The sequence below is a fragment of the Flavihumibacter fluminis genome (assembly GCF_021491375.1).
Classification (GTDB): Bacteria; Bacteroidota; Bacteroidia; order Chitinophagales; family Chitinophagaceae; genus Flavihumibacter; species Flavihumibacter fluminis.
On sequence record NZ_JAKEVY010000001.1, the window covers coordinates 979,041 to 1,094,383 of the forward strand.

Here is a 115,343-nt window from a genome sequence, read left to right on the forward strand (position 1 = left end):
TGGGGAGCATCCACCAGACTCTCCTGGGCTACGATTTGTTCGAAGGTTTCATTGTCCATGAAGTTATAACCGCTGTCGTCTTTGTAGAGGAACTGAAAATTCTTGCGCTCTACACGAATGGGATAAATGGTATCGCCACTGTTCCAGGTTTGTTCTATCGTACGGTTATTGTCCACACCTTTCAGCTTTGCCCAAACCTTGGCGGCTGCACGTGCAGTCTTGTTTTCTCCAAACTCAACGATCTTGTACAGGCTTCCATCGAGTTTGATAATCAGGCCACGGCTGATATCGGAGGTATTTGCCATAATTAATTACAGTTTTCTGCTATATACAATTAGTAAGGGAGCAAAATTACTGCAATTCGGCAATAGGCAGCAAATTTTTAGCAGATCACTGTTTTTTTCTCATCACTACAATTACCCCGTTTTTTCCTTTAGCTCCGAATCGTTCAGTTGCCTTTTTATCTTTATAAACAGTAATGGACTCAATAGACTCTGGTTTCATTTTCTTAAATTCTTCCGGACTCATCTCCTGACCATCAACAATATAAAGCGGACTCGCTTCAGACTTCGCATAACCGGTAACTGTTATGGGTTCAAGTTTACCGACAGGATCAGCAGCAGCATTGTCCGATTTTGTATCGATCAGGATAACGCCCTCTTTCGCCCGCTCCCCGTACTTAACAACCGCCTGTTCATTTTTTATTACATGGATTGCTTTGATTCGGTTGGGATCAATTAGAGATACATCTTCTTTTGTCCACTCCTTACCATTTACAAAATAAAGAGGCCCTCCATCTTTTGGCATTTGCAGTTCAACCCGCTTGCCAGTGATTGTTGCATTTTGTTCCTCATCAACTTCCACCTTTGAATCTCCTTCACTGATCACCATCAGTTTTTGCTTATCAGGAGCCGGTGGGGCAGCGGGTGGCGCTGGTGGCGCCGGCGTTGCAGGCGAAACTGGAGCCGCAGGAGCAACGGGTATCGTTTTTCCAGGAGCAGGAGGAGCAGGAGGTGGTGGTGGTGGAGGTAGAGGTGGAGGTGGTAGCTCACCATACTGCTGCTCATATAGTGCCTTATTGGCATTCCATTCATCCAACGACATGGATTTTACCTTCTTTTTTTTCTGATCCAAAATGGTAACTTCTCCAATCCCGTTCTTTTCGGTTATCCTAATGTGATACCCTTTATCGGTTGGTCCAGCCAGGTAGGATCTCTTAGAGGCTGGTACCGTGTCGTTTTGCTGTCCTGCTAAACCTGGTAACAGTTCAGGAATATGTTCCAGATTTGTATGCTGTACCTGTCCCTCATCCTGTACCAGCCGAAGTAATGCTGGAGAATGGACTGCTTCAGGAACTTCCTGCAACTCCTGTTTTTTTCTAAAGGCCAGTAATAATATGGCGGCCAGCGGCACCGCAAAAGCAAATTTTACCAGGTGTATGCGCGCTGATCTGATTTTGTTCATCATAACAATTCTTGTTTTTAAGGCTGAAAAATTGAGGTGACTAGCCATGCTGAAATTGCGCTGGCCCACCACTTTTACCAGGAGGTATTGATATTGCCTCCGATCAACGCCATGTGTTAGTACCTGCCGGTCTGCAATGAATTCCAGATTTTGCCGGATGGCATGCCGAAGTATCCAGGCAAACGGATTAAACCAATTCAATACCAGCAGTAGTTCAGCCAACATCATGTCCGCGGTATGATGCTGCCGAACGTGTACCATTTCATGACGAATGATATCTTTTAAATCCTCTTCACTGTGCAAAGCAGGATTGACATAAACAGAACGTCCAAAGGAAAACGGAATAATGTTTCCCGTTACTGCATACAATTTAATATCCTCACCCCCCAACAATGCCGCCCTTTTGGATAAACGACGATAAGAAAGGTACTGCATGAGAATTCGTAAGGCCATCATTATTGAACCGGCAACTATAATCCCATTCAGCAAATACCAGTAATTGAAATTGCCTGTACCTGCAGCTACGGATGAAGGCTTCCAGTTACCTAATGCAGGCAGTTGCTGCAATGCGCTCAAATCGACCCTGTCAGCTTCCAGCCACCAACCAATATCCAGCAATGGAAGCAGGAAACAACTTAAGGGATAAACCAGCAGATACCACCTGTTCCAATTATAGAAGGTCAGCTTTCGCAGGAACAACTGGTAAAAAATCGTTACCAGCGATAAACTGATGGTAAATTTTACCAGATATACAAGCATATCATTCATGGTATCATTTTGTTTTTTTTCCTTCTATCATGTCCAGGATTTCTTTCAATTCTTCCTTGCTTAATTGATCCTGTTCCACAAAAAAATTGACCATCGCCTTATAGGAATTATCAAAATAACCTTTGATAAAATCAGTCATAAACCGCATTTTATACTCCTCTTCGCTTATGGCTGCCCGATAGACATAGGTATTGCCGATCAGCCGGCTTTTTAAGAAGCCTTTTTTCTCCAGGTTCTTCACCGTGGATGCCAGGGTGGTATAAGGCGGCGCTTCTTTCATTTTCTCCAAAAAGGCTTTTACATTACCCTCCCCTGTCTGCCAGATCACCTGCATGGCCTGTTCTTCCGGTAAACTCAACTTTTCCATTTCTACGAAGTTTTCGTAAACCTACGATATTTTCGTAGATAATTCCAAATTAAATTCTAAAAAAAATAGTTAATGAATTTAATAGGTAATGGCAGCCTATTTTTATGAAAAATCAACACGCACGCATGTACCGATACTGCATAAGCAACAAGAGCTTTCAACCAGTGGGCAAATTTATTCTGGCGATCCTTTTTCTGATAGCAACGCAGGAATTCAGCTTTTCCCAGGAAAAGGCGGCCGCCACTCCCGCCCCCTATGAGCGTTTTAAAAACCTCCCCCCTTTTGAATTGAAGGGACTGGATGGGAAAACAATCAAACGCGATAACCTGCTTAAAAACCGGGGCACGATCCTGATGTTCTTCAGTCCGGATTGCCACCACTGCCTCCAGCAAATGGATTGGATGAAACAGGTTAAGGAAGAATTGAAACCTTACAATTTTGTATTGGCTACCTACCAGCCGCTGGAAGATCTTAAAGGATTTTACCAGAGCTATAAACTGGATGAATGGAAAAATATTTATATCGGGAGGGATGAGAAATATTTTCTGCCACCCTATTTCAGGATCAAAAACCTGCCATTTATAGCCCTCTATGATAAGAAGGGGCAGCTCCTATCAGTATTTGAAGGTAATACCAAAACAGACCTGATTCTTGCTTCTTTTAAATGAACAGAAGTAGTTGCAAGTCCTATCTTTGCACCGCAAATTATTATTTCACCGCATAATTTTATTTCCATGAAAGTTACCGTAGTTGGTGCCGGAGCCGTTGGAGCTACCTGTGCAGACAACATTGCCAGAAAGGAACTCTGTGAAGAGCTGGTTTTATTAGATATCAAAGAAGGTTTAGCCGAAGGAAAGGCGCAGGATATGATGCAATCTGCTACCCTGCTCGGATTTGATACCCGCATTATTGGAAGCACGAATGATTACAGTAAAACTGCCGGCAGTGATGTGGTAGTGGTAACTTCCGGTATTCCCCGTAAACCCGGAATGACCCGTGAAGAATTGATCGGCACTAACGCAGGTATAGTACGTACTGTTTGCGAAAATATTCTGAAATATTCCCCTAACGCTATTTTTATCATCATTTCCAACCCGATGGATACCATGACTTACCTGGCATTGCAGGCAACCGGTATCGCTAAAAACAGAATCATTGGTATGGGTGGAACATTGGATAGTGCCCGTTTCAAATACCAGCTCAGCCAACGCCTGAACTGCTCACCTTCTGATCTGAATGCAGTTGTAGTAGGTGGTCATGGTGATACTACCATGATTCCATTGATCCGGTATGCCACCTGGAATTCTGTTCCAGTTACGAATTTCCTTTCACAAAACGACCAGGAAGCAATCGTAAAAGACACTATGGTTGGTGGTGCTACGCTTACCAAACTAATCGGAACCTCAGCCTGGTATGCTCCCGGAGCAGCTGGTGCGGCCCTGGTGGAAAGCATTGTGCGCGATGAGAAAAAACTCTTCACCTGCTGCGTAGCCCTGGAAGGTGAATATGGTCTTTCTGACATCTGCCTGGGTGTTCCGGTGGTAATCGGAAAGAACGGCTGGGAAAAAATTGTTGAATTCGGACTGAATGAAGAAGAGCAGGCTTTGTTCAACAAAAGTGCAGAAGCTGTTCGTACTATGAACGATGTTCTTAAAACTCTCTAAGTCAACTGATTAGAATAAACAAAAAGCCGCCCTGTGCGGCTTTTTTCATTTCATTCATCGAATTTTTTTTTAATTTCTCAAAAAAAACAAGCCCAACTATTTTGATGGCAATAGTATTCTATTAGATTTGTACTGCTATCTCTCCAACACCTATTTAAAGCTCTTAGGGTTATACCCGGTTTACCAAAGCCTAGAAGGCCGATTTCTGTAACCTATACAAACAAAAAGAGCATGATCAAGCCCTTACTCGTATTAGCATTTAGTGTGTTGGGAATTAGTGTCCTCGCCCAGGAACCCCTTGAATTGCCCAAACAACGTGACCCGCAGGTTAATAAGACAATTAGCCCTGCTGATAATCCCCGTATTAATCCAGAGAAGAATTTCCGCATCAATCCCAAACACAACTGGAACATCAACCCGGCTATGAACGAGGGTATTAATCCGGATAAAAACAAACTCATCAATCCTAAATTCAACAAGGATTTTAGTCCGCTTCATAACCAGAGTATTAATCCTATGTATTCTTTCAGTCTGCACCCGCTTACCAACCAGAACTGGAAGGGCTATTACATGTTTGACAAGGAAAACAAATTAACGGGTTACCTCGTAATCGCTAACCAGTTCGTTGTGTTGGATTTTGACGACAAGGGAATCTGGAAAGGATACCTGGTTAAAACAAGTACGAACACCTACAATTATTTCAATCTGCAGGATGAATGGACCCGCACTTTTTTCTGTGAAGATTCCATGGTTGGTTTCAACATATTTAATGCTGCCGGAGAATGGACCGGTGCATTTGCCAAATAAAGCTCTGGCAGACCTTTTTAGAATTTGAATGGTTAGCGCGCGGCAAGCAATTGCCGCGTTTTTTTATGCAAGTCCTGTAAATCAATTTGCTCCATGCACTTGAAATGCCCTTTCGGACAGGCATCGTGTCCAATTTTGGAGCAGGGCCTGCAACGAAGCCCAATAACCTCCACCTGGTCGGTTCCTCCATTTGAATTACCTGTCACAGGCAATGATATACCATTAATCAAAACTGCTGGAGCCCCCGGTTGATTGATATAAGGTGTCATGCCAAATGCCGGTACCGTATTGCCCCACACTGAAATAACCGGTTTTCTGAATGCTGCAGCGATATGCATGAGTCCGGTATCGTGCGTGATAATCAGTTTGGCCTTTCTTACCAGATCAGCAGATTCATTCAAACTGAATTTACCACATGCATTATACACACGGATGGGGTCCAGTTCTGCAAGGACTTCACCTGTTGAACGATCCTCAGGTCCGCCTAATATTACCAGGGGATGATCAATCAGTTGAACCAGCTCTTTCAGTTTATGAAGCGGCAATCGTTTTGTTGCATGCGCTGCCCCTACAACCAGCCCGATATATCCGAGTTGATGAGAAGCCGGCAAATCTGATGGTTTGATTTCTTCATTGGCAGGAATAAAATAATCGAGGCCTGCACCATCGTTTCTAACTCCCAGGTGCGAAACGGTTTCCAGGTAGCGATCGACTATATGTTTTTGCGGCAGAAAATTCAACTTGAAATTCGTAAGCAACCATTTCTGAATGTTGAGTTTATTAAAACTCTTCGAAGGACATTTCAGCACTTTCTTGATTCGTAATGTCCGGAGATTGTGGTGCAAATCAATCACCCAGTCGAAACCTTCTTCCGCAAGTGCGGCAATTGTGTTATCCAGTGATTCATCCAGTAAATGAAGTTTATCAATATACGGATTCGATCTAACCACAGATGCAAAATTCTTTTTGGTCAAAAAATGAACTTCCGCATCCGGCACCTGCATTTTAACGCAGCGTATAACCGGAGTTGTTAGTACAATATCACCAATAGAAGAAAACCGTATAATCAGAATTTTCATATGTCTCACGTCTCACTTCTCACGTCTCACGTCTCACTTTGTTTCCTCCGCCCTGTGATCAGCTTAATCAACACAGGTGCAGTTGTAACCAGCACAATCACAATGATGATCGCTTCCAGGTGGTCCTTCAGGTCGAAGCCAAACTGCGCCTGTACCCATTTTTGTAAAAAATGTCCGGCAAATATCATACTCACCACCCAGGCGATACAACCCACAATATTGTAGAAGGCGAATTTCTTTTTATCCATTCCAACAATACCTGCAATGATCGGTGCAAACGTACGTACGATGGGCAGGAAACGCGCAAAAACAATCGCACCACCGCCATGTTTATCATAGAATTCATGCGCCTGCTCGAGATAGTGTTTTTTGAAAAAGAAATTGTCTTTCCAGCGAAACATGGTAGGACCAATCTTTTTTCCGAACCAGTACCCTACTGTATTACCTATAATTCCGGCAAAAGAGATCAGGGTAACCAGTAGCAGCAGGTCGAACCATTCTCCTCGCTGCCAATCCAGCCCAAATGATTTGAACAACTCATTAATCAGGTTGGTGCTATAGATACCGGCTACAAAAAGCAGACTGTCACCCGGCAGGAAAAACCCGGCGAACAATCCGGTTTCCGCAAATACAATCAGCAGGATAATCCAGAGCCCGCCCATTACGATATAAAACATCGGGTTCAGCAGGTCTTTCCAGCCAAAGGATTTTGTCAGTACCACTGTTTTGGAATTATCTAATCCTGCATAACTGAAACTAGCAGTATCATGCAAGGGAGCAGTAATTTTTACTTCGGTAAGGGAATCGAGCGGCAAGAGTACATATCCCTCCTTATCAGCCACAAACTCTTTTGAATCGGCGCCCTGCATCAGGGTAAATTGTCCCACGGAGGATTCATACTGATTAATCACCCGCAAACGGATCTCCTCCTGTGCAATAAGGCCACTACAAACAAAAACTAATACCGTCAGCAGAAACAGCTTCTTCATCTTCATCTTCTTTATTTCTATCGTTAACTCTCTAATTCTCCTTCCCACTTGCTTACCGCAGAAGTGGCCAGTGCATTTCCAAGTACATTGGTCATGCTTCGGAACATATCACAAAAATGGTCTATTGGTAAAATGAGTGCAATACCTTCAGCAGGAATACCAAACATGGCGCAGGTTGCCGTTACCACAACCAGTGAAGCACGTGGTACACCGGCAATCCCTTTACTGGTTAACATCAGTACCAGAAGCATGGTAAGTTGAGTTCCAAGATCAAGGTGAATGCCATATGCCTGCGCTATAGCAAGGCTGGCAAAGGTCATGTACATCATACTTCCATCGAGGTTAAAACTATAACCAAGGGGCAAAATAAATGCTACAATTTTATCCTTACATCCAAAACGTTCCAGTTCCTCTGTCAGCTTTGGGAATACTGCTTCACTGGAAGTGGTACTGAACGCGATCAGCAATGGCTGTGCAATTCTCTTTAACAACACAGGCACGCGGTTACCCAGAATAAAATAGCCAACCGCAAGTAAGACCATCCACAATACTGTGATTCCAATCAGGAAATACAGCATATACAGGCCATAAAAGCTAAAGATACTTAACCCATTGGTTGCAATTACTGCAGCCAGTGCACCAAATACACCCAGCGGCGCAAATGCCATCACATAACCTACCATTTTAAGGATAATGTGCGCTACACCATCCAATGCTTTTATCACTGGTTTAGCATAGTCGCCCATGGCCGTGGCTGCAACTCCAAAAAAGATGCTGAATACTACCAACTGCAGTATTTCATTGGTTGCCATTGCTTCGACAACACTTTTTGGAAATACATGTTCAACAAAATTCTGAAGTGAAAACACTTTTGTTTTTCCAATCAGGTCCTCTGCATTGCTGGTATCTGCATTTCCTAAATTAATAACGGATCCAGGCTGGAAGAAATTCACCAGTACCATTCCGATGAGCAGGCTAATCAAAGAAGCCGTAACAAACCAGAGCAATGCTTTTCCTCCAACTCTTCCAACTGTTTTCAAATCACCTAGTTTGGCAATACCAACCACCAGTGTAGAGAAAACAAGTGGGGCAATAATCATCTGAACCAGTCGTAAAAAAATGGTGGTCAGTAATTTTATTTTCTCAGAAAAAGAGGCAATAAATTCAGGAGTAGCATTCTTGTGAACGATATACCCAACGATAATACCCAATACCATTGCAATCAGAATGTAAAGGGTCAACCTGTTCTTTTTCGTCATTTTAGGTGCTTAAGCTTTTGAACGGAAGGCCGAAAATTCGAAAAATTCCTGATGCTACCAAAATAATCGGCCGAAATCCGCTTCCATTCAAAGTTTAGCGGCTGCGAATTAAATAATTATTTATTTTACGCCCTTCTAAACAGCTTATCAAAACACAATTAAAACTGATATGAGTTTATTCAGGAAAAAATCCCTGTCCGCTCTGCTGGCGTCGGCTGCTGATTCAGAAAAAGGTTTAAAACGAACATTGGGGGCTACCAACCTGGTAGCACTTGGAATAGGCGCCATTATTGGCGCCGGTTTGTTTGTAAGAACTGCTGCAGCTGCCGGACAGGCAGCCGGACCAGCAGTAACAATTTCATTTATCATTGCCGCTATCGGTTGCGCATTTGCCGGACTTTGTTATGCAGAATTTGCTGCGATGATTCCCATCGCGGGAAGTGCTTATGCCTATTCCTATGTTACCATGGGTGAGCTGATCGCCTGGATCATTGGCTGGGCGCTTATCATGGAATACGCACTGGGGGCTGCTACTGTTTCTATTGCCTGGAGTGAATATTTGAATACGTTGCTGGGGGGACGAATACCCTATGAATGGTCGCATTCTCCATTTGAAAGCTTTACGGATTCAAATGGAGTGCTGCACCAGGGAATCATTAATGCACCTGCATTGGTGATCCTGCTACTTCTTACACTTTTGTTGATTAAAGGAACACAGGAGTCTGCCATGGTGAATGCTATTATCGTATTCATTAAAGTTGCTATTGTACTGATTTTTATTGCAGTAGGCTGGCAGTTTATAGATCCCGCAAATCATACTCCCTATTTGATTCCTGCAGGAACTCCAGAATTTAAAGACCAGGCAGGTAAAACGATCGCTGATTATTCCGGAGTGTTTAAACATGGCTGGGGCGGAGTTTTGGGTGGTGCTGCTATCGTGTTCTTTGCTTTTATCGGATTTGATGCGGTTAGTACGGCAGCTCAGGAAGCTAAAAATCCTGCCCGCGATATGCCAATTGGTATCCTGGGCTCACTGGCAGTTTGTACCGTATTGTATATTTTATTTGGCCATGTTTTAACCGGAGTTGCTCCCTGGACCGATTTTGTGGATCCGGTTAAGGGCCGTGAAGCTTCCGTTGCTTATGCGATTTCGGAATACATGCACGGTTATCAATGGTTATCCACCGCTGTTACGATCGCCATCCTGGCAGGATTCTCCTCTGTTATCCTGGTGATGCTAATGGGACAAAGCCGAATCTTTTTTACTATGAGTAACGACGGACTGATACCAAAGGTATTTGGAGATCTCCATCCGAAATTCAAAACACCTTATAAGGCCAACTGGATCCTGTTTGTTTTTGTTGGATTATTTGCCGCATTTGTACCCGGACACGTAGCTGGTGACCTCACCAGTTTCGGTACCCTTTTCGCTTTCGTTCTGGTAAGTGCAGGTGTTTGGTTGATGCGTAAAAGCGAACCTAACACAAAACGCCCCTTCCGCACTCCCTGGGTACCGTTTGTTCCCATCATGGGTGTGCTCGTATGCAGCGCTATGATTTTTGCCCTGGATGCACAAACACTGGAAGTTGCAATTATTTGGATGGTGGTAGGTATTGTAGTTTATTTCCTGTATGGCAGGAAAAACTCCAAGCTCAATGATCCCGGTCATACTCCTGGAGAGATCCTTCCCAAAAAATCGGATTTCGAAGGATAATTACAGCATTAAATAATATCCCGAAAGAGACTGTCAGCCTGAATTGCGACAGTCTCTTTTTTTATTCGGAGTACTGAAAATTTTTTCTTTATTGTACCTTTGCTGACCATAAGAACAATCTAACAAACCAGTAATACATTTATATGGGTCGCATTTTTGAAGTTCGTAAAGCTACCATGTTTGCCCGCTGGGACCGCATGGCCAAACAATTTACCCGAATTGGAAAAGAGATCGCCATCGCCGTAAAAGCAGGGGGCCCCGACCCGCATACCAACCCTGCTCTTCGTCGTTGCATGCAGAATGCGAAATCCGTAAACATGCCGAAAGACCGGGTAGAAGCAGCCATTAAGCGAGCACAGGGCAAGGACATGGAAACCTATGAGGAAATTCTATATGAAGGTTACGGCCCGCATGGAGTAGCCATCCTTGTAGAAACCGCCACCGACAACCATGTACGAACTGTTGCAAACGTGAAAGCAATTTTCAATAAAGGAAATGGTACCCTCGGAAATAGTGGAAGCGTAAGCTTTCAGTTTAAGAAGATGGGTGTTTTCAAATTAAAGCCGGAAGGTTTGAACACGGAAGATCTGGAACTTGAACTCATTGATTTTGGCCTGGAAGAACTGGGAGAAGGAACGGGCGAAAATGGGGAGGAAGTGATGGTTTTACGGTGTGGGTTCACCGATTTTGGAAATATGCAAAAAGCACTGGAAGAAAAAAACCTCACTACCATCAGTGCCGAAGTGGAATGGATTCCCCAAAATACGGTTGAACTCGGTGAAGAACAGGCACAGGAAGTTCTGAAACTCGTTGACAAACTGGAACAGGACGAAGATGTTCAGAAAGTTTTTCATAACCTGGCTTAGTGCCAGGTTTTTTTATGGATATGCGCAGTAATTGATGTAACTTACTAGTAAAGATTCCGCACCTGCTCCGCCCCTATTATTCCGCACCATATTCAAAGTGATTCATCACCCTCAATCTTTGTATATGGAAGCAATTTATCAACGATGCTCCGCCTGTTATACAACAAGCCGACGAAGCCGCCTCTCTGCCATAATCGCAAACTTAATGCTGGTTGTAGCGCTTGCCTTTCCCAACCAGGTTCGATCGCAGGCTCCTAAAATTCCGGTCTACCTGGAAGTAACCATGTACAAAGTTACCCAGGGAAAAACAGAAGCCTACCTTAACCTTGTAAGGAATTATGGCCTTCGTATTTATGAGGCCATGGTTCGCGACAATACCATACAGGGCTGGTATTTTTATGAGGTAGTCATGAGCCCGGAAAACAAGCAACCATATGATTTTATTGGCGTTAAGGTTACTACCCGATTCAGCGATATGATTGACAATTCCAATTCGTTGAAAGAATACTACAATAAAATTAAAGGTCCCAAAGAACCTGCTTTTGAGCAGATTTTTGGCCAGCTCCAGGAATACCGTTTTCCGGTGAGAAAAGAAATCTTTATTCACCGGGCCGGTCTTGACCCTAAAACACCGGTATCAAAATTTGTGCAGATCGATTTCATGAAGCCAATGGCCGGGAAAAGAGAAGAATACGTCAGGATGGAATCACAGGTATTTTATCCAATCCACCAGGAACGCATCAAGATCGGAGCATTGACCGATTGGGCACTGTATGAAAAGTTTCTGCCGTTTACCAATAATGCAGAATTCGACTTTGTAACTGCTAACTTTTTTGATAATCCCGCTGCAATCATCGATCCTAAATATGAAGAGGCGTTTAATAATATTCCAAACAATATAGACTTTATTCGCCTGAGTGGTCAGATTGATCAAACCCGCACACTGGTCAGAAGTGATATCTGGAAGCTGGTAATGCATGCGGATCAGCTGAGTGTACGGAAGTAAGGGAAGAGGGAGGAAGGGAAGAGGGAGGAAGGGAGGCGTCTTCCTTTCCTCCCTCTTCCCTTCCTCCCTTATCTGCTACTGATAGGTAGCCGGCAACTTCCACCGATACCTGAGTGCCAGCATTCGGATTGAAAAAATTACCAGGATGCAGAATATGTTATTCAGCTCAATTGAAAGCGTTGTGTTTTTGAGCAGGAAGTAAAGGATCCCTCCCAGAATAGCCGCAGAGGCATAAATCTCTTTCCGAAAAAGATAGGGAACATTATTTAATACCACGTCTCTAATAACCCCTCCAAAACAACCGGTCATCACACCCAGAGAAATGCAAATACCGGGAGGGTACCCCCAAAGCAATCCTTTTTCTATTCCAACCAGGGTGAACAATCCCAATCCCAGCGCATCAAATACCGAGAGCACCGGTTCCATTTTTTTCAGGCGGGATGCAAACAATAAAACAGAAACGGCAGCTAATAGTATGACTGCAATCGTGATATTGTTACTAAGCCATGCAACCGGCAAATCTCCAATCAGGATATCACGAATGGAACCACCACCAATAGAGGGAATAAAAGCAAGAATAATGACACCGAAGGGATCCAGTTTTTTTTCAATAGCCGCAAATGCCCCGGATACCGCAAACGCAAACGTACCCAACAAGTCAATTGTGGTCAGGAAACTAAACTCCATTTTATTCAGCCATCATTTCTTTCACAAGTTCCACAATATCTTCCAGATTTGGTTTGCTAAAATAATCACCATCGCTCGCATAAGCCGGACGATGAGCCTGTGCCGTTAAGGTTCTGGGAGCCACATCCAGCCAGCGGTAGCCCCCCTGCTCTTCCATGACCTTATTGAACATATAGGCTGCAGCTCCACCGGGAACATCTTCGTCAATGAAAAGAATCCGGCTGGTTTTTTTCAGTGATTCCAGTATGGAATGATGAATGTCAAATGGCAGCAGGGTTTGCACATCTACCACTTCAGCATCAATTCCATAAATTGCCAGCTGAGCAGCTGCTTCCTGCACAATTCGCAGTGTGGACCCGTAAGAAACCAGCGTGATATCAGTCCCTTTTCTTACAATCTCAGGTATTCCTAACGGCACTGTATATCCTAAAAGATCCTGAGGCAATTTCTCTTTCAAGCGGTAGCCATTCAAACATTCCACCACTATGGCAGGATCATTAGACTGCAAAAGGGTATTATACATTCCAACTGCCTGCACCATATTCCGGGGAACACAAACATGCATACCTCTCAGGGAGTTAAGAATCATGCCCATAGGAGATCCACTGTGCCAGATTCCTTCCAGGCGGTGTCCGCGGGTTCTGACAATAAGCGGACAGCTTTGCTTCCCAAAAGTGCGGTAATGGGTGGTGGCCACATCATCACTCAAAGGTTGCAAACCATACAGCAGATAATCCAGATATTGAATCTCTGCAATCGGCCGCAGGCCTCTGAACGCTGCACCTATACCCTGCCCCATAATAGTTAACTCACGGATACCAGTATCCGAAATACGGTCAGCACCATACTTGGCTTGTAATCCCGCAAACCCCTGGTTAACATCTCCGATGTAACCAACATCTTCACCAAAGGCAATAACTTTCGGATTACTGGCAAAGAGCTGATCAAAATATTTATTCAGTATCTCATAACCGTTTACAATCGGAGCATCTGCCGCGAATGTCAGGGTTGAACCCTTTATATTCAGTGCAGACTTTGGCCCCTCATTGTATAGGTGAGAATTATATAATGCTTTATTTTCTTTTTTCAGATCCTGGTAATAATCCTTTAACCAGAAAGCATGATCCGTTTTACCGGCAAGCTGAATCAGCTTGTGAAGACTGCTCATAACATCCCGGCGCATCGGTTCCTTTTCGGCTTTTAATTTTCTTATTTCAGCTTCAAGTACTCCAGCTTTTTCGGGTAACTGCAGCATAAGGGCCGATGCCAGTTCAAGTACCCGGCTAACCTGGTCCTTGATTGGTTGCTGGTAAGTAGCCCAGGCCCTGTTCTTACAATCGCGCACAAACTCTTTTGCCTTCAGTTCAATATCTGATAATTCCTCTTCGCTGCTTAACGCATTTTCAAGAATCCATTCCTTGAATTTTTTAATACAATCAAAACTACGCTCCCATTCCAGGCGCTCCGGGCTCTTATAACGTTCATGACTACCCGAAGTAGAATGTCCTTGTGGTTGGGTAATTTCTTCAATGTGAAAAATAGCCGGAATATGCGTATCCCTTATCTTTTGAATAGCAGGTTCCAGTAACTCTACCATACTTGCATAGTCCCAGCCCTTCAGTTTGTAAATATCAAGCCCATTGGTGCCTTCCCGTTGCTGGAATCCTTTCAGCACTTCAGAAATGGAACCTTTGGTGGTTTGTAATTTTTTTGGAACAGAAATTCCATATCCATCATCCCAAACAAAAATCGCCAGGGGAATCTGCAATACTCCCGCGGCATTTACTGCTTCCCAGAAATGGCCTTCTGACGTTGATGCATCGCCAATTGTACAAAAACAAACCTCATTGCCATTATTCGATAACTCAGGAAATGCTTTCAGTTCATCCACTTTCCTGAAGAGTTTGGAGGCAAAAGCAAGACCAACTGCCCTCGGCATCTGTGATGCCGTAGGGGCCATATCACTTGATATATTCTTCTGACGGGCAAGTGGTAACCAATTACCATCCGCATCCGTATTGGGTGTAGCAAAATGAGAATTCATTTGCCGGCCGGCACTGAAAGGATCCTGGTTTACATCCGGGTTAGCATACAATTGGGCAAAAAACTGTTCAATAGAAGCCTGTTTGCTGGCAAATACAAAGGTCTGGTCGCGGTAATAACCAGCCCGGTAATCACCTGGCCGGAAAAATTTCGCTGCTGCGATCTGTGCTACTTCCTTACCGTCTCCGAAAATTCCAAATTTGGCTTTACCGGTTAATACCTCTTTTCGGCCCATCAGACTGGCCTCGCGACTCTCGCAGGCCAAACGGTAATCACTGAGTACTTCTTCGCGGAAGCGGTCAAAACTTAATTTCTCCGCCGCTACCAGATCGTTTTCAAGCAGATTTTCCATCCGGCAAATCTAAAGGAATTCAACAATGCGAACAACCGTTAGTTTTCCACGCTTTACTCCACCAGATGGGAGGCACCCGACCCGTTCCACCCGACCGGTGGCTCCTGTCGGGCGGAGTAAATGGATTTCGATCACAATAGCTATATTTGTTTGACGTTTTAACTCCGATGATGATTAAGCAGTTGATTATAGCAGCAGGACTACTGGCAGGATGCCTTTCAGCAGATGCACAGGTGTTGGCCAATGCGGCAAAAGAACCCATGCAAATCACTGAATACCATGATTTTGGCACCATTCGAAGGGGCCGTCCGGTTACGCATACATTTCAATTTGTAAACAATGGAAAAGAGCCCATCAGGCTGGAAAATGTTGCTGCTTCCTGCGGATGTACCACTCCGGAATGGTCACCCGAGCCTGTAGCCCCCGGGAAAACCGGATCCGTGAAAGTGGGCTACAATGCCGCTGTGGAAGGTGAATTTGAAAAATCAATCACCCTTGTGTACAACGGTGGCAAAACAAAAACCATCTACGTAAAAGGAAAGGTAGAACCACCGGTTCCCGCAGTTCCAATAAACAGTTCTGTTCAGTTATTAAAACAATCGAATTAAATTCAATAAATCAATAAGTATGAAAAAGTTAGCGCTTACCCTGTTTGCTGTTGTGATTGGTACTTTTTTGTTTGCGCAATCCAAAAAAGCAGAGGAACTGGTAAAATTCTCCGTTGTTAAGCACAATTTTGGTAAAATCAAACAAGGTACTCCTGTCACCTACGATTTCGAATTCACGAATGTAAGTGGCAAACCCATTGTAATTGAAAGTGCTACGGCAAGCTGTGGTTGCACTACACCTACATGGCCTCAACAACCTGTAGCCCAGGGAAAAGGCAATAAGATCAAAGCAGGTTTCAACGCGGCAGCGCCCGGACCGTTTGATAAGACCGTATTTGTAAAAGTTGCCGGAGTGGATCAGCCTGTTGAACTGCGTATTACTGGAGAAGTTTTGTCTGCAGATGAGTATGCCAAATACGAGTCTTCAAAAGACAAAAAAAGTAGCAAGTAAATTACCCTTTCAAATAATGCGAAGAGGCTGTCTTAAAAAAGACAGCCTCTTTTTTTATTGCAATATTTCGTTTCCCAATCAAAAATTCAGGAAGAAATTCATCTTATAAAAATCTCCGTCAAAGTTGGCTCTTGCAGATTCTCCGGCAAGATTTCCACCTGCTGAAAATCGCAAGCCGGCAATCCCTTTAGTGAACTGAATATAGGGGCCTAGCCAGGTATAGTATTGAGAAGTGGTTGTAGCCTGATTTTTTCCACCCTGACGGAACAGGTTCTCAAAATGCGCACCTACAGAAAAATGGGAACTTAGTTTTCCACCAAAATTCAGCCAATAATGGACGTAATTGGCAGTTAATGGCCCCTCCTTCCTCAATGCTGCATAATAACCTGCATAGAACTGACCTTCCAGCTTACTATTGTTTAGATTGACAGTTAAATTGGGTACAATTCCATCCCCAAAGGCATATTTCCCGGCAGTAAAAGAAGAAAGCAGGTTTCCCATAGTCACCCCTATCTGAGGATTGATGGTAACCGACTCCCCGGCCTGGAAACTATATCCCAATCCAAATTCTGTCCAGTTTCCCCATGCGATGGCGGTACCTGCTCCCCATTGTATGCCATAAAAAGTCAGGGCAGATTTGTCTCCGGTTTTAATGGCTCCCGAAAGCATAGGGTTAAAACCAAAAAATGCATCATGGTTCAAGGAGAGTCCAATCGATACTTTATTCTCTTTTGTATCTTCAGTTTGGGCATTAACAGTGCTAATAGATAAACAGGCAAATAAGGAAAGAATGGAAAATACTTTTCGCATAACAGTTTGTTGTTTGGTTTTTGTTTGGTTTCTGCTGCTGTGCTGCAGCAGCTTGCTTTTTGTGATGTTTTACAGTATAGCAGAAGGCATGGGCAGATTTACCTGATAAAACCCTTCGTCATCAATTCCATTATCCAATCGCCCGGTTCGGTTGCCAGCCACCTATGCGATATGATTTGGATAAAACCTCTGATGATATGATCAAATCAAGGATGAATAGATAGTGATCAACATATTAATTATTTACACATTTTTATTTTTAAATCATATTTTTTGACTTTTCATATCTATTAGGTCACTAAAATATTTATTTGGTTATTTTTTTATATTATAAATGAATTAGAGTTTTCAAATTCTAATTAATATTAAAGACTGATAATGAATTAAATTCTGGATTACGACACTAGATTTATTAGGAAACTGAATAAATAAAATACATATTCTATTTATTCATATTTATTTTTTCGATTTCCAGAAATCTTCTAGATCCTCTTTTTCCCATACAGAATCATACTCTCAGTCCGTATCGGTTTTCAACGATCACTGCACTTAACAGGGGCTTAAATGAGCGGGAAGCCATCTTTTTACTATATTCCAGCAACAACTGGGAATATGAACCACTTAGCATTTCAGTCCTACCTCGACTCGCTTCGAGTACAACCGCAGCAAAAAGTTTCTCTCAAAAAAGACTTTCTAACGGACTATGATCGTAAATCCATGAGCAAGGAAGAAGGAGAGCAATTGTTAGCAGAAGGGATTCAAAACCTCTCCCTGATGCAGGATAAATTGTACGCGCATAACCGTCACAGTATACTGATCGTTCTTCAGGCAATGGATGCAGCAGGAAAAGACGGGGCTATCAAACATGTAATGAGCGGATTAAATCCTCAGGGTGTGAAAGTAACCAGCTTTAAGACCCCAAGCAAAGAGGAACTGGATCACGATTACATATGGCGTCACTACAAAGCCCTACCCGGCAGAGGAGAAATTGGAATTTTCAACCGGTCGCATTATGAAAATGTACTCGTAACCCGGGTACATCCGGAATATATTCTGAGCGAAAACCTGCCTGGTATTGATAAACCAGAAGATATCACTCCATCCTTTTGGGAGAAACGTTTTAAACAAATCAACCGGTTTGAAAGAAACCTCGCACAAAACGGCACCCTGATTTTGAAATTCTTCCTGCATGTTTCCAAAAAAGAACAGAAAAAAAGATTCCTTGAACGCATTGATGACCCCAGTAAAAACTGGAAATTCTCCAGCGCTGATGTGGAAGAAAGACAATTTTGGAACCAATATATGGAAGCATATGAAGACATGCTTTCAGCAACCTCAAAAGAATTTGCCCCCTGGTTCGTACTACCAGCCGATGACAAGTGGTTCACCCGGCTTTGCCTGGCAGCCATTATCAGCAGGGAATTTGACAAACTGGATCCAACCTATCCAATTGTCAGTGATGCCGAAAAGGCTCAACTGCAAATGATGCGTGAAAAACTGATGCAGGAAAGCAATGGCGACTAAAAATCAAGTCCGGGCTGCTATCTTTGCGCCATGCTACAGATCAGTAAAAGAGGCCTGGCTATGCCCCCGTCTCCCATCCGGAAACTGGTGCCCTATGCCGAAGCAGCCAAGAAAAAAGGAATCAAAGTTTTCCATCTGAATATCGGCCAGCCCGATATAGAAACTCCTTCCATCATGTTTGACGCGGTTAAAAACGCGCACATGAAAGTGCTGGAATACAGTCATAGCGCCGGTAATGAATCCTATCGTCGCAAGTTGGCAGAATACTACGCCAAAGTTGGCGTAAAGGTAAACCACAACCAGATCATCGTAACCACGGGAGGATCTGAAGCCATTCAGTTTGGTTTTATGGCTTGCCTGGATGCTGGCGATGAAGTCATCATTCCCGAACCTTTTTATGCCAACTACAATGGTTTCGCTGTTGCAGCTGGAGTTACAGTAAAGCCTATCACATCCAGTATTGACAACGGATTTGCACTTCCTCCAATCGAAGCATTCGAAAAAGCGATCACCTCCCGTACACGTGCTATTGTGATCTGCAATCCAAATAATCCAACTGGATATCTTTACAGCAAAGAAGAACTGGAAGTATTAAAAACCATCATTCAAAAACACAACCTGTTTCTCTTTTCGGATGAGGCATACCGTGAGTTCTGTTATACGGGGACCCATTTCAGTGCCATGCAACTGGAAGGCGTAGATGAACATGTAATCCTGATGGATACGGTTTCTAAACGTTACAGTGCCTGCGGAGCCAGAATTGGCGCCCTTGTAACCCGCAATCAGGCTGTATTGGATACCGCTATGAAATTCGCCCAGGCCCGCTTAAGTCCACCCGGTTTCGGTCAGATTGCATCCGAGGCTGCCATCGACCTGCCCGATACTTATTTTGATGGCCCTAAGGCTGAATACCTGAAACGCCGGGATGCCCTAGTCAGCCGGCTGAATGCCATGGAGGGCGTTTTTTGCCCCAATCCCGGAGGGGCCTTTTATGCAATCGCGCGACTGCCCATTGATGATGCAGATCGTTTTTGCCAATGGTTACTTGAAAGCTTTTCCTATAATAACCAAACAGTAATGCTGGCACCGGCTACCGGTTTCTATAGCACACCCGGACTTGGAAAAAACGAAGTTCGTTTAGCCTACGTATTAAATACTGATGACATCCACGCCGCTATGGACTGCCTCGAAGAAGCACTTCGGCAGTATCCAGGCCGCACTAAATAAAATTGGACCCTGAAAAAATATAAAAGCCCCGGAAAACGGGGCTTTTTTTAATGCTTTAAAGATTGAATAAAAGATCTTCCAACTCCGGACTTTAGCCATTTTTCTCGTGCAATGGCTTCCGATTGCTGAGAAAACGTTTCCAGGTAAATCAACTTCCATGGACGATATCTTGAAGTCCATCCTTTTCCCAATTCGTTATGCGATAAAAGTCGACCATCCAAATCGGAAGTGTATCCGGTATAATGCTTTTTATGCAGCACTGAAAACAAAACATAAACACAGTATTCCATACACTCACTTTTATTCCTGCTATGAACCGCCGTCCGCCTTCGGCGGATAAGAATCTGATGCCCCCAAACAAAAAAAGCCCACGAAGGGCTTAAAAGTGTAGCGAGGAGCGGACTTGAACCGCCGTCCGCCTTCGGCGGATAAGAATCCGATGCCCCCAAACAAAAAAAGCCCACGAAGAGCTTAAAAGTGTAGCGAGGAGCGGACTTGAACCGCCGACCTTCGGGTTATGAATCCGATGCTCTAACCAGCTGAGCTACCTCGCCATGTTGTCGAAACCTCTTCACTTTGACCATTGCCCTCTATTCGACCAATATTTTTAAGAACTACTTTCTTGAACCGCCGTCCGCCTCTGGCGGATATGAATCCGATGCTCTAACCAGCTGAGCTACCTCGCCTTGTTGTCGAAACCTCTTCACTTTGACCATTGCCCTCTATTCGACCAATATTTTTAAGAACCACCTCTCCATGATGGAGATGCTCTCAAACGGAGCGCAAAAATAGAGGATTATCACAAAAGATCAAAAAATAGCTGTGCCTTAGTAGGCTTTTTTTACTTCACCCTTACCAACTTTTCAATATTAAGGTGTTCAATCCCAAGGGCTTCTATTTTTTCAACGCCAGTGGTTATCAACGTATCCCCGGAAATTTTATAGAAAAGCTCAAACTCTCCCCCCTCCCATTCCCGAACAGAAAAATAATCCAGCAGTTCGGCATAGGTACTGTCGCCAATTTTTACCCTCCCGCCCCCTGCAGCATAACTGGCAGTACTATCTTTCCCCTTATTCAGATCATGCCGTAGAAAAGCAAAATGTGTCGGACTGATAATCTTGATCATTTCCTGTCCGATGGTATAATCGGTTACCACCGTATCTGTTCCCTTGATTGTAGTACCGGTAAGTAATTTCCAGGTACCCACAATTGGAGGAGCTGTTTGTGATTTCGCATCTTGTTTTGGAGTAACAGGTCCACAGGAAACAACCATCAATAACATCCCGAATACATATCCGTACTTCATATCAGAAAAATTTAATTCTTATAAACCTCCTTCAGCACCTTCAATTTCGCAGTATCACCCGCTATTGATTCTGCAGAAAATGGCATTACACCTGTGGAAGGAGGCAATAAACCAAATTCCAGAACCTGCTTAAACTCCTTCGGGGTTACCTGTCCAGTTCCATTGTACCCCTGCACAATCGGCCATATTTTAGGTGCCCCAGCCCCTTTCAACCACGACTGCCCCGATAACCAATTCATATATTCACCCACCCAGGAAACCGGCCGGCCTTTTAATTGATGGAATAACATAGGAGATAACACATCCGCCTTGCCGGAAAGTGCAGCCAGATCAATTCCCAAATTTTTATACAATGCAGAATCATGATCTGCAGGCATCCATCCGCAATGATAAATACCGGTCAGCAGCGAGCCATCAACTGATTTAACCTGTTTACCCAGCAAATCTGCCCACTCCACCAACACCCCTGTTCTCCATTTTCTCCAGGCAACTTCCTGATTCCTTAATATCCAGTCAGCCTGATCTGCAATCGGCCCCTCAGGCAATTTTAGTCCGGCATAGTTTTCAAATAACCCCATACATCGTTCACAAAAACAGGTTTCAGGCAGAATTGGATTCGGCGTTTCAAATTGTGCATGCCAATGAAAATAATCCAGCCAGATGCCATCAATTGAATAGGAAGACAGAATAGTTGCCAGTGCCTGCTGCCGATCCGCCCTGAATCCAGGATCAGTAGGACAAATTCCCATAAACCAATCAGCCGGCTCTGCCCGATTCCCCTTTTCAGTTATCGGCCATGCTTCCGGATGCTTTGATAAGTATTCCTTGCCATTCAATACCGGGAACTCTACATAGATCTTTACACCCTCTTTTTTCGCACGTTCTATAAATTCCTGATTCAAAGATCCACTTCGAATAAATACGGCATTAATACCCAATGAAGAAAAATCATACCCTGCTTTCCATAACGCTGCAGGATTCCCATATACGCCCTTAACAGGAGAGTTTAGTCCTCCAACTTTCTTAGAGCTAATACAACCCAGAAGCTGGATTAATAACAAACCGTATAAAATAATTTTTATTCGCATCTATATCCGGAAGGCGCTTCAAGTTACAACCGATTTTTCAGGATATGACTTAAATCATGTTTGAAATTCCAAGGCCTTATTAGTTTTACAACAGTAAATGTTTTTCCGCTTTATCATATCATCACTTCTACTGGCCTCACTACTATTACAGTGTTTTCAGGTACCCATGATGGTTGTAAACTATTACACCAACAAGCAGGAATTCCTGGCCAACTGTGAAAACAAATACAGGCCCGAACTAGCCTGCGAAGGGAAATGTATCCTGATGAAAAAAATCAAAGCGGCTGAACAAAAAGAGGAACAGGAGAAAAAAGAAAGCAAAAGTTCAGGCTCTGCAGATATCGTTTCTTCACGTTGCTTTTTTACCAATGAACTGAGTTTGACTATGAAAATCTCAGTACAAGATTATTCTTTACATATGGTATCCAACACCATCGATCGATCCTATCCGCTGTTTCATCCCCCTTGCTGGGCATTTCCTGAAAATGCTTTTCACGTATACGGCTAAAATCTTCAAATCAACACCCAATTTCCACAGCTCGTAACCATCCGGCTTGACTTCCCTTTTGTCTGTATGTTACTTGCAACCCGATAAATTTATTTTAACATGTCAGTTTTATCCAGGCTGTTATCAGTGGTAATCCTACTGGTTACCCAGCCTTGCTTTGCCCAAAAAAAAGTCAGTGCCACCCTCATTGACTCCATCAATAATGAACCCATTAATGGCGCAACTATTCAATGCACGAACAGTACGTGTAACTGTAGTTGTGTCAGCACGAATTCCGGTCGTTTTGAAATGAACTGCCGTGATTGCCGCTTCCTAAAAATCACACATACCGGTTACCAGTCTTTTATCGTCCCCATTGAACAACTCCTTAAAGCTCCCGGAACTTTACGCTTGCAACCCTTTGCCGGCAGCCTGAATGAAATCATCGTTACCGCGAGCAGAGGTGAAAAAATCAAGCGAACCGAAGCTCCAATTGCTATTGGTTTGATCTCAACAGCTTCCATCCACGAAACCAAAGCGCAAAGCGCCGATCAGTTATTAAATAAAGTCAGTGGTGTAAACATGGTAAATCTTGGTAATGAACAACACCAGATGAGTATTCGTCAACCCATGACCACCAAAAGTTTATTCCTTTACCTGGAAGATGGTATCCCTGTACGCACAACCGGTTTATTCAATCACAATGCGTTACTGGAAATGAATCTTGCGGCCACCAAAAAAATTGAAGTGATAAAAGGACCCTCCTCTTCCCTGTATGGCAGTGAGGCCATCGGGGGTGTTGTCAACTTCATCAGCCTTGCACCTACACCAGTACCTGCACTGAAAATTTCCCTACAGGGAAATAACATAGGTTACAAAAGAGCGGATCTCCAGTCCAGTTTTCAATTTGGGAAATGGGGCTTCGCCTTAAGCGGTTATTATGCTGGTAAACGAAACAGCTTTATGGAATATACCGACTTTCATAAAGGAACAGTTACGGCCCGTGTTGATTATACTTTTTCTGAAAAAACACAACTGCAGAATAGTTATACTATTACTGATTATTATAGCGATATGCGCAGCGGAGTTGACAGCATCTCATTTGCAACCCATCGGTTCTTCAATCCACAGACGTTCACTTATCGTAAAGTGAAGGCACAGCGTTTTAGAAGCACACTACATCATAGCTGGAATGACAACTCAAATTCAAGCTTATCCGTTATTCTTAGAAAAAATTCAATCGGACAAAATCCTGCTTATAGAATCAAAGAGGATTACCGAAAAGTAAATGGTGTATGGAAAGGTGATAAAACGCTGGCACACGGAGAAATCAACGAAAGCAGTTTTAAAAGCCTGGCCATCATCAGCCAGCACAAACACCAGTTCCAATGGAAAAATGCGGAGCTGATCGGCGGACTTTCAGCAGATCTGAGTCCATCCGGCTATTCTGCTTCCTATATTAAAATCCATAAAGACACTGTTGCAGGGAAATTTGACAGCTATCAATCAACCGACAGCACGCTTACCAACTACAAAACAACTATAAACAACTATGCAGCGTTTCTTCAGTTCGCATTCGAACCTGTAAAAGGACTGCGACTGGTAGGCTCACTTCGATATGATCTTTTTCAATACAAATTCATCAACAATCTAACTCCCTCTGCTTTTAGTGGAGCTGCAGACACCAGCACCAATTTTAAAAAGCTAAGTCCCAAAATCGGATTCACCTACAACCCAACCAAAAGAATCGGATTTTTTGCGAACTACAGCGAAGGATTTGTGCCTCCGCAGGTTACTGAATTGTTTACAGGAGTGAAAGTTCCTTATCTCCAGCCCTCCTTATTCAAAAACTATGAAATCGGCGGATGGATGGAATGGTTGCCCGGCAAACTCTCAGCAGATTTCAGTGTCTATCAGCTGAACGGCTCAAATGAAATTGTGAATGTCAGACTCGATGATGGCAGCTTTGCCAATCAGAACAGTGGCCGAACCAGTCATAAAGGAATAGAAGTGGGTGTCAATGCCACTCCTTTGAAAAATCTTCAGCTTAGAACAAGTGCATCCTACAGTAAACACCTATTCGAAGAATATGTAGAAAAAGGAGTAAGCTACAATGGTCGCGAAATGAACAATGCTCCCCGTTGGCTTTTAAACGCGGAAGCCTGGTATCGCCCTGCTTTCCTGAAAGGATTTCGTATCGGCACCGAACTACAACTGGTCGGCCCCTATTTTGTTGATCCGCAAAACACTGCCCGTTACCAGGGATATACCGTTTGGCACCTGAGAGCAGCCTATCGGTATAAAGCAGTTGAAACCTGGGTTCATCTCCTGAATGCAGGTAACAGATATTATTCGAATATCACTTCAAAAAGCAGTTTCGGATATAGTTACCAGTTAGCAGATCCGCGGTCCGTAAATATTGGAATGAGTATTGATTTAGGTTCGCTTTTAAAAAATAACTGATGAAACAACTAACACTCTATATCTGTGCATGGCTCTGCAGTTGGTCTTTAAAAACTGCTGCACACACGCAAACTGATAGCCTGCAATCCGTTACTCAAATAATAGCTGATCATGCATCACTGATACCCGGACTAACAAAAGATCATCTGAAAAGACCCGTACTCAGTTGGGTGGAACAGTTAACAGAGAATCGGTTCCGAATGCGATATGCCATCTCAACCAATAATGGAAAAAGTTTTGAAGCACCTGTAATTGTCACACCCTCCATTACATTATCTCCTCATGCTGAAAATGCACCTAAACTGGTATTTAAACCCTCTGGAGAAATTATTGCTATATGGGGCGTTACCTCAACCAGCCTGCAGCAGGGCATTGAAAAAAAAGAGGGGAGCGACGAACACATCCATCATAACGGCACAAATACAATTAAATCAACACCAAAAAGTAAATACGCAGGCCAGATCTATTACAGTCAGTCATTTGATGAAGGTAAAAACTGGACAACAGCCAGACCACTGGTAAATGATCCGGAAGGAAATGATCAGCGTTATTTTGACGTAGCGCTCAATCAGGATGGAGAGGCTATTATAATCTGGCTGGATAACCGGAAAACAACTAACCAGGAGGGTTCAGCATTATTTATGGCAACCACTTACCAGCAGGAAGGTTTTCAGCAACAACACAAAATCAACGAAACAACCTGCCAATGCTGCCGCACCAAATTGCTGATTGATCAACAAAACCGGATTCATGTAGTCTACCGCGCTATACTTCAGGACTCAATTCGGGATATGGTGCACCAGGTATCCTCAGACGGAGGTAAAACATTCAGCACACCAAAACGTATCCATGATGATAACTGGATCGTAAAAACCTGCCCGCATACAGGCCCAACCATGACCGTCAATCAGTCCGGTCTTCATTTTGCCTGGTATTCCGCATCACCGAAGAAAGCAACTTATTTTACGAGTAGCACAGATAACGGAACCAGTTTTACAGGCTTCACCACCCTAAGTGAAACTGCAAGGCATCCACAAATGCATACACTGGCCAATCAGTTGATCGGAGTTGTATGGGATGAGGTTCTCCGAATGGGTGAAACACCAACAACGGGCATAGGCATGGAATGGAAAAACAGAGAGGGCAAAACGATTGGCAAATTAACCCTGACCATTCCTGAAGAGATGGCAGCCTACCCCGTGATCCTGCCGCTGGAAGATGCATTTCTGCTTGCTTACCAGGTCAAAACCCCTGCAGGTCAACGGATTGGATGGAAAATTGCATCGCCCCCCACCTCAACAACTCCTTAAAATAGATTTCGTACCTTTATTCCATGTGGTTTAAGGACGATCCGGCTTTCCATACCTTATATCCGGTTGAACTCAGCCAGATGGCTAGAAGGCACTGGACCCCCTTGCTGGTAGCCAGAAAAGCAGCACGCTTCCTGGTGACCCAACCCGGGGACCGAATACTTGACATTGGAAGCGGAGCAGGTAAATTCTGCCTCGCAGCTGCCAGAGAATGTCCACAGGGGAAATTCACGGGAATCGAGCAACGTCGCAACCTGGTAGATTATGCCAACCAGGCTCTTGAAATAACCGGACTAACGAATGTTGAGTTTTTGCATGGAAACATTACCGACTTGAATTTCAAGGACTTCGATCACTTTTATTTTTACAACTCCTTTTACGAGTATATTGTTGATAGTGAAAAAATTGATGATCAAATTTCTTTTTCAAGCGACTTATTCAATTACTACAGTCATTATCTTTATAAACAATTGTGCAAAGCCCCTGAAGGTACCCGTCTGGTTACTTACCACAGCCTGGAAACGGAAATCCCTCCCTCTTTCCAACTGGTAGCCACAGAAATAAATGATCAATTAAAATTTTGGGTTAAACTGTAAAACCATTTGGTACTGTTATGGCTAAAAACTTGGATGACTACAGGTGTAAACTGGTTAGTAAAATTTTGCAGGCTCCAACAACAGATCATGTCACCCGCTATTTCAATGCGGCGATCAGGAGTTTGAAAGAACATAAAGTAAACGGATACGTTACGAAACGGTTCCTGGATAAAATTGAGCTGGAACTCGATGCTATACAACCGGATCAATTAAACACACAACAACTTTATAACCGGGAAAAAGCTTATCAGCTTACCGCTATCTGTAAATACCAGCTCTTCCCGGCTGCAACAATTCCGGCTATTGCATAATACGTTCTGCAGCAAAATCAGTTCTGCGGGAAATTTTGCCAAAATGTTTTTTGGGGAATAGTAAGGCATGCAGAAAGTGAACCAGGAATAAGGGAACAGACTTTAATCTGATCTCCTGCTCATACTTATATGCCAACCCGATTTTATGTTTTAAACTAAGATCCTTTTTCCCCCTTTCAAATTGCTTATTGGCCATGGCGAAACTTTCCCTCAAAAAAACGGCAGTATTCAGTGCGGGGTATACCATCCAATCTAATTCTGTACAACCATCCAGCGCATTCCACATCGCATGTTCCTGAAAGGGTTCAATATGAAATGAATGACCTGCTTTAATCCGGTCCAGTTTACCCTGGTGATACAACATCAATTCTCCACTGATAACAGAAAACTTTTCCTCCTGGGCAATATGATAATGCAAAGGTGGAGCCATTCCTTTACCTCTGTACGACATGCGCATTACCAATTGTTCCTCCCCTATGCCTTCCATAAGAAACACGATTCGTTGTCCCGTTAATTTGTTTTCTATACAAGTACTCATCCCTGAAATTTTCAGGCAAGATCAATCAACAGAAAAGCTGTACAAATTACCAGTTGTATTAATTGAGAAAATCGTGTTATCAGTTGCTTTGCAGCGGCTCCACTTTTCCATCTACCAGTCTTTCATACCCCCCCATTACAGTAAGAGCGCCGTTGGCTACCCGTTCCCTGATCACCGGCGAGGATTGAATAATTTCCCGCACACCATGCTGAATATTGGCTTTTACAAAATGATCAAACACCTGATCACCCTTAATCTTCAAGGCCTTTATTTCGCTCTCTGCAGCAATGCTGTCTATAATTGTTTTCAGGTAGCCGGATGCATGCTCCCCTTTCACATAAGCACCGATCGCTCCACATCCTTCATGACCAACTACCATAACCAGTGGCACATTCAAATGTTCTACTGCATATTCTATACTGCCCAGTTCAATTTCTCCCATGATATTACCTGCTGTACGAATTACGAAAATATCACCAAGCCCCTGATCAAAAACCAGTTCAGGTGAAACCCGGCTATCAGAACAGGTTACAACCACCGCATACGGGTGCTGTCCTTTCGTCAACTCCTTTCTTCTCAACCTGGATTCATCCGGATGAATAGGCTCATACTGCGTGTATCGCTTGTTGCCCTCAAGTAACCGATCAACTGCAGCAGCAGCAGTTGGAGCGGAGGTAATTTCCTTACCAGCATCCGTTTGCAACGTACAAAAAATCAGCCAGCCGGTTAAAGCCAATAAGAACATCTTTTTCATGACACAAAACTATTCAGTTTGCTACAGCCATTTTGTAACCTCCGTCACAAAAGCAGTTTTGAAATACTAATTTTTTTAGTATTTTTACGGCCCGGCTTTCACGAAAGAAACTTACCATGTACCTCAACTGCAAAACCTATTTCAGCCTTCGATACGGCACATTTTCAACCCAGGAATTGGTAGATCTTGCCGAAAAAAACGGGATTGAATCACTTGCGCTCACCAATATCAACAATGTTTCAGATGCCTGGGATTTTTACAGTTTGTGCCTGAAAAAAAACATCAAACCCATACTGGGCGTAGAGATCCGGAACAAGGAACGATTTTGTTATGTTCTGCTGGCACTTAATACAAATGGCTTTGAGCAGATCAACCAATTTCTTTCCTTTCATCTTCAGGAAGAACGGGCATTTCCGGAGCAACCAGGTGTGGAAACGTTTTTTTCCAAGCCTGAAAATGTTGCCATCATCTATTCCATAGCTTTCTTTTTTCCTGAAAAATTAGCGAATAACGAATGGATTGGTATTCGTATGGATCAAATTACTAAAATTTTTAGCTTTCCTATAGACCGTTATCGCCATAAACTAATTGTCCTACAGCCGGTTAGTTTTTTAAACAAACGTTTTTTCAATGCCCACCGTTTGTTAAGAGCGATTGATAACAATGTACTTTTATCCAGACTTACTCATGAACAGCAGGCTGGAGAAATAGAGATCTTCCAGTCGCCGGAAAAAATACTGAAAGCATTTGCTCAATATCCGTTCATTATTACCAATACCTATCGGTTGATGGAAGCCTGTTCGATAGAGATGGAGCTACACACAGATAAAAACAAAAAAACTTTTAGCTCCACTCCTGAAGACGATCGGATGCTGTTGGAAAAATTAGCGATGGATGGCTGTGTACTGCGTTATGGCAGACGAAATAAAACCGCAATTGATCGGGTTAAAAAAGAATTAGCCATCATCAATCAGTTAGGATTTAACTCTTATTTCCTCATCACCTGGGACATCATCCGCTATGCACAAAACCGAGGTTATTTTTATGTAGGAAGAGGAAGCGGCGCCAACTCGATTGTTGCTTTCTGCTTACAGATCACCGATGTGAACCCTATTGAACTCGATCTTTATTTCGAACGATTCCTAAACCCACATCGTACCAGTCCGCCTGATTTTGACATTGACTTTTCCTGGCTTGATCGCGATGATGTGATAGACTATGTCTTCAAACGATACGGCAAAAAACAGGTAGCCCTGCTTGGCATGGTAACCACTTTTCAATACAATGCACTGATTCGTGAATTAGGAAAAGTGTTCGGATTACCAAAAGGGGAAATTGATCAGTTGGCAACCAAAGGCTATTATTCACGCTCTTCCGATTTTGATCCGACTAAAGCAGAAGATAAGATTCAGCAGCTCATCCTGCAATATGGCCAGTTGCTTAAAAATTTTCCCAACCACCTTAGCATACATCCTGGCGGCATGTTGATCAGTGAAGCATCGATTTATCAATACACAGGAGTTTTCATGCCTCCCAAGGGATTTCCAACAGCACAAATTGACATGTTTGTAGCGGAAAACATCGGACTGTACAAACTGGATATTCTTAGTCAACGGGGGTTGGGGCATATCAAGGAAGCCATCCGCATCGTGCGTGAAAACAAAAACATCAGCATTAATATTCACGAGATTGAAAAATTCAAAAAAGATCCGGGAGTTCGAAACCAGATCCGTTCGGTTCAAACGATTGGTTGTTTTTATATTGAGAGTCCGGCTATGCGCCAGTTACTCAAAAAGCTGGAATGTGATGATTACCTCACACTGGTAGCTGCAAGTTCCATTATACGCCCTGGAGTAGCCAGCAGCGGTATGATGAAAGCTTATATCGAACGTTACCACAAACCCGACTCCTTTGAATACATTCATCCTATCATGAAGGAATTACTCGAGGAAACCTATGGGGTCATGGTGTACCAGGAAGATGTGATAAAGGTAGCGCATCATTTTGCCGGTATTGATATGGGAGAAGCAGATATCCTGCGAAGGGCCATGAGCGGAAAATACAGAGGTAATGATGAGATGATTCGCATCAAAGAAAACTTCTTTTCCAATTGTAAAGAACGAGGTTATGATCCGGCGGTCGTTGCCGAGGTATGGCGACAAATAGAAAGTTTTGGAGGATACAGTTTTTCCAAAGCTCATTCCGCGTCTTTTGCCGTGGAGAGTTACCAGAGTCTTTATCTGAAAACCTATTACCCGCAGGAGTTCATGGTTGCGGTGATCAATAATTTTGGAGGTTTTTACAGTCGCGAGTTATATTTCTACGAACTCTCCAAAACCGGAGCTACCATTCATGCACCCTGTATCAACAATAGCGACTGGTACACCTGCATAAAAGGACAGGATGTCTATACCGGATTTGTTCATATAAAATCACTTGAACAGAAAGCAGCAGAATACTTGATTGAAGAAAGAAAAAGGGGTGGATCCTATAAAAGCCTGGCAGACCTGGTGGAACGTAGCGGCATCGGGAAAGAATCATTAAACTGCCTGATCCGTTTGAATGCCTTTCGTTTCACAGGAAAAAGTAAAAAAGAATTGCTTTGGGAAGCCAATCTCTGGCAGGAGCCGGGTAAATCAAAGGAAAAACAATTGCATCCGGCGCTGTTTGAAGAAGCACCTCTTAGTTTCCAGCTACCGGAACTACCTGCTTATCCGCTGGAAGATTTGTACGATGAAATGGAACTGCTCGACTTCCCTCTTTCCAACCCATTTCCATTGGCAGACACCGACCTGGATCAATACATTCCAGCGGCTTTACTGGAGCAGTATAAAGGTGAAAAAATTACTATGCTGGGTTATCTAATCACTTACAAGCCGGTGCGAACAATCAAAGGGGATCTCATGTGTTTCGGAACCTTCATAGATGCAGCACTCAACTGGCTTGATACCATTCATTTTCCGGATTGCCTTCAACGTTATCCCTTACAGGGAAATGGATTCTATGCACTCACAGGAACCGTAGTGGAAGATTTCGGCGTACTCAACCTCGAAGTCTCTTACCTAAAAAAAATCGGGCTCAAACCCCGCAACTCCAGGCAGGCAGCATATCCCCATCTCCTTCCCCCCACAGGCTAATATTTTTTCACGTCTCACATCTCACGTCTCACGTTTCACTTCTCACTTCTAACTTCTTACTTCCACATGTTCCTTGCCCGCCATATCGCCCACCTTGATCTCGATGCTTTTTTCGTATCGGTGGAATGCCTGCGGAATTCTGACTTTCGGGGAAAGCCTCTGATTGTGGGAGGATCCGGTGACCGTGGGGTGGTTGCTGCCTGCAGTTACGAAGCGCGCAGTTTTGGCATTCACAGCGCGATGCCAATGAAACTGGCCCGGCGCTTATGTCCGCAGGCTATTATTATAAGTGGCGATATGGAACAATACAGTTATTATTCAAAACTCGTCACCAGCATCATTGCCGAAAAAGTACCCGTTTTTGAAAAATCATCCATTGATGAGTTTTATATTGATCTGAGCGGAATGGATAAATACTTTGGCTGCAGCCTGTTCACAGCGGAATTAAAAAAAACAATTTTTAACGAAAGTGGCTTGCCCATCTCCTATGCACTGGCCAGCAACAAACTGATTAGTAAAGTAGGCACCAATGAAGTAAAACCCAATGGACAATTGGAAATACCCTTTGGTAATGAGAAATCCTTTCTCGCACCGCTCGCCGTACAAAAGATGCCGGGAGTTGGAAAAGAAACGGCTCAGCTTTTGAATCGAATGGGAGTTGAAACAATCAAAACCCTGAGTGAAATACCTGTGCGCCTGATGCATAACCTGATGGGAAAAAGCGGACTGGATCTTTGGAAAAAGGCACAGGGAATGGATAATTCTCCGGTTGTACCATACCGTGAACAGAAATCAATTTCAAGTGAAGAAACTTTTTCAAACGATACGATTGACATGCAGTTTCTCCAGCAGGAACTGGTACGGTTAACCGAAAAAATCGCCTATGAACTGCGGCAACAAAATAAATTGACGGGTTGCGTCACTGTCAAAATCCGGTACGCCAATTTTGATACCCATACCAAACAATTATCTATACCTTACAGCAGTGCGGATCATATTCTCATTTCAACTGCCAAACATTTATTTACCGCATTATATGACCGTCGCTTATTGGTGCGACTCATTGGCGTACGTTTCACGCACCTCATACCAGGAAATCATCAGATCAATTTGTTTGAAGACAGCCAGGAATCCATCCGCCTTTACCAGGCGATTGACAGCATCAAAAATCGTTTTGGAGTACAAATCATCGGGCATGCTGCAGGCCAGCGGAGATAGGAAAACCTGCAATTGCCAATTTGCGGCTTTCCCAATTCATCCCTGCAATACCCAGGAACAAACAGATTGCTGAAAACAGTAACATTTCATTGGTATGTGGAATCGCCCAGTAAAACATGGCAGTAATTCCCTGGGCCATTAACGTAAGTTCTGTCAGTAAAATTCCTGCAATGAATAACCGGCACCAGTTACTCAATTGTCCTCCACGCATCGGCAGCAGGTTTTTCTCCATCATCCAGCCCAGCAGGAATAAACTCACAAAACCCAGTAAAACCAGGTGCAGATAACCGATCACTACGGGCCTGTAAGCAAATGCATAGCTACTTAACCCAGGTATTATCGATAAACTTTGAAGGAGGATCTTGATGCAAAAGGCCACAAGTGATAAAAACCAAATCTGCTGTAAACCTCTGTATTTTAGGGTATCCCGTACTCCGGGATAGAGCTTACGTAATACAAGGATTATCAAAACCGGTTGAAGCAGGGCAGCAATCCAGGCAGCAGTCAACATCCACAAGGGCAATCTCATCCAAAGTGCGGATAAGAAATAGGCAGGGATCGATACCCATGCCAGGCCGATCAACAGCTTAACCAGGCGATTCTGTACATCCGGTGAAAGCCGGGAAACCACGAGCGCCAATACCCCGAAGAGAAACCAACCATTGTACTGAAAATGCAGGTAAAAATAAACAGCACCAAAATAGAGTTCCGCTTTATTAATGTGATTGCCCATCAACCAGGCCAGGTAAAAAGTTCCCAGGGAAGACAATACAAGGAAAAGTACCGACCAACGGATCAACCGAAATACCAATTGCCCTGATTTGGCAAACAATTCCTCCTTCCAGACTTTGTAAGCAAACCACCAGCCTGCAAGAACGGATGCGGTGGAAAAAAAGATGGATATCGGTCCATATCCCTGAAAAGGAAAACTCAATAACATTCCGTAGGCGGTAGCGGTATAAATTCCAAGCAGGGTATTATAGGTTTTTGCTTTCTGCTCCGGTAAGAGGCCAATGATCGCACCCATCAAAAAGAGACTGATCCATCCTGCAAAAGCAAAATGAGAATGTGCGTGTAATAAATGTTTGTGGTGAATCCAGGGTATGGGTAACAATATTTTCAATCGTAGTAGAAGCCCCGCTACTGCTACCAGCAGCAGATTAAATAAAGCCAGCCGGATCCACTTGTTTGCCGTTGCATTCATACCGGTTTTTGCTGCAAAAAAACACCCTGAAAACAATAAAAAAGATGATCGCAATCAGGTTCTTTTAATAAAAAACTTTTCCCCGCTGGATGGTAAGCCTTCCTCTTTCATGCAGGGTTCGAATGGTACGAATTACTGTTTCAACCCTTAACCCAGTCATATCTGCCAATTGCTGACGGGTTAGATGCAACTTGCAGGGTTTCTGTTCAATACCCCGCAACCGCTTGTAATAATTCAGCATGGTAGAGATTCGTTGCTCCGGATTATTATAAGCCAGTTCCCGTAATGTCAGGAATTTAAACCGAAGCCTTGATACCAACAGTCTGGTAAAATTAAAATGGATTTCGTAATTACTCCGGAGCATCTGGTGAAAATTGGTTTTGTGCAAACGAAGTAAAACACAATCATCATCCGCAATGGCTGAAGCCGCATAGGGCTGATCGTCAAAAAGAGGAAATTCTCCGAAGGATTCACCAGGCTCAATCATCACCTGGATAAATTCGCGGCCATCTTCATTGATGTTTACCCAACGTACCCTGCCCTCTACTAATTGATAATAAAAACAGGCAGTACCTCCTTCCATGAAGATCAGATCGCCTTTATTTACTTTCTTGTAGGTGGCACCATAACTCAGCAGTGTTTCCTCGGAAATGAAAGCTGTTGACATGTTGTTTGGCATTTCGTTCAACAAATCTATTCACGGGGGTCCAGCAGAATCATGATAAATGTACTGAATCCGGTTGAGTTTGTCAGGGTTATCTGTGACTGCAATCACTTATTCATATGATCTTCATCAGTTTAGGGAAATTCCTGGCGAAATATGACCCCAATCATATTTACCCGGATCACACTCTGCTAACATTGCATCATAATCTTTTGTACAATAAAATTACTCACCATGAAAAAGCTCCTCCTCCTCGCCGGCATCGCAGCAATGATTTATGCCTGTGGCGGTGGTACCCAGCAAGACAACACAGCTTCTGATGAAGCAGCCTCCTCTGCCAGCAGCTCTTCCACACCCACCCCCGCAGATAACCCGGATGGTGTTGGTAAATTCAAAGATATTCAGATACCGGAAAAACTGGATGCGGCCCTTGCAGATAAGGGTCAATCTGTGTATGATGTTAAATGTTCTTCCTGCCATAAACTAAGTGATGAACGCCTGGTTGGTCCGGGTTGGAAAGATGTTACCAAGCGTAATACCGCTGCCTGGATTATGAATTTCGTTACCAATGTGGACGAAATGCTGAATACCGATCCAAAAGCACAGGCACAACTTGAAATATGTCTGGTTAGAATGCCCAATCAAAACCTAAGCGATGAAGATGCCCGTAATGTGTATGAATTCATGCGCAAAAATGACGGGGTCCAATAATACATCAACCCTAAAATAACAAACATGAATGCGTTTCTCAAATTGAGCCTTGGAACGGCGGCACTACTCGCCGTCGGTTTCCAGGCCTGCAAACCTAAAAACACCAGTTCCGCTGTTAGTGGCGATGCTGCTGTAAAAGCCTATGTTCCACCGGGTAAATACGACGAGTTTTACAACTTTGTTTCCGGAGGCTTTAGCGGACAATTAAGCGTTTACGGTCTTCCCAGCGGTCGTCTTTTCCGTGTAATTCCCGTTTTTTCCGTTGACCCTGAAAAAGGCTGGGGTTATTCCGAAGAAACCAAGCCCATGCTGATGACTTCCCATGGTTTTATTCCCTGGGACGATCTGCACCACACTGAGTTATCACAGACGAATGGTGAAATCGATGGTCGCTGGGTTTTTGGGAATGCCAACAATACCCCCCGCGTGGCCCGCGTAGATTTAAAAACCTTCCGTACTGCGGAAATCATTGAGCTACCTAACAGCGCCGGTAACCACTCCTCCCCCTTCATTACAGAAAATACCGAATACGTTGTAGCGGGTACCCGTTTCAGCGTTCCGGTTGACTATGCAAACGGAGATGTTCCCATCAGCACCTACAAAGAGAATTTCAAAGGTACCATCAGCTTTATCAGTGTTGGTAAGGAAGATGGTAAAATGGACATAGCATTTCAACTCCTGCTGCCGGGTGTAAACTTCGACCTTAGCCATGCCGGTAAAGGTCCGAGCCACGGCTGGTTCTTTTTCTCCTGCTACAACAGTGAACAGGCGAATACACTGCTGGAAGTAAACGCTTCCCAGAAAGACAAGGACTTTATCCTCGCCGTAAACTGGAAAAAAGCCGAAGAATACCTGAAAGCAGGAAAAGGTAAAAAAGAAAAAGTACGTTACGCACGTAATACCTGGGATGAATCCACTCATACCGGTAAACATGAAATACTTGAAGAAGTTACTGTACTGGATGGTGTAGCGCTTAAGGATATCTGTTACCTGATTCCCTGTCCGAAATCACCACACGGATGTGATGTGGATCCAACTGGTGAATACATTGTAGGTTCTGGTAAATTGGCTGCCCTGATCCCTGTATTCTCTTACACTAAAATGCAGAAAGCAATTGCAGCCAAAGCATTTGAAGGCGAATACGAAGGCATACCGGTGATCAAGTACGAAGAAGCCCTGCACGGTGAAGTTCAGAAGCCAGGTCTTGGACCTTTGCACACTGAATTCGACGGCAAAGGAAATGCCTATACTTCTTTCTTTGTATCATCAGAAATCGTTAAGTGGAACATCAAAGATCTGAAAGTATTGGATCGTGCTCCTACTTTCTATTCCATCGGTCACCTGAGCATTCCTGGTGGCGATAGCAAAAAACCCAGTCCGAAATATGTGGTCGGTTATAACAAAATCACCAAAGACCGTTATCTTCCTACCGGACCTGAACTAGCTCAGAGTGCACAGATTTATGATATCAGCGGCGATAAAATGCAACTGATCAATGACTTCCCCACTATTGGTGAACCGCATTATGCACAATCCGCTCCTGCTGAACTGATCAGCAAAAATTCAGTGAAAATCTTCAAGATTGAAGAAAACAATCACCCTTATGTAGCCAAAGGCGAGAAAGAAAGTAAAGTCGTTCGGGAAGGCAATAAAGTACATGTGTACATTACTGCCATTCGTTCTCACTTCTCCCCGGATAATATTGAAGGAGTGAAAGTTGGAGATGAAGTATACTTCCACGTAACCAACCTGGAGCAGGACTGGGACGTACCGCACGGCTTTGCAGTAAAAGGCGCCAATAACGGTGAATTGCTGGTTATGCCGGGTGAAACACAAACCCTCAAATGGGTGCCTGAAAAAACCGGAATATTCCCGATTTATTGTACTGACTTCTGTAGTGCACTGCACCAGGAAATGTCTGGTTATGTTCGGGTAAGTCCGAAAGGATCCACCGTTCCACTGACATTTAGCCTTGGAAAAAACAGTTCCGATGCGAAGTCAAAAGAGAACAATAGCAATGGCCACTAATAAATCGAGAAGGCAGGTACTGCCTGCCTTCTCTTTAAAACACCGATCATGAACACAAGGTTATCTCCAATTACCCGAATCATCAGCCTGGTGTCTGCAATTGCGTTGGCACTGGTATTTTTTCTTCCGATCTGGAGGATTGACCTGGTTGCACCGCAATATCCGGAAGGTCTTTTTCTGCAGATTCATGCAGGTAAAATTGGAGGCGATATAGATGTGATCAATGGACTCAATCACTATATCGGAATGAAACATATTGAAGAAAAAGACTTTGTTGAATTCCAGGTACTGCCCTATATTATCCTAACCCTGGCCGCATTTGGAATACTAACAGCAATCATTAACCGTAAATGGTTTTATTTCACCTGGTTTGGATTTCTCTTATTGTTTGGTATTGTAGCCATGCTCGATTTTTATCACTGGCTTTATAATTACGGACACAATCTGGATCCGGCTGCCGCTATTAAGGTACCCGGACAATCCTATCAGCCCCCCCTGCTCGGCTACAAGCAGTTACTCAATTTCGGGGCCTACTCTATGCCCGATATTGGGGGATGGATCTTTGTGGTGGTGGGCGTATTACTGCTGATCGGAGGATGGCTCGAACTAAAAGCTATCAGAAAAAAACGCAGTATCGGACCTGCATTTCTATTGCTGCTGACCGGCAGCCTTTTCTTCACTGGTTGTGCCAGTGGACCTCAGCCAATTCCCTATGGCAAGCAGGAATGCAATTATTGCAAAATGACATTGATGAATCAGCAATTTGGAACCGAATTGCTTTCCGATAAAGGCAAACCCTATTATTTCGATGATATTACCTGCCTTGTTGAATATATCCGTGAAGGTTCTCCCGGCACTACCGGAACTTACCAGGCATACATGAGTGATTATGATAGCCCGGGGAACTTGCTGGAACTGGAGAAGGCTTTTCTTTATCAGTCAAATGAAATTCGGGGACCGATGGGTGGCAACATTGCGGCATTCGCTACAGAAGCAGCAAGACAACAATTCAGCACCTCCAAACCTGGAAAAAATACATCCTGGAAAGAACAAGTTCAGCCATGATTCGTCTCCTTTATATTATTATCTGTGCACAATTGGTGATACTCCTGCCGGCACAAGCAGCAGAACACCTGGTGAAACCCGGAGAGTCGATTCAGGCTGCCATCAATAAAGCATCCAAAGGCGATCTGATTAAAGTTATGCCTGGCACGTATCGGGAAAAAGGAATACTTATCAATAAGCAACTCGTCTTGCAGGGAATTGGCTACCCGGTATTAGATGGAGAGAAGAAATACGAAGTATTAACAATTACTGCAGATCATGTGGTAGTTCAGGGTTTCGAAATTATTCGCTCCGGTTACAGTAGTATGGATGAACTGGCAGCCGTACGAATCAAGCAGGCCTCCTATGTAGGGCTTCGTAATAACCGGTTAAGGGAGAATTTTTTTGGCATTTATTGCCAGCATGCCTCCTTCAGCCTGATCGCCAACAATGATATCACCAGCACCGGTGGCAGTGAACTGGAAGCAGGCAATGGCATCCATGCCTGGAAAAGCGACCATCTTGTGATTGATGGAAATTTCATCAGCGGCCATCGGGATGGTATCTATTTTGAGTTTGTAACCGAGTCTACTATTACCAATAACAAAAGTCATCAGAATATCCGGTATGGATTACATTTTATGTTTTCTCACCAGGATATTTACACCAATAACACATTCAGTGAAAATGGAGCAGGTGTTGCGGTTATGTACAGCCGGCAGGTAACCATGATTCGAAATCATTTCCTGGATAACTGGGGTAGCGCAGCATATGGAATTTTGCTTAAGGATATTTCAGACAGCTACGCCGCATACAATGAATTTTCCCGCAATACGGCTGCCATCTACATGGAAGGATCCAGCCGGCTAACCATTTTCGCTAACCGGTTTTTGCAGAATGGATATGCCATTCGCATCCAGGCGTCCTGTGATAATAATGTTATCCGTAAAAACAATTTCATTGCCAACAGCTTTGATATTGCTACCAACGGAAGTCTGGTACTAAACAGTTTTAATGAAAATTACTGGGATAAATACGAAGGGTATGATTTAAACCGGGATGGTATGGGAGATGTCCCTTACCGTCCCCTCAGCCTTTTTGCCCTGATCGTGGAACGTAACAACAGTGCCATGATGTTATTTCGCAGCCCAATGGTGGGTTTACTGGAAAAAGCGGAAAAAATCATGCCCGGCATCACTCCGGAAAAACTGAAAGACGATCAACCCAGTATGAAACCCTTCCCGCTATGATTATCGCAACTAATGTACAGAAAAAGTTCGGGCGACTGGTAGCTCTTGACAGCATCAGCCTGAGTTGTAATAAAGGACAAACCATCGCTCTGATCGGACCAAACGGTTCGGGCAAAACCACCTTCATCAAATGCCTGTTAGGCATGGTTATTCCCGATAGTGGTTTTATAACCGTTAACCACGAAAACATACATCGTACCTGGGAATACCGGCAACATATAGGATATATGCCCCAGATCAGCCGTTTCCCGGATAATATGACCATTGAACAGGTCATTGACATGGTGAGGGACATTCGGTATAAACCCGGACAGGAACTGGATGAAGAATTAATCGAGGCATTTGATCTGACTCGTATGTATGGCAAACGCATGAGAACACTATCAGGTGGAACACGTCAGAAGGTTAGTGCCTGCCTTGCTTTTTTATTCAAGCCGGATATCCTGATACTGGATGAGCCAACTGCCGGACTTGATCCAGTTGCAAGCGAAATCCTGAAAGCCAAAATCTTAAAAGAAAAAGCAAAGGGAAAACTGACCCTTATCACCTCTCATGTGTTAAGTGACCTGGACGACCTGGTATCCGAGCTTATTTATCTGCAGGAAGGACAACTCCGATTTCATGAATCGGTTGCTGAATTGCAGAAAAAAACCGGGGAAGCCAAACTGAATAAGGTGATGGCACAAATCATGTTACAGAAAACGGCACAACGATGAAAAAGATTATTAAATACAGCCTGCTTGATATATTACGGAACCGTGTAATCCTGGCCTATACAGTCTTGCTGGCTGTTGTCAGCATCAGTTTATTCATGATGGAAGACAACCCAGCAAAGGCGGTCATGAGCCTTATGAATATCAGTTTGCTGATTGTGCCGCTTGTAAGCAGCATTTTCTGTACCATCTATTTGTACAACAGTGCTGAATTCATTGAATTACTGGTTGCTCAGCCAATCCGTCGATCGCGCTTGCTTTGGGGTGTTTACCTTGGTATGATTACAGCATTACTGATCGCCCTGATCATGGGAATCGGATTACCGCTTCTGATACTACAACCCACAGTTTCCGGACTCAGCTTGTTTTTGACAAGTGCAGCCCTGACAATTGTATTTTCCTCGCTGGCCACACTTTCGGCTGTACTTACCCGTGATAAAGCAAAAGGCATCGGCGTATCCCTCCTGTTATGGTTTTATTTCACATTCATTTACGATGGAATAGTATTGCTGGTTTTATTCCAGATGGCTGACTATCCACTGGAAACAACCATGATTGGTATGAGTATGCTGAACCCAATTGACCTGGGTAGAATCGGAATGTTACTTCAGCTCGACATTTCTGCCATGATGGGTTTAACAGGTGCCTTATTCCATGACTTCTTTGGAAATGGATTCGGAGCCGTATTGGTAATTCTGGTAATGCTCGGCTGGATGACCATCCCTATCCTATTTGCGATTCGTAGGTTTAAAAATAAGGACCTTTAAACAACTGCATCCAGATGAAAAAAGATATCGCTAATCGTTCGGATATTGAATTATTGATCAATCGTTTTTATGAACAGGTAAAAACAAATGATCAGATCGGTCATTTTTTTACTACAGACAGGAAGGTAAATTGGGAACACCATCTGCCAATTATGTATAATTTCTGGGAAAACATTTTGTTTTATACCGGGCAGTACAATGGAAATCCGATGGCTGTGCATAAACAATTACACCAGGAATTTCCGTTGAGCAGGGCAGATTTTGCGGAATGGCTACTGCTGTTTAAAAATACAGCAGATGAGCTGTTTGAGGGAGATAATACGGAATTAATAAAACAACGAGCGCAATCAATTGCGCTCGTTATGGAACTTAAAATTGTTCATGGCAACAACACCTCATCAATCACATGAATGATTCCGTTACTGGCCGGCACTGAAGCCAGAATGGTAGCTTTACCGTTCACCATCACTTTTCCGTCTTTTACTGAAATCGTGATATTGCCACCATTTGCCTGCCCCAATACCTGACCATCGTTCATCAGATCGGTTTTAATTACGCCCACATACACATGGTATTGAAGAATATTTTCCAGGTCAGCTTTGCTGGACGGTTGCATTAATTTATCCAGTGTTCCCGCAGGCAATTTGTCAAATGCTGCATTCGTGGGCGCAAAAACGGTAAAGGGACCTGCGTTGGAAAGCACATCTACTAATCCGGCAGCCTGCACAGCTTTCACCAGTGTCGAATGATCTGCACTTCCAATTGCCACTTTTACAACGTCTTTCTGGGAATCATCGTCCTTAACCGCAGATTGTCCGCTTAGCGGTGTTTCAACGGCAGCGGCAGCATTGTCAGAAGCGGCCTGATCGCCGCAGGAATGCATCAGGAGGGATGCTCCAATCAGGAGGGGAATCCAATTTCTCATACTGTTATTTTTAGGGTGTATTTAATAATCTAAGCTATTACACCCAGCTTACATCTATTATGATTCTGGTCATAACAAAAAAAGCAGGTAGTAGAAACTACCCGCGTTCACACACATGAGAAATAAAGAAATTTTTATTGCATATGCACTTCGTGCAAAGGATGCTTATTTATAAGTTGAAGCAGTTTAGCCTGCATGTTTTCGTTGCGATGATTGTATCTGAATTCACATTCCTTGATATGCAGGTAGAGGGTATTCCGGTTTACTCCGCGAAATTTCATCAGTCTGTTGCGGGTTAGACCCCAGAAGCCAGAAATTTCATCCCCATTGGTCGTAGCACCGGCTGCCAGCATATCTCTCCTGTATAACCGCCAGTTGTTGAAATCCGCAACTGCCTGAATACTTTGCATTTCTGAACCAGGCTGTCCATTGTGCTGCTTCTGCCAGTTCAGCAAATGCTCTTTTGTAATATTCTCCAATCCGGTCGCATATACATGACCGTTATAACGCGTAAATCCAAAATAGGAGGTTTTAGGCAATCCGCTTAAAGACCCTTTCAGAGAAACGACATTTTCAGGTAAATGGTGTAGAGGAAATGTATCTTCACAAAATTGTGCCAATCGCGTACGGATCAGTTTCAGGTAAGCATTTACTGTAACACGGCTCACTCCTGTTATGGCAGCAATCTGGGTAGCAGTTAAGTCTTCGCAGAAATAATGTAAAATCTCCCTGCATTTTCTTTCTGAAAGGTGTGCCCCTTTCAACATTCTATTTTTCATTGAGATAGGTTTGGTTTGCAGAATTTATACGAAACGATTCGGAGATAAATATCTACAGAACAACCAACACAAAAAACCTAATTATACACCAGTGGGAATAATACAGGATGAACAGAATGATCAAGATGTTAGAAAAAAGTGAAGACCCGTTAATACGACAGCAACTGACCTATTCGCCCCCGTAGTTTGTCAGCAGAGGGTAGCATAGCCGCCTCCAATGCCGCATTCATGGGAACAGCGGGTAAATTCAATGCTCCCATAACATCAACCGGAGCATCCAGCCATTGAAAACAGGCTTTGCTGATGCGGCCAGCCAATGCTTCAGCAAATGAATTATGTTGTTGCTCCTCTGTAAGCACCAGGCATTTTCCATGTTGTTTGACGGTATCAAATACCAGTTCCTCATCTAACGGAAACAAACAACGGAGATCAACTACCTCCACTTGTCCCGGGAAATGCATGGCAGCCGCTTTAGCCCAATAAACCCCCATTCCATAGGTGATTATACAACAGGAATCTCCCTGCATAACAGCTTGTTTAAAAGCAGGCAATGCAATCCTTGCTTTTCCAAGGGGAATGCGGTAATCAGCCCCGGGTTCCGGCTGTTTGGCAGATTCAGTTCCCGGAACCTTACTCCAGTAAAGACCTTTATGTTCAAGCATCACAACCGGGTTGGGATCCAGGAAAGCTGCTTTCATCAATCCTTTCATATCAGCTGCATTGGAAGGATAAACCACCTTAATGCCTTTAATGCTCAACAGGGTGGATTCAATACTTCCACTATGATAAGGACCGCCTCCCCCATAAGCGCCAACGGGGACCCGGATCAGGGTTTGAACCGGAAATTTTCCGCAGCTCAAATAGGACGATTTTGAGATTTCAGAAACCAGCTGGTTGAGTCCGGGATAAATATAATCGGCAAACTGAACCTCCACTATCGGTTTCAACCCAACTGCACTCATTCCGGAAGTAGAACCTATTATATAAGCTTCCTGGATCGCAGTATTGAACACCCGATGATCCCCAAACTGTTCCGCGAGGGTCGCAGCTTCGCGGAAAACACCACCCAGCCTGCGACCTACATCCTGGCCATACAAAACTGCTTCAGGGAATTCTTCCATGATCTCGCGGATGGCAAAGAGAGCAGCATCCACCATGTTGATCTTTTCTGCTTTTGTCGTTTCCCGCTGACCGGTTTCTACAGTAACAGTAGTGGGTACAAATACATGTGATTGCACAGTGGCGGGATCCGGATCTGCAGCTTCAACTGCCTGCTGAAAAGCCAGCCGCACTTCCTGTTCAGCGGCTTTATCGATGTCAGCAAGTTCATCCATTGATACACCTGCGGCCAATAGTCGTTCTCTTAACAGTGGGCCAGGATCTCTCAGGGCATGCATTTTCAGGTCCTCTTCCGTTCGGTAGAATTCTTTTCGCACACCGCTGGTATGATGCCCAAGCAATGGGACATTTGCCTGGATTAGCCAGGGAGACCGCTCCCTTCTGATGCTTTCAGTTACCTCCTGAAATAGCTGGTAGCAGGCTTCAAAATCACTGCCATCCACCCGCGCCCTTGACATTCCGGGAAAGCCCGCAGCATATTCATACGCATCCATTACCCGGGATTCATCGGCTGATACGCTGATCCCCCAACGATTGTCCTGAACCAGGTAAAGTATTGGTAATTTTTTGAGTACAGCAAACTGAAAAGCTTCGCTTACTTCTCCTTCCGTTACACTTGCATCGCCCAAGGAACACACAACCAATGGCATTTTTCCGTTGCTGGTTATATTCAGTTTTTCGGAAAGATGTTTTTCAAGGTATTGTATACCCTGAGCGATACCGGTAGTTGGAATCACCTGCATGCCCGTGGCACTGCTTTGTTGTATGATGGTAGGTTTGTCATCCCCCCTATAACCGGGATGCGAGTAATAGGCCCTGCCCCCCGTAAACGGATCGGCAGCTTTTGCCAGTAATTGCAACATCAACTCATAGGGACTGAACCCCAATCCAAGCAACAGACTTTCATCCCGATAATAGGGACTCACATAATCAGCCGGATCCAGCAGATAGGAAATAGCCAGCTGCACAGCCTCATGCCCTCTTGATGTACTGTGTACGTATTTACAGATATTCCTATGTTGTTCATAGGTGGCCGCCATATGTTTGGCCTGGCACATGTGCCGATACGCTTTAACCAACAATTCCTGTCCGTTCATAGTGATGCGATGGTTCGCAAATATAAACGAACAGTTGTTAGTAATGTTTGGTGTAGCTTACTTTATTTCGATGTTAAACATCTCTGCGTCTTCCAGGATGCCTTCCAGTTCATCGCCCACAACACATTCGCCTACGCCGGCGGGAGTACCCGTAAATATGAGGTCACCAATATTTACAGAGAAATAGTTGGATATATGGGCTACAATACTATCAAAATTGAAGATCATGTTACTGGAATGACCTTCCTGTACCAATTCCTTATTCTTCAGTAGTTTGAAATGAATATCCTTTTTATTCTTCAGGTCAGCCAGGTTCACCCATTTCCCAATTACGGCTGAATTATCCCACGCTTTAGCTTTCTCCCAGGGAAGGCCTTTCTCTTTTAATTCATTCTGAATATCCCTGGCAGTAAAATCGATACCTACCGTTACCGCATCATAATATTTGCCGGCATAACGGTCCTGGATGTATTTTCCATTTTTGCATATCCGCAAAACAAGTTCACACTCATAATGCAGCTCATTGGTGAATTCAGGATAGTAAAAAGGAGTGTGCGTTTGCAGCAGTGCACTCTTGGGTTTCATAAAAATCACCGGTTCATCGGGCACTTCGTTGCCCAGTTCTTTGGCGTGCGCCACATAGTTACGGCCTATGCAGAATATTTTCATATTCACTACAGGGTTTAATGATTAAATAATCACTGGTTTGGTTGGGACGTTACTCCCCGGAATTTGATAGGGATACCGGAATCACAGGCAGGTTTACCTGATGGTGAGCGAAAATAACCATTCATAAGCATAAATCATAACTTGTATTCCACATTATTGAAATGATTCATGGTATTGGCCAGCCCGGCAAGGACAAAGGATTCAATTATGGGGATGGTTTTATCTATTTTCATACGGATAAGAGGCGCTTCTTCAGAAGTCCATTTACCAAGCACATAATCTACCTGGCGGCCCTTCGGATAATTATTACCAATACCAAATCGAAGGCGAGGGTAGGCCGTTGTTCCCAGCTGTTCCTGGATACTCTTCAAGCCATTGTGGCCCCCATCGCTGCCGGCCCCTCTGATCCTGCTTTTTTCCAATGGAAGTGCCAATTCATCCACAATTACGAAGACCTGTTCAGCCGGGATTTTTTCTTTATCCATCCAATATTTAACTGCCTTTCCGCTCAGATTCATGTAAGTGGATGGCTTAAGGAGGACCAGGGATTTACCTTTTAGTTTTATTTCAGCAACATCACCCAGACGGTCGGTCCGAAAGCTTACCCCATGTTTTTCTGCCAGAGCATCCACCACATCAAACCCGATATTATGCCGGGTATGAGCATATTCAGCTCCAATATTACCCAAACCAACGATGAGAAACTTGTTCATGGCGCGAAGATAGGGAACGTGAGACGTCAGACGTGAGATGTGAGACGGGAGACGGGAGACGGGAGACGGGGGATGGGGGACGCGGGGACGGAGGACGGAAAAAGTCAAAAGCACCGGGGATACCGGTGCTTTTGTATGAATTGAAATATCGATTCGATTATTTCTTGCCTTTTTCGGCAGCAGCTTCTTCCTGCTTCAGCTGACGGGTCATTACGATAGAAGCAACCGGAATACGGGGAGACATCAGAATCTCCATATTCTCTGTCTTCACATCCTGGATACGAACGTTTTCGTTTAATTCCAGATTGGTAATGTCAAGTTCGATACTTTCTTTCAGGTACTTTGGCAGTGTCTTAACTTTCAGCGCCTTCACCTTAACAACCAGACGACCACCGGCTTTAACACCAGCAGGAGAACCAGTCAGGTGCAGCGGAAGCTGCGCAATTACTGGCTTATTCTCTACCAGTTCCTGCAAATCCACGTGCGTAAGTGCATCGCTTACTTTGTCAAATTGCATGTCTTTCAGGATGCATTTGTAGCTTTTGCCATCAATGTTTACCTCTGCAAGGTTGAATTCAGCGGTATACACCAGTGGCTTGAAAGCCTTGGCCGGAGCAACGAAATTAATTTCCTGCTCACCTCCGTAAATTACACCTGGCACTTGTCCCTCAGAGCGAAGTTGGCGGGTGGCCTTTTTCCCGGTTTCGGTCCTGAGTTGTCCTTCGATTGTAATTGTTTTCATTTTGTTTTATTTAATAATAATTAAGCACGATTTAGTCTCTGTTCAGCTCCGCATCCCGCTGTTCCTTTAATTGCGAATGAATGAACAAGCTGGTAATACTTCTTTGTTCAAATGCATTTCGCAATGCCACTGCAAACAGGTTAGCAACTGATAAAACTTTAATCTTGTCTACCTGCTGCTTCAATGGTATGGTATCACAAACCACCAGTTCCTCCAACACACTGCCTGCAATATTCTCGTAGGCTTTTCCACTCAATACAGGATGCGTACACATTGCCCGCACGGTAGTGGCTCCTTTCTCCTTCAGCAACCCGGCACTTTTTGCAAGTGTTCCCCCGGTATCACAGATATCATCAATCAGGATCACATTCTTATCTGTCACATCACCAATCACCACCATACTCGCTATTTCATTTGCACGCTTTCGATGCTTATCACAAATCACCATTTCAGCATTGAAATAACTGGCAATTTCCCGGATCCTGTTTGCACTACCCACGTCAGGGGCCGCAAAGGTAAGGTTTTCTAGTTTTAATTGCTCTATATAAGGGATAAAAATTACCGAACTGTCGAGGTGGTCAACAGGGATATCAAAATAGCCCTGAATTTGGGGTGCATGCAGGTCCATGGTGATTACCCGGTCGGCACCCGCCGCTGTTAACATATTGGCAATCAACTTACTGCCTATTGCCACCCGGGGTTTATCCTTCCTGTCCTGGCGGGCATATCCGTAGTAGGGAATCACGGCAATCACTTTATAGGCAGATGCACGGCGTGCTGCATCGATCATCAGGAGCAACTCCATCAGATTGTCTGAAGGTGCAAACGTGCTCTGCACCAGAAAAACAACATCCCCCCTAATACTTTCCTGGTAAACCGGTTGAATCTCTCCGTCGCTGAATTTCTGGATATTAATCCTGCCTAATGGAATTCCGTAGCTGTTGGCGATTTTTTCAGCCAGGTACTGCGAGCCGGTACCGGAGAAGATTTTTGCAGTCATAGAAGAAAATTCTTGCGGCGAAGATAAAGAGTTGAAGTTGACACTCCACCCTGAAGTGCAAGAATTTGAACAAAAAACGAAAAGGGGACTACCATTGGCATCCCCTCTTCTACCTGTCTACATTAACTAATTTATCGCGACGCCACTACCTGCGGAGCCGCCTGGCTGGCAGATACTGTTTTCAGGGTGCCGATCGGTTCGGTACGATTCTGAAACGCGTGAAAAATCGCAGAGCAAATAAAAATGGAAAAGAATAAGGCTACCACGTAGATTCCTATGCAAAAAAGCATGGATTGGAATCCGCCTAATACGTTGAAAGTACGGGAATTCATAGCTTACTGGTTTTAGTTTTTCTAGAAAAAAGGATCATTGGATAAAAGGGTTAAAACCCTGTTTCAAGACATAAAAATATTCATTAATCTTACTTCATGCAAGCGCAGAACCACTCAATTAAATCATGGGCAAAAGACGATCGGCCACGCGAAAAATTACTTAGTAAAAGTCCGATGCAACTCAGCGATGCGGAATTGATTGCCCTCTTGCTGAATCATGGTAACAAGGAAAAAACAGCCCTCGATATGGCAAGGGAACTGCTGCAGCTCGGTCAAAACAACCTGTTTGAACTCGGTAAGTTATCCGTATTTGAATTGATGAAAGTGAAAGGCATTGGAAAGGCGAAAGCAGTAACAATTGCTGCTGCGATGGAACTTGCTAAACGCCGCCAACTCAGCCAGGCAGTGGAACTGAAAGCCATTACCGGGAGCCGGGATGTCGCTGCCTTTTTGCAACAGCAATTCGGCGATTACAGGCATGAGGTATTCATCGTACTGTTCCTAAACAGAGCCAACAAAATCAAACACAAGGAAATTATTAGCAGCGGTGGCTTAACAGGAACAGTAGCAGATCCCCGGATCATTATGAGGAAAGCCATTGAACAGGATGCAGTAGCACTTATTCTTTGCCACAATCATCCCTCAGGAAACCTGCACCCCTCTAAAGCCGATGAGGAACTTACCCGTAAAATCAGGGAAGCTGCTTTATTACTGGACATCCGCGTACTCGACCACCTGATTGTTAGCCAGGATGGGTATTTCAGCTTTGCAGATGAAGGACTGATATGATATCAGGCTTGTGCCGCAGGTCCGCCAAAATTCATTGGAACCTGGATCTCTTCCAGATCTTTAATATCGCCATTCACTTCCTCAAATCGATCTATATTTTCAATCAGGGCTTTCATGAATCGCTTGGCATGCTGAGGGGTCAGAATAATTCTGGACTTTACTCTGCTTTTAGGTGTACCGGGCATCACATTTACAAAATCAATTACAAACTCTGCATGGGAATGTGTGATGATCGCGAGATTCGCATATTCCCCTTCGGCCATCTCTTCGGATATTTCAATATTTAACTGGTTCTGCTGATTGTTCGTATTATCCATGATACAGTATTGAAGGTCAAAAGTACTATTTGTTGGCAAACTGCCTTTACCAATCAAGTATAAGCTGAAATTTCCACTCTGAACGCCGGTTGCCTGGAATTTCATCCCATCCTGAACCCATGGAATCCTGGTTGGATACGCGGGTCTGCGACCATCGAATCCACCATTTCAGTCCACCCGAAGATAACCAGTTAATTTTCCATTTGCCCTGCCATTGCAGGTAATAACGCAATCCCTGATCAAAAAATGCAGGAATAGAATAACTGTAGAGCAGATCCCGTTCATAACTGTAAATACGGGTTTCATATCCATCTGTCCGGAACCAGTGTATTCTTGCTGCAAACTGCCAGTTTCTTTGTGGAACCATCCATTTTGTATCTGTATACAGCCCCCAGCCAGATTGCAAGACCTTCGCTTTTCTGTAAAAGACCATATCCAACCTGGTACTAATCAGCAGATTTTTTGTTGCATTACGCTGCGCATGCAGTCTCAGATTTTCCTGGGCAACCGGTTCAATCGTATTTGTAAAGGCACCTGATATGTTTTCCGGTTTAGTTTGCATCCTGAAATAACCATAGATCAGCCAGGCACGTCTTTTTTCCCATTGAATCAGCAATCTCGCTTCCCTCCCACTACCCGGAGCATCCGCCCGAAACCGCAACCAGGGAAACCGATACCAGTCTGCAAACAATTGTATCTGCCAGCCTTTCGCCGGCTTGATTTCAAGACTGGTATAGATTCCTTCCTCATTTCGTACAGCAGCCTGTTCTGATAATGCATTCGCAAATACTGCATGATAGGATGGTTGAAAATTCCGGTATACCAATGTCCAGTCGAGCCGTTTGTCAATACTGACAAGCATCCCCTGGACCATACCGTATCCCTTGCCTCCCCTTGCAATTTCACCAAATAGAAAAAACTGCTTTTTACCCCAATTGTAGTCGACGGACTGATGAAAAGATGATTGACCTCTGAATGAATAGTGTGAATAAGGGGCTTCCCTGGGTTGCCAGGGAAGCGAAAATCGTTGGTACAATTGATTCCATCCAATTCGCAAACTACCCGTTTGATACCTGATTACGGAGCCTGCCACCAATTCCCCGAGTTGTTTTCTTCCTGCAATTTCTGAACCGCTTCGATGATAACCGGAAGTAGATAAACTACTGAATGCAACTGCCTCCTCATTTTCCCGAATAATGGTGGCTGATTTTTTTCGGTTAGATATCCAGGTTAGGAACTCCCATTTGCCTTTTGCCAGGTGAATTGCAGCTCCCCTGAAAAAATTGATTTCGCCCGCTGATCGGTAGGCTTTCAATAATGGTCCCTGGCGAAAGACGCCGGCTCCCGCCGCGCCCTTTCCAAAAGCCATTCCTTGCCATACCACCAGCCCTTGTCCCGCATTCACCGAAAAATCACCCAGCGCAATTGCCTTGAGGGCTCTCCTGCCCCTGATAAACAAATGAAAGCCGGTAAAATCAGCCGGATAAAGCAACCGCTTCCCAAAAGATTCTCCGGCATCCTTTTCCAAACTAAACCCAGCCTGGATCATCCGGTTGAACTGGTATCCATACCGGATAAAAATCCGTTGTGGTGAACCAGCATAACTTCGGTTACCCACAGTATCCTTCTGAAACCCTTTCGCTTTTTGTACTATTGAACTGGCCCTGAACAATAACTGATGCGATCCCTCTTTGAATAGCTCTGCAGTACTCCAATTGCCGGAAGTCCTGGGTGTGAAATCAAGGAAAGTTATCAATTGCTGAATAAGCTGTTTGTTCCAATAAGGAATTGCCTGTAATTCATATTTATTTGCAGGAAAACCGAAGAGCCGGACATAATTCAGATAGGCATTAATTTGAAGGGGATTTAAACCAAACAAGCCTAATTGATCTGCTGTGAGACGGCTTATTGGTATGGGTTTGCGTTTAAGTTCCTCCCACTCCAGCAGCTGATCATCCAGTTCCGGCACCTGTTCCTGTTGTTCCGCGACTTGCTCCCATTGGCGTTCTGCTGCTTCTTCTTCCTGGGCAAAGGCAATATGACAGAACAACAACAAGATCAGTAAGGGTACCTTATTCATGTTTTAGGGAGGTTTTTTTTGTATTCCAGACAAGGCCGAACCCTGATTTCCAACCAATCGTTGGATAACGAATGGCCTGAACAATCAACCAGCAGTTACCAAGCCGGTAACTTTGTTCCCATGCTATAAAATCAGGACGAATCTGCCAGTGCATTCGCAGATAGGCGCGATCCAACAAATTATATTGCAAATTGAACCCGGTATGGAGCAATCGCTGACCATTGTAGCTTGCAAAGAGTTCAGTGGATACCTGGTTAGACCAGCACTGGCGGGCATTGAACTGAAAATGATCTTTATGCAGGGAGGAACTACTTTTCAGGAAGAGCAAGGAAATGAGCTGTTGCCTTGCTTCTACTGCAATTGAAATACCGGCCATCCAATGGCGGCTTGCTTTAACAGCCTGAATTTTCTGTTGGCGGTACTGAAACAGCAATCCAAGCTTCCAGTGAACCATTCCTGCATGGGTAGTTCCCAGTCCACGCCCATATGCGATACCAATTTCCTGCTCCTTAAATTGTTCCCTTCCAGTGTTTGAAATCCTAAAACCCATACCGGCTTTTTCCTGAAGGGGTAAACAACCGGAAGCATCCATTCTTCGGGTGATAGCGAGATCTGTAACCTGATTGGCAAAAACGGACAATGCTGTAGTTGAACTACTATCTGACAACATACCCGGACTTACAAACACTGTAGCGGGTCTAAAAAAAAGAGGGTTCCCCAGTCCTGCCGTTTCCTGGCAGAAAACCGGCATACTGAGGAACCATCCACACACACAACCTATCACTGCTCTCATACTGCAAAATCCAACAATGACAAACAGTAGTCAAGCGTGAAATGACGGTAAACAACCGTGTGAAATAACCTTTTAAGAAGAAACCTTCCGAAATAAAAAAACCTCCGTTAAACGGAGGTTTTAAAAATGATCGCCGACCAGGATTAACGATCACCAGTTCTTTTCATCGTCCAGTCAAAATACACACGGATATGCGGAGGCGTGGGTATAGAAGCAGGTTGATACATGAAGAATTTAACCTTAATGGTTTTTGTAGCCGGATCATAGAAGTTTTCACCAGTTGGATCAAGACCAGCCGATCTCCCGTTCGCTGAAGGCTGACCATAAATATTGGTCACCTTTATAATCTTGTTGGTAGCAGGATCAAATTCAAATACTGGTGAGTAAGCTCCGTATCCGGAAACATCAGCTCCACTCATAATGGGAATGAAATAGTTAACCCAGTAATCCGGATCATATCCATCAACTGTGTTTGCACCAGAAGTAATCAGGTGATAATTCATGGGGAACAAGCCACCAAGTGCAGCTGCTTCATCTTTCATGGTTCCTGTTACTTCATAGGCACCATCCCATGCATTCTTAACAAGTACTTTTACAAAAGCTGTTTTGGACTCCGAGATTTTACCATTGCCATCAATGCTGGTGATGGTCAAAGGGAAAGCATACTGCTTGGAAAAGTCAAGCTTGGTAGCATCGGTTAAGGTAAAATTAATCGGCGCTGCAAACTGACCCGCTGCCATATTGATGGTAAATCCATCTGCACCAGCAGGAATATCCGTCGTATACAAATTTGACGGAAGCAATTCATACTCCGTATCATTCTCTTCGTTATAAGCATCCATATAAGCCTGATCGAAGGATACTTTTACAGTTGTTGGAGTATTCAATGCTGCTTCAGATGGTGCATCTTTACGAATGTCAACCAGCAGTGCAGTCTGGGGTGCACTCAATGCATCGAACGCAAGTACTTTCTCTCCTGCATTCAACATTTTTACAATAACATCTCCTTTACCCTGGGAACTCGGCCATTCTTTACCGCGCTCACAGGAACTTAAAAACGCTGCACCAGCGATTAAGCCCAGAGATAACAGTTTATTTATTTTGATATTCATATCCGTTTGATTTAATTGATTGCGTTAAAAAGCAATTTTATTTATCCCACCACATGCGGGAATCCTGTGTATCACCACCTTGCAATCTGCCGGCAGCTTCTGTTACAGCATCATTGTTGGTGCCATATTCACCAGTACCATAAACAAAACGTCTGGGGATTTGCTTGGTAGTGTTGGTTGCATATTGAGCTGGAGTTAATTCAGGGAAACCGGTCCTTCTCCATTCTGCCCAAGCTTGCATACCATCAGGATACATAGCCAGCCATTTTTGGGTGCCAATTTTCTTAAGATGATCTGTTGCGCCATAAGCTACACCAGTTTGAGAAAGGTAGCTGGTCACCGCAGCACCGCTGTATCCCCACTGGGCCATACTGGCTGTTACTGCAGCATTATAGAGGTCCTGTGCATTTTCAGATGTCCAACCTCTTTCAGCAGCTTCAGCACGTGCAAATAATACGGTAGCCGCATTCATAATGATTACATCTTCTGCATCACTCATGGATTGTCCGTCCAGTACAAGTCCCCATCCTGGAGCAACTGCAATCGCATTTGGACGGTCCAGACCATAGGGGAAGCCTACATCTGAGGTTCCGTAATCATTGATGCGCGGGTCATCCAAGCTGGAAAGGGTATTGGTCATTGTACTACTGATCGCATCGTCAATACGAGAACTAACAACATAAGAAACATACCATGGATTCTGATACGCTCCTCCGGGGAAATCAATCTTTGCATTATCAGCATTGGTTTCGATTGAACCGGCAGGGTGATTCAGGGCTGCAGCAAATTCAGTAGCAGCAAGACCACCTGCATTGGGATACACTTTACTCATTCTGAGTGCCATTTGCATACGAATGGAATTTGCAAAGCGCTTCCATTTTGCCGTGTTACCATTAAAAATGATATCACCTTTCATTCCCAGGCCATTGTCAAACTGATCAACCGCTTCGCGAAGCTCCTTCAGCAAGTCAGCATAAATTGATTCCTGGGTATCATACTTTGGAAGCGGATTGCCCTGCAATGCCTCGGAATAGGGAACATCACCCCAACGATCAGTAATTGTCCAGAATGCATACGCTTTCAAAATTCTGGCAGTTGCGATCTGATTGGCATTAGAACCGGATACGGAAACAATATTCTTGGTTGCTTCGTCTGTATTCTGGTTGATGATATTTTGCAGATCATACAGGAATCCGGAATAATTTCCTGTGAACTCCAATTGAGGTACACCATAAAGTGAGGCCTCCGGGTATTGGGTTTCAGAAAAATATTGTGCATAATAACCCGGACGGGTATACGCTGAAATTGCCAGACCACCTTCACGTCCGCCCAATTCTGCTACCGCCCTTGTAAACAAAGCGCCGGTTACCGGTACAGGAGTACCATTGGGGTTCGTGTTGGTATCTTCAAAATCTTTTATTTTATCACACCCTGTTAGCCAAACAGACGCTGCTGTTGCTGTTGCAAGGAGCATTTTACTATATATTCTTTTCATAATCTTCTGTTTTTGAGTGAAACCTGGTTTGGATTAGAAATTGAGTTTAAGGTTTACACCAATTGAACGGGTGCCAGGCATCTGTCCATTTTCACCATAGGTATTGCTGATTTCAGAAGGATCGAAATCTCTGGTTTTAGCGTAGATCAGCCAAGGGTTTCTGGCAACAATGGAGAAGTTAGCACCAGTGAGTACTTTACCCAATCCCATTTTGTCTACATTGAAACGGTAACCGAGGCTCAACTCACGCAGTTTTACAAAAGTCAGGTCGTAAACACTGTTTTCAGAAATACGGCTTGACTGGAATTGATGGTAATAAGTCTGAGCATCTACATAGAAGGTAACAGCTTTACCATCTGCATCTACTCCATCAACGCGAACACCACCACCATCTTCAACAGCATCACGAACAGGGTTACCCTTGTCGTTCAGCGCTGCAGTTTTAGCAGTCAGACCAGAGAAAGAACCCCAGAAATCAGACAGTGAGAAGAACTTACCGCCCTTCTGGAAGTCAATGTTTATGTTCATGTAGAAGTTCTTGTATCCGATTGTGTTCTGAACACCACCTGTGTAATCAGGCAATACTGAACCAAAGTTTACTTCTGGTTCACGTACAAACAAGCCACTGGCATTCAATTGAGGAACACCGTTGATACGCTTGAAACCAGGACCGAATAACTGTCCCCATGGTTTTCCAACTGCGTTCACAACATACGCTGCATAACTTCCTGCAAAAGCACCCGATGCGTTGGTGATTCTTTTCAAATCACCTGCCAGCGCTTCTACCTGATTTTCCATCAAACGGGCAAATGTTCCGGTAATTTCCCAGTTGATATCTTTGGTACGAACCGGTGTTACATTGAGGAGCACCTCAATACCTTTTTTAGAAATCTCACCTGCGTTGGTCAACAGGGAAGTAAATCCACCTGCACCATTGGTAGTAATATCCAGCGGAATTTCTTTAACCGTACCATCCCAGTAAGTAAAGCTGAATCCGAAACGGTTTTTAAAGAATTTCATATCCAGACCCAACTCGCGCTGAGTAGTTACAGAACCGCGGATTTTTGGATCAATCAGACGATTGGGAGTTCCCATCAGGAAGTTTCCATTCCACTGATTCTGAGAAATTCCATAGTTAAATCCAGTCAGGTAGGGATCAATTGTTTTTGGAATTTCACCCCAGGAAGCTCTCAACTTACCAAAAGAGATAAAGGGAGCTACATCACGAAGCAGATCGCTGAACACGAAACTACCTCCCACTGACTTACTCAGGATTCCATTATCAGTTGGTGGTAAGGTAGAATAATAGTCCTGGCGGAAGGTGAAGTCAACAAACAACATATTTCTCCATCCGATATCACCTCTTACAAACCCGGAACGGTATTTGGAATTTTCCCTGTAGTTACCGTAAGAAATAGGGTTTTTAGAGTTGGAAAGAGCAAAGAAATCTGGAACGTTCAGACCATTTACAGTACTTGCGGAGATGTCTTTATAGGACGTACGCATGATATCGAAACCAATATTACCATTAAAGCTGAAGTCTTTTAATTTTTTAGAATAAGACAACAAACCTTCGAAGTTATCGCGGTTGCTATAAGTTTCAGACGTACCATATCCTGCTTTGGCACCCGACTGGGTAGCACTGCTTTCAACAATAGAATAGGTCTTATTCTCCGTGAAAGTTGTCAGCTGATTCTTGCGGTAAGTAAACTTAACTTTTAAATCATTGGTGATTTTATAAGCAAGCGAGATGTCTCCATACAAACGATCCCTGTTATTGATATTTTTTATGTTATCAAAGTAGGAGTAGAAATTATACCAATAGTTACCACCATAGAAATTAAGTGGGTTAGAAGCATTGTATGCATCCGGGTTCTTATGGTTCCAGCTTGCCAGGGCACCCTGTGGAGAACGAAGATCTCTCAACTCTTTCAGGATATCCATATCCAGGTTACGATGGAACCACTGGTTAAAGGATCCGGTTGAGTTGTTGGAATAACCATCATCAAATTGTCCCTCTGTTTTCTGGTTGAGGTAGGTTATATTGGTTCCCAGTGTCAGTCTGCTGGTGATATCAACAGTACTGAATACGGAGAGGTTATTCCGCTTCATGCTGGAAGTTGGAATAAGTCCTTGAATATTCAGATTGGTGTAGGAAACCCGAAGTGAATAGTTGTCTCCGGCTTTGGACAAACTAACGTTGTTGTTCACGGAAACACCTGTGTTATAAAAATCTCTTGAATTGGTAGACTGGGGAGTCAGTTTCGCAGTTTTGTATGAATACTGAGATCCGGGATACCAGGCATACCAGGGAATATATTCCTGGCCAACCATTCTGGGTCCCCAACTGGCGTCATCAGAATAATCATGGTAGTATTTACCATCCAGCGCTTTCCACTCTTCCGGATGGTTTGCCTGCCATTTGTATTGCATAAGGTCGCTTACACCACCACCAGCATAACTGTTCTGATAATCCGGCAGAATGTAAATTTTATCCAGGGTTACACCTGTATTTAATTCCACACCGATACCCCGCTGGTTTTTCTTGGCTCTTTTGGTAGTAATTACAATGGCACCACCTGCACCCTGTGCACCGAAAATGGCAGCAGAAGCAGGACCTTGCAATACACTCAGGTCTTCAATATCATCCGGGTTGATATCACCGGCTGAACCACTGGGCATAATGGTACCGTCAATTACATACAAAACGTTGGATCCACCAACCAGTTCTGACTCACCTCTTAAACGAACCTGTGCATAACCGTTTGCACCAAGTTTGGCAGCCGACTGGCTTCTAACCTGTACACCAGCTACTTTTCCTGCCAGGGCATTGTTTACATCCGGCTGACGGATGGTATTCAGCTTTTCGTCTGAAATGGTTTGAACCGTAGAACTGGTACTACGCTGGGTCCTTTTAATGTTATAAGCCCCAGTTACCACTACTTCCTGTAAGCCCTGTTCACCGGAGGATTCCAGTGAAACTGTTACCAGGTTTTGCTGGTTAATAGTAATTGTGTTTGTTTTCTGCCCAATCGCGGAAACCTCCAATACGTCTCCGGTTTTTACCCGAATCGTAAATACACCATTAACATCTGCAGAAACTCCAGTGGTACTTCCCTTTACTTTAACTGTTGCGTAGGGCACAGGATTACCCTTATCATCAACAATCTTCCCCGTAACCGGACGGGTCTGGCCAAATGCCAATGAACAGCAAAGAGACCCGACCACCAGGAGTGATAGGATTTTTCTCATGTCGTGTTAGTTTTTGATTTTGCTGCTAATTTAAGAAGCAAACTAATTGTTAAAGTTTTCTTACAAGATAAATTAAGGTATATTTTACATTTTTAGCGGTTATAAATACATATTTATTAAATATACATTAGAATAAAGCCCATTTAGCTCTAATATTCTTACTAATCTCTTAGAATTTAGGGCCAGATTTTAGCCCAAATCTCATTTTTTACTCCCCCGTCGCGCCTTTACCTTTGCGCCATGCAAATTTTAGATGGTCAACTGGTGTCCCGGGCCACCAAGGATGAATTAAAGCTGAAAGTAGCCCAGCTGGTCACAGAAGGTAAAAAAATCCCTCACCTGGCTGCCGTTTTGGTAGGTTCCAACGGAGCCAGTGAAACCTATGTAGGTGCCAAAGTGAAAGCCTGTGGGGAAATCGGATTTAAATCCACCCTCATCCGGCTGGAGGAAGATATCAGCGAAAACAAGTTACTGTCTGTTATTGATGACCTCAACCTGGATCAGGATATAGATGGCATCCTCGTGCAACTGCCCCTTCCAAAGCATATCTCAGATGAAAAAGTGATCAATACCATCCTTCCCTCTAAAGATGTGGATGGCTTTCACCCAGCCAATGTGGGTAAAATGGTGCAGGGCCTTGACACATTTATTCCGGCTACCCCCTACGGGATCATGCTCATGCTGGAACATTATAAAATAGAAACCAAAGGCAAACATGCCGTGGTAATAGGCAGAAGCAATATTGTAGGACGCCCGATGAGCATCCTGCTCAGCCAATCGGCCCCTTATGGCAATTGCACTGTTACCATAACTCATTCACATACCAAAAACCTCGCAGAGATCTGCCGGTCAGCGGACATTATAGTGGCAGCTCTAGGGATCCCGGAATTTGTAAAAGAAGATATGGTGAAAGAGGGCGCTATCATTATTGATGTTGGCATCACCCGGGTACCCGATGCTTCCAAAAAATCAGGATTTGCACTGAAAGGGGATGTAGATTTCAAAGCCGTTTCTCCCAAGTGCAGCTTTATCACCCCTGTACCCGGTGGTGTTGGTCCGATGACCATAGCCGCACTGATGAAAAACACATTCAAAGCATGCATAGACAAATTATGAATTATGAATTGAGAAGTTAGAATTCATTCTCAGTTCCTAATTCATAATTCCTAATTCATAATTCATACTTCCATACATGCTTCCCATAATGGAATCATTCTATACCCTCCAAGGCGAGGGATTTCACCAGGGCCGCGCAGCCTATTTTGTGCGGCTGGGGGGATGTGACGTGGGTTGTGTCTGGTGTGATGTAAAAGAAAGCTGGGATGCCTCCAAACACCCACAGCAGGCAATATCCGAAATTGTTCAGGGAGCATTGGAACATCCGGGCAGACTGGCCGTAATTACTGGAGGAGAGCCCCTGCTCTACAACCTGGATGAGCTCACCCTGGCATTGCGAAAGGAAGGTTTCGAAACCAATATAGAAACATCCGGCTCCAGCCCGTTGAGTGGCTATTGGGACTGGATCTGCCTATCCCCCAAAAAGTTCAAATTTCCACTTCCCGAAGTCATAGACGCGGCTCATGAATTAAAGGTGGTGATCTTCAACAAAACAGATTTTGCCTGGGCTGAAAAATATGCAGCGGAGGTTTCCCCCACCTGTAAATTGTACCTGCAGCCGGAATGGGATAAGCAGGCAGAGATGCTGCCCCTCATTATTGATTACATAAAGGCGCATCCCCAGTGGGAACTCAGCATCCAGAGCCACAAATTCATAAATGTGCCATAAACCATTGGGTTCCTGCATAAAATGGCCTAATTTTCGTTTGCTATGCATATGCAGTTTAAATCCAATCTTCTTTGCCTGTTGGCGGTCATATTATTTATAAGCTTAAGCCCCCTGCAGGCACAGGTTTATAATCCGGGGAAAGTAAACAACAAGGCACTGAAGCTGTATCAGAAAGCCATGGAACAGGCCGAAGAAGGTTATTTCCCGGAAGGCATCAAAACTTTACAGGAAGCAGTCAAAATTGATCCCCAGTTTGCAGATGCCTGGCTCTCTATCGCCGGTATGTACGGTGAACTCAAAAATTATGAACAGGCGGTGCTCAATTATGAAAAAGCACAAAGCATCGATAGTAGTTATTTCCGCGACTATAACCTTCCCTACTCTATTAATCTGGCCGGATTAGGTCGATTTCAGGATGCATTAAAAGCAGTGAATCGCTTCATGACTATTAATGACCTGAATGAATCCAGTCAACGGGCTTCTTCCTACCGTCGTAAAACATATCTCTTTGCACTGGAGCAGGCAGCAAAACCGGAAATGTCCTCTTATACATTCACCCCGCTGAATATGGGAGACTCAGTCAACAGCACCGTTTCAGAATATTATCCGGCACTCACCATCGATAACCAGCAACTGGTATTCACCCGGCGCGTGGGTAACCGAAATGAGGATTTTTTTGAAACCCGTAAATCCGGTGAGGGATGGAGTACAGCCAGAGGATTGACAGGTCAAATCAATTCCAACCTGAATGAAGGCGCACAATCCATCTCACTCGATGGCCAATGGCTGATCTTTACCGGCTGTAATTTCCCAGACAGCTATGGCAGTTGCGATCTGTATATTTCCTACAATACTCCTGCCGGCTGGACAGAACCCGAAAACCTTGGTCCCAAAATCAACACCGAATTCTGGGAATCAGCTCCCAGCCTTTCACCCGATCGCCGCGATCTCTATTTTGCCAGTCGCAGACCCGATGGCTTTGGTGGCAGCGATATCTGGGTAAGTCATCGTTTACCCAATGGCCGCTGGAGCGAACCTGAAAACCTTGGCCCAGAAATAAATACCAGCGGTGATGAAAGCTGTCCATTCATCCATGCAGATAACCAAAGCCTCTATTTCACTTCCAACGGTTTGTCCGGTTATGGAGGAGATGACCTATTTGTAGCCAGAAAAGGTCCGAAAGGTAGTTTCTCTCTTCCGCAGAACCTGGGATACCCCATCAATACCATTGAAAACGAAGGCAGCCTGGTTATCACAGCAGATGGTACTACGGCCTACTATGCAAGTGACCGGGCCGATAGCAGAGGTGGCCTTGACCTTTACACCTTTACCATACGCGAAGGTGTTCGCCCAACCAAAACAATCTGGATCAGGGGAACTGTTCGCGACAGTAAAACCAAAAAGGGACTACCATCAGCTGTTGAACTAACGGATATCAGTACCCGACAGGTAATCAGCCTGGTGGAAACAGATGAAACTGGTAATTACCTGATCACTCTACCAACCGGAAGAGATTACGCGTTTAACGTGAACCGTAAAGGTTACCTGTTTTATTCAGAGAGTTTTCAACTAAGTCAACGCGCTCCCGACTCCACCTATGTAATTGATATTGAATTACAGCCCATTACAAAAGATGCCAGTATTATACTTAAGAACATTTTTTACGAAACCGGCAGTAAAGAGTTAAATACTTCTTCTGAAGTAGAACTGGATAAACTCGTACAGCTGCTGAAAGACAATCCAAGTTTACGCATCCAGATTAATGGTCACACTGATGCAGTAGGTAAAGCATCCGACAACCTCGCACTTTCCAATGCAAGGGCACAGGCTGTGGTAGATTACCTGGTTAAAAAAGGAATTCAGCCGGCCCGTCTGAGCTTTAAAGGATTTGGCGCTACTCAACCAATTGCCGACAACAACACAGAAGAAGGCAGGGCCAAAAACAGAAGAACAGAGGTGAAAGTAACCAGCGAATAACCGTTTTTTCACGCTTCCTAAGCTCCTCTCCCACAACTATATTGGCGGAAAGAAATCTATGGAAGAGGAAAAGTATTGCCAGGTTGCACTGACCAGGGTAGCAGCTGTCGGATATGTACACGCGAAACTCTTACTGGAACATTTCGGATCTGCCAAAGCCATCTTCAACGCCTCTATCCGGGAGCTACAGGCTATTGAAGGAATTGGTCCGCAAAGAGCCAGGCAAATCAGGGAATATGCAGGCTTTCCTGAATGTCAAAAACTGGTGCAACAATCCGAAGTAAAAGGGATACGACTGATCGGCTATGGAGATCCTGCTTATCCGGAATCCCTGAAAGAGTGTTATGATCCTCCCAGTTTACTTTATTATACCGGAACTGCATCTCTCAACCTGCCGCGAAGTGTTGCGATTATCGGTACCCGCAACCATACCGAATATGGCAGGCAGCTTACCCAACAACTGGTTAAAGAATTCGCGGCATATAATATCTGCATCATCAGCGGAATGGCCTACGGAATAGATGGCCTCGCGCACAGAACGGCACTGGAACAGGGATGTACTACCATTGGTGTGCTGGCACATGGGCTGGATCATATCTATCCATCCGCACATACCGGAATGGCAAAAGAAATCCTGAAAAGCGGAGGCGCTTTACTTACAGAATTTCCAATTGGCACCAAAGCACAACGTCATCATTTTCCCATTCGCAATCGCATTGTAGCAGGCATCAGCAAAGCTGTTATTGTCATTGAAACCGGCATACGGGGAGGTAGTGTAATTACTGCAGGTATGGCCAATAGTTACAATATTCCGGTGTTTGTACTTCCCGGCAGGTTGTCTGATAAATCCAGTGCCGGATGCAACCGGATGGTACGCGATCAGAAAGCAATCCTGTTTACCAACGTTTCAGATTTTCTCGAAGAAATGCAATGGAAGGAGAAAGAAAGCGGTTCCAGGCAGGCTGTTCAGCTCGGACTCCTACCTGACCTCGACCCCTCCTCCACACTGCTGGTTCACCTTTTGGGAAAACATGGCATATTACCTCTTGATCAGTTGTACATTTTAAGCGGACTGGAATCCGGTACCGCAGCAAAAGCCATACTTGACCTGGAATTAAGTGGTGTTATCAAATTATTACCCGGCAGAAGATATACACTTTCCTGAACAAGGGGTGCAGGACAAAAATTTGGGACATACCCTGGCGGCATCCTATCTTTGCACATGGCAACAAGAAAGACCACTCCCCGAAAACTCGATTTATCCCACAAATTTTTTGGTGAAGGCCTGACCTTCGATGATGTGCTCCTGGTTCCCGCTTTTTCAGAAGTGTTACCGAGAGAAGTTTCCATTCGTTCCAAACTGACACGTTCCATTTCCCTGCAGATCCCCATGCTTTCTGCAGCTATGGATACCGTTACAGAAGCGCAGCTGGCGATCGCCCTGGCAAGAGAAGGCGGAATCGGTATGCTTCATAAAAACATGAGTATTGAGCGCCAGGCTGAACAGGTACGCAAGGTGAAACGTAGCGAAAGCGGTATGATCCTCGACCCGGTAACTTTATCACCGGATGCTACCATAGGTGACGCACTTCGCCTGATGAAAGAAAACAAAATTGGCGGTATTCCGATTGTTGATAAGAATAATAAACTGGTAGGCATACTCACCAATCGTGATCTTCGATTTGAAACTGCCAAGTCGAAAAAAGTGAGCGAGGTGATGACCAAAGACCGGCTGGTTACTGCACCTGAAGGCACCGACATGAAAAAAGCGGAAAAAATCCTTCAGCAACATAAAATTGAAAAACTGCCGGTTGTAAGGAAGGATGGCAAACTAGCCGGACTCATCACTTACCGCGACATCCTGCAATTGCATAGTTTTCCACACGCTAATAAAGATTCTTTTGGTCGCCTGGTAGTTGGCGCAGCAGTAGGTATTACCAAGGACATGCTTGACCGCGTTGCTGCCCTGCAACATGTGGGAGTAGACGTAATCACCCTTGACTCCGCGCATGGTCATACTAAGGGAGTAATGGAAGCGGTAAAAAACATCAAAAAGAATTTTAAAGAATTACAGGTAATAGCAGGTAATGTGGGAACAGCCGACGGAGCAAGAGCACTTGCAGAAGCCGGTGCTGATTGTGTAAAAGTTGGTATTGGTCCGGGTTCCATTTGTACCACCCGAATCGTTGCTGGTGCTGGCGTTCCTCAACTTACCGCAATTATGGAAGCCTACAGTGCCCTTCAACCAATGGGTATCCCTCTTATTGCAGATGGAGGTATTAGGTATACCGGTGACATGGTGAAAGCACTGGCAGCCGGTGCCAGTTGCGTAATGATGGGTAGCGTGTTTGCCGGAGTAGAGGAAAGTCCGGGTGAAACCATCATTTACGAAGGCCGGAAATTCAAGGAATACCGGGGTATGGGCTCCATAGGCGCCATGTCTCAGGGATCAAGCGACCGCTATTTCCAGGATGTGGAAGACGATATTAAAAAACTGGTTCCGGAAGGTATCGAAGGACGAGTTGCTTATAAAGGCCACCTGAAAGAAGTAGTTGCCCAGTTTGTTGGTGGTCTGCGTGCAGGTATGGGGTATTGCGGTGCTAAAGATCTGGAAACCCTTCAAAAAACAGCCCGCTTCACTAAGATCACGAATGCCGGCATGAAGGAAAGCCACGCACACGATGTGGATATCACTAAAGAAGCTCCTAACTATAGCAGGAAATAATTAAAGAGGGATGAACTATTTTCGTTGGAATGAAGAAGTTTCATCCCTTTCTTTTATCTGTTGCAAGCGGACTTTTGTTAGCAGCAGCATGGCCACCCATGCCAACAACCCTGCTGATTTTTATAGCCTTTGTTCCGCTTTTCTATCTGCTTGAGCAGGGCCCATCCAGATTCGCATTCGTAGCCTGGTCCTTTCTTTCTATGCTGATCTGGAACAGCGTTACTACCTGGTGGATCTGGAATTCCACAGATGTAGGAGCAATTGGTGCCATTATTGCCAATTCTGCTTTCATGAGCCTTCCCTGGCTTGCATTCTACAATGTTCACCAGCGATTGGGTGCCAAACTCAGTTACTGGGCCTTCCTGGCTTGCTGGATGACTTTTGAATATATCCATCTCAACTGGGAACTAAGCTGGCCCTGGCTAACCCTTGGTAATGTATTTGCCAATACCACCAACTGGATTCAGTGGTACGAATTCACAGGCACATCCGGTGGTACGCTTTGGGTATTACTTGTAAACATATTGTTCTTCCGAAAACTCATTCAACTTCCTCATGCTTCCCGTCCTCAGTTAAAGCCGGCAGGAAGCTTACTGCTTATCGCCATTGGGGTACCTGTTGCGATTTCATTTGCTGTAAAAAATTTCACCCTCAGCAAGAAAGAACTTGCGACTACCAATCAAAAGAACACAGTTGTTGTTCAGCCCAACATTGACCCCTATGCGAAATTTTTTCCTGGCACACAGGAGCAGCAATTAAAACAATTGATCCGGCTAAGCGAAGCTGCCATTGACAGCCAGACGGCCCTGGTGGTTTGGCCTGAAACAGCCATCAATTCACCTAATGGCCTGGATGAAGCACGTTTAAGACAGAACAGTTCCCTGGAACCGATTTGGAATTTTTTAAGCAGGCACCCTAAGATCAGGCTCTTGTCTGGCATTGAAGCGTACGGTTTTTTGCCTGAGGATACGGAATCCCCCTATGCGCGTCCCATTCCCGGTTCCAATCTGAAATACGAAGCCTATAATAGTGCGGCATTGCTTGACAGTTCGGGTATCCTTAGCCGTTATCATAAGTCCAAACTGGTACCCGGAGTTGAAACCCTCCCCTCCTTTCTTCGCTTTTTGGATAAATGGTTTGAACAGTTTGGAGGTACTACCGGAGGGTATGCCAAACAGGAGGAAAGAACAGTGCTGGTGGATCAGAACAGCGGGCTGGCAATCGCCCCCGCGATTTGTTATGAATCCATTTATGGTGATTTCATGACAGGTTTTTTTCGCAACAAAGCCAACCTGATGGTCATTATAACCAATGATGGCTGGTGGGGTAATACAGCGGGACATAAACAGCACCTCGCCTACGCGCGTTTGCGTGCCATCGAAACCCGTCGCTGGGTGGTCAGAAGTGCCAATACAGGTATCAGCGCATTCATTGACCCGTACGGCACAATTGTTCAGCAGCAGGGATGGGATACTTCCGCAACCATTAAGCAACCAGTTCAGCCACTGGAAAAACAAACTCTGTTTGTTCGATTCGGCGACTGGATCTCCTGGATTATGGTAGTGTTGGCAATTCTACTGGTTTCCTGGTCGAGTATTGTATTTTTAACCCGGAAGAAAACGTCTAAAACCACTACCTGATGCATTACCAACTTATTGGAAGCGGAAAACCAGTAGTACTGATCCATGGTTTTGGAGAAGACAGCAGTATTTGGAAACAACAGCTTGAATTCCTGGGTTCAGACTACCAACTCATAATACCGGATTTACCGGGAACAGGTAAAACAGAGCTGGAATCCGTACTCACTATGGAATCTATGGCAGCCGGTATCCGGGATATACTGGATAAAGAGAAGATCGGTAGCTGTATCTTACTGGGGCATTCCATGGGCGGTTATATCAGCCTTGCTTTTGCAGAATTATTCCCGGACCGGATCAATGGTCTCGGTTTACTACATTCCAGTGCATTCGCCGACAGTGAGGCCAAAAAAGAAACCCGCCGTAAAAGCATAGAGTTTATTAAAAAACAGGGATCCTTTCCTTATCTGGAAGCCTCCACGCCCAATTTGTTTGCAGAAGAAAATCGGTTATCCATGACCGGTTTAATCAGGGACCTGGTAGATCGGCATGCTTACATGAAACCGGCAACACTTGCAGCCTTTTTAGAAGCAATGATGGCCCGGCCCGACAGAACGCAGATCCTGAAGAAAGCCAATTTCCCGGTCTTGTTTATTGTTGGAAGAGGAGATCAGGCAGTACCTTTTACAGACTCCATGCAACAGGTATATCTCCCTGATTTGTCCTATATTTATATACTTGAAAAGTCCGGGCACATGGGTATGCTGGAAGAAACCGGGAGCTTCAATCAGGCGCTAATTGATTTTATTTCCAGCACACCGATGTAGTCAGTCAACCATTTTAGATGAAAACAATCGGTATACTGCTGTTGGTGTTGTTTGGGATAAGCTCTGCTGCATTAGCTGCGCATATTCGGGGGGGTGAGTTAACATACCGATACCTGGGTGCCGGTACCCAGCCTAACACCTCAAGGTATGAACTGACACTGAAATTATACGTTGATTGTAGTGCCCGTGGAGAAGGCCAGTTGGACGGCAGTGTATCCTTCAGTATTTTCAGAAAAACAGGTGGCATCAGCCTGCTTCAAAGCGTTACCGCGCCTTTTACCAATGAGCAGCGAATTGAATACGATCCCAATTCCAACCCCTGTATTCTCAACCCGCCTACGGACATTTGTTACCGCCTCCGCTATTATACAGTTGTTGTTACCTTACCAGACTCAGACGATGGCTACTCTGTTGCATTCCAGCGCTGTTGCCGGATTGACAACATCCGAAACGTTGCAGGAAACAGTGGCGATGTAGGAGCTACTTATTCCTGTGAAATTCCAGGTACCCGGGTACTGAATGATGCACTAAATAATTCCAGTCCCAGTTTTAACCCCAATGATGCGATCGCCATTTGTGTAGGAACCAATTTCACCTTCGATTTTTCTGCGGTAGATCAGGACGGAGATTCACTGGCTTATGAATTCTGTAATGCATTTGTTGGGGGCGGAAGAGAACCAGGTGTGTGCGTATCCTGTACTTCCCCCAATCCAACTTCCACACCACCTCACGCTTCCATCAATTACAGGGGAGGTTTCAATGGAACCAACCCGCTGGGTGGATCAGTCAGCATCAACCGGAATACCGGCCTCATGACAGGAGTCGCCCCCAATGCAGTAGGGCAATATGTAGTTACTGCCTGTGTTCGGGAATACAGGCGGGGAGTATTAATCAACACCCATCGAAAAGATATTCATATATCGGTTTCCAACTGCCAGCCTTTGAGAGCTTTTCTGGATCCTGACTATAGTTTTTGCGACGATTTTAATGTGACGTTTCAAAACGGACAGGCGAATCCGGCAGGTGCTGTTTATATCTGGAATTTCGGAGACGGTTCCGATAATGATACGGTGTCAACTGCACTGGGACAAATTCAGCATCAATATGCTGATTCAGGCACCTACACTGTTAAATTAAAAGTTTTATTAGCCGGCGGACAATGCGTGGATTCAACTACCACACTGGCTAAAGTATATCCCGGATTTTTCCCTGGTTTTACTTTCCTCGGGTCCTGCCTGCTTACCCCTTTCCGCTTTGTTGATACAACCAGGAGCCGATATGGAACAGTGAGCAAATGGGCCTGGAATTTTGGCGATGAAACAACTGATACCGATGTTGCAACCATACGAAACCCTTCCTATAAGTTCAACTCCCTTGGAATAAAGACTGTCACCTTACAGGTGGAAAGTGATAAAGGCTGCAAGGGTACGGCTACGGTCCAGGTAGAAGTCCGGGATCGCCCCAACCTGGTCCTGCCATTTAAAGACACACTGATCTGCAGTATTGATCAACTGCCACTGATTGCCACGGCACCCGGCACCTTAAATCCTGTTTTCACCTGGACGCCCAACTACAATATTCGGTTTGCGAATACGCCCAACCCTATTGTGGAACCAAAAGTTACAACCACGTACAAGGTAAATCTGAATGATAATGGCTGTACCGCAGATGACTCAATCCGTGTTCGGGTTGTTGACCAGGTTACGTTGAGCACAGCTCCTGACACAACCATCTGTCTGACTGACCCAGTTCCCCTTGCTGCATTTGGTGATGGCCTGCGCTATGAATGGACGCCCGCAGCCGACCTGGATGATCCTGCCAGTCGCACTCCTTTTGCGATTCCAACTGGCACAACTACCTACACTGTGACCGCCCGGATTGGAGGCTGTACAGCTACTGACCAGATTAACGTGCGTGCAGTACCTTATCCGGGTGCAGATGCCGGAGAGGACCGGTTTATTTGTTACCTCGATTCCACCCTGTTGACTGGCAATATTCAGGGAGCCTTCTTCAATTGGTCGCCGCAAAGCACCTTGCTGGATGCCAATACACTTACTCCAATTGCCCTGCCACGATTCTCCACCCGCTACGTACTTACAGTGACAGATACTATTGGTTGTCCCAAACCCGGCAGAGATACTGTATTAGTTGGTGTACGACCACCTGTACCTGCTTTTGCAGGAAATGATACGGCCATTGTGGTAGGACAACCACTCCAGTTGAACGCAACAGGTGGAGCCATTTATCGCTGGGAACCTTCCACGGGATTAACAGACCCCTTTATTTCGAACCCGATTGCCAATATCACTCAGAATCAAACCTATACGGTAAGGGTATCAACTCCCGAAGATTGCTTTGCCCTGGACACTATGAATGTTACTGTATTTACCACGGCACCTGATATCTTTGTTCCCAATGCATTTACTCCTGGTAAATCTACCAATCCTATTTTCCGACCCATCCCGGTAGGTATTGCCCAAATCGACTATTTCAGGGTATTCAATCGCTGGGGACAGATGGTTTATAGCAGCTCGAGTGCTGGAGGTGGCTGGGATGGCAAAGTAGGCGGGCGTGATCAGGGTACCGACACCTATGTATGGATGGTGCAGGGACGTGATTATACAGGAAAAGTTATTTTCAAAAAAGGAACGGTTGTTTTGATACGGTAACCACAAAGGACTTTTTACATGAAACATATTGCATTGATCACCGGTGCCAGCTCCGGATTTGGCTGGGCAACCGCCAGAAAACTGGCAGAAAAAGGATATGATCTGATCTTAACAGGCCGGAGAGGAGATCGGCTGCAGGCATTGGAAACTGAACTGCACAATATGTTCGGCACGAAATGCCGGTTGCTGGTATTTGATATACGCGATAAGAAAACAGTTTTCCAGCAAATAGAAACCCTGGAAGATAACTGGAAGAAGATCGATTTATTGATCAATAATGCAGGGCTGGCCCTGGGAAGAGACTATTTTGAAGAAGCCGACATGGACGACTGGGAAACCATGATCGATACCAACCTGAAAGGAGTTATTTATATCACCCGCGCTGTCCTGCCCCATATGATCGTGCACAAAAAAGGCCATATCATCAATATGGGCTCCATAGCTGGTAAGGAGATTTACGAAAAAGGCAATGTGTACTGTGCTTCCAAACATGCGCTGGATGCCCTGTCCAGGTCCATGCGGGTAGATTTACTCCGGCATGGCATCAAGGTTACCGCCATTCATCCGGGAGCCGCAGAAACCGAGTTTTCCATTGTGCGCTTTAAAGGGGATTCGGAAAAAGCCGAAGCTGTTTACAATGGTTTTAAACCCCTTGATCCTGAAGACATTGCGGAAACTATCTGGTTCTGTGCCAGCCAGCCCGCCCATGTTTGTATCAACGATCTGGAAATTACCTGTACTGCTCAGGCCAATGCCTATCTCTTCCATAAGGAATAAAAAACCATCCGGTGTTACAATAGCAGCCCCATCCTGACGTTTATTTCTGGAATTCCAAACCCTCTTCAAATCCAGCCTGGTTTTTGTGGTAATTAAATAGTCCACCAACCATGGTAGCGATATGATAAATGAAAACTGTTAGGATGAAAAACCTTATTTTTTCTGCCCTCACCTTGGCGGCCATTGCCTTAACCGGCACTACCCAGGCTCAGGACCTGATCCGGCAACAAACCTGCCAGACCCAGTCGGTCCAGCACCAAATAGACAGTTTAAAACGGTATTATTCTGCACATGGGTTTTCCCTGATGAGGGAAGCCAGCATGCAGATGGAAAGTCAGTATGAAATGCCCATCATCGTTCCCCTTACCCAGGGAGAATGGTATAGTTTTGTATATGTGGGAAACCCGGAATCCAGGTTGCATGAAGTACGCATGTACGACTACATGGAGAAAATGGTGATCTACCGGAAAAATCTGAAAAAGGATCCCTCAGCCAACGTCATAAACTTCACCTACGAACCGGTAGCAAGTGAATATCATATCATCAAGCCCGTCCAGATTAACAACAAACAAAAGGACCTTTGCGGATATGTGATGTTATTCAAACGAACCGATAAAAGAACTGCCACCACTGGCAAATAAAAACTAAAGAGGCCTGGATTAAATCCTGGCCTCTTTAGTTAAACCAACCGTCCTGCAATATTTTTAGCTTAGCTATACCACAAAACTAACTACTAAATATCCCCTGAACAATACCCTAATGTGGTTATTACTAACTGTCCAACATTGAATTCAGTTTGATCCAATCCTGCAGAATAGCCATTTCTTTTTTGATTCCTTTACGGATTTGATGAATCATTATAAATGCCCCGGGGGGAACACTTGCACAACATAAAACCGTTAACCACAATGGAGCATGCCGGCTGAATTCAGGCATCAGCAAATAGAAACCAACCAGGTAAATAACTACTATTGATATCGTTACCGGTCCATGTACAAACTTCCTGAAGCTACGATAGTTAATGGTTGCTTTTGTATAAGCTTCTGCAGACAACCAGGTTTTAATACTTCTTGCTTTCCGTATGCTGAATACTTCAATCAGAATCCTGATGAGCAGGGTACCAATCATCAGTCCTACTCCTGTTTTGCCAGCAATTGTTGAATACGGATACCAGCGCACCAGGAACAAATAGATAAGCAGCACCGTGCAACTCAGTATCACAATAGTAGCATACTGTGAAACAAGACTCGCATTTCTTTTGGCTGTTGCCTGTTTTGACCAATCCGTATGCATTGATTCTTTTGCATCTGATTGTTCCTTCTTCCAGGACTGTTTCAATTCAAATAATTCATCCTGCATGGCTTAGAATTTTTTTTATTCGTTGTTTAATCCGATGAATTTTAACCCTGAGTGTCGCCTCACTGATACCCATAACCGAAGCGATCTGATCGTACTCGAGCTCATCCAGCACCATCATGATTATAAGCCGGTCTACTTCTTCCAACTGTCCGATGGCACGATACAACTCGCTAACCTGCTCCTTCCCTTTTGCTGTTGCTTCTGTATCCTGATCCCTTATATTTTCAAGTTGTTCAGGAGCCAGACCAGCTTTCATTCCCGGTTTTCGTAAATATTGCAAACAGCTATTTACGGTGATCCGGTAGATCCAGGTTTTGTAGTTGGCTTCACCCCTGAATTTTGATAAGGCATTCCAGACATTGATAAAAACATCATGGGCAAGATCTTCAGCAAGTGCCCGATCACCGTTCAAAAAACCAGTACAGACCTGCTTTACCATGGGAGCATAATCCCTGTACAACTGATCAAATAAATCGCTGAACTGTCTGCTCATTTGGAAAAATACTGTTGTATGTTACGAGCCATCCATTCAAATTCATCAAACATGATAAAATGCCTGCTTTTATCTGCTATCAGAATTTCTTTGTTTGATAACGCTTCGTATTGTTTGATATAATTTTTTTCAATTACCTCCCTGTTAGGAAAGCCTGCGGCAAGTATCAGAACCGGCGCTTTAACAGATGGCAGTACAGGTCTCAGATCCAGTTTCAACAGGTCAGTGTATCCGAATACATATACCTTCCGGTCAGCTTTCAACATCCAGCTGGTAATGCTGTCTGCTTTTTCCTTCGACTGGGTCATGTTGGCCGACATACCTGCAGCCATTTTTTTAAAAGGTTCCGCCTGCATTTCCAATAACTGTTTATTATACGGACTAATATACTGGATCTGCTGCGCTTTCACTCCTGGCATCATCACCTCCCTCATACAGGGAATGGCATCCACCAGTACAACCTTGGTTACCCTATCCGGAAGAAGCGCCGCCAGATCAGTTGCCAGGTTGCCTCCCATGCTGTGCCCAACTAAATGTACTTTTTTCAGCTTTTGGCTTTTTATGTAATCAACCAATCCATCTCTCACTGCTGAATACCAGGGTGTGTCGATGGCCGCTGTACCATCAAAGCCGGCATAGGTAACAAAATGAGCACTATAGCCTTTGCCCAGAAAGGCTGCTGTCTCCTTCCAGATACGGCCCGGACAACCAAATCCCGGCAGATAAATCACCGGTGTTCCTTTTCCTGATTTTTCAACCTGTATGGAGGGTGTTTGACCCAGCGCTGTGGCAACCTGAAAAACAACTGCAATTGCTATAAGTATCGATTTCATGGAATTTATTTTCCACTTTGATACAGGCAATAGCAGATTGTTACACCCCCCTCAAAAAAAATTATTGCTGAGCCAGGGAAATCCGGATCTGCAATCCGGCCCTTGTGGTGGTAATCGGAGCCGAGGTAGATATTTTAGGAATGGTTCTTCGCTGGTCAAAAAAGAGTCGCAGGTTCACCCGGTTATTCAGGACATAATCAATAGAAGGTGAAATGGTAATCACTTTCTGACCGGCTGTAGGCAAGGCGGCTTCCTGGTCGAGGCGACTATTGGCGGTTGCATCATCCCGTAAGCCCAGGTCCAATCGCATATTCAGATCATTTGACAATTCCTTGGAGGCCTGTTTGCTTCCAGGCAGTTTCACCTTGAAAGGCAGGTTCACGCCTCTCTTTCTCCAGCCTACTCCCAGCGTAAATTCTTCCGAACGCGCTTCACTCAACTGGAAGTCAATCAAACTCAGACTCAGCTGCCGGCTCTTTTTGTATTCAAAGCGCAGGGTGAGCTGGTTGGTGAATTGCATATCAATATCCAGGAAGGGAGCAAATGCTTCTGAAATAGAAATATTCGGAACCAGGAAATAAGGATAAAAGTTACCGGTGGCCGTATCAATAAAACCAGGCGCATTCAATGCCAGCGGATCCGCAAAAAGCAGGTTGTTATTGAAACTGTTCATGCTGAGGTTACTGTTATACGCATGCGTCAGTGTTACATTGGTAAAGGTTTTCTCCATACCCGGTATCCTGGTTAGTCCGGTATAGGTTACCCGCCAGTTGGGCTTGGGCATAATATTGCGGAAAGGATTGGATCGCACACTGCTGTTATCCTGTTCAATCAAAGAAACAGATCTCGGATCCTTATTAGTATAAGCTGCAATAAAGGAAGGAATCAATACATCCTGGGCATACCGACTATACCCCTTATAGAATCCATCGGAAAGAAACTGTTCTGTAGGATCCAATTGCTGCCAGTAAGGATTCTTGGTTGCATTGCGTTCACTCAAAATGATCCGGTTCTCCTGGAAGCGTTTGAAGGTTTCCGTTACCTCATTCGGCTGGAATTTACCAAACAGGGTCTGATAGGAAATATAACTCACGTTAAAGGAGCCTGCTACATAAGGACTCAGTCTTGCAAAACTTCCATTGCCCACAGTGTCTTTGTATAATTCAGAATAATTCTTTCCGAAAGACTTATCCAGGTTCAGGTCAATCATCAGATCCCGTACCGGCATTAATTGTGCGGTTATACTTAACCGTTGGTTAAAGTCCTGCCGGTTCAGGTTGTTTAATAAGGGGTTATTGGTGATGAGTCCCCTTCGCGCGAAATCATTGATGAAGGATGTATCCGGCTGCTTACCAAAAACAAATCCCCAACCCGGAGCAGTGGAACGGGTATTCATGCCCAGGAATTTGGTACTGTCTGTATATCCCGCCAGTGATGTGGATCCTGTTTCACTGTATTGCACACTTACCCGCTTCACTGAAGTGATGATTCTTCCTACAATTTTTACAACAGTTCCAATCTCCGGCAAGTCATTCGGATCTCTCTTGATTTTCAATTTTCCTCTCTTATTTCGAACCGTATCCGGAGCAGGTTTCGCATTTGATTTATCCGGTTTTGGCGCATCCCAGTCGATGGCACGCAACCACCTGGATTTTGCATACAACCTGGTGAAATCCAGTTCAGCTGCCATGTTTTTCTCCTGTCCATTGGAGATAAAATTCCCCAGGCTCTTGGCAAACTCATCCTGCGAAGCAGTCAGCCAGTTGTAACGGGCGGTATAACCAACTCTCACTGTGGTCCAGTCGAGCAGCGGAACCTTTGCAGTTGGTAAGGTATAGGTTATATTGGCCGACTGATCATAGGTGGTATTACGTCCGCCCCTCCAGAACAATTGCCACATCCGACGGCGTTCTCTCTGATCCAGTCTGCCTGAATCTTCGTCTACCCTTGCCCGGTTGACTGCTGTAAAATCAATATTAAGCGACCGGGTAAGATCCCAGCGTAAATTATAATAACGATCAAAGGTGAAGTACTTGTCGTAGGTTTCGGGAATGATGCCTTTAGGGCCTCCCACATTACGCGGACGAATGGCTCCAAACTGCCGGTTTACATCTGCCCGGAAGCTTAATAAGGACGGTGCATAGTTCAGATTAAACTCTTTCACCAGGTCGTACCATTTGGAAGGTCCCTTGAATTTTTTCTTGAAGGGCTCCCAATATTTTGGAGTGCCTACATAATTGTAACCCAATCCCGCACGATGTTTGGCCATCTCTTCTGATTCAATCAGGGGACTGAATCTTTCCACCTTGGTATATGAATAACTCACATCAAAATTCTCCACACTATACACTTTCTGTTTCTTACCGGAGGTATTCAGTTTTCGAACATTGGTGAAATTGACAGTTTTAGTTGTGGTTACATCCACCGCCTCTTTGCGAATGGAATCCCTGTCGGCGCCACTGGCAGCATCCAGCTTGTCTTTCAGTTTTACATCCAGGTCGTAGGGATCATACTCCGGTGTCAATACAGTTTGAGAATAACCAGCATAAACTGGAATACTCACACCTGCTTTTTCAGGAAGGAGTTTGCCCAACTCCAGGTTGGTGGCCGCATCAAACTGTGTAAAGTTTTCGCGACTCCTTTCATTCACTCGCTGCTCCAGGTTACCAAACCCGATACTGCGTGCAGCAGCTGACAAAGAAACGGTTCCCAGATCCGCCAGTTTGATATCAACCCGGCCGGTAGCAGCCCAACCGCCACTCTCATCCAGTGATGACAAACGCAATTCGTTGAACCATACCTCGGAACATACAGGCGCTCCGGAGTTGTTCACAATACCAAGGAACATACCTCTCACTTCACCCAGGTTCGGGTTACCAAAGATGGCATAGGTTTTTCCATCTTCATCTGTTTCAGAATAATAGAGGTTGGTCTGGGTAGAATTATTCCTGCTCAGCTTCAGGTTGATCAATCGCTGTATAGATAAGTTCAATTCATTTTGTTGTGGCCAAACGATATCCGCCTGCGAATCTGTATAACGTCCGAATGGTGTAACCTTCAGGGGTATGCGAATTTCATAATAGTTGCCAACGAAATCATTTCCTATCCGGATCACTGCAGATAGCGCATTGTCCTGCACGGCAGGAGAACCAACCACACTTTCCGCATGCACAAACATTCTCATCTGACCATACTGACGCAAATCCAGGTTCATCGTTTTGAATACCCCGCGGCCATCCCTGCTTGGCAGATTACAGAGCTTCATACTCATGGCCTGTTCGTTCTGCAGAATGTTGACGTTGTTATTACTTAATTGCTGAACGCGCAGAATGCCAGGAGGTATCAGGTAGTTCACCGGTTGACGGGAACCATTCTCTTCCACATTCACTGCCAGCACATTGAATTCGGTAGGCGCATTCGCCGGCAATGGCTTATAGGTTCCTGTTGTATCCAGTTCAAAAGCAAAGCGGCGCCATTGGTTGCGCACCAGCTCCAGTTTGGCAAATCGGGTTACTACCGAATCTTCAAAACCAGTCAGGAACATTCGGATAAAACGAATCGATTTAAAGTCTGGAATATTTCCCACTTTCTGCTCATACTCAGCAATTGGAATCCGGAAAAGATACCACTTACGCTGAGGACCTTCACCTGCAATAATGCGTTCATCCGTAATATAGTTCTGTCCCACTACCAGGTCCTGCGGACGCAGGTTCACGCGGTACTGAAAATATTCTTCCAGTTCATTCAGGGTGTTATCGCGGTTCAGGTCTTCCTGATCTGGATACAAAGTGAAAGCTGTTGTTACAGTTGAGTTCGCTGCCGCGATGGGTGAGTTGCCATGCGGGTTGTTGATGTTTTTATAACGCGCCAGGATATCTCCCCCGGGGTTATTGTAAAACTCATCCCGATAATTGCGGAAGTTGTCATTCGCAGGATCCGCTAATGCCTGTTGATACGCGGGCGAGTTGGTTCCAAAATTAGCAGCCAGTTGATTCAGGTAAGCATTGAATTTTCTGCGTTCCGCATCATCATCTAAACCATCGAAACCGACATCCTGGAAGGGGCGGTCGGTTGGGTCATTGCTAAAGGCAGTTGTTACCTGGATCGGGTTGTTCGGTGTATTTCCCCAGGTACCACTTGAATCTACAGTTGCCTGGATGTTGGGAGTTGGTAAACCATTTTCAAAAAACCTGCGACCATCGCGCAGCACATCTTCTGAAATATTACCCAGGTTGAAATAGAGTTGACCACCATTGCTGTTTGGGTTATCCAGGAAAGGATCCTGCATCCAGAATTCAATGAACTCCACGTTGCCGGTTTCAAAATCTACCTGGTCCAACCCGCGCATGATACCACCCCATCGTTGTTCGGGGTTGAGCAGTTTACCATTGGCACTTACACTTCCCGGTCTTGCATCAAAGTTATACGGACCACGATCTCTCGGGTAATAAGCCAGGTCAAAAGTGATCAGTTGGGCGGTTCCAAAATCAGGTGTTCGCGCAGGAAATAACTGGTTTTGTGTTACCGCGCGGATCTTGGGGTCCAGGAAATAATCATTTGGGAAAAAGGACGTCAGCGGGTTATTAGGTGCCCTTCGATCCTGCAGGTTGGGCTCAATATTATACCAGGCCAGTTTGGCGCGATTATACCCATAGGCCAATGAATCACTCAGTTCTCCTTCGGGGAACAATCCATTTCCCTGGGGCGTGGAAGCCAGGGTCCAGTTGATCAGCGGAAAGCGAAGATCAATACTGTTTCGGGTGCCTTCAAAATCATCTACATATATAAGTCCGCTCTCTCCCTTACCGATTTGTGGTGGGTGACCCGGTTTCAGAATAGCGCCCTCACCATAGGCAGTGATGGTACTCATTTCCGTGGTCTTGTAAAACGGAATTTTATCCAGCCATCGGGTTAGTCGGGGTGCTTCTGCTCTGTAACTGAAATCCAACCCGTACATGGTATTTCGGATCGGATCTTCATTGTAATTCATTTTCGTGAAAAAGGGGCGCTCACCCAATCGTACAATTTGTCCCCCGATTGTAAAAGATTCCTTCACTGTATTGATGGCCATATAATCCCACCGGACCCCCATATAATTTCGTTGCTGTATACCGAATGTGGCATTGTTCTCAAAACCCACCTGTACCGGAATGCCGGAATTGAGAATTGCCTGGTTGATGATCTTCACGGAACCCAGGTTATAATCCACCATGTAATCAATACCTTCTACGAGGGTACGGCCACCAGAGGTAACAGTAACCGATCCCTGCGGCACATTGAATGCTCCCAGCGGGATATCAGAAGTTGCCTGTCCCTTTGCTGTACCACTAATGATGAAACGATCAAGGTTCGCATAGGTTTTGGCGATCTCCTTAATGGTATCATAGAGAGGAAGGAAGAGATATTTATCCTTGATTTCCTGTGGCACCCCCTGGAAGGCAACACTGTCGAGGTCGCGACCAAAAGGCTCCAGGAAAGGAAAGATAATTCTTGCCTGGTTGGAGATCACGGTAAAGCCTTCAATATAGTCAAAGACCCCATCGGGTTGGGGATCCCGGTTATTATTAAGGCGGTCGAGGTTTAAGATTGTAATAAGAGGTATGCCGGTTCTGGGACCTTCAGGCAGATAGCGTTTGGTACCCAGACTGGGCTCTTCATATAATACGTTGAGTTTGAAATCAGCCGGCTGCACACTTGAGATATAACCTCCATCCCGCGTACGCAGTGCATACACGTTTTTCATCATGAGGTCAAAAATGGGCAGGGTGGTACGTTGCGAAGTTGCTTTCAGCATTTTCAGGAAAAGCACTTTGGGATTACCTGCAATGATGGCGGTGGTATCGGGTGGTACATCCTGCGAGAATTCACCTACCTGGTAGATTTTTCCATTGTAGCTATACTGAAACGCGATACCTAAAACCTCATCCGGTTGAAGGGGTTGGTTCAGGGATAGGAAACCAACCTGCGGGTTGAAATAATAATCATTGGGACCGAGTTTCCGCGCAAAGGTTTTCTCAAAATCCTGTACGGGGCGTAAACCCAAACTACCCAGTTTGCCGGTAACGGTTGCTGACCTTCTGCTGGCGGGATCAGAAACCAGGGCCTGATACAAACCATTCACTGTATTGGATGGCAAAGAGTCAGGCGTTACCGGGGTTGGGAAATTAAAAGGAAAACGTTCCCCGAGGTCGGCCAGTGCTACGATATCACGGGTTTCGGTAGTTGCTCCATTCCGGTTGGTAACCCAAACTTCGAGGCGCAGAATATTCACGAGGGAATTCACAGCAGGCAAACTGCCCATCGCCCTGTTATAATTTTTACGGAAGAATTGCGACATCAGGAAGTGCCGGTTTTCTTCGTAATCATTGATTTTAAATTCAAAGTTGGTGGTGGCAGCACCTCCAACCAAACCGAGTGATTGTCTTTGTGCACGCTGGTTGGCCAGGATACCGGTAATAAATAATTTACCAAACTGCAGTTGGGTTTTAATACCAAAAAGGGATTGCGCTCCTGGAATCAAAGAACCCTTGGTTGAAAAAGATACATTCCCTGCTTCGATGCGTTTGATGATTTCATCCGGGCCGCCGGTATAGTCCAGCTTGAGCTGGTTTTCAAAATCGAAATTGGCCTGGGTGTTATAGGTGATAGGCAATTTCATTTTATTGCCAATATTCCCCAGCACACTCAGGTTGGCATTCATGTCAAAGTCGAAACCACCATTTCTCCGGGCTCGTTCAGGAAGAGTTGGGTTTTTGATATTTTGTCCCTGGTAGCCGGCGATGATGTCAACATTCCCCATGGGCCGTACATCTACCTTGCCGCCGCCAAAGATGCGGTTGAAGAAAGATTCGGAAACCGATAGTTTGGGTTTGATGTTTTTTCTGTTCAGGCTGCTCAGCACATCTGCCCGCTGGCGGAAATAATCACGTTCCTGGATGGCTGCCCTGTACCGGAGGTACTCCTCAAAAGTCATGTAGGTTGGTGTCCGGTAGTATTTATCACCAATTTTCTCGACGATGAAATACTGCCGGGTAACCGGATCGTACTCAACGGTTTTATTAATATTCGAAGGATCGTTCAGGTCGAAAGGATTTTTCCGGATGCCTGGTTCTGCGCGGCGGTCTTCCAGGGGAAAGCGTAGGGTGTCTGGAGCTTTTATTACTGGAACATTAGGAACTGTGTCTTGCGGATTGCTTGTAGAATCCTGCTGTGAGTATCCAGCCAATCCCGGGCAAAGAAATGCCAGGATCATAGAAATGATCAGTAGGAGACGCCCACATTGCATACGAAGAATGCCCACAGTTTTTTCCCAGGTAATTAGTTAGGTAGAACTCCTGCTATAGGCTTAGAGGTTTTTAAGTGCTGATTTGATAATTTCTTCTACTTTGTCAGAACCTGGATGTAGTTGCATAGACTTACGGAGTGCGATTTCTGCCGCCGGACGAGCAATTCCAAGTGCCAACAGAGCATTTAACGCATCGGTTTCGGCGGTATTGCCTATTGACACTGAATTATTTAGATCCAACGACTGCTTGGTGAATTTATCCCGAAGTTCGAGAATTATTCTCTCTGCAGATTTCTTGCCAATTCCTTTTACAGACTCCAATTGTTTCGCATTTCCCTGGATAATGGCCCTTGAAATTTCTTCCGGTTTCAGGGAAGAGAGCATCATTCTGGCAGTGGAAGCCCCTACTCCATTCACCCCCAGCAGCTGCAAAAACATATCTTTTTCGGCCGGTGTGGCAAATCCATACAGCAGGTGGGCATCCTCCCGAACCTGGAGATGGGTATACAGCAACCCCTGGGTTTTACCCTGAATTTCACCATATGTGTTTAACGATATAAAGACCTCATATCCAACTCCCTGAACATCAATATGAACAAAAGTGGGTGTAAGAAGCGTGAAATTCCCCTTGAGAAAAGCGATCATAGGCTGCAAAATAAACTATTACCCCTAAATTTGTGCCGCTTTTGAAATTAAACGCATGACCAAAAAAATTACAGCCGCCATTACAGCCGTAGGCGGTTTTGTTCCCGAGGATAAGTTAACCAATGCTGACCTCGAGAAAATGGTTGACACCAACGACGAATGGATCCGCACCAGAACAGGCATTTCCGAAAGAAGAATTTTACGTGGTGAAGGCAAAGCAACTTCCGATATGGCAGTACCTGCTGTGTTGGACCTGCTTAGTAAAAGAGGGATGAAACCCGAAGAAATCGACTGTCTGATTGTAGCAACTGTTACTCCCGATATGGTTTTCCCGGCTACTGCCAACATTGTTTGCGACAAGATTGGTGCCGTGAATGCCTGGGGTTATGATATGAGTGCGGCCTGTTCAGGCTTTCTTTTCGCGCTCACTACAGGAGCCATGTATATTGAAAGTGGCCGGTACAAAAATGTGGTGGTTGTGGGTGCCGATAAAATGAGTGCCATTGTAGATTATACCGATCGTAATACCTGTGTTTTGTTTGGCGATGGCGCCGGCGCAGTGTTGCTGGAACCGGATGAAGAAGGATATGGAATCCTGGACAGTCTGCTTAGAACCGATGGAAGTGGTCGCCATTTCCTGAACATGAAAGCAGGCGGATCGGCGTATCCTGCTACAATCGAAACAGTTACCAACCGCGAACATTTTGCTTTCCAGGAAGGCAAGACTGTTTTCAAGTTTGCAGTAAAAGGGATGGCCGATATCAGCGCCGACCTGCTGGAAAAAAACAACCTGACTGGTGCCGATATCGCATGGCTGGTGCCCCATCAGGCCAACCTGCGTATCATTGATGCCACTGCTGAACGCATGGGATTGGATAAGGACAAAGTAATGATCAATATTCAGCGCTATGGAAATACCACCGCAGCTACTATTCCGCTCTGTTTATGGGAATGGCAGGATCAGCTGAAAAAAGATGATCTGTTGGTGTTTGCTGCATTTGGAGGTGGGTTTACCTGGGGCGCGACCTTGGTGAAGTGGAAAATGTGAGCATGGAGACAGGAGACAGAGGAGAAGGGAGACGGGAAATTAAAAAAGGTGAAAGAGGTACGCCCCTTTCACCTTTTTTAATTTCACTAATTTTCACATCTCACGTCTCACATCTCACGTCTCACCTTTCCTTTCCTTTCGGGTAATTTTCTCCGTCCATTCGGCCTCTTTTCTCTAACCAGTCAGTCAATCTCAACCGCTCCCGCACTATTGTTTCACTATTATTGAACCACCAGTGAAGCACCAGTGAACCATTCTGCAACCACGCCAATATACTCCACAGGCACAATGAACAGTTCCAGGTTAGTTTAAGCTATACTTAAAGTAATTTATAGCATCTCTATAAAATCAGGTGGTCAGACTCCCTGGTATGGTTTCATCAGCATTTTAAATGTCGCATATAGCCATCATTAACCCTATGTAATGTCACCTATAGGTAACCATAAAATTCATCAGAAAACAGTTCCCATATTTCTTCCATGCCTCCTTCCCACCAACTTCCTATGCCAATATTCCATGCCTCCCTTGTCTCCCGTCTCCTCTGTCTCCTTTGTCTCCTTTGTCTCCTTTGTTTCCTCTTCCATTCCTCCATCTTCCATTCCTCCATCTTCCATTCCTCCATCTTCCCTGCTTCATGCCTCCTCATCAAAATACAACTTGTAATACTTCTTGCCTACCGTTTCATCATAACCGCGTTCCAGGAGGTCGCGGCGACCATGGATGTACACATGGAAGTTCTTGTCGAGTTTGAGCACTGATTTGAATACTTTCTGCTGTTTCTTTACAGCGGCCAGGTGGATATCAAATTCTTCATCAATCACATAGTTGCGATTGGCTTCAAAATGTCGTTTATAATCCATGAAACTGTCCACCACATCGGGGTGATGAATCACTTCATCCGCAAATTCCTGGAGATTGAACTGTTCCTTCGACTTGAAATAATCCATCGACTTATTCAGCAAATCAATCTGATCGGATTTGCTTACTTCAAATTTCTCTGCATATTCTTTTTCAATAAAGAGTTTGCAAAGTCCCAATGCCTGGTTGGTATGGTGGTAGCTATCCGTATAAGGCTGTACCTGCAGAAACTCACTGATCCAGTATTGGGTATCGTTCTGTTTATTGGTAGTATCCACCACCAGCACTTTATACCCTTCCGCTTCATTTTCCCGGATAATCAGACAACCTTTATCCAGCTTATTGATATTGATACCGTCCTCTGCCGCCAACTCCCAGCCACCCGCATGCGAAAACACTTTCAGGAAGGTTTCCTTGGTTTCAGATTTGAATAAGCCCAATGCTTTCTTTTCTTCCCCCTCCACTAACAACTTATCAAATAACACCACATACAATTCCCCTTCCTTTACTCTAGCATGCGTGGATTTCTGATAGAGCAACTGCGCCAGGAACGCAGCCACTTTCTGAAAACTGCCGGGATCATCAAAGATCTTTTTGGCATATTGGTATACATCATTCAGCTCCAGATCGCTGATATGTGTAAAATGATATACATCGTGTTCATTGAAAGGTGCCAGGAAATAGCGGGTTAATAATCCACGTACAATTTCATCATTAAGCGTAAGCGTGTTGGGCGAAAGTTGCAATGCTTCCCCGCGGGTCGGATTTCCTACTTTATGAACGATGGCTTTTTCCAGCGTAACTGCATCAATTCCTGTCATGGCGCGAAGATAGCGCCTTTGGTATTTTTTTCCTGCAGGGTTCGCTGGGCAGTGAGCTCTCGGTAGCGGGATTTAAACCGCGACCATAAATCATAGGAAGAAAGGCGGCTGTATTCATCAGGAACAGTCCCCATGGTCACAAATTGTTTTACTGATGGCCCCTGAAAGAACCTGACTGCTCCCCATCTGATTCGGTCATCCTGCTGTGCAGGATATTCGATTACATATTGTTCGGTACAAACCACCTGGTCGCGGTCGAGATAATAAACCTCCAGGTATTCTATGGTATCCACGAAATAATGTATCTCAAAAATCACCACCCTTCCTTCGGAAACGGTATAATGCCAGGTTTCCCGAATAGGTCGATCGTCTGACAGGAATTTTTGAATATGAAAGGTTTGTTGTGAAACCAGGGATAAGCTATCCGCCTTATACACAAGGTCATCAATCCGGCTTCGCCAGTCGAATCGTTGTGCAACTGCTTCCTCCCACCAAAAATTGCCGGCAACAAGCAACAGCAACCATACCCGGAAAAATCCCCCTTTCATAACACTCAATTTGCTTTCCGTAAGTTACGAAAATACGGCACTACTTTTTCAGTCCCCTCGACCACACAATAAAGTCGGTTGCCGGGATATCGGTAACTCCAAGCTGCCGTAAAATCGTTACCAGCTGACCGCGGTGATAGGTACCATGGTTAAATAAATGCATCAGGAGATGCGTATAGGAACTTTCATAGGACTGCCCCTTCAGATTGGTGTAGGGAAAAACCTCATTTAATTCTGCTTCAGACTTTGATTCCAGCCATTCCTTCCAAACATGGCCCTGCATCAGCAAGGCTTCTGCTCCCTTCAACGGATGTTCATGAAAGTTTTTACTGGGGATAAACATTTCCGTTTTACCCTGGATCCGCTGCCACCAAAGTGATTCAGCATCCCACATATGCAAGAGTGTTTTTAACAGGGACGGAAAACTGCTGGTTACCTCCTTTGTCCAGCTCTCTTCGTTCAGGTTTTTGATACAGCCATACAGTTGTTCATTGGCCCAAATATGATAAGTGGCATATTCCAGTAAAAGGGTCTTCATGGTTTTCAGTTAATTTTACTAAAATTAAAGCCTGATTCACATATGTCGAGTAAAGATTTTAAGATGAAAGGAAGCAGCACGGTAGCCGTTCATGGCGGAAATGAACCTGACCCTATGTATTCCCATATCACACCGATCTATGCAAGTTCCACTTTCTATTTCGATACCGCTGAGCAGGGCATGGAGCGATTTGCCGGTGAAGACAAAACGCAGATCTATACCAGACTTGGCAACCCTGGTTTTAAAGTGGCAGAACAAAAAATCGCTGCCCTGGAAGCACATGGAATTACCGGGCAGGATGGCAATCCCCTTCAGCTGAAAGCCTTGTTGCATGCAAGCGGACAAGCGGCCATGTCCACCCTGTTTTTATCTACCTGCAAACCGGGTGATAAAATCCTGACACATTTTTCCTTATATGGTGGCACCCAGGAATTGCTGACCAAAGTTGTGGAAGAGCATCAAATCGAAATCATTGTTGCCGATTTACGCAATCCTGAGCTGGCGGCGAAAGCAATGGAAACACCTGGCATCCGGCTGGTTCATATCGAAACGCCTGCCAATCCAACCCTAAGTTGTGTGGACATCAGCCTGATTAGTGAGATGGCAAAACAGAAAGGATACTTGGTTTCGGTTGATAACACATTTGCAAGTCCCTATCTGCAGCAACCTTTCAAATATCCCGGAGTCGATTTTGTGTTTCATTCCACCACCAAATACTTAAACGGTCATGGTTCTGCAATTGGTGGCGTTTTACTAGGAAGGGATCTTGAGTTCATGAAAACCAAAGTCTGGAAATGGCATGTATTACTGGGCGGCAATGCAAATCCCTTTGATTGTTACCTCTTGATCCAGGGAATGAAAACACTCGAATTACGCATGGACAGACATTGCAGCAATGCCATGGTGGTTGCTGAGTACCTGGAAAAACATCCGCAGGTGGAGAAAGTTATGTTTACGGGACTGCCATCGCATCCGGATCATGCCATCGCTAAAAAACAGATGAAAAATTTTGGTGGCATGCTTAGTTTCGAAGTGAAAGGAGGCATTGAAGCAGGTGTTCGCTTTATAAACCGATTACAGCTTTGCACCAGGGCTGTGTCATTAGGCACGCTGGATACACTGGTATCTCACCCGGCATCTATGTCGCATGTTGGAGTACCAAAGGCTGAAAGAGAATCCTATGGTATTACAGATGGATTGATCCGCATGAGTGTGGGAATTGAAAACATCGAAGACATCCTGACGGATCTGGAACAGGCATTACAATAATCAATTAAACTATAACGATGATCACTATACGAAGAGCGGTTGAATCTGACTGTCCGCGTTTACTCGAGTTAATTAATGAACTGGCCCTCTATGAAAAAGCGCCGGAAGAAGTTACAGTAACCCTGGAGCATTTTACCAAAAGTGGATTTGGCGACCAGCCAGTCTGGTGGGCATTTGTAGCCGAAGAAAATGGAGTAGTGCAGGGATTTGCGTTGTACTATATCCGGTACAGCACCTGGAAGGGACAACGCATGTACCTGGAAGATATCCTGGTAACCGAAGCGATGCGTGGCAAAGGAGTTGGGAAATTATTATTCGACCGATTGATAGAAGAAGCGAAAGAAAAAGGATTAAACGGAATTGTTTGGCAGGTGCTGGAATGGAATGAACCTGCTATCAATTTCTATAAAAAATACAATGCCACCTTTGGCCATGAATGGGTCAACTGTTCTATCTCAGTATAAAAAGAAAATCCGCCATAGTGAACAGCACCGAACCGGTGGCATTCACTATGGCGGAATTATTTTGTCTCCAGTCTCCTCTGTCTCCTCTTCCATGCCTCAGCTTATTCCATCCACCGCAACCGTCTTATCAATCTTGCCAATCAATCCCTGCAACACTTTACCCGGACCCACTTCCGTAAACCTGGAAGAGCCATCCTGGATCATCGCCTGCACACTTTGTGTCCAGCGAACAGCTCCTGTCAATTGCTGAATGAGGTTGTGTTTGATTTCATCTTTATCAATAACGGCTCTTGCAACCACATTCTGGTAAACGGGACAAACAGGCGTTTGAAATTTCATCGCTTCGATCGCATCTTTCAATTCCTGCCGTGCGGGCTCCATCAAAGGAGAATGGAAAGCACCACCAACAGGCAACACCAGTGCGCGTTTGGCTCCTGCTGCTTTCATTGATTCGCAGGCCAGTTCGATTCCTTTTACAGAACCGCTGATCACTAACTGACCAGGACAATTATAATTGGCAGGCACTACAATTTCACCGGACTCCTCCTGCACGCGGGCGCAGACTTCTTCAACTTTTGCATCATCCAATCCGAGTACGGCAGCCATAGTGGAAGGTTGCAACTCACAGGCTTTTTGCATAGCGAGGGCGCGAATCGAAACAAGTTGAAGACCATCTTCAAAATTCAATACGCCATTCGCCACCAATGCGGAAAACTCACCCAGTGAATGTCCGGCAACCATATCCGGCCTGTTCTGTTCAATACCTTTATAGGCAATTACTGAATGCAGGAATACAGCAGGCTGAGTAACCTTGGTTTGTCTGAGGTCTTCATCAGTACCAGTAAAAAGAATGTCGGAGATACGAAAGCCAAGAATTTCATTGGCTTGTTCAAATAACTTCTTAGCAAAGGCACTGTTTTCATAATGCTCTTTACCCATTCCCGGAAACTGAGATCCCTGTCCGGGAAAAACATAAGCATGCTTCATATAGGCGGTTCTAGTTATACCGCAAAAATAATCAGATCAGCTCAGTTTGGACGAAATCAATTTTGTGAACTCACTCCTGGTTTCTGATTTTTCAAATTCTCCCCAGAAAGCAGAGGTAGTGGTAACAGAGTTTTGTTTTTGAACACCCCGCATCATCATACAGAGGTGTTTGGCCTCGATAACAACTGCTACACCAATAGGATTGAGTGATTCTTTAATAGCATTCAGAATTTGTGAGGTAAGTCTCTCCTGCACCTGCAGTCTTCTGCTGTAAACGTCCACAACGCGGGCAATCTTACTCAAACCAGTGATATAACCATTGGGGATATACGCGATATGCGCTTTACCAAAAAAGGGCAGCATATGGTGTTCGCACATGCTGAACAGCTCGATATCTTTCACGATGATCATCTCACTAACATCTTCATGAAACTTGGCAGATTCGAGGATGGCTTTCGCGTCCATTTGGTAACCCTGGGTGAGATACTGCATCGCTTTTGCAACACGTTCAGGAGTTTTTAGCAACCCCTCACGTTCAGGATCTTCTCCTAATAAAGCCAGCGATTCGCGATAATTTTCGATCAGTCCGGAGGTTATTTTGTCTTCGTACTGTTCAACTTTTTGATATGCCATTTTTTAGTGTTTTTGAATTTAATTTGAATGCCCCCTTCTCACATCTCACGTTTGACGTCTCACATCTTACTTCCCCGGGTAGTCCACAAAATTCCTTGCCGTCTCATACAACCGGATACCCAGTTCATGTTTCGGATCTATATGTGGTCGCAACAATTCGTAGATCACGATCGCTATGTTTTCAGCGGTTGGGTTTCTCTCTTTGAAATAAGGTGTGTCGAGGTTCAGGTTGCGATGATCAAACACCTGAAGGACTTCGCGATTAATGATATCCGACAACTGCTTCATGTCAATTACGAAACCAGTCACGGGATCAGGCTCACCCAGCACTTTAACCTCTAATTCATAGTTGTGCCCATGATAATGAGGGTAACTGCATTTGCCAAAAACCGAAAAATTCTGTGCATCATCCCAATCAGCCCGAAACAACCTGTGTGCTGCATTAAAATGTTCCTTCCTGTAAACGGCCACTTTGTTTGACATCTCCAACCTGTTTAATAATTGTTGCTGGAAAGTTTAACAGAACAGAATTCAATTTGTTCAGAAATTGATAAAAAGCTGGTCTGATTGCCTTACAAAGCTAGTCATTCGGCAGGATTTATCAGGAATCCCGACATTTGCGGCAAACTATTCAGGAATGCATTGTTTACTGGTCGCGGCCACTGCCGCCGAAATCACTCCTTTTACAGAACACCTGGCTGAGACAGACAAACTGATTCATATAGATTTTGATGTGGATATCCTGATAACCGGGGTAGGCTCCGTTGCCACCACCTATGCCCTGACGCGTTACCTCCAGCATAAACGTCCCGAGTTGATCATACAGGCTGGGGTAGCTGGCAGTTTTGACCCAACAGTACCAGCCGGGACTGTTTACGCGGTTCAGAAAGAAATCATTGCAGACATGGGAGCTGTTGAAAAACAGGGATTTGCGAACTTATTTGAGCTGGGACTGGCCAATCCGAATGAAGCACCTTATAAGAGATCCTGGCTGACCAACCCGAATACCACCCTGCTGAAAAGAAGCCGGCTTAAAAAGGTGAATGCCATCACGGTGAATGAAATCTCCACTTCAAAAAAAAGGATCCAGTCCTACCAGGATGCCTACCAGCCCGCGCTTGAATCCATGGAAGGGGCTGCCTTTCATTATGTATGCCTGCAGGAGAATATTCCTTTCATGCAATTGAGAAGCATCTCCAATACGGTTGGAGTGCGCAACAAAAAACAGTGGGATCTTCCTCTGGCCATTGAGAATTTGAACAAGGTGTTGGTGAGGTTGTTGGAAGCGCTGTAGATGTGAGACGTGAGAATGGAAGATGGAGAAAAGGAAGAAAGGAGGAATGGAACAGGAGGCAAAGGAGAATGGAAGAGGAAACAAAGGAAACGGGAGGCAAGGAAGAGGAGACAAAGGAGACGGGAGACAAAGGAGACGGGAGACAAAGGAGACGGGAGACAAAAGAGACGAAACCTGAAAAGATAATGAACCAGAAAAAATGAGCAAACCGATTACCATAGCATTTTCGCCCTGCCCGAATGATACCTTCATATTTGATGCATTGGTAAATGGCAAGATTGATACTGGTGGACAGCAATTTGAGGTGGTGCTGGAAGATGTGCAAACCCTGAATGAATGGGCGCTGGAAGGCAGGTATCCGATCAGTAAAATAAGCTATGGGGTATGGCCGCAGGTGAAGCACCAGTACAGACTTCTGGACGCCGGGGGAGCACTTGGATTTGGTGTTGGTCCGCTCCTGATTGCAAGAGAGCCTATTGCGCTCGAAGACATTCACCTGAAGCGCATCGCCCTGCCTGGCAGAAACACTACCGCTCACCTACTTTTCTCGCTTGCTTTTCCAGATGCGCAAAACAAAGACTTTGGCATCTTTCATGAAATTGAAGAAGCCGTCTTATCCGGAAAGGCAGATGCAGGTGTTATCATTCATGAAAACCGGTTTACTTACGAAGCGAAGGGCCTGGTGAAGCTGCTCGACCTGGGTGCCTATTGGGAATCCAAATTGCAATGCCCGGTACCACTGGGAGGCATTATCATTCGAAAAGATCTTCCGGCAGCAATGGATGAGCAATTGAACCAGTGGATTCGGTCCAGTATACAATATAGCTGGTCTAACTACCCTGAACTCTCCTCCTTTGTGAAAAACCATGCACAGGAAATGAGTGAGGAAGTGATGCGCAAGCACATCAATCTCTATGTGAATGAGTATTCTCTTTCATTGGGCGAAACAGGTAAAAAAGCAGTCTCCGTGCTGGAGGCTACCTACGAACGGATTGCTGCTGCATAAGTATCCAGGCAACGTTTTCTTGCGAGTTCATGCTCCACAATTGGCCGGGGATAGGTCAACTCATTTAATTCCGGCACCCATTTTTTGATATAGGCTCCATCCGGATCAAACTTCTTGGTTTGCAGATATGGATTGAAAATTCGAAAATAAGGAGCTGCATCACAGCCACTTCCTGCTGCCCATTGCCAGCCTCCATTGTTCGCAGCCAGATCAAAGTCAAGCAACTTCTTCGCAAAATAAGCCTCGCCCCAGCGCCAGTCAATCAACAAGTGTTTCGTCAGAAAAGAAGCTACAATCATGCGTACCCGGTTGTGCATATAACCGGTGGTATTCAATTCCCGCATGCCCGCATCCACGATTGGATAACCAGTACGCCCCTCGCACCAGGCGGCAAATTCTTTTTCATTGTTCCGCCACTTGATCTGATCGTATTCCGGTTTGAAGGAGAGCCCCTTGCCTACCCGCGGGAAATTCCAGAGGATCATATGATAAAAATCCCGCCAGATCAATTCATTCAAATATGTCTCGTTCAACTGAGTTGCCTGCTTCGCCAGCTGTCGTATACTGATGGTACCAAATCGCAGGTGTACACCCAGCCTGCTGGTTCCACGAACAGCAGGAAAGTCGCGTTGTTCTGTATATTTTTTGGCAATTTTCGGATCCAGCTCAGGATCCGGAAAAGAAAATGAACCAGCTGAAAAACCGATGTCTTCCAGGCTGGGTAAGGCTTTGGGACTGCGTTTATGAAACCCATTAAAATAGTCGGCAGTCGGATAGGATTTGAGATAGAAAGCATTCAGCTTGGCTTTCCATTTTCTTGAATAAGGAGTGAATACGGTATAAGGCTTACCATCATCCTTCACTACTTCTTCCTTTTCAAAAATCACCTGGTCTTTAAAGGTATGAAATGCAATACCCTTTTCTTTCAACATGGCTGCTATTGCTGCATCACGCTCGCTGGCATAGGGTTCGTAATCATGATTGGTATATACTGCTGCAATTTTATACTCACTGAGAAGCTGGGTAAATACTTCCATCGGTTTACCGTGGCGCACATCCAGGCTGGATTTCAATCCCACCAATTGAGCCTGGATTTGCTCCAGGGCCTGATGAATAAACAAGACACGTTTATCGGCTTTATCTTCCAGGTCATCCAGGATATTGGAATCAAAAATGAATATCGGCTGAACCTGCAATCCCGAACGCAGGGCATGATACAAACTTGCATTGTCCTCCAGACGGAGATCCCTGCGAAACCAGAAAATTGCGATGTTGCCTGCAGCCATAAATGGAATTTAGAGCATTAACAAGCAATTCTATGCTTGGTTCAACTAATTTTTTGGATGAAAGAGCGGCTGGATGGCTTCCTTGTACAAGCGGGCACTAAAGCTGTTTGCATATTTCCTGTCGCCCAGGCTTCCTACCCAGCGAATGCCATAGCTGGTGTTAGTAAGAAAAATTTCATCTGCCTGTTGCAGATCTTCTTCGTTGATAGTTGTCTCTTTAAAAGGCAATCCTGCTTTCCTGCAATAATCCAGCATATATCGCCTCATGATGCCCAGCACCGGGCCTTCGGATGCTGCAGGTGTATAGAGCACTCCTTCTTTTACCAAAAAGAGATTCGCGATAGTGCAGTCGGCCACTCTTCCTACAGCATTCAGTACCACTGCATCATTCCACTTTTCTTTTTTCACCTCGAGGGCCCCGAGTACATAGGGCAGGTAATTGTTGGACTTGGTATTTGCCAACAGATCCATTGTTTTATGTGCAGTTCGGTGAATTCCTAAAACAAGGCCATTTTCATTCCACTGGTGATTGGCAGGAGGCAGCGACCAGCACTGAATTACATGATGGGGAAAATGACTGACCGTATCATACAGTCCTCCATTTCCACGAAAGATCATGAGCCGAATCCTTGCCAGGTTGCTATGACCATTACGATGGGCCAGTTGCAGTATTTTATCCTTCAGATAGGCAGGAGTAAAATAGGAAGGGCATTCAAATTGTAAGAGCGCCAGCCCTGAAAACAGTCGTTCAAAATGCCAGTCGGCCAGTTGAATACTGCCCTTGTTGACTTTCATTGTTTCAAACAATCCATCTCCATACCGGATGGCCCGGCTATTGGCTCCTATCAATAATTTATCATCCCGGTAAAACTGACCGTCTTCAAATAAAACCTGCGACATACTTGCCCGTTTGACCGGTAAACTTACAACGCAATCACCTTTGGGCTCTCATTTTGTTTTTAATGCTTACAGAAATGATGACTGCCAGAACCAGCAGTACCAACAAAAGCAGGCAGGCCGGCAGAACAGGATACAGCATTTTTTCCAATGCCGGCGGAGGTGGGGTAAAAAGGTAAACTAACATAGCACAAGGTTGAAATGCAAACTTAGTGCTTCCATATGAACAGAACATGAAGAAAAAACACCCCCGGAAGGGGTGTTTTCCCCATCACCTTAAAGTGGTATTGTTATTTGAATTTCTTCTTCAATTCATTCAGTTTCGCCTGGAAATCATTCACCGGCTCCGGCCCCTTCTTCCTTTCCTCCGTCTTCCTTTCTCCCCCTCTCCTTTCCTCCATCTTCCTTTCCCCCATCTTCCGTTCTCCCGTCTTCATCGACAAACCAATTCGTTTCCTGGCAAGATCAACTTCTGTCACTGTTACCTTCACTTTCTGCTGCAATTTCACCACTTCTGCAGGATCACTCACATAGGTATCACTGAGTTGGGAAATATGAATCAATCCATCCTGTTTTACACCAATATCCACAAACACACCAAACTTGGTAATATTGGTTACGATGCCCGGCACTACCATGCCCACTTTTACATCTTCCATTGTTTTGATACTGTCATCAAAACGAAACTCTTCAATTGGTGCACGTGGATCACGTCCCGGTTTTTCCAATTCCTTCAGAATATCTTCAATCGTGAATTCACCAATGGTTTCTGAAATGTATTTTTTCCGGTTGATCTGCCGGCGCAATTCAGCTTTTTCAATCAGGTCTTTCACTTTGCAATTCAGGTCCTTTGCCATGGATTCCACCACTGGATAAGTTTCCGGGTGCACGGCACTGTTATCAAGTGGATTAACGGCCTCGCGTATACGCAAAAAACCGGCGCATTGCTCAAAGGTTTTGGGGCCCATCAGGCTCACCTTTTTCAATTCTTCCCTTGATTTAAACGGACCATTTTTCTGGCGATACTCCACAATGTTTTTAGCAAGTGTGGCACTTAGTCCGGATACATACATCAGCAAATGTTTGCTGGCTGTATTCAAATCCACACCCACATGGTTCACGCAGCTTTCTACTACACGATCCAGGCTCTCTTTCAAACGCGACTGGTTTACATCGTGCTGGTATTGTCCTACACCAATTGATTTGGCATCAATCTTTACCAATTCACTTAACGGATCCAGTAAACGTCTTCCTATACTTACTGCACCCCGAACAGTAACATCGTAATCAGGAAATTCTTCGCGGGCCACTTCTGATGCAGAATAAATGGAGGCACCACTTTCATTCACCTGGAATACACTTACAGGTTTTCCAAAATCAATAGATCTTGCCAATGTTTCAGTTTCTCTTCCGGCAGTTCCATTCCCTATACCTATTGCTTCAATTCCAAACTGCTTCACCAATTGTTTGATAGTGTCTACACTTTTCTGCCATTCATTCTGTGGCGGATGCGGGTAAATGGTGCTGGAATGAATCAGATTGCCCTGTTCATCCAGGCATACCAGTTTACAACCGGTACGATATCCAGGATCAAGTGCCAGTACTCTTTTGGAACCCAGCGGAGAGGCCAGCAAAAGCTGTCGCAGGTTTTCTGCAAATACCTGGATGGCTTCTTCATCAGCCGCATTTTTGGTTGTTAACCGGAATTCATTTTCAATGGATGGCTTTAGCAAACGATCAAAACTATCTGCAATCGCCAGCCTGATTTCTTCGGCAGCTTCACTGTTGTTTTTTACAAATAATCTTTCCAGTTCAGGTACCGCTATGGCTTTTTCAATATTGATATCCATTAGCAGATAACCTTCCTTTTCACCTCTGCGAATCGCAAGGATCCGGTGGGAAGGGCATTTGGAAAGTGGCTCAGAGAACTCAAAATAATCCCGGTATTTCTGTGCATCTGCTTCTTCTTTTTTAGAACTCAGCACGCGTGAAACCAGGATGGCAGAAGTTTCAAACAAAGACCGGATGGCAGTCCTTGCCTGCTGGTCTTCAGCCACGCGTTCTGCAATGATATCTCTTGCACCCTGTAAAGCATCTTTGGCTGATTTCACTTCCTCTTTTACATAAGCCTGTGCAGCAGCTTCCGGACTGCCGGACTGCTGTTCCCAAATCCAGTCGGCCAAAGGTCCCAGTCCTTTTTCAATGGCCTGGCTGGCTCTTGTTTTTCGCTTGGGTTTATACGGCAGGTAAATATCTTCCAGTTCCGTAGCATTGATACAGGCTACAATTTTTGCAGATAATTCCGGTGTCAGTTTCCCCTGTGAGTCGATTGTTTTCAGTACGGTTTCCTTTCTTTTCTCCAGGTCTTTGAAATAGGCGATTTCTTCTACAATAGAAGTAATAACTACTTCATCGAGGTTACCGGTTGCTTCTTTCCGGTACCTTGCCATAAAAGGAACAGTAGCCCCTTCCTCCTGCAGTTCATATACATTCACTACCTGCTTTATGGAAAGGGATAATTTCTGCGCGATTACACTAACATATTTTGGATCCATATTCACAAGTTTCGGACCGCAAATATAGCCGGATGAGGCATGCAAAATCCAGCTATTTATTCCCTGCCAAAATCGCAGCCAGGGTCTGATTGATTTCAGGCGCCCGGTTCATCACCATCAGGTGGCCGGCTCCTGGTATCAGATGGGTTGGATGGGTATACCGAATGGGCAACAAACGATCACTTGTGCCATGTATATGATAAATTTTTCCAATTGGTTGTTCTGTTTTCCATTCCAGGATAGCGCCCATCGCCCAGCGTAAAAAGGCAGGATCGGATTCGCGAATAATTTTTCGCAGGAGTTCTTTGTCTTCACTGGTTTCTGTAGTGAAGAGGCGTTTCGCAATAGATGCCTGCTGAAACAGACCGATAGGAAGTATTTTATGCAATTTCAATGGCGCTGCCCATCGAAAATAAAAAGGCAGTTCCTGTGGCGACTGAATACTGGCAATCAAAATCGTTTTTTCGGGATGACGAAACTTACTGATTTCCGTTGCAAGCATGCCACCGAAGGATAGTCCCACCAGGCAAAAGGGATCTTTATCCGGAATCATTGCTGCCAGTCGTGCAGCATAATGCGTCAGGCTTTCTCCCTGTTCCGGAGGCAACCAGTTGATATGTTCAATAGAATAGCCGGGTGGCAACTGAATATGTTTGAACACACGCTTATCAGCACCTAATCCCGGTATAAAGTAAACGGTCATTGCAGCCATTTGTAAAATTGTACCTTAGCGGCTTACTAACAGCCTGCTATGGACATTAAAAATAACATTCTCGAAACGATTGGCAACACGCCATTGATCAGACTTAACAAAATTACAAAAGGACTCCCCGGAACCATACTTGCCAAAGTGGATTATTTCAATCCCGGCAATTCCATTAAAGACCGGATGGCACTCAAAATGGTGGAAGTAGCTGAACAGGAAGGCAAACTCAAACCAGGTGGAACCATCATCGAATGTACAAGTGGAAATACAGGAATGGGGCTTGCATTGGCTGCTGTTGTGAAAGGATACAAATGCATTTTCACAACAACCGATAAGCAGAGTAAGGAGAAGATGGATATCCTTAAAGCAGTTGGTGCAGAAGTAATTGTTTGTCCAACGAATGTGGAACCTGATGATCCCCGTTCTTATTATTCAGTAGCGCAACGACTGGCGCGTGAAATTCCGAACTCCTATCATTTCAATCAATACGATAACCTGGCGAATCGCCTGGCGCATTATGAAACAACCGGACCGGAGATCTGGAAACAGACCGATGGAAAAATCACTCACCTGGTATGTACTGCAGGAACAGGAGGAACGATTACCGGAACAGCGCAGTACCTGAAGGAAAAGAATCCCAATATCCAGATATGGGCAATTGATGTATATGGTTCTTTGCTCACCAAGTATTTCCGCACCGGAGAAATTGATATGGATGAAGTGCATCCTTATATCTCGGAAGGATTTGGTGAAGATTTTGTTCCGAAGAATTACGACATGTCGGTGATTGATCATTTTGAACAGGTCACAGATAAGGATGGTGCCATCATGGCAAGAAAACTGGCTAAAGAAGAAGGTCTGTTTTGCGGATACAGCGCCGGTTCCTGTATACAGGGACTTCTGCAATTAAAAGACAGACTGAAAGCAGATGATATGGTGGTTTGCATCTTTCATGATCATGGCAGCCGCTATGTAGGAAAGATCTACAACGACCAATGGATGATGGAACGCGGGTTCATGGAAGCCAAAACCTTCCGCGATGTAGTAAGTGCAAGAGGTGGCAAACAGCGTTTAATCACGCTGTCTCCTGATAAAACAGTAACAGACGCAGTTGACCTGATGCGCAAGTACGATATTGAACACATCCCAGTATTTGATGGAGAGAACATGATTGGTTCCATTTCTGAAGGAGGACTGTTTCAGCAGGTATTTGCACAACCGGAAATCCGCCAGGCTACCATAGAGGAAGTGCTTGAAAAACCATTCCCCATGGTGGAATTCACTACTCCGATTGAGAAATTAAGCAGCTTAATCAATAAGGAAAATGGAGCTGTACTGGCGAAAGATGAAATTGGTAACTATCATATCGTAACCAAGTACGACCTCTTGCAGGCCCTGGGCAAGTAAGCTACCCTTTCGCGTAGTTTTACGATACTTTCCGAAGTAGATTAACTAGCAGACAGATGTGCCAGATACGAGCACATGAGTAAAATCCGTATTGTTAAAATTCAGCAAATGCGCTATTGTTCAGTGTCTGGCAGCGGCCTACTTTTGAATTCGAAATCAGCGCCAAGATCCTACGAAAAAACGAGCAAAATCTGAAGCCAGTGCAAACCAATGTCCAGTAACCAACGTCCAAAACGAAATACTGGTTTCAGGTTATCCAATTGTCCGGTGGAAAACACCAAGTCCTTAAAACCACTATGATTCGAAAGAGTCAGATCCTGAAATCCGGTACCCTCCTGCCCTGTAGCCCGTCCAAGCTGTAAGGCAGGAGGCCGATAGTGGTTCCGAAAAATTGTTGCCCCGTTTTTATAATCCATACACCCTGACCGCTGCACCAGCGAGACTCAGTTTATCCGAAACCCCATGAAGCTATCAGTTGATAGCCCCTAACCTCTACTTTTCGAATGGCGCCTTACGGCCTGTGCTTACCTAACCTTAGAATTCCGTTTCCCGGCTTTTGCTGTAGCAAAGTATATTGTCATGAAGTCCTGACAATTGTACCTGTTACAACAAAAGCTTTTTTATTTTGCGCAAAAAAAATTGCAGCAGTTCACTGATCAGACCGGTTTTACTATTCAGCTGGACTCCCAGCCGAAACGGATTGTTTCCCTGGTACCCTCTCAAACAGAACTGTTATATACGCTGGGCCTGGAAGAAAAGGTGGTGGGTATCACCAAATTCTGTATTCATCCGGAGCATTGGTTCCGCAACAAAACCAGGATTGGCGGAACAAAAGGAATCCATGCCGAAAAGATATTCTCCCTTCAGCCCGATCTCGTAATTGCCAATAAAGAGGAAAACCTGCAAGCAGAGGTGGAACTGCTTCGCAGCTGGGTGCCTGTATGGACCAGTGATATAGACACCCTGGATGCAGCCCTGGAAATGATTCAGCAGGTGGGAGCACTAACTGGCGAAATCGAGAAAGCAGCCACCCTGATTCAGCAGATAAGTACTGCTTTTGCCCAGCTAAAACCAGCTTCCTATTCTGCAACAGTTGCCTACCTGATCTGGAAGAAACCCTATATGACAGTGGGATCAGATTGTTTTATTTCAGACATGCTCAAAAAATGTGGTTTTACTCCAGCCTTTGACCACTTACAACGATATCCTGAAATTTCAGCAGCTGATCTGCAGGCGGCTGCTCCTGAATTTGTGTTTCTTTCTTCAGAACCTTACCCTTTCAAGGAAAAAGATATCGAGGAATTAAAACTGCTTCTACCGGCTTCGCGAATACTGCTCGTAGACGGAGAAATGTTCAGCTGGTATGGCAGTCGGCTCCAATATGCACCTGAATATTTTCAGGATTTGATTGATCAGCTTGGTGCAAATCCCTAACTTGTTTCCACTTTGTATACACCCTTCAGATCTGGCTATTCAAGAGGCGAACCGGATCGCCCTTCCAGGAAAAAACCTATGTTTCCTGTCAGCCAGGCCCTGCGCGGCTTTCTGAAACAACATGGCAGAGAGGTTAAACTGCCTGTTTCCTATCGTGATCTGCAGCGTTTCACCTATTCTGTTCCCCTGAAAGACAAGGAAGGACAGGATACTCACTGGGAGACGGTAGTCTATGATATGCGGGAATGGGAATATATCCGGGAGGGACTGGTCCGAATTTATGCCCTGCTCCGGACGGAAGGAGATATGACCTTCAGCAAACACCTGGATGTAGCCCGCATTGATTACTGTGCCTTTGGTAATTCCCAGCCTTTCAGGATCCGGATCGTCAATAAGTTCAATGACAATTACGATCATTATTATATCAAAATCGCAGATGCCTCCCGCATCTACGGGCTGGAACTGGAGCACATGCTCTCCCCCAACCGGATTACCTTTCTAACAAATAACCATAGCCTGGTGGAGGAACATATCCCCGGAATTCCGGGTGATGTATTTATTCAGCAACACCTCAACCGGCCCGACACTAACAAAATCCGCATCGCCAAAGAATTTGTGAAGTTCAATGAACGCTGCTTTGTGAGGCTGCTCGGAGATATGAGGAGTTATAATTTCGTAATTGACATCACGCCGGATATTGAGGATTACCAGTACCGGATCAGGGCCATCGATTTTGATCAGCAGTCCTATGAAGGCAGGAAAAATTTATACCTGCCCCAGTTTTTTAAAGAAAATTTTCCACTGGTAGAAACCACCCTGAAACATCTCAATAAAGACAGTATCCAGCAATACCAGACGGAGGAACGAACGATGATGACTTTCCGGCTGGTATCAGCCCGCTACCGGTTGAAAGAATTGCTGGACATTATGGGCAAAGACACGATTTCCACTCCTGAGAAATTACACCAGCTCGCTTCCGAACTCAGTGAAATGCACCATAACCACAAAGGACTTTTAAGGGCCCGGAATATGGGGCAGCTGGTGAAAGAACACCTGAAAGTCTGCCTGCGCAAAAATCTGCTGCTGATCCCCCGCTTCCAGGGGCGTTCGGAAGACTAGGCCGGTCATTCAACTCATAATTGTTATATTAGCGCTTCTTTTTAACGATTGCAGTTGCCCGTTTTATCAAAAAACCCAACAAAAAACAATGAGCAAGTACAGTGCAGGCGTTCTTTTCGGCGATGAATTGGAAGCCCTTTATAAAGACGCAAAAGCCAACAATTTCGCAATGCCCGCGGTAAATACCATCGGTACAGATTCAATCAATGCAACCCTGGAAACCGCAGCAAAAGTTAACTCTCCGGTTATTATTCAGTTTTCCAATGGCGGCGCCCAGTTTATCGCTGGCAAAGGAATGCCCAATGATAAAATGCAGGCCAATATTTCCGGTGCTATTTCAGGAGCGCTTCATATTCACAATGTGGCGAAATACTACGGAGTACCGGTTGTATTGCATACCGACCATGCTGCCCACAAATGGCTTCCCTGGATTTCAGCCCTGGTTGATGCAGGAGAAACCTTCTACAAAGAAAAAGGTCAGCCCCTTTTCAGTTCTCACATGCTGGATCTTTCTGAAGAAAGCATCGAGGAAAACATTCAAACCTCTGTACAGTATTTCAAAAGAATGCAACCGCTGGGCATGGGTATTGAAATTGAACTCGGGGTTACAGGTGGTGAAGAAGATGGAGTAGACAACAGTGGTGTAGAAAATGATAAACTTTATACACAACCACAACATGTTGCCTATGCTTATGAAGAGTTAGGCAAAGTGGGTCGCCTCTTTACAGTTGCTGCTGCTTTTGGTAATGTGCACGGTGTTTATAGTCCGGGTAATGTGGAACTGCGTCCGGAAATCCTGAAGAACAGCCAGGACTATATCCGTCAGCAATTCAACACCGAAGAAAAGCCTGTATACTTTGTATTCCATGGTGGCAGTGGTTCTCCAAAAGAGCAGATTCATGAGACACTCGGATATGGAGTTATCAAAATGAATATCGACACTGATATGCAATGGGCATTCTGGGAAGGTGTACTGGGATATTATCAGAAGAATGAAGCCTATCTTCAGGGTCAGCTGGGTAATCCGGAAGGACCAACCAAACCCAATAAAAAATACTACGATCCAAGAGTATGGTTGAGAAAAGGTCAGGAACATTTCGTACAAAGACTGGAAGAAGCGTTCACTGATTTGAATTGTATCAACAGAAATGCATAATAAAAAAAGGTGTTAGAAAATTCTAACACCTTTTTTCTTTTTAGAAAGGCTTCTTAGCCTCTGTTATCTTCTCAGGCATCAGGATAGCACTGAATACATTCTTTCGGTTCAGCAGGAGTTTGGCAGCTTCCTGGATATCCTTCACCGTTAGTTTATTTACTTTTTCTTCATACTGCAGGAAATAGGACGGATCCTGTCCTTCAGAAGCCTGGCTCATCAGTTGCCGCAACCAGGTTCCATTTTCTTTCTGATTGGTTTTGTATTGTTCGATCCACTGTTTTTTCACCTTGTTCAGGTAGGAAGAATCCGGACCTTTTTTGGTGATCCAGTCAATCTCTGCATTCACTGCTTTCAACAATGTATCAACCTTTTCAGGTCCGCAGGGCAGTTGCAATACGAATGAATAATTGGGATAAGGGAACTTAGCCACTTCCACAAAAAAGCCACCTCCGTAAATACCCTGGATTTTTTCTCTCAATTCTTCAATCACCCGGATATTCAGGATTTCAGCAATTGCCTGGGCTTTCAGTTCCATGTCCTGGCTATACTTGAGTTCCCCGGTATAGAAATTCAGGATCAGACTTTTCTGCTCCTTACCCTTCATCACCATCAGTTGTTTGTTACCGGAAATGGGCCTTACCTTATTATCCTTTTTCTCAAACTTCTGACCGCTAACCGGCAAACTACCCAGGTAGGTTTCCAGTAACGGGATCAGTTCCTCTTCTTTAAAACTTCCTACCAGTACGAACTGCATGCCGGTTGCATCCCCAATTCGTTCTTTATAGATTTCCATGGTCCGGTCGAGGTTGATCTGTTTGAAATTTTCCACTTTAGGAAACACGACCGGAGCTTGTGGATTATTGTTGTACAATACCTGGTTCAGGGTATCGAGGAAGGCTGCCTGCGGATTCGCTGACAATGCTGCGTACTGTGCAACAGAACGCTGGATGAAGGAACGAAACAGCGCAGTGTCTTTCCTGGGTGATGTCACCTGCAGGTGAACCAGTTGCAATAAGGTTTCGATGTCCTTGTTTCCGGAAGACCCATTGAAACCATCTGAAACTTCTCCAATGGAGGGAGCCAGATTGACTGTTTTACCAGCCAGTGCTTTTTTCAGATCGGTGGGACTGAATTCGCCCACACCCATGGAAGAAATTACCTGTACTGCAAACTGCGCATTGTATTTGTCAGCTGCACCATAATAGTTTCTGCCTCCGTTTCTGGTTGCACCCAATAAGATCTGATCATTTTTAAAGGAAGTTGGCTTGAGGGTAACCATCACACCGTTGCTCAGGGTAAGTTTGGTAGTACCCATCGTTTTATCCAGCTCTTTTTTAACCACCTTACCTGCTTTAGGAGTAGCAGCCAATAAGGAACTGGCTACAGCTTTCTCTTCATAGGCTGTGATATTTTTAGAAGCAGCGGAGCTCACGATCGCCAGCAAATCAGCAGGTGCAGGCAAACTGCTGTTTGCATCCGGTTCAGGACCTGTAACATATACCAGTTGATTGTCCTTTGCCAATGCATTCTTTCCGGTGGCATTCAGTTCTTCCAGGCTGATACCAGGCACCAGTTCTTTCACCAGCGCAAATTCCTTTTCGATTCCAGGAATAACTTCACCACTAAGGAAGTTGCGCACGTATTCGTCTATCCATACCTGTGATTCTGTTTTATCGCGGTTGTTATAAGAACGTTCCATTGAACTCAGCATGGATTTCTTTACTCTATCCAGCTCGGAAGCAGTGAATCCAAACTTGTTTACTCTTTCTAGTTCTGTAGTAAGCGCTTCCAGTCCTTTTTTGATATCACCGGTTCCAACAACTGCAACAGCCCGGAAATTCTCATGTCCTCTTACAAAATCACCATAGCCGGCTCCTGCCCCAACAAAGGGTGGATTCGCCTGCTGAGCTACTTCCTGCAGGCGCTGGTTCAGCATGCTTGAAAACAACTGACGAACCAGGTTGCGGCGATACCCTCCAACTGTCTTGTCTTCTTCTGCTGAAGTAATCGGGTAGTTCAGTGTGATGGAATACCCGGTTGCTTCTTTATCTGTAACCACTAAGGCTTCTTTTTTCAGGTATTCGGGAATTTTTACCGTTTCCCGCTTTCTTTCATTAGCCGGATTTTTTAATCCTTCAAAATGTTTGCGGATCAGTTGTTCTGCCATGCCCGGTTCTACATCACCCACCACCATTACTGCCATAAGATTAGGCCGATACCAGTCTTTATAGAAGCGGCGAATTGCATCCGGTTTGAAAGTCTTAATGACTTGCTCCGATCCAATCGGGAGTCGAGCTGCATATCTTGAACCTGCAAATAAAGCAGGATAAATCTGCCGCATCATGCGATCCTGTGCACCTTTACCCAGCCTGCTTTCTTCCAGAATGATGGCTCTTTCAGACTCGATGTCTTCATCCAGGTAAGTAACCTGGTGTGCCCAGTCTTCCAGCACCTGAAAACCTTTTTCCAGATTGCCGGGCTTATCGGTTGGGATGGGCAGCATATAGACAGTTTCATCAAAACTGGTATAGGCATTCAGGTCATTTCCAAAACCCACACCGATATCCTGGAGGAAGGATACAATTTCATTCTTTTTGAAATTTTTAGTGCCGTTAAATGCCATATGTTCCGCCATATGCGCCAGGCCCAGCTGATCATCATCCTCATTATTGGAGCCGGCATTAATTACCAGGCGGAGTTCCACTTTATTTTCAGGCATTTTGTTGGATCGTATGTAGTAAGTCAATCCATTGCCAAGTTTGCCAATTTTTACAGATGGGTCAGGAGGAAGTACAGCGTCCATGGATTGCTGCGCAAGTACTGTCCCGAGTTGTGTCACTAGGAACAGCAGCATCAATAAACACTTGCGAAACCAGGTGTTTTCTTTCATATGTGTAAGATTTGTAAGTCGGCGAATCTACAATGTATATCAAAAAAAATCCCGGACTGTTGAACAGTCCGGGTTAATATACCCGATTACCTCAGGATTCAACTTATCATGGTCTGATTGCCTCAATGACAGTACCTACAGTTCCATTCGGCATCTGAATATGCAGAAGGGCTGCAATTGTTGGAGCGATATCTGTCATATAAACTTCCTTATTTGATTTTCCCGGCTTGATATTCCAACCATACCAAACAAGGGGTATATGCGCATCGTAAGGATTCCACAATCCGTGGGTGGTACCTGTTGGACCGCCATCGATGTATTGTGGGTACAGAACCAACTGGATATCACCACCGCGGTCGGGAGCATAGCCATTGGCAATCATGGATTTGATTTTGGCCGGCAGGGTTGTTTCTTCGAGTTCAGCGATATCAAACACGCGCATTACTTCAGGTTGTTTTTCCATGAAACGCACTACGGTTTCGATGATATCTTCCCTGTCAAGATCCAGGCTGTCCATAACATATCTGTTCAGGTGAATCTGGTAGTTATACATACTGATCACCATATTAGGATAACCTGTTTTTGCTTTGAGAATAGCATTCAGTGTATCTCTGTATTTTCCGTCATCAAAAGTTCCTGCCGGTATTTTATGATCTTTCATATAACCGGGGATATGAGCAACACCATGATCTGCTGAAATAAAAAACAGGTATTGTCCTTTTCCAATTTCCTTATCCAGAAAATCAAAGAACTCACCCAGGTCTTTATCGAGGCGGAGATAGGTATCTTCCACTTCAACAGAATTGGGCCCGAAGGAGTGGCCAATATAATCAGGTGACGACAAACTAACGGTAAGCATATCCGTAAAAGATCCCTTGCCTAATTTTTCACCCTTTAGTGCCGCCTTGGCGAGCTCGAGGGTCATGGTATTGCCATAGGGAGTAGATGAAATCGCCCCATAGTTTTTACCGATCATAGATTTCAGATCGTAGGGGTGCGCCAATGCTTTGGCTCCCAGCGGCCTGCTTTTATAGGGCTTGTCTGCTCTCTCACTGTTCACATAGGTATCTATGGGATAGAGGGTATTCCAGCCTGTTTCATATATTTTATCCACCCACTTGGAGTCGTTGAAGGCTTTCACCCAGGTAGGTAACTCGTTGCGGTAATAGGTAGAAGTAATCCAGTTACCGGTACCACCATCGTACCAGTAGGCACCATCGGCAGTATGGCCGGCAGGAAGGATACCACCTCTGTCTTTAATTGCTATACCGATAACTTTTGATCTGAAATTGGTTGCGAGTTTTAATTCATCCCCAATAGTGGTGGTATGCATGTTGCGGGGACTCATCATCCCTGCCTTGGAGCTGCTACCTACGGTTTGAACAGAGTTGTCTTCCACGCAATAGACGATTCTTCGCTGACGCTGATCATACCAGGCATTTCCGGCGATCCCTGTAATAGCAGGTACACTGCCAGTATAAATGGTACTATGGCCGCAGGCGGTAACAGTTGGGGCGTAGGGAATGAAGGTATTTTCGTTGGAAAAGCCTTGTTTCAGGAGCCGGTTGAAACCACCATTAGGCAGGTAGCGATCCTGGTAACGATAGAGGAAATCCCATCTCATCTGATCTACTACTAAGCCAATAACCAGTTTCGGGCGGCTGATACCGGATGCCTGCCCTGTTTTCTGTGTGGATTGGGCTGCCAGGTTCAAACTGGCAAGCGTGGCCATACAGAACACGAAGAAGCGTTGAAGCATGATACTGTTTTTTACAAATATAAACCCTTAAAAAAACTACCTTTGCGACAATTTAAAAACACAAATTATTCATAACATATGGCAGATATCTTCGAGAAGCTGGTGAAAGATGGCGGACCGATAGGTCAGCACATGAAACGTGCGCATGGTTATTTCGCATTTCCGAAACTGGAAGGGGAACTGGGTAGCAGGATGTTTTTCAGGGGCAAGGAGCGAATTGTATGGAGCCTGAATAACTACCTGGGGCTTGCCAATCACCCTGAAACACGCAAGGCTGATACCCTGGCGGCGGAAAAATGGGGAATGGGATACCCTATGGGCGCGCGTATGATGAGTGGAAACAGCGTTTATCACGAAGAACTGGAAAAAGTATTGAGTGGATTTGTACAGAGAGAAGATGCCATGTTGCTGAATTTCGGCTACCAGGGCATTATGAGTTGTATTGATGCACTGGTAAATCGTCGCGATATCATTGTATACGATGCAGAATGTCATGCCTGTATCGTGGATGGTATCCGGATGCACCTGGGTTATAGCTATACCTTTAAGCATAACGATATCGAAGATTGTGAAAAGCAATTACAGCGCGCTGTGAAGATGGCGGAGAAAACAGGTGGTGGTATTCTCCTGATCACGGAAGGTGTATATGGAATGAGTGGTGACCAGGGTAAGCTGAAAGAGATTGTTGCCTTAAAAGAAAAATACGAATTCCGTATCCTGATTGATGATGCGCATGGCTTTGGAGCAATGGGACCAACTGGTGCCGGAACTGATGAAGAACAAGGCTGCCAGGCTGGAATCGACCTGTATTTTTCAACCTTTGTAAAATCAATGGGAAGCATCGGGGCATTTATAGCCGGACCAAAAGATGTGCTATCCTACCTGCGGTACAATACACGTTCCCAGATCTTTGCGAAGAGCCTGCCCATGATCATCGTGGAAGGTATGCTGAAGCGTATGGAGATGTTAAAGACCATGCCGGAGCTGCGCGAAAAACTCTGGAAGGTGACCAATGCGCTGCAATCTGGTCTGAGAGAACGCGGATTTGACCTGGGCAAAACCAACACCATGGTAACCCCGGTTTACATGAAAGGAGACGTGCCGGAAGCAACTGCCATGGTACTGGACCTGCGTGAAAATTATAATATCTTCTGTTCTATAGTAGTGTATCCGGTAATCCCGAAGGGGCAGATTATTTACCGCCTGATTCCTACTGCAGCGCATACAGAGGAAGATATCAACCTCACGCTGAAAGCGTTCACCGAAACCAAAGCCAAGCTGGATGCCGGAGCTTATAAAGTGGCGGAGATTCCGGATATGGCGGAGGCGATGTAAGGAACGTGAGACGTCAGACGTCAGATGTGAGATGTGAGAAGGGTATGGAAGATGGGGAAAGGAGAAAAGGAGGAAGGGAAGACGTGATCACTGATAAATAGAGAAGTGGGTACCAGGGGTCTGGTACCCACTTCTTTTTGGTAGTGGTTGAGTCAATTGCGGTGATCTATGAGCCAAATATGGGTAATTGTGAGCCAATTAAGGGTCGCCGTGAGCCAATTAGGGTGATTTTTGGGCCAATTTTATAGTAGTATGAGCCAATTAGTAGTTTTCATGAGCCATTTATACCTGGCTTCCAAAACGCTGGCCGGTAGCCCTTAATTGCTGTAGCAGCGGCGGTTTCAGGGTAAAACAAGATCCAGGTCAGCCTTGTCATCAGATCAAAATTATTTATTCATCCTATGTTATCCTACGCAATCCTACGTGATCCTTCGTCTTTCATTTGACCCACTTACAGCCCAACACCATCCCAGGACCGCTAATCACATACCCTTCTCCTTTTCTCCATCTTCCATACCCGTTTCCTTTGTCTCCTCTTCCATGCCTCCCGTCTCCTCTGTTTCCTTTCTACCTTGTCTCCTCTTCCATTCCTCCTTTCTTCCTTTTTTCCATTCTCCATGCTTCCATTCTCCTATGTCTCCGGTTTCCTTTGTTTCCTGTCTCCCTTCTCTCCATTCTTCCTTTCTTCCTTTCCTCCATCTTCCATTCTTCCTTGTCTCCCCTTCCATACACCCCCCAAAAAAAATCCCGCCGAGAAACGGCGGGATGCACTAATCAAATACCATTAACCATTAAACCTTATCCTATGAAAATTCAAATATAAGATGTTAATGAGGAAACATTAGTTGCATCCTGCAATTTTTTTTGGAGTAGCATGAAAGAAGTTGACGAAAATCAATACTTCCTAAGTGCTTCCTTAAAAGAAAGCTGATTGATCCGTCAATTTTGACCCTGGGAGAGTCAATGAGAAGAAATCCTATGAAAAACCAACTATATAGATAGGAATTTGATCAGAAACGTTGCAGGGGTGTTAAAACTATCTTGATTTTTTAATGTGTTTTTAATACTGTAACTACCATTTCGTCTTCAATTGCTTGTGAAAAACAGGAAATGGGGTATTCGGATACGCTTTATCGCCAAAGTACTTGACGAAGGGTTCCAGCTCTTTGGGCATCATAAAGCCGGCTACCGCCTGGGGGGCCTCCCCTGGAGCAGGAATGATTACGGTACTTGGATAAGACAACTGCCCTCCGGTTAGGTAAATGGCAAAATCATTGGTCCGGTACTGTGGATTAAACTCAAATGTCTTTCCCATCCACTGGTAAGGAGTTTTAGCCTCCGCATTCAGCTTAACAGCATAAAAATGCTGGTTCAGATATTGCACCACTTTCGGGTTTTTATAGGTTCTTTTGTCCATCACTTTACACCATCCGCACCAGTCTGTATAAAGATCAATAAGAACCGGACGCGGAGCTGTTTTGGCAGCCTGCTCAGCTTCCTGCAAACTCATCCAGCGTATATCCTTATCCGTTGTTTTTTGTGCGTTTAACATACTGCAACTGATGAGGAGGAATAAAAACCCAATAAACCTTGGCATGATTACATTTGTTACTCTAAAATAACGAATCAAAATGCAAAGAATTGTTATTGCTATTACTGGGGCTAGCGGATCAATTTATGCTCAACTGCTGATTGAGAAGCTTCTAAAAATCAGGGAACAATGGGATGCATTGGGTATCGTTATGACTAAAAATGCCAAAGAAGTCTGGAAAACCGAACTTGACAATGAATCCTTCCTGGAATATGAACAAGCCGGTGTGCGCTTTTTTGATAAATATGATTTCTCAGCCCCCTTTGCCAGCGGGTCGGGACAATACAATACGATGATTGTAGTGCCCTGTTCCATGGGAACACTGGGAAGAATTGCAGGCGGACAATCAGATGACCTGATTACCCGGGCCGCCGATGTTATCCTGAAAGAAAGAAGAAAGCTGATCTGTGTAGCCCGGGAAACCCCTTATAATCTCATCCATATCCGAAATATGGAAACCATCACCCTGGCAGGAGGAATTATTTGTCCGGCTACCCCTTCCTATTATTCCAGACCCCAAACAATTGAAGAACTGGCCGAAACAGTTGTTGACAGGGTGCTTGACCTTGCCGGACTGGACATACGTACATTCCGGTGGGGAAGCGATTGAAATTCTTCCGTACTTTTGAATAACCAATTCTCATAACTTGTTCAGTTTTGAATATCAGTCAAATAACTACAGACACCTGCTTTCGCGCATGGCGTATGAACTAGGTGTTTCGTTGCAAGGTGATACCCTGGTTTATCCAAAGGAAGTTGCAACCGGATATTCAACTGTTTTCGAACTGCCAAACGGTCTTCAGGCTATACTTTCTGACTACACACTGAATGACCACTTTTACATGAAGCGGATAAAAGAAGCAGAAGAATTTTATGTACTCCGTTATGAAGAATTCCGTATTGCAGATGAGTTGACATTGAAAATAGATGGAGAAACATTGTCTACCAGAAATGTACATCACTCCGGTGTTTATCTCACAAGCTCCTTATTCGATCTCTCCTACTTCGGAAGAAAAGGCAGCCACAACAAGAGTATAAACATCACTTTTGACAAAAATTGGCTAGCTGTTCATTTAGATATTAAAGACCCTGAAGAAGTACTGTCTACCTATTTGCAGCTTAAAACGGCTTCCTATACTATGGAACCAATAGACAATGAATATCGTCGTTACTTTACAGAAATACTGCATGCACAAGAAGATAATCCGTTACGTATTGCAACTATACAAAATCGGATCATGCTCCTGATCGAGCGATTCTTTTCAAGACTATATGAAAGAAGCAAATCTGTTTTAACCAGCCCCAAAATATCACGTCACGATATTCAGCAACTGATGCATGTGGAGTCTTTACTTACAGCAAATGTTGAAACCCGTCCGCCTACTATAGATCAACTGGCGCAGGCAGCTGCCATGAGTTCCGCCAAGCTGAAAAAACTATTCAAAGAAGTGTACGGAACCAGCATATATGCCTATTACCAGAAGCAACGAATGCAAATGGCCAGAGACTTGCTGTTACGCGGCGACTATTCAGTAAAAGAAGTAGGCTTACAAGTTGGGTATTCCAACCTCAGTAATTTTGCTGCTGCCTTTAAAAAAGAATTCAAACTGCTGCCGAGTGAAATCCGAGCCTGAGCTTATCTCAGATCAATCTCTTCTACTCCGGGATATTTTTTCTTATCGAATACAAACTGTGCGTCAGGAATCACTGCTTTCCCGTTGAAATTGGATACTGTGTAGGTGTACACATTGCCATTCTTCTCCAGGATTTTAGCGCTGTAAATGGATTTCTGCGCTTTGTCTACCAGCAGATATACTTTATGAAATGCCTTGGATTTGTCGATTGGAGTAAGCTCAATTTCCTGCATCAGGCGATTGCCCACTTTCTTCTCACCATTTAATTTGTACAGGAAGTCTTTATCGTAGAAATTGGTAAATAATTTCTGAGGAGTTAATGAATTTTGTCCGCCTTCCATTTTAGTGATGGTTACTTCGTTTGCTCCTTTGTCGTAGGTCCAAACATTGGATCCGTCACTGTAAATTTCCTGTCCGGATATATTCACGCGATACTTGCCACCTTTCATAAATACAACACCGGATTTTTCTCCCTGCACTTTTCCTTTTCCATCTTCCACTTTCAGGGTAAAACCGGATTGTACGGCCTTGAATGTTTTGAATTTTGCACTCACCCCATCCAGGATTTGCTTGGCTGCAGGATCTGACTGAGCCTGACTGGAGTTAACAGAACCAAAACCTATCAATAATGCTACGAGTGTTAAAATTTTATTCATGTACTCAAATTAAAAATAAGTTGCAAAGATAATTGACAATGGTATAGACTGCAATTAAGATGCAGGGATTAAGCAAGTGGTTGTCTTTAAGCCGTTTTTAACAGAAAGGCTACATATTTGTTAGGAATTCTTCCAGTTCGTGCTCTGTTTTGATCAACACTTCGCGGGCTTTACTCCCCAGGTTGGGGCCTACCACCCCGGCAGCTTCAAGTTGGTCCATCAATCGGCCCGCCCTGTTATAGCCCAGTTTCATCCGGCGTTGCAGCAAGGAAGTAGAACCAATCTGATTGGCTACAATCAGTCGGGCTGCCTCTTCAAAAAGCGGATCCTTATCTCCCAGGTCAAAATCTTTTCCTTCCATGTCTTTTTCATCCACATATTCCGGCAGTAAAAATGCCTGAGGATATCCCCGCTGGTTTCCAATAAAATCAGTCACTTCCTCCACCTCTGGCGTGTCCACAAAGGCGCACTGCAGGCGGGTCAGCTCTCCATTGTAGGAAATCAGCATATCCCCCTTCCCGATTAACTGCTCAGCTCCTCCGGCATCCAGGATGGTTCGGCTGTCAATTTTAGAGGATACTTTAAAGGCGATCCGGGCAGGGAAGTTGGCTTTGATGGTACCGGTGATAATATTTACAGATGGACGCTGGGTGGCAATGATCAGGTGAATACCTACCGCCCTGGCCAATTGCGCTAATCGCGCGATGGGCATCTCCACTTCCTTACCTGCTGTCATAATGAGGTCTGCAAACTCATCAATCACCAATACGATAAAGGGCAGGAACTGGTGCCCTTTTTGCGGATTCAGTCTGCGCTTGATAAACTTCTCGTTGTATTCTTTAATGTTTCGGGTGCCTGCTTCCTTGAGGAGATCATAGCGGTTGTCCATCTCTATACAAAGCGCATTGAGGGTATTAATCACCTTTTTGGTATCCGTAATGATGGCTTCCTCTTCACCGGGTAGTTTGGCCAGGAAATGGTGTTCGATGGTTCTGTAAATGCTCAATTCCACCTTCTTGGGGTCCACCAGCACGAATTTCAGCTGAGAAGGATGTTTCTTATAAAGAAGTGATACCAGGATAGCATTCAATCCAACTGATTTACCCTGTCCCGTTGCACCTGCCATCAGGAGGTGGGGCATACTGGCCAGGTCAACAATAAAGTTTTCATTGTCGATTTTCTTACCAATGGCGATAGGCAGACTGAAATTGTTATGTGTGAATTTTTCAGAACTGAGCAGGGTTTTCATGCTCACCACTGTCTTTTTCACATTGGGCACTTCAATACCAATGGTACCTTTCCCGGGAATAGGTGCTATAATACGGATTCCAAGTGCAGCCAGGCTAAGTGCTATATCATCTTCCAGGTTTTTGATCCGTGAAATACGGACCCCGGCAGCAGGTACAATTTCATACAGTGTAACGGTAGGACCAACAGTTGCACTGATTTTCTGGATATTGATATCGTAATTCTTCAGGGTGTTGATGATCTGGTTTTTGTTCATCTCCAGTTCTGCCGGATCCTGAACAATTTTTTCACTTCCATGGGTTTCAAGCAGATCCAGTCCCGGGTATTTATAATCGCGCAAATCCAGGGTTGGCTCATATGGAGGCAGTTCATCCACTTTAACCGCATCCTCTTCCGATTCCTCAGACAGTGGTTGTGATTTTATTTCCAATGGAAGGTCCTCCACCGGTTGATTTTTCTTCACCGGGGGAGCTATAACAACCGGGGGCTTAACTTCATGTACCGGCTCTGGTTCGGGTTCAGGCTCAGGTTCTGGTTCCGGGGTGATTTCGGCAACCAACTCTTCTTCTTTTTCAATAATGTCAAACGGGATCATTTCCTCTTCTTCCGCCGGAGGAACTACCACTATACCACCTTTTTTCTTCAATCCATTTTTAGAAGCAAGGGTTTCATCAACCAGTAAGCGGGCACCGGAATTTTCCACCTCTTCTTCATCCTCATCAACTGGCAGTGGTGGAGTTAGGGTATCATTCTGGGATTCGGACTGTTGATTCCTGGTTGGCAGTTTGGGAATTTTGGGCACATCAAACTGCGGGTTGAATCTCCAGATGAAATAGGCGATCCCACCCAACAACAAAATAGCAGCTGTTCCGATGGTTCCTAAAAAACTGGTCATCCATTTGCTGATCATGTTTCCTACAGCACCGCCCCAGGCAAAGCTGCTGGATCCTGAAAAAAAGGCCAGGCTAACGCTGAAGTATAGGAGTCCCACCAGCACATACCGGATATTCCTGCTAACCCGGAAAAGTTTTTTTCGAAAAAGCAGATTGGCACCCAGCACAAAAAACAGACTGCAGAGAAAATAAGAAGCAAGGCCAAATCCCTTGTAAAAAAAGAAATGGGAAACCCAGGCGCCGAGTCTTCCAAGCAGGTTGGCCACTTTGATATCCTCGGCAAACAGGAAATAGCTGCCACCGCGGAAAACCTTGTCCTGATCTGCCTTCCAGGTGAACAGGTAGGAACTAAAGGCGATAAACAGAAATATGGCCAGTAACAGGCATACTGCACCAATGATCTTCAGTGTTCGTTCATCCTTCACCAGCGTTTTCATTTCCACCTGCTCCTCTTTATCAGGTCGCAGATCAACTGCATCGGGACGTGATTTTTTACGGGTCTTCGCCTTATTCGCCATAAACGCAAATATACATGCTGAGCAGGCTGGAAATAAATTGTATTTTGGCACATCCAATAGGGAAATGAGCTGCGCATGACCATACATACCAAACCAATCATCCTGAAAATCTGCCTGCTATTTTTTTGGGTGCTGTGCGGAAGTTCAGCATCTCTGCTGGCGCAGCAAAAGCCGGGGTGGGATACTATCAAAACCAGTGAGATCCGGTTTTTCAAATCCATTAAGGAGAAAACGGGGTTGTATTTGGATGAGCAGGGGAGCCCGGAAAAAGAGGCAGTCAACAGCTTACCTGAATTGCAAACAGTAGGACCCAACTACACCCGGAGAATACCCAGTTCATTTGTTGGGAAGCCCGTCTACCTGCAGTTCACCATTAAAAATGACCTGGACACAGTAACTACTGTCTATTTTTTGCCAGGCATGTATTTCGAAGACATTGATTTATTCCGGTACAATAGGCAAACCAACCAACTGGAACCTGAGCCAGAATACCCTGGCGAAGGGATATTTGATCCCAATGTGGTCAGTAAACTAATGTTGCAGCCTGGCGAGACAGCCACTTTTGTCACCAAACTGGCCTTTATCAAAACCACTATCAATACTATTACCCCTACACTCAGTTTTGGCCATTTTCTTCCAACCCTGTTGACCGAATTGCAGAGTGAGCGCAAGATCAATACTGTGATATCTTTCCTGGTATGCGGTATCATGCTGATGATGATTTTTTATTCACTGGCTGAATTTTACATCAACAGGAACCGGGTATTCCTGTATTATTCCGCGTATGCGATTCTGCTCGGGGTTATGTTCTTTTTCAAGGCCTACCTGTTTAAAACCCCGACGGTTTCGAATTACTTTTTTGAATCCTATTTTGATTTTATCCTGCAGGCAGGCGGAACGCTGTTTTACTTCATGTTTCTCCGGAAATTCACACAGTCGGCAACAGAATTTCCGCTTCTGAATAAGGTTCTGCTGATTCAGCAGATCGTAACCATTTCCGGCATGCTGCTTTTTACTATCCTTCATTTTTTCACAGATCTTTTCCAGGTACAAAACCTGGTAGAGAATATTGTGAAATACGCCTGGTCGGCCTGTACTGTATTCTTTATCATTTTTGCAATTGTCAAACGCCATCACTTACTGACCTACCTTGCTATAGGCCATTGCTTCCTGTTTGCTGGCGGATTGCTTTCTCTTTTCCTGATCAACTCCACCTACCGGTTTAATCCCTACCTGGGCTCACTGGTAAACGACTCCCTGTTCTGGTATGAAATGGGTATTCTGTTCGAACTGATGTTTTTCCTGGTTGCCCTTTCCTATAAAAACAGGCTTGATATTTCTGCAAGAGCCCG

101 protein-coding genes and 1 tRNA gene (2 of these 102 cut by a window edge) are annotated in these 115,343 nt (G+C 44.7%); 49 read left to right on the top strand and 53 right to left on the bottom strand.

Annotated elements, in window-relative coordinates; all coding sequences use genetic code 11:
• From efp to L0U88_RS04345, 3 genes are all read right to left on the bottom strand, one after another.
• Positions 1-305 carry the 5' portion of an elongation factor P gene (gene efp / locus L0U88_RS04335; protein ID WP_234864383.1) on the bottom strand. It extends 262 nt beyond the left edge of the window, so 305 of the gene's 567 nt are visible here — the first part of the coding sequence; it begins with the start codon at positions 303-305; its stop codon lies off the left edge, out of view.
• Positions 306-390: 85 nt separating this feature from the next.
• Positions 391-2,232, bottom strand: a complete 1,842-nt coding sequence (locus tag L0U88_RS04340; RefSeq protein WP_234864384.1) for a M56 family metallopeptidase — start codon at positions 2,230-2,232, stop codon at positions 391-393.
• Between the two features lie 4 nt (positions 2,233-2,236).
• Positions 2,237-2,599: a BlaI/MecI/CopY family transcriptional regulator gene (locus L0U88_RS04345; protein WP_234864385.1), complete on the bottom strand. Its 363-nt coding sequence runs from the start codon at positions 2,597-2,599 to the stop codon at positions 2,237-2,239.
• A 104-nt stretch (positions 2,600-2,703) separates the two neighbouring features.
• Here L0U88_RS04345 and L0U88_RS04350 point away from each other — a divergent pair, with 104 nt between their 5' ends.
• From L0U88_RS04350 to L0U88_RS04360, 3 genes are all read left to right on the top strand, one after another.
• Positions 2,704-3,267 (top strand): TlpA family protein disulfide reductase, encoded by a 564-nt coding sequence (locus tag L0U88_RS04350; protein WP_234864386.1) that lies wholly within the window; start codon positions 2,704-2,706, stop codon positions 3,265-3,267.
• A gap of 66 nt (positions 3,268-3,333) precedes the next feature.
• Complete coding sequence (gene mdh / locus L0U88_RS04355; RefSeq protein ID WP_234864387.1) at positions 3,334-4,263, top strand: malate dehydrogenase; 930 nt, start codon at positions 3,334-3,336, stop codon at positions 4,261-4,263.
• Between the two features lie 231 nt (positions 4,264-4,494).
• Positions 4,495-5,070, top strand: a complete 576-nt coding sequence (locus tag L0U88_RS04360) for a hypothetical protein (RefSeq protein ID WP_234864388.1) — start codon at positions 4,495-4,497, stop codon at positions 5,068-5,070.
• Between the two features lie 32 nt (positions 5,071-5,102).
• Here the strand turns inward: L0U88_RS04360 and L0U88_RS04365 are convergent, their stop codons facing one another.
• The 3 genes from L0U88_RS04365 to L0U88_RS04375 are packed head-to-tail and all read right to left on the bottom strand — an operon-like array spanning position 5,103 to position 8,397.
• Positions 5,103-6,149: a glycosyltransferase family 9 protein gene (locus L0U88_RS04365; protein ID WP_234864389.1), complete on the bottom strand. Its 1,047-nt coding sequence runs from the start codon at positions 6,147-6,149 to the stop codon at positions 5,103-5,105.
• A 26-nt stretch (positions 6,150-6,175) separates the two neighbouring features.
• Positions 6,176-7,138, bottom strand: coding sequence for a DedA family protein (locus L0U88_RS04370; RefSeq protein ID WP_234864390.1), 963 nt, complete (start codon positions 7,136-7,138; stop codon positions 6,176-6,178).
• Positions 7,139-7,161: 23 nt separating this feature from the next.
• Positions 7,162-8,397 (bottom strand): dicarboxylate/amino acid:cation symporter, encoded by a 1,236-nt coding sequence (locus L0U88_RS04375; protein WP_234864391.1) that lies wholly within the window; start codon positions 8,395-8,397, stop codon positions 7,162-7,164.
• 169 nt (positions 8,398-8,566) lie between these two features.
• Between L0U88_RS04375 and L0U88_RS04380 the strand changes: the two genes are divergently transcribed.
• The 3 genes from L0U88_RS04380 to L0U88_RS04390 all read left to right on the top strand — a co-directional run bounded on the left by L0U88_RS04380 (position 8,567) and on the right by L0U88_RS04390 (position 11,983).
• Entirely contained in the window at positions 8,567-10,111 is a 1,545-nt protein-coding gene (locus L0U88_RS04380; protein ID WP_234864392.1) for an APC family permease, read from the top strand.
• 143 nt (positions 10,112-10,254) lie between these two features.
• The gene (locus L0U88_RS04385) at positions 10,255-10,977 is read left to right on the top strand and encodes a YebC/PmpR family DNA-binding transcriptional regulator (protein ID WP_234864393.1); all 723 of its coding nucleotides are present in this window, start codon (positions 10,255-10,257) and stop codon (positions 10,975-10,977) included.
• A 124-nt stretch (positions 10,978-11,101) separates the two neighbouring features.
• A complete protein-coding gene (locus L0U88_RS04390) occupies positions 11,102-11,983 on the top strand; it encodes a hypothetical protein (RefSeq protein WP_234864394.1) in 882 nt (293 codons plus the stop codon).
• Positions 11,984-12,058: 75 nt separating this feature from the next.
• On the opposite strand, the gene L0U88_RS04395 is transcribed toward L0U88_RS04390, so the two are convergent.
• Both L0U88_RS04395 and L0U88_RS04400 read right to left on the bottom strand, forming a co-directional pair.
• A complete protein-coding gene (locus tag L0U88_RS04395; RefSeq protein ID WP_234864395.1) occupies positions 12,059-12,670 on the bottom strand; it encodes a trimeric intracellular cation channel family protein in 612 nt (203 codons plus the stop codon).
• 1 nt (position 12,671) lies between these two features.
• Positions 12,672-15,065, bottom strand: a complete 2,394-nt coding sequence (locus L0U88_RS04400; RefSeq protein ID WP_234864396.1) for an alpha-ketoacid dehydrogenase subunit alpha/beta — start codon at positions 15,063-15,065, stop codon at positions 12,672-12,674.
• 146 nt (positions 15,066-15,211) lie between these two features.
• Between L0U88_RS04400 and L0U88_RS04405 the strand changes: the two genes are divergently transcribed.
• Both L0U88_RS04405 and L0U88_RS04410 read left to right on the top strand, forming a co-directional pair.
• Positions 15,212-15,673, top strand: coding sequence for a DUF1573 domain-containing protein (locus tag L0U88_RS04405; protein WP_234864397.1), 462 nt, complete (start codon positions 15,212-15,214; stop codon positions 15,671-15,673).
• A gap of 19 nt (positions 15,674-15,692) precedes the next feature.
• Positions 15,693-16,124 carry a DUF1573 domain-containing protein gene (locus L0U88_RS04410; RefSeq protein ID WP_234864398.1) on the top strand — a complete coding sequence of 144 codons (432 nt, stop codon included), beginning with the start codon at positions 15,693-15,695 and terminating at the stop codon, positions 16,122-16,124.
• Between the two features lie 78 nt (positions 16,125-16,202).
• On the opposite strand, the gene L0U88_RS04415 is transcribed toward L0U88_RS04410, so the two are convergent.
• Complete coding sequence (locus L0U88_RS04415) at positions 16,203-16,934, bottom strand: DUF6733 family protein (protein WP_234864399.1); 732 nt, start codon at positions 16,932-16,934, stop codon at positions 16,203-16,205.
• 612 nt (positions 16,935-17,546) lie between these two features.
• On the opposite strand from L0U88_RS04415, the gene L0U88_RS04420 reads away from it, so the two are divergent.
• On the top strand, positions 17,547-18,458 hold the full coding sequence (locus L0U88_RS04420) for a polyphosphate kinase 2 family protein (RefSeq protein WP_234864400.1): 912 nt from the start codon (positions 17,547-17,549) through the stop codon (positions 18,456-18,458).
• Between the two features lie 30 nt (positions 18,459-18,488).
• A complete protein-coding gene (locus tag L0U88_RS04425; protein WP_234864401.1) occupies positions 18,489-19,685 on the top strand; it encodes a pyridoxal phosphate-dependent aminotransferase in 1,197 nt (398 codons plus the stop codon).
• Positions 19,686-19,732: 47 nt separating this feature from the next.
• Here L0U88_RS04425 and L0U88_RS04430 read toward each other — a convergent pair whose 3' ends face one another.
• The 4 genes from L0U88_RS04430 to L0U88_RS04445 form a co-directional block, all read right to left on the bottom strand.
• Positions 19,733-19,975 (bottom strand): GIY-YIG nuclease family protein, encoded by a 243-nt coding sequence (locus tag L0U88_RS04430; protein ID WP_234864402.1) that lies wholly within the window; start codon positions 19,973-19,975, stop codon positions 19,733-19,735.
• 190 nt (positions 19,976-20,165) lie between these two features.
• Positions 20,166-20,239 (bottom strand) — tRNA-Met (locus L0U88_RS04435).
• 287 nt (positions 20,240-20,526) lie between these two features.
• Positions 20,527-20,991, bottom strand: a complete 465-nt coding sequence (locus L0U88_RS04440; RefSeq protein ID WP_234864403.1) for a hypothetical protein — start codon at positions 20,989-20,991, stop codon at positions 20,527-20,529.
• 11 nt (positions 20,992-21,002) lie between these two features.
• Positions 21,003-22,052, bottom strand: a complete 1,050-nt coding sequence (locus tag L0U88_RS04445; protein ID WP_234864404.1) for a hypothetical protein — start codon at positions 22,050-22,052, stop codon at positions 21,003-21,005.
• A 292-nt stretch (positions 22,053-22,344) separates the two neighbouring features.
• On the opposite strand from L0U88_RS04445, the gene L0U88_RS04450 reads away from it, so the two are divergent.
• From L0U88_RS04450 to L0U88_RS04470, 5 genes are all read left to right on the top strand, one after another.
• Positions 22,345-22,587: a hypothetical protein gene (locus L0U88_RS04450; protein ID WP_234864405.1), complete on the top strand. Its 243-nt coding sequence runs from the start codon at positions 22,345-22,347 to the stop codon at positions 22,585-22,587.
• 99 nt (positions 22,588-22,686) lie between these two features.
• Complete coding sequence (locus tag L0U88_RS04455; RefSeq protein WP_234864406.1) at positions 22,687-25,029, top strand: TonB-dependent receptor; 2,343 nt, start codon at positions 22,687-22,689, stop codon at positions 25,027-25,029.
• Positions 25,029-26,339, top strand: coding sequence for a sialidase family protein (locus tag L0U88_RS04460; RefSeq protein ID WP_234864407.1), 1,311 nt, complete (start codon positions 25,029-25,031; stop codon positions 26,337-26,339). Before L0U88_RS04455 ends, L0U88_RS04460 begins: the two co-directional genes overlap by 1 nt.
• Before the next feature lie 23 nt (positions 26,340-26,362).
• Positions 26,363-26,935 (top strand): methyltransferase domain-containing protein, encoded by a 573-nt coding sequence (locus L0U88_RS04465; RefSeq protein WP_234864408.1) that lies wholly within the window; start codon positions 26,363-26,365, stop codon positions 26,933-26,935.
• Positions 26,936-26,952: 17 nt separating this feature from the next.
• Positions 26,953-27,246, top strand: a complete 294-nt coding sequence (locus L0U88_RS04470) for a hypothetical protein (protein ID WP_234864409.1) — start codon at positions 26,953-26,955, stop codon at positions 27,244-27,246.
• On the opposite strand, the gene L0U88_RS04475 is transcribed toward L0U88_RS04470, so the two are convergent.
• Positions 27,236-27,784, bottom strand: coding sequence for a cupin domain-containing protein (locus L0U88_RS04475; protein WP_234864410.1), 549 nt, complete (start codon positions 27,782-27,784; stop codon positions 27,236-27,238). The two genes, L0U88_RS04470 and L0U88_RS04475, sit on opposite strands and share 11 nt — an antisense overlap.
• A 79-nt stretch (positions 27,785-27,863) precedes the next feature.
• Positions 27,864-28,538 (bottom strand): carbonic anhydrase, encoded by a 675-nt coding sequence (locus tag L0U88_RS04480; protein WP_234864411.1) that lies wholly within the window; start codon positions 28,536-28,538, stop codon positions 27,864-27,866.
• Between the two features lie 116 nt (positions 28,539-28,654).
• Here L0U88_RS04480 and L0U88_RS04485 point away from each other — a divergent pair, with 116 nt between their 5' ends.
• A complete protein-coding gene (locus L0U88_RS04485) occupies positions 28,655-31,675 on the top strand; it encodes a DNA polymerase III subunit alpha (protein WP_234864412.1) in 3,021 nt (1,006 codons plus the stop codon).
• Positions 31,676-31,741: 66 nt separating this feature from the next.
• On the top strand, positions 31,742-32,893 hold the full coding sequence (dinB, locus tag L0U88_RS04490; protein WP_234864413.1) for a DNA polymerase IV: 1,152 nt from the start codon (positions 31,742-31,744) through the stop codon (positions 32,891-32,893).
• Here the strand turns inward: dinB and L0U88_RS04495 are convergent.
• Entirely contained in the window at positions 32,862-34,097 is a 1,236-nt protein-coding gene (locus L0U88_RS04495; RefSeq protein ID WP_234864414.1) for a hypothetical protein, read from the bottom strand. The two genes, dinB and L0U88_RS04495, sit on opposite strands and share 32 nt — an antisense overlap.
• 64 nt (positions 34,098-34,161) lie before the next feature.
• On the bottom strand, positions 34,162-34,764 hold the full coding sequence (locus L0U88_RS04500) for a Crp/Fnr family transcriptional regulator (protein WP_234864415.1): 603 nt from the start codon (positions 34,762-34,764) through the stop codon (positions 34,162-34,164).
• A gap of 231 nt (positions 34,765-34,995) precedes the next feature.
• On the opposite strand from L0U88_RS04500, the gene L0U88_RS04505 reads away from it, so the two are divergent.
• Genes L0U88_RS04505 through L0U88_RS04535 form a run of 7 tightly spaced genes read left to right on the top strand, consistent with a single transcriptional unit; the run spans position 34,996 to position 41,684 of the window.
• A complete protein-coding gene (locus tag L0U88_RS04505) occupies positions 34,996-35,472 on the top strand; it encodes a c-type cytochrome (RefSeq protein ID WP_234864416.1) in 477 nt (158 codons plus the stop codon).
• Positions 35,473-35,496: 24 nt separating this feature from the next.
• The gene (gene nosZ / locus L0U88_RS04510) at positions 35,497-37,500 is read left to right on the top strand and encodes a Sec-dependent nitrous-oxide reductase (RefSeq protein ID WP_234864417.1); all 2,004 of its coding nucleotides are present in this window, start codon (positions 35,497-35,499) and stop codon (positions 37,498-37,500) included.
• Between the two features lie 48 nt (positions 37,501-37,548).
• On the top strand, positions 37,549-38,565 hold the full coding sequence (locus L0U88_RS04515) for a nitrous oxide reductase accessory protein NosL (RefSeq protein WP_234864418.1): 1,017 nt from the start codon (positions 37,549-37,551) through the stop codon (positions 38,563-38,565).
• Positions 38,562-39,794, top strand: coding sequence for a nitrous oxide reductase family maturation protein NosD (locus tag L0U88_RS04520; protein WP_234864419.1), 1,233 nt, complete (start codon positions 38,562-38,564; stop codon positions 39,792-39,794). Before L0U88_RS04515 ends, L0U88_RS04520 begins: the two co-directional genes overlap by 4 nt.
• A complete protein-coding gene (locus L0U88_RS04525; RefSeq protein ID WP_234864420.1) occupies positions 39,791-40,510 on the top strand; it encodes an ABC transporter ATP-binding protein in 720 nt (239 codons plus the stop codon). The genes L0U88_RS04520 and L0U88_RS04525 overlap by 4 nt, the downstream gene beginning before the upstream one ends.
• A complete protein-coding gene (locus L0U88_RS04530) occupies positions 40,507-41,274 on the top strand; it encodes an ABC transporter permease subunit (protein WP_234864421.1) in 768 nt (255 codons plus the stop codon). The genes L0U88_RS04525 and L0U88_RS04530 overlap by 4 nt, the downstream gene beginning before the upstream one ends.
• A 14-nt stretch (positions 41,275-41,288) precedes the next feature.
• On the top strand, positions 41,289-41,684 hold the full coding sequence (locus L0U88_RS04535) for a group III truncated hemoglobin (protein WP_234864422.1): 396 nt from the start codon (positions 41,289-41,291) through the stop codon (positions 41,682-41,684).
• Here the strand turns inward: L0U88_RS04535 and L0U88_RS04540 are convergent.
• The 8 genes from L0U88_RS04540 to L0U88_RS04575 form a co-directional block, all read right to left on the bottom strand.
• On the bottom strand, positions 41,654-42,199 hold the full coding sequence (locus L0U88_RS04540) for a fasciclin domain-containing protein (protein WP_234864423.1): 546 nt from the start codon (positions 42,197-42,199) through the stop codon (positions 41,654-41,656). The genes L0U88_RS04535 and L0U88_RS04540 overlap by 31 nt on opposite strands.
• A gap of 134 nt (positions 42,200-42,333) precedes the next feature.
• Positions 42,334-42,978, bottom strand: a complete 645-nt coding sequence (locus L0U88_RS04545; protein ID WP_234864424.1) for a hypothetical protein — start codon at positions 42,976-42,978, stop codon at positions 42,334-42,336.
• A gap of 149 nt (positions 42,979-43,127) precedes the next feature.
• Positions 43,128-45,194, bottom strand: a complete 2,067-nt coding sequence (locus L0U88_RS04550; protein WP_234864425.1) for an alpha-ketoacid dehydrogenase subunit alpha/beta — start codon at positions 45,192-45,194, stop codon at positions 43,128-43,130.
• Between the two features lie 57 nt (positions 45,195-45,251).
• The gene (locus L0U88_RS04555) at positions 45,252-45,863 is read right to left on the bottom strand and encodes a fumarylacetoacetate hydrolase family protein (protein WP_234864426.1); all 612 of its coding nucleotides are present in this window, start codon (positions 45,861-45,863) and stop codon (positions 45,252-45,254) included.
• Positions 45,864-45,997: 134 nt separating this feature from the next.
• The gene (gene pth / locus L0U88_RS04560; protein ID WP_234864427.1) at positions 45,998-46,576 is read right to left on the bottom strand and encodes an aminoacyl-tRNA hydrolase; all 579 of its coding nucleotides are present in this window, start codon (positions 46,574-46,576) and stop codon (positions 45,998-46,000) included.
• Positions 46,577-46,733: 157 nt separating this feature from the next.
• On the bottom strand, positions 46,734-47,318 hold the full coding sequence (locus tag L0U88_RS04565; RefSeq protein WP_234864428.1) for a 50S ribosomal protein L25: 585 nt from the start codon (positions 47,316-47,318) through the stop codon (positions 46,734-46,736).
• Positions 47,319-47,349: 31 nt separating this feature from the next.
• Positions 47,350-48,318: a ribose-phosphate pyrophosphokinase gene (locus L0U88_RS04570; protein ID WP_234864429.1), complete on the bottom strand. Its 969-nt coding sequence runs from the start codon at positions 48,316-48,318 to the stop codon at positions 47,350-47,352.
• A 131-nt stretch (positions 48,319-48,449) separates the two neighbouring features.
• The gene (locus L0U88_RS04575; protein WP_234864430.1) at positions 48,450-48,650 is read right to left on the bottom strand and encodes a hypothetical protein; all 201 of its coding nucleotides are present in this window, start codon (positions 48,648-48,650) and stop codon (positions 48,450-48,452) included.
• A gap of 96 nt (positions 48,651-48,746) precedes the next feature.
• Between L0U88_RS04575 and radC the strand changes: the two genes are divergently transcribed.
• Complete coding sequence (radC, locus tag L0U88_RS04580) at positions 48,747-49,439, top strand: RadC family protein (RefSeq protein WP_234864431.1); 693 nt, start codon at positions 48,747-48,749, stop codon at positions 49,437-49,439.
• Positions 49,440-49,441: 2 nt separating this feature from the next.
• On the opposite strand, the gene L0U88_RS04585 is transcribed toward radC, so the two are convergent.
• The 6 genes from L0U88_RS04585 to L0U88_RS04610 all read right to left on the bottom strand — a co-directional run bounded on the left by L0U88_RS04585 (position 49,442) and on the right by L0U88_RS04610 (position 58,488).
• Positions 49,442-49,756: a DUF3467 domain-containing protein gene (locus L0U88_RS04585; RefSeq protein ID WP_234864432.1), complete on the bottom strand. Its 315-nt coding sequence runs from the start codon at positions 49,754-49,756 to the stop codon at positions 49,442-49,444.
• Between the two features lie 46 nt (positions 49,757-49,802).
• A complete protein-coding gene (locus tag L0U88_RS04590) occupies positions 49,803-51,836 on the bottom strand; it encodes a hypothetical protein (RefSeq protein WP_234864433.1) in 2,034 nt (677 codons plus the stop codon).
• On the bottom strand, positions 51,829-52,629 hold the full coding sequence (locus L0U88_RS04595) for a hypothetical protein (RefSeq protein ID WP_234864434.1): 801 nt from the start codon (positions 52,627-52,629) through the stop codon (positions 51,829-51,831). Before L0U88_RS04595 ends, L0U88_RS04590 begins: the two co-directional genes overlap by 8 nt.
• Before the next feature lie 143 nt (positions 52,630-52,772).
• The gene (locus L0U88_RS04600; protein WP_234864435.1) at positions 52,773-53,741 is read right to left on the bottom strand and encodes a DUF1735 domain-containing protein; all 969 of its coding nucleotides are present in this window, start codon (positions 53,739-53,741) and stop codon (positions 52,773-52,775) included.
• A 37-nt stretch (positions 53,742-53,778) separates the two neighbouring features.
• On the bottom strand, positions 53,779-55,236 hold the full coding sequence (locus L0U88_RS04605) for a SusD/RagB family nutrient-binding outer membrane lipoprotein (RefSeq protein ID WP_234864436.1): 1,458 nt from the start codon (positions 55,234-55,236) through the stop codon (positions 53,779-53,781).
• A gap of 33 nt (positions 55,237-55,269) precedes the next feature.
• Complete coding sequence (locus L0U88_RS04610) at positions 55,270-58,488, bottom strand: SusC/RagA family TonB-linked outer membrane protein (protein ID WP_234864437.1); 3,219 nt, start codon at positions 58,486-58,488, stop codon at positions 55,270-55,272.
• Between the two features lie 240 nt (positions 58,489-58,728).
• Here L0U88_RS04610 and L0U88_RS04615 point away from each other — a divergent pair, with 240 nt between their 5' ends.
• The 10 genes from L0U88_RS04615 to L0U88_RS04660 all read left to right on the top strand — a co-directional run bounded on the left by L0U88_RS04615 (position 58,729) and on the right by L0U88_RS04660 (position 71,467).
• Positions 58,729-59,604: a bifunctional 5,10-methylenetetrahydrofolate dehydrogenase/5,10-methenyltetrahydrofolate cyclohydrolase gene (locus L0U88_RS04615; protein ID WP_234864438.1), complete on the top strand. Its 876-nt coding sequence runs from the start codon at positions 58,729-58,731 to the stop codon at positions 59,602-59,604.
• Between the two features lie 76 nt (positions 59,605-59,680).
• Positions 59,681-60,274, top strand: coding sequence for a 7-carboxy-7-deazaguanine synthase QueE (locus L0U88_RS04620; protein WP_234864439.1), 594 nt, complete (start codon positions 59,681-59,683; stop codon positions 60,272-60,274).
• Between the two features lie 42 nt (positions 60,275-60,316).
• A complete protein-coding gene (locus tag L0U88_RS04625) occupies positions 60,317-62,251 on the top strand; it encodes an OmpA family protein (protein WP_234864440.1) in 1,935 nt (644 codons plus the stop codon).
• Between the two features lie 58 nt (positions 62,252-62,309).
• The gene (dprA, locus tag L0U88_RS04630; protein ID WP_234864441.1) at positions 62,310-63,416 is read left to right on the top strand and encodes a DNA-processing protein DprA; all 1,107 of its coding nucleotides are present in this window, start codon (positions 62,310-62,312) and stop codon (positions 63,414-63,416) included.
• A 57-nt stretch (positions 63,417-63,473) separates the two neighbouring features.
• Entirely contained in the window at positions 63,474-64,976 is a 1,503-nt protein-coding gene (guaB, locus tag L0U88_RS04635) for an IMP dehydrogenase (protein WP_234864442.1), read from the top strand.
• 29 nt (positions 64,977-65,005) lie between these two features.
• Complete coding sequence (gene lnt, locus L0U88_RS04640; RefSeq protein WP_234864443.1) at positions 65,006-66,616, top strand: apolipoprotein N-acyltransferase; 1,611 nt, start codon at positions 65,006-65,008, stop codon at positions 66,614-66,616.
• Positions 66,616-67,380, top strand: coding sequence for an alpha/beta fold hydrolase (locus L0U88_RS04645; protein ID WP_234864444.1), 765 nt, complete (start codon positions 66,616-66,618; stop codon positions 67,378-67,380). The genes lnt and L0U88_RS04645 overlap by 1 nt, the downstream gene beginning before the upstream one ends.
• Before the next feature lie 17 nt (positions 67,381-67,397).
• Positions 67,398-70,049: a PKD domain-containing protein gene (locus tag L0U88_RS04650; protein ID WP_234864445.1), complete on the top strand. Its 2,652-nt coding sequence runs from the start codon at positions 67,398-67,400 to the stop codon at positions 70,047-70,049.
• A gap of 18 nt (positions 70,050-70,067) precedes the next feature.
• On the top strand, positions 70,068-70,826 hold the full coding sequence (locus tag L0U88_RS04655) for an SDR family NAD(P)-dependent oxidoreductase (protein WP_234864446.1): 759 nt from the start codon (positions 70,068-70,070) through the stop codon (positions 70,824-70,826).
• A gap of 143 nt (positions 70,827-70,969) precedes the next feature.
• Positions 70,970-71,467, top strand: a complete 498-nt coding sequence (locus L0U88_RS04660; protein WP_234864447.1) for a hypothetical protein — start codon at positions 70,970-70,972, stop codon at positions 71,465-71,467.
• Positions 71,468-71,597: 130 nt separating this feature from the next.
• Here L0U88_RS04660 and L0U88_RS04665 read toward each other — a convergent pair whose 3' ends face one another.
• The 5 genes from L0U88_RS04665 to ruvA form a co-directional block, all read right to left on the bottom strand.
• Positions 71,598-72,185, bottom strand: a complete 588-nt coding sequence (locus L0U88_RS04665; RefSeq protein WP_234864448.1) for a hypothetical protein — start codon at positions 72,183-72,185, stop codon at positions 71,598-71,600.
• Positions 72,175-72,678, bottom strand: coding sequence for an RNA polymerase sigma factor (locus tag L0U88_RS04670; RefSeq protein ID WP_234864449.1), 504 nt, complete (start codon positions 72,676-72,678; stop codon positions 72,175-72,177). Before L0U88_RS04670 ends, L0U88_RS04665 begins: the two co-directional genes overlap by 11 nt.
• Positions 72,675-73,511 carry an alpha/beta fold hydrolase gene (locus L0U88_RS04675; protein WP_234864450.1) on the bottom strand — a complete coding sequence of 279 codons (837 nt, stop codon included), beginning with the start codon at positions 73,509-73,511 and terminating at the stop codon, positions 72,675-72,677. The genes L0U88_RS04670 and L0U88_RS04675 overlap by 4 nt, the downstream gene beginning before the upstream one ends.
• A 61-nt stretch (positions 73,512-73,572) precedes the next feature.
• Positions 73,573-80,763 carry a T9SS outer membrane translocon Sov/SprA gene (gene sov, locus L0U88_RS04680; protein WP_234864451.1) on the bottom strand — a complete coding sequence of 2,397 codons (7,191 nt, stop codon included), beginning with the start codon at positions 80,761-80,763 and terminating at the stop codon, positions 73,573-73,575.
• A 93-nt stretch (positions 80,764-80,856) separates the two neighbouring features.
• Entirely contained in the window at positions 80,857-81,441 is a 585-nt protein-coding gene (gene ruvA / locus L0U88_RS04685) for a Holliday junction branch migration protein RuvA (protein ID WP_234864452.1), read from the bottom strand.
• 55 nt (positions 81,442-81,496) lie between these two features.
• Here ruvA and L0U88_RS04690 point away from each other — a divergent pair, with 55 nt between their 5' ends.
• Complete coding sequence (locus tag L0U88_RS04690) at positions 81,497-82,489, top strand: beta-ketoacyl-ACP synthase III (protein ID WP_234864453.1); 993 nt, start codon at positions 81,497-81,499, stop codon at positions 82,487-82,489.
• Positions 82,490-82,941: 452 nt separating this feature from the next.
• On the opposite strand, the gene L0U88_RS04695 is transcribed toward L0U88_RS04690, so the two are convergent.
• From L0U88_RS04695 to L0U88_RS04710, 4 genes are read right to left on the bottom strand one after another with little or no spacing between them, the layout of a single operon-like run.
• Entirely contained in the window at positions 82,942-83,103 is a 162-nt protein-coding gene (locus L0U88_RS04695; RefSeq protein WP_234864454.1) for a hypothetical protein, read from the bottom strand.
• Positions 83,104-83,121: 18 nt separating this feature from the next.
• Positions 83,122-84,168: a nucleoid-associated protein gene (locus tag L0U88_RS04700; RefSeq protein ID WP_234864455.1), complete on the bottom strand. Its 1,047-nt coding sequence runs from the start codon at positions 84,166-84,168 to the stop codon at positions 83,122-83,124.
• A complete protein-coding gene (locus L0U88_RS04705; protein WP_234864456.1) occupies positions 84,165-84,716 on the bottom strand; it encodes a hypothetical protein in 552 nt (183 codons plus the stop codon). The genes L0U88_RS04700 and L0U88_RS04705 overlap by 4 nt, the downstream gene beginning before the upstream one ends.
• A gap of 40 nt (positions 84,717-84,756) precedes the next feature.
• Complete coding sequence (locus L0U88_RS04710) at positions 84,757-85,254, bottom strand: DinB family protein (protein WP_234864457.1); 498 nt, start codon at positions 85,252-85,254, stop codon at positions 84,757-84,759.
• A 42-nt stretch (positions 85,255-85,296) separates the two neighbouring features.
• Here L0U88_RS04710 and L0U88_RS04715 point away from each other — a divergent pair, with 42 nt between their 5' ends.
• Positions 85,297-86,523: a trans-sulfuration enzyme family protein gene (locus tag L0U88_RS04715; RefSeq protein WP_234864458.1), complete on the top strand. Its 1,227-nt coding sequence runs from the start codon at positions 85,297-85,299 to the stop codon at positions 86,521-86,523.
• A 17-nt stretch (positions 86,524-86,540) separates the two neighbouring features.
• Complete coding sequence (locus L0U88_RS04720; RefSeq protein ID WP_234864459.1) at positions 86,541-86,987, top strand: GNAT family N-acetyltransferase; 447 nt, start codon at positions 86,541-86,543, stop codon at positions 86,985-86,987.
• A 96-nt stretch (positions 86,988-87,083) separates the two neighbouring features.
• On the opposite strand, the gene fabD is transcribed toward L0U88_RS04720, so the two are convergent.
• The 3 genes from fabD to L0U88_RS04735 form a co-directional block, all read right to left on the bottom strand.
• Positions 87,084-87,974 carry an ACP S-malonyltransferase gene (fabD, locus tag L0U88_RS04725; RefSeq protein ID WP_234864460.1) on the bottom strand — a complete coding sequence of 297 codons (891 nt, stop codon included), beginning with the start codon at positions 87,972-87,974 and terminating at the stop codon, positions 87,084-87,086.
• A gap of 36 nt (positions 87,975-88,010) precedes the next feature.
• Positions 88,011-88,607, bottom strand: a complete 597-nt coding sequence (folE, locus tag L0U88_RS04730; protein WP_234864461.1) for a GTP cyclohydrolase I FolE — start codon at positions 88,605-88,607, stop codon at positions 88,011-88,013.
• A 66-nt stretch (positions 88,608-88,673) separates the two neighbouring features.
• Positions 88,674-89,090, bottom strand: a complete 417-nt coding sequence (locus tag L0U88_RS04735; RefSeq protein ID WP_234864462.1) for a 6-pyruvoyl trahydropterin synthase family protein — start codon at positions 89,088-89,090, stop codon at positions 88,674-88,676.
• 154 nt (positions 89,091-89,244) lie between these two features.
• Here L0U88_RS04735 and mqnB point away from each other — a divergent pair, with 154 nt between their 5' ends.
• Genes mqnB through L0U88_RS04750 form a run of 3 tightly spaced genes read left to right on the top strand, consistent with a single transcriptional unit; the run spans position 89,245 to position 90,907 of the window.
• Complete coding sequence (gene mqnB / locus L0U88_RS04740; protein WP_234864463.1) at positions 89,245-89,901, top strand: futalosine hydrolase; 657 nt, start codon at positions 89,245-89,247, stop codon at positions 89,899-89,901.
• A gap of 2 nt (positions 89,902-89,903) precedes the next feature.
• Positions 89,904-90,104, top strand: a complete 201-nt coding sequence (locus tag L0U88_RS04745) for a hypothetical protein (protein WP_234864464.1) — start codon at positions 89,904-89,906, stop codon at positions 90,102-90,104.
• Positions 90,101-90,907: a 1,4-dihydroxy-6-naphtoate synthase gene (locus L0U88_RS04750; protein ID WP_234864465.1), complete on the top strand. Its 807-nt coding sequence runs from the start codon at positions 90,101-90,103 to the stop codon at positions 90,905-90,907. Before L0U88_RS04745 ends, L0U88_RS04750 begins: the two co-directional genes overlap by 4 nt.
• Here L0U88_RS04750 and L0U88_RS04755 read toward each other — a convergent pair.
• From L0U88_RS04755 to L0U88_RS04770, 4 genes are all read right to left on the bottom strand, one after another.
• Positions 90,883-92,193, bottom strand: coding sequence for a cryptochrome/photolyase family protein (locus L0U88_RS04755; protein ID WP_234864466.1), 1,311 nt, complete (start codon positions 92,191-92,193; stop codon positions 90,883-90,885). The two genes, L0U88_RS04750 and L0U88_RS04755, sit on opposite strands and share 25 nt — an antisense overlap.
• 45 nt (positions 92,194-92,238) lie before the next feature.
• Positions 92,239-93,093 carry an aminotransferase class IV gene (locus L0U88_RS04760; RefSeq protein WP_234864467.1) on the bottom strand — a complete coding sequence of 285 codons (855 nt, stop codon included), beginning with the start codon at positions 93,091-93,093 and terminating at the stop codon, positions 92,239-92,241.
• Between the two features lie 287 nt (positions 93,094-93,380).
• On the bottom strand, positions 93,381-95,645 hold the full coding sequence (locus L0U88_RS04765) for a Tex family protein (protein ID WP_234864468.1): 2,265 nt from the start codon (positions 95,643-95,645) through the stop codon (positions 93,381-93,383).
• Positions 95,646-95,697: 52 nt separating this feature from the next.
• Positions 95,698-96,357: an alpha/beta fold hydrolase gene (locus L0U88_RS04770; protein ID WP_234864469.1), complete on the bottom strand. Its 660-nt coding sequence runs from the start codon at positions 96,355-96,357 to the stop codon at positions 95,698-95,700.
• A 39-nt stretch (positions 96,358-96,396) separates the two neighbouring features.
• On the opposite strand from L0U88_RS04770, the gene L0U88_RS04775 reads away from it, so the two are divergent.
• The 4 genes from L0U88_RS04775 to fbaA all read left to right on the top strand — a co-directional run bounded on the left by L0U88_RS04775 (position 96,397) and on the right by fbaA (position 101,467).
• Entirely contained in the window at positions 96,397-97,758 is a 1,362-nt protein-coding gene (locus L0U88_RS04775; RefSeq protein ID WP_234864470.1) for a pyridoxal-phosphate dependent enzyme, read from the top strand.
• Positions 97,759-98,397: 639 nt separating this feature from the next.
• Positions 98,398-99,192: an ABC transporter substrate-binding protein gene (locus L0U88_RS04780; protein ID WP_234864471.1), complete on the top strand. Its 795-nt coding sequence runs from the start codon at positions 98,398-98,400 to the stop codon at positions 99,190-99,192.
• Positions 99,193-99,204: 12 nt separating this feature from the next.
• Entirely contained in the window at positions 99,205-100,311 is a 1,107-nt protein-coding gene (locus L0U88_RS04785) for a hypothetical protein (RefSeq protein ID WP_234864472.1), read from the top strand.
• Between the two features lie 88 nt (positions 100,312-100,399).
• Positions 100,400-101,467 (top strand): class II fructose-bisphosphate aldolase, encoded by a 1,068-nt coding sequence (fbaA, locus tag L0U88_RS04790; protein WP_234864473.1) that lies wholly within the window; start codon positions 100,400-100,402, stop codon positions 101,465-101,467.
• Positions 101,468-101,507: 40 nt separating this feature from the next.
• On the opposite strand, the gene L0U88_RS04795 is transcribed toward fbaA, so the two are convergent.
• Positions 101,508-104,357: a M16 family metallopeptidase gene (locus L0U88_RS04795; protein ID WP_234864474.1), complete on the bottom strand. Its 2,850-nt coding sequence runs from the start codon at positions 104,355-104,357 to the stop codon at positions 101,508-101,510.
• A gap of 106 nt (positions 104,358-104,463) precedes the next feature.
• Entirely contained in the window at positions 104,464-106,116 is a 1,653-nt protein-coding gene (gene pafA / locus L0U88_RS04800; protein ID WP_234864475.1) for an alkaline phosphatase PafA, read from the bottom strand.
• 78 nt (positions 106,117-106,194) lie between these two features.
• Between pafA and L0U88_RS04805 the strand changes: the two genes are divergently transcribed.
• A complete protein-coding gene (locus tag L0U88_RS04805; protein WP_234864476.1) occupies positions 106,195-107,451 on the top strand; it encodes an aminotransferase class I/II-fold pyridoxal phosphate-dependent enzyme in 1,257 nt (418 codons plus the stop codon).
• A gap of 482 nt (positions 107,452-107,933) precedes the next feature.
• On the opposite strand, the gene L0U88_RS04810 is transcribed toward L0U88_RS04805, so the two are convergent.
• Positions 107,934-108,179, bottom strand: coding sequence for a hypothetical protein (locus L0U88_RS04810; RefSeq protein ID WP_234864477.1), 246 nt, complete (start codon positions 108,177-108,179; stop codon positions 107,934-107,936).
• Between the two features lie 344 nt (positions 108,180-108,523).
• A complete protein-coding gene (locus L0U88_RS04815; protein ID WP_234864478.1) occupies positions 108,524-109,003 on the bottom strand; it encodes a thioredoxin family protein in 480 nt (159 codons plus the stop codon).
• A 79-nt stretch (positions 109,004-109,082) separates the two neighbouring features.
• On the opposite strand from L0U88_RS04815, the gene L0U88_RS04820 reads away from it, so the two are divergent.
• The gene (locus tag L0U88_RS04820; RefSeq protein ID WP_234864479.1) at positions 109,083-109,652 is read left to right on the top strand and encodes a UbiX family flavin prenyltransferase; all 570 of its coding nucleotides are present in this window, start codon (positions 109,083-109,085) and stop codon (positions 109,650-109,652) included.
• Between the two features lie 88 nt (positions 109,653-109,740).
• Positions 109,741-110,676 carry an AraC family transcriptional regulator gene (locus L0U88_RS04825; RefSeq protein WP_234864480.1) on the top strand — a complete coding sequence of 312 codons (936 nt, stop codon included), beginning with the start codon at positions 109,741-109,743 and terminating at the stop codon, positions 110,674-110,676.
• 2 nt (positions 110,677-110,678) lie between these two features.
• Here L0U88_RS04825 and lolA1 read toward each other — a convergent pair whose 3' ends face one another.
• Together lolA1 and L0U88_RS04835 are read right to left on the bottom strand one after the other, a co-directional pair.
• Positions 110,679-111,332 carry an outer membrane lipoprotein periplasmic chaperone LolA1 gene (lolA1, locus tag L0U88_RS04830; RefSeq protein ID WP_234864481.1) on the bottom strand — a complete coding sequence of 218 codons (654 nt, stop codon included), beginning with the start codon at positions 111,330-111,332 and terminating at the stop codon, positions 110,679-110,681.
• A 109-nt stretch (positions 111,333-111,441) separates the two neighbouring features.
• Entirely contained in the window at positions 111,442-113,991 is a 2,550-nt protein-coding gene (locus L0U88_RS04835; RefSeq protein ID WP_234864482.1) for a DNA translocase FtsK, read from the bottom strand.
• A 75-nt stretch (positions 113,992-114,066) separates the two neighbouring features.
• On the opposite strand from L0U88_RS04835, the gene L0U88_RS04840 reads away from it, so the two are divergent.
• On the top strand, positions 114,067-115,343 hold the 5' portion of the coding sequence (locus L0U88_RS04840) for a sensor histidine kinase (RefSeq protein WP_234864483.1). It continues 664 nt past the right edge of the window; only the first 1,277 of its 1,941 coding nucleotides appear in the window; it begins with the start codon at positions 114,067-114,069; the stop codon falls past the right edge of the window.

Excerpts from the sequence above, each read along its gene's own strand:
- L0U88_RS04535 (WP_234864422.1), top strand. The coding sequence starts at position 41,289 with ATGAAAAAAGATATCGCTAATCGTTCGGATATTGAATTATTGATCAAT.
- L0U88_RS04470 (WP_234864409.1), top strand. The coding sequence starts at position 26,953 with ATGGCTAAAAACTTGGATGACTACAGGTGTAAACTGGTTAGTAAAATT.
- L0U88_RS04720 (WP_234864459.1), top strand. The coding sequence starts at position 86,541 with ATGATCACTATACGAAGAGCGGTTGAATCTGACTGTCCGCGTTTACTC.
- L0U88_RS04670 (WP_234864449.1), bottom strand. The coding sequence starts at position 72,678 with ATGAGCAGACAGTTCAGCGATTTATTTGATCAGTTGTACAGGGATTAT.
- L0U88_RS04380 (WP_234864392.1), top strand. The coding sequence starts at position 8,567 with ATGAGTTTATTCAGGAAAAAATCCCTGTCCGCTCTGCTGGCGTCGGCT.
- L0U88_RS04775 (WP_234864470.1), top strand. The coding sequence starts at position 96,397 with ATGGACATTAAAAATAACATTCTCGAAACGATTGGCAACACGCCATTG.
- L0U88_RS04795 (WP_234864474.1), bottom strand. The coding sequence starts at position 104,357 with ATGAAAGAAAACACCTGGTTTCGCAAGTGTTTATTGATGCTGCTGTTC.
- L0U88_RS04455 (WP_234864406.1), top strand. The coding sequence starts at position 22,687 with ATGTCAGTTTTATCCAGGCTGTTATCAGTGGTAATCCTACTGGTTACC.
- guaB (WP_234864442.1), top strand. The coding sequence starts at position 63,474 with ATGGCAACAAGAAAGACCACTCCCCGAAAACTCGATTTATCCCACAAA.
- L0U88_RS04750 (WP_234864465.1), top strand. The coding sequence starts at position 90,101 with ATGAGCAAACCGATTACCATAGCATTTTCGCCCTGCCCGAATGATACC.
- L0U88_RS04805 (WP_234864476.1), top strand. The coding sequence starts at position 106,195 with ATGGCAGATATCTTCGAGAAGCTGGTGAAAGATGGCGGACCGATAGGT.
- L0U88_RS04460 (WP_234864407.1), top strand. The coding sequence starts at position 25,029 with ATGAAACAACTAACACTCTATATCTGTGCATGGCTCTGCAGTTGGTCT.
- L0U88_RS04605 (WP_234864436.1), bottom strand. The coding sequence starts at position 55,236 with ATGAAAAGAATATATAGTAAAATGCTCCTTGCAACAGCAACAGCAGCG.
- L0U88_RS04690 (WP_234864453.1), top strand. The coding sequence starts at position 81,497 with ATGACCAAAAAAATTACAGCCGCCATTACAGCCGTAGGCGGTTTTGTT.
- L0U88_RS04620 (WP_234864439.1), top strand. The coding sequence starts at position 59,681 with ATGCTTCCCATAATGGAATCATTCTATACCCTCCAAGGCGAGGGATTT.
- L0U88_RS04675 (WP_234864450.1), bottom strand. The coding sequence starts at position 73,511 with ATGAAATCGATACTTATAGCAATTGCAGTTGTTTTTCAGGTTGCCACA.
- L0U88_RS04815 (WP_234864478.1), bottom strand. The coding sequence starts at position 109,003 with ATGTTAAACGCACAAAAAACAACGGATAAGGATATACGCTGGATGAGT.
- L0U88_RS04655 (WP_234864446.1), top strand. The coding sequence starts at position 70,068 with ATGAAACATATTGCATTGATCACCGGTGCCAGCTCCGGATTTGGCTGG.
- fbaA (WP_234864473.1), top strand. The coding sequence starts at position 100,400 with ATGAGCAAGTACAGTGCAGGCGTTCTTTTCGGCGATGAATTGGAAGCC.
- L0U88_RS04695 (WP_234864454.1), bottom strand. The coding sequence starts at position 83,103 with ATGGAAGATGGAGGAATGGAAGATGGAGGAATGGAAGAGGAAACAAAG.
- L0U88_RS04375 (WP_234864391.1), bottom strand. The coding sequence starts at position 8,397 with ATGACGAAAAAGAACAGGTTGACCCTTTACATTCTGATTGCAATGGTA.
- L0U88_RS04465 (WP_234864408.1), top strand. The coding sequence starts at position 26,363 with ATGTGGTTTAAGGACGATCCGGCTTTCCATACCTTATATCCGGTTGAA.
- lolA1 (WP_234864481.1), bottom strand. The coding sequence starts at position 111,332 with ATGAATAAAATTTTAACACTCGTAGCATTATTGATAGGTTTTGGTTCT.
- L0U88_RS04600 (WP_234864435.1), bottom strand. The coding sequence starts at position 53,741 with ATGAATATCAAAATAAATAAACTGTTATCTCTGGGCTTAATCGCTGGT.
- L0U88_RS04360 (WP_234864388.1), top strand. The coding sequence starts at position 4,495 with ATGATCAAGCCCTTACTCGTATTAGCATTTAGTGTGTTGGGAATTAGT.
- L0U88_RS04530 (WP_234864421.1), top strand. The coding sequence starts at position 40,507 with ATGAAAAAGATTATTAAATACAGCCTGCTTGATATATTACGGAACCGT.
- L0U88_RS04610 (WP_234864437.1), bottom strand. The coding sequence starts at position 58,488 with ATGAGAAAAATCCTATCACTCCTGGTGGTCGGGTCTCTTTGCTGTTCA.
- L0U88_RS04515 (WP_234864418.1), top strand. The coding sequence starts at position 37,549 with ATGAACACAAGGTTATCTCCAATTACCCGAATCATCAGCCTGGTGTCT.
- L0U88_RS04370 (WP_234864390.1), bottom strand. The coding sequence starts at position 7,138 with ATGAAGAAGCTGTTTCTGCTGACGGTATTAGTTTTTGTTTGTAGTGGC.
- L0U88_RS04400 (WP_234864396.1), bottom strand. The coding sequence starts at position 15,065 with ATGGAAAATCTGCTTGAAAACGATCTGGTAGCGGCGGAGAAATTAAGT.
- L0U88_RS04475 (WP_234864410.1), bottom strand. The coding sequence starts at position 27,784 with ATGAGTACTTGTATAGAAAACAAATTAACGGGACAACGAATCGTGTTT.
- nosZ (WP_234864417.1), top strand. The coding sequence starts at position 35,497 with ATGAATGCGTTTCTCAAATTGAGCCTTGGAACGGCGGCACTACTCGCC.
- L0U88_RS04565 (WP_234864428.1), bottom strand. The coding sequence starts at position 47,318 with ATGAAAACAATTACAATCGAAGGACAACTCAGGACCGAAACCGGGAAA.
- L0U88_RS04760 (WP_234864467.1), bottom strand. The coding sequence starts at position 93,093 with ATGTCGCAGGTTTTATTTGAAGACGGTCAGTTTTACCGGGATGATAAA.
- L0U88_RS04645 (WP_234864444.1), top strand. The coding sequence starts at position 66,616 with ATGCATTACCAACTTATTGGAAGCGGAAAACCAGTAGTACTGATCCAT.
- L0U88_RS04595 (WP_234864434.1), bottom strand. The coding sequence starts at position 52,629 with ATGAGAGCAGTGATAGGTTGTGTGTGTGGATGGTTCCTCAGTATGCCG.
- L0U88_RS04550 (WP_234864425.1), bottom strand. The coding sequence starts at position 45,194 with ATGAACGGACAGGAATTGTTGGTTAAAGCGTATCGGCACATGTGCCAG.
- L0U88_RS04810 (WP_234864477.1), bottom strand. The coding sequence starts at position 108,179 with ATGGAAGGGGAGACAAGGAAGAATGGAAGATGGAGGAAAGGAAGAAAG.
- dprA (WP_234864441.1), top strand. The coding sequence starts at position 62,310 with ATGGAAGAGGAAAAGTATTGCCAGGTTGCACTGACCAGGGTAGCAGCT.
- L0U88_RS04665 (WP_234864448.1), bottom strand. The coding sequence starts at position 72,185 with ATGCAGGATGAATTATTTGAATTGAAACAGTCCTGGAAGAAGGAACAA.
- L0U88_RS04495 (WP_234864414.1), bottom strand. The coding sequence starts at position 34,097 with ATGAATGCAACGGCAAACAAGTGGATCCGGCTGGCTTTATTTAATCTG.
- L0U88_RS04710 (WP_234864457.1), bottom strand. The coding sequence starts at position 85,254 with ATGAAGACCCTTTTACTGGAATATGCCACTTATCATATTTGGGCCAAT.
- L0U88_RS04555 (WP_234864426.1), bottom strand. The coding sequence starts at position 45,863 with ATGAAAATATTCTGCATAGGCCGTAACTATGTGGCGCACGCCAAAGAA.
- L0U88_RS04485 (WP_234864412.1), top strand. The coding sequence starts at position 28,655 with ATGTACCTCAACTGCAAAACCTATTTCAGCCTTCGATACGGCACATTT.
- L0U88_RS04835 (WP_234864482.1), bottom strand. The coding sequence starts at position 113,991 with ATGGCGAATAAGGCGAAGACCCGTAAAAAATCACGTCCCGATGCAGTT.
- L0U88_RS04520 (WP_234864419.1), top strand. The coding sequence starts at position 38,562 with ATGATTCGTCTCCTTTATATTATTATCTGTGCACAATTGGTGATACTC.
- L0U88_RS04505 (WP_234864416.1), top strand. The coding sequence starts at position 34,996 with ATGAAAAAGCTCCTCCTCCTCGCCGGCATCGCAGCAATGATTTATGCC.
- L0U88_RS04450 (WP_234864405.1), top strand. The coding sequence starts at position 22,345 with ATGAAAAAAATCAAAGCGGCTGAACAAAAAGAGGAACAGGAGAAAAAA.
- sov (WP_234864451.1), bottom strand. The coding sequence starts at position 80,763 with ATGATCCTGGCATTTCTTTGCCCGGGATTGGCTGGATACTCACAGCAG.
- L0U88_RS04340 (WP_234864384.1), bottom strand. The coding sequence starts at position 2,232 with ATGAATGATATGCTTGTATATCTGGTAAAATTTACCATCAGTTTATCG.
- ruvA (WP_234864452.1), bottom strand. The coding sequence starts at position 81,441 with ATGATCGCTTTTCTCAAGGGGAATTTCACGCTTCTTACACCCACTTTT.
- L0U88_RS04820 (WP_234864479.1), top strand. The coding sequence starts at position 109,083 with ATGCAAAGAATTGTTATTGCTATTACTGGGGCTAGCGGATCAATTTAT.
- L0U88_RS04545 (WP_234864424.1), bottom strand. The coding sequence starts at position 42,978 with ATGAAAAATAGAATGTTGAAAGGGGCACACCTTTCAGAAAGAAAATGC.
- L0U88_RS04615 (WP_234864438.1), top strand. The coding sequence starts at position 58,729 with ATGCAAATTTTAGATGGTCAACTGGTGTCCCGGGCCACCAAGGATGAA.
- L0U88_RS04425 (WP_234864401.1), top strand. The coding sequence starts at position 18,489 with ATGCTACAGATCAGTAAAAGAGGCCTGGCTATGCCCCCGTCTCCCATC.
- L0U88_RS04525 (WP_234864420.1), top strand. The coding sequence starts at position 39,791 with ATGATTATCGCAACTAATGTACAGAAAAAGTTCGGGCGACTGGTAGCT.
- L0U88_RS04390 (WP_234864394.1), top strand. The coding sequence starts at position 11,102 with ATGGAAGCAATTTATCAACGATGCTCCGCCTGTTATACAACAAGCCGA.
- L0U88_RS04755 (WP_234864466.1), bottom strand. The coding sequence starts at position 92,193 with ATGGCTGCAGGCAACATCGCAATTTTCTGGTTTCGCAGGGATCTCCGT.
- L0U88_RS04700 (WP_234864455.1), bottom strand. The coding sequence starts at position 84,168 with ATGACAGGAATTGATGCAGTTACGCTGGAAAAAGCCATCGTTCATAAA.
- L0U88_RS04395 (WP_234864395.1), bottom strand. The coding sequence starts at position 12,670 with ATGGAGTTTAGTTTCCTGACCACAATTGACTTGTTGGGTACGTTTGCG.
- L0U88_RS04350 (WP_234864386.1), top strand. The coding sequence starts at position 2,704 with ATGAAAAATCAACACGCACGCATGTACCGATACTGCATAAGCAACAAG.
- L0U88_RS04540 (WP_234864423.1), bottom strand. The coding sequence starts at position 42,199 with ATGAGAAATTGGATTCCCCTCCTGATTGGAGCATCCCTCCTGATGCAT.
- radC (WP_234864431.1), top strand. The coding sequence starts at position 48,747 with ATGCAAGCGCAGAACCACTCAATTAAATCATGGGCAAAAGACGATCGG.
- L0U88_RS04765 (WP_234864468.1), bottom strand. The coding sequence starts at position 95,645 with ATGGATCCAAAATATGTTAGTGTAATCGCGCAGAAATTATCCCTTTCC.
- L0U88_RS04625 (WP_234864440.1), top strand. The coding sequence starts at position 60,317 with ATGCATATGCAGTTTAAATCCAATCTTCTTTGCCTGTTGGCGGTCATA.
- L0U88_RS04410 (WP_234864398.1), top strand. The coding sequence starts at position 15,693 with ATGAAAAAGTTAGCGCTTACCCTGTTTGCTGTTGTGATTGGTACTTTT.
- L0U88_RS04590 (WP_234864433.1), bottom strand. The coding sequence starts at position 51,836 with ATGAATAAGGTACCCTTACTGATCTTGTTGTTGTTCTGTCATATTGCC.
- folE (WP_234864461.1), bottom strand. The coding sequence starts at position 88,607 with ATGGCATATCAAAAAGTTGAACAGTACGAAGACAAAATAACCTCCGGA.
- L0U88_RS04345 (WP_234864385.1), bottom strand. The coding sequence starts at position 2,599 with ATGGAAAAGTTGAGTTTACCGGAAGAACAGGCCATGCAGGTGATCTGG.
- L0U88_RS04825 (WP_234864480.1), top strand. The coding sequence starts at position 109,741 with ATGGCGTATGAACTAGGTGTTTCGTTGCAAGGTGATACCCTGGTTTAT.
- L0U88_RS04650 (WP_234864445.1), top strand. The coding sequence starts at position 67,398 with ATGAAAACAATCGGTATACTGCTGTTGGTGTTGTTTGGGATAAGCTCT.
- L0U88_RS04770 (WP_234864469.1), bottom strand. The coding sequence starts at position 96,357 with ATGGCTGCAATGACCGTTTACTTTATACCGGGATTAGGTGCTGATAAG.
- dinB (WP_234864413.1), top strand. The coding sequence starts at position 31,742 with ATGTTCCTTGCCCGCCATATCGCCCACCTTGATCTCGATGCTTTTTTC.
- L0U88_RS04440 (WP_234864403.1), bottom strand. The coding sequence starts at position 20,991 with ATGAAGTACGGATATGTATTCGGGATGTTATTGATGGTTGTTTCCTGT.
- L0U88_RS04570 (WP_234864429.1), bottom strand. The coding sequence starts at position 48,318 with ATGACTGCAAAAATCTTCTCCGGTACCGGCTCGCAGTACCTGGCTGAA.
- L0U88_RS04660 (WP_234864447.1), top strand. The coding sequence starts at position 70,970 with ATGAAAAACCTTATTTTTTCTGCCCTCACCTTGGCGGCCATTGCCTTA.
- L0U88_RS04420 (WP_234864400.1), top strand. The coding sequence starts at position 17,547 with ATGAACCACTTAGCATTTCAGTCCTACCTCGACTCGCTTCGAGTACAA.
- L0U88_RS04585 (WP_234864432.1), bottom strand. The coding sequence starts at position 49,756 with ATGGATAATACGAACAATCAGCAGAACCAGTTAAATATTGAAATATCC.
- mqnB (WP_234864463.1), top strand. The coding sequence starts at position 89,245 with ATGCATTGTTTACTGGTCGCGGCCACTGCCGCCGAAATCACTCCTTTT.
- L0U88_RS04480 (WP_234864411.1), bottom strand. The coding sequence starts at position 28,538 with ATGAAAAAGATGTTCTTATTGGCTTTAACCGGCTGGCTGATTTTTTGT.
- lnt (WP_234864443.1), top strand. The coding sequence starts at position 65,006 with ATGAAGAAGTTTCATCCCTTTCTTTTATCTGTTGCAAGCGGACTTTTG.
- L0U88_RS04735 (WP_234864462.1), bottom strand. The coding sequence starts at position 89,090 with ATGTCAAACAAAGTGGCCGTTTACAGGAAGGAACATTTTAATGCAGCA.
- L0U88_RS04575 (WP_234864430.1), bottom strand. The coding sequence starts at position 48,650 with ATGAATTCCCGTACTTTCAACGTATTAGGCGGATTCCAATCCATGCTT.
- L0U88_RS04500 (WP_234864415.1), bottom strand. The coding sequence starts at position 34,764 with ATGTCAACAGCTTTCATTTCCGAGGAAACACTGCTGAGTTATGGTGCC.
- L0U88_RS04365 (WP_234864389.1), bottom strand. The coding sequence starts at position 6,149 with ATGAAAATTCTGATTATACGGTTTTCTTCTATTGGTGATATTGTACTA.
- pafA (WP_234864475.1), bottom strand. The coding sequence starts at position 106,116 with ATGCTTCAACGCTTCTTCGTGTTCTGTATGGCCACGCTTGCCAGTTTG.
- L0U88_RS04415 (WP_234864399.1), bottom strand. The coding sequence starts at position 16,934 with ATGCGAAAAGTATTTTCCATTCTTTCCTTATTTGCCTGTTTATCTATT.
- L0U88_RS04705 (WP_234864456.1), bottom strand. The coding sequence starts at position 84,716 with ATGAAAGGGGGATTTTTCCGGGTATGGTTGCTGTTGCTTGTTGCCGGC.
- mdh (WP_234864387.1), top strand. The coding sequence starts at position 3,334 with ATGAAAGTTACCGTAGTTGGTGCCGGAGCCGTTGGAGCTACCTGTGCA.
- L0U88_RS04715 (WP_234864458.1), top strand. The coding sequence starts at position 85,297 with ATGTCGAGTAAAGATTTTAAGATGAAAGGAAGCAGCACGGTAGCCGTT.
- L0U88_RS04430 (WP_234864402.1), bottom strand. The coding sequence starts at position 19,975 with ATGGAATACTGTGTTTATGTTTTGTTTTCAGTGCTGCATAAAAAGCAT.
- L0U88_RS04385 (WP_234864393.1), top strand. The coding sequence starts at position 10,255 with ATGGGTCGCATTTTTGAAGTTCGTAAAGCTACCATGTTTGCCCGCTGG.
- pth (WP_234864427.1), bottom strand. The coding sequence starts at position 46,576 with ATGAACAAGTTTCTCATCGTTGGTTTGGGTAATATTGGAGCTGAATAT.
- fabD (WP_234864460.1), bottom strand. The coding sequence starts at position 87,974 with ATGAAGCATGCTTATGTTTTTCCCGGACAGGGATCTCAGTTTCCGGGA.